The sequence below is a fragment of the Sorangium sp. So ce394 genome (genome assembly GCF_051474665.1).
Classification (GTDB): Bacteria; Myxococcota_A; Polyangia; order Polyangiales; family Polyangiaceae; genus Sorangium; species Sorangium cellulosum_D.
This window is the reverse complement of sequence record NZ_CP150339.1, coordinates 6,153,847-6,268,217: the sequence shown is the minus strand read 5'-3', so window position 1 is coordinate 6,268,217 and position 114,371 is coordinate 6,153,847. Positions and strand designations below refer to the sequence as shown.

The following is a 114,371-nucleotide window of genomic DNA, read 5'->3' as shown; positions in this document are numbered from 1 at the left end:
CCGAGGGCATCGCCCCGTCCGCCGTCGTCGTGCCCGCCGGGAGCTCCGCGGTGCTCGCGCGCTTCGACGGACGGCGATCGATCGACGAGATCGCGCGCGACGCCTCCCGGTCGACCGGCCAGCGCGTGGACGCCGCCTACGTGGCGCAGCTGGCCGACGAGCTGGAGGACGCGTGGATGCTGGACAGCCCGCGGTTCCACGCGCGCCGGCGGACCGTCGTGCGGTCGTTCGACGCGGCGCCGATCCGGACCGCGGCCCACGCGGGCGGCGCGTACCACGGCGATCGGCTGAAGCTCGCCGAGTTCATCGAGCGTCAGTGCCTCGGGGTCGCGCGGCCGCAGGGCGGCGCGGCGCGCGCCGCGGCCCAGGGCGCGACGAAGCGCATGGTCGGGCTCTGCGCGCCGCACATGGACCTCTGGCGCGCCGCGGCCGGCTACGGGCACGCCTACGCCGCGCTCGAGCAGGCGCTGGCGGCGCCGGGGCTGGAGAAGGTCGACACCTTCGTTCTGCTCGGGACGTCGCACGCGCCGATGCGTCGACCGTATGCGGTCTGCGAGAAGACGTTCGCGACGCCGCTCGGCCCGCTCGATCCGGATCGCGAGATGATCGCGGAGCTCGGGGCGGCGAGCCGCTTCGACGTGCACGAGGATCAGTACCTGCACAAGAACGAGCACTCGATCGAGTTCCAGGCCGTGTTCGTGCGGCACCTCCTCGGCGACCGCGCGGCGTCGATCGTGCCCATCCTCTGCGGCCTCTCGGAGTGCCAGGCGCGGCGCCGCGACCCCGCGCAGGACGACGGCGCCGAGTCGTTCCTGACCGCGCTCCGCGGCGCGCTGGCGCGGCGCCCCGGCCGCGTGCTCGTGATCGCTGGGGCCGACCTCGCCCACGTCGGGCCGCGCTTCGGCGACCCCGCGCCGCTCGACGAGCGCCAGCGGGTGGCGCTGCGCGATCGCGATCTCGCGTCGATCGAGCGCGCGACGTCGGTCGATGCGCCGGGCTTCTTCGCCGACGTCGCCCAGGACCTCGGCACCCGCCGCGTCTGCGGCCTCGGCCCCATCTACACGCTGCTCCGCGCCCTCCCGCCGTCGTCGCGCGGAGAGCTGCTGAACTACGAGCAGTGCGTCGACCCCGAGGAGGGATCGATCGTCAGCCACACGTCGCTCGGATTTTACGGGTGAAGGTGCGCGCCTGCTCGGCGCGTCGCGCGTCGTCATGGCGCGAAGCGCGCTCGTCCGCCGCGCTGCGCGTCGTCACGGGCGAAGCGCGCTCGTCCGACGCGCGTCGTCGTGGGGCGCGCCGGGAGCCCCTTCCGGCGCTGTCGCGCCGCGAGGCTCCCTGGCGGACGGCGGTCGGCTCAGCCGCGCGGGACCCTGCGGCGCGCGATGTCGAGGCCGAGCCGGTCGGCCTCGCGGTAGATCGCCTGCCGCGACATGCCGAGGGCCCGCGCCGCCGACGCGACGGAGCCGTTGGCGCGGGCGAGCGCGTCCTCGAGGCGGGCGCGCGCGAGCGACGGATCCGTCGCCGGCGGGAGGTTCGGCTTCACGCGCGGGCCGCGCGCGAGCGAGCCCGCGATCGGCGTGACGGAGAGCGGACCGTCCGGCGCGGCCTGCGCCGCGGTCACGATGGCGTTCTCGAGCTGCGGCACGCCGCCCGGCCAGCCGGCGCGGACGAGCGCCTCCAGGAGCTGCGGGGTGAAGCGATCGAGGCCGATCGCGTTGCGCTCCGCGATGTCGCGCACGATGAGCGGCACGTCCTCGCGCCGCATCTCGAGCGTCGGGATCGTGATCCGCTTGCCGGAGAAGAGCGACGCGAACCACGGCGCCACCCGCCCGTCGCCGGCCGCCCGATCGAGGGGCTGCCCGGTCGTCGCGATGATGCTGACGCCGTTCGAGCGGCCGACCGAGTGCGCGATCTCCAGCTGCTGCGGCCGCGGCAGGCGATCGGCGTCGAGGACGAGCCAGGTCATCGGCCGCGCGCCCGGCGGGATGACCGGCTTGGTCTCGGCGCCGCCGTCGACGACCAGGGTCTCGCCCAGGCCCTCGCGCACCGCGGCGGCGAGGCGGGCGAGCGTGCGCTTGCCGACCCCGGGCGCGCCCTCGATGCAGACGCTGGAGCCCGACTGCACGAGCTTCATCACCGGATCGATCCAGTCCTTGCGCTGCTTCGAGCCGAACACGAGCGGCCCGAGGCGCGACGGCGCGCCGTCGTACAGCGCGAGGTGCCGCTCGACGAAGACCGCGAGCTGCTGGCCGAGCCGCACCACGTCGCCGTGCATCACGCCGATGCGGCGGGCGCGGACGCCGTTCACCCACGTGCCGTCGTGGGTGTCCATGTCCTCGATGTAACAACCGTCCGAGCGCACGCTGATCTTGGCGTGCTCCGGCGCGACCCCGTTCCCCTCGATGCGCCCGTCGCGCGCGGCGCTGCCGATCACGGCGCCGTCCATGAGGCTCACGATCCGCGGCGGACCGTCGAGCCCGATCAGGACGAGCCCCCACCCGCCGTCGTCATCCTGTCGCTTGGCGTGGACTCCGGACCGGTACTCCTTCTGAAGGACCGGCGCCGCTGTCTCCGCAACGTCCACTCGCAAAGCAGTCTGTTCGTTCATGCTCCCCCCAAGTCCAAAGGACCTGCCTGGTCGACCCAGGCCAACCAAGAGCGCGCCGAGCGGCGGGCACCCTTATGATGTAAGAGCGCGCCACACGGTGCCGCTGTCGCGAACGCGAAGGCTTTTGTGAGCGGCACCTTGCGCGGTGCTGCTTGGCGAGCCCCCTCGCTCGCAATGGCCACACAATACTCGACCAGAGCGGCCGTGCAACCTGCCGGCGACGGAAGTTTTAAGGTTTTGTTCTTCAGAGCTTGACTCTGGTCACGCCGATTGGTACTCATCCGCCACGCATCGACGGAGGCGCCCTCCGGTGATGACCCGGCGCGAATCAGGAAATCTCTGACGAGCGCTTTCAAATTCGGACAACGGTTCAGTCGGCTGTCTGAAAATGAATTTCTGAATTGGGTGATTGACATCTGCGGGAGTAACTCAGTGGTAGAGTGCAACCTTGCCAAGGTTGACGTCGCGGGTTCAAATCCCGTCTCCCGCTCCACGACATAGGCTCTGCGACAGCGAGCAGACCAGCGAGGCCGGTGCGACCCACCGGCCTCTGTGTTTTGTTCCACCGCCCGGCGCGCGGGCGCCGGGGGGGAAGCGCGGGGCGCGACGGGGCTCGAAGCGCTGATCATGCGTCGATCGATGCGTCGATCGATGCGCCGGGCGGCAGGCCTGTGATACGAGGAGTCGCCTCATGTCCGCTCCGCTCCACGAGCGCCTGCGCCTCCTTGCCCACAGCCTCGAGCGGCAGTTCCTGGGCAAGGACGAGATCATCCGCCTGCTCATGATCGCGGTCGTCGCGGGGGAGCATTGCGTGCTCCTCGGCCCGCCCGGGACCGCGAAGAGCGCGCTCATCCGCACGCTCGCCGAGCTGATGCAGGCCCAGTACTTCGAGTACCTGCTCACCCGCTTCACCGAGCCGAACGAGATCTTCGGCCCCGTCGACATCGGCGCTTTCCGCGAGGGCGTCTACCGACGGAACACGTCGGGGATGCTCCCCGAGGCCGAGATCGTCTTCCTCGACGAGGTCTTCAAGTCGAACAGCGCGATCCTGAACGCGCTGCTCACGCTCCTGAACGAGCGCAAGTTCTCGAGCGGCGGCCAGGTGATCCGCTGCCCGCTCATCAGCGTGTTCGCGGCCTCGAACGAGGTGCCGGGCGACGAGACGCTGACGGCGATCTTCGACCGCTTCCTCCTGCGCGTGCAGTCCGACAACCTCGACGCCTACCACTTCAGCGAGCTGCTCCAGCGCGGCATCCAGCAGGAGATCCGGCACATGGCCGGCGAGCCGCTCCGCCCGCTGGTCGCCGCGCGCGAGCTCGCCGAGCTCGGCCGTGGGTTCGGCGCGCGGATGAACTTCGGCGACGCGTTCCTGTCGGCCTACAAAGGGCTGGTGTTCCAGATCCGCGCCGAGGGGATATCGCTCTCGGACCGCCGCGTCGTGAAGATGCTCAAGCTCTTCGCCGCGAGCGCCTACCTCGACGGCCGTCAGACCACGGACGCGAGCGATTTCTTCGTGCTCAAGCACATCTGGAACAACCAGGATCAGGCGGCGATCCTCGAGGGCATCGTGCAGCCGGTGCTGGAGGCGTTCTTCCGCGAGCACCCGGATCGCCGCCGCGTCGGCGCGCTCGGCGTCGGGGTGGAGGCGCTCGCCGCGGAGATCGACCGCATCCGGCAGATCCTCACGGGGGGCGCCGCGCTCGGCGATGTGCAGCTGTTCAGTCAGCTGAAGGCGCTCGGCGAGATCAAGCAGGCGCTCGCCGGCATCAACGACGCCCGCGCCCGCGAGCTCGAGGCGCGCGTGTCTCAGCTGCTCGAGGCGTCGTTTCGGAGCGGGCGCTTCGCCCAGATCTAGCGCGGTCGGCGCCGGGCGCCGCCGGCGAGCCGCCGGTGGCCCTGGAGCGTGCCCTGGGCGCGGCCGGGCCCGCGCCGGGCGCCGCCGGCGAGCCGCCGGTGGCCCTGGAGCGTGCCCTGGGCGCGGCCGGGCCCGCGCTGGGCGCCGCCGGCGAGCCGCCGGTGGCCCTGGAGCGTGCCCTGGGCGCGGCCGGGCCGAAGCCGGGCGCGCTCGCGGCGTCGGCGCCGGCGGCCCTGGAGCGTGCCCTGGGCGCGGCCGGGCCGAAGCCGGGCGCGCTCGCGGCGTCGGCGCCGGCACGCGCGCGGGCCCGCGGCTGCGCGGGCGCCCCACGGCTGCGCCCGGACGGGCCGGCGGCCTCCGCCGCGCCTCGAGGCGATGCCTTCGCGCCCGAGCGGGCCAGGCCGGCGGCGCGGCGATGGTCGACCGGGCCCGACGACGCGCCCATCACCGCGCCACGGATGCGCTTGGGCACGCCGAACGCCTCGCGGATGTGGAGGAGCTCGTCCACCGTCAGGGCGCGCCACTCCCCCGGCCGGAGCCCTTCCGAGGTCACGCCCGCGAACGTCGTCCGGGCCAGGCGCATCACCGGCCAGCCGGTCGCCTCGCCCATGCGCCGGATCTGCTGGTTGCGGCCCTCGCGGAGGGTCACCTCGAGCCACGTCTTGTCGCCCTCGTGGCGGAGCACCCGCGCCTCGGCCGGCAGCGTGACGCCGTCCTCCAGGCGGATCCCCTCGCGCCACGGCGTGAGGTCGTCGTCGCTCATGACGCCCTGGACCTTCAGCACGTACGTCTTCGGCACACCGCCGCGCGGATGGAGCAGCCCGTTGGCGAAGTCGCCGTCGTTCGTCATCAGCAGGATGCCGCTGGTCGCGAAGTCGAGCCGACCCACGGGGTAGAGGCGCGCGCCCGTGCCGCGCACGTAGTCGGCGACCGTCGGGCGCCCCTCGGGATCGCGCAGGGTCGAGACGACGTTCCGCGGCTTGTGCAGGGCCACGTAGACCGGCGCCTCGGAGACCAGGCGCTTGCCGTCCACCTCGATCCGGTCCTTCTGCCGGTCCGCCTTGAGGCCGAGCTCGGTGACGACGCGGCCGTTCACGCGCACCCGCCCGGCGAGGATGAGCTCCTCGGCCGACCTGCGCGAGGCCACGCCGGCCCGCGCGATGATCTTCTGCAGACGTTCTTCCATGGTGTGCTCGGGACCTGCGCCGACGCTGCGATGCCGGCGGGCGGCTCTGATAAGCACGCCCCTCGCGCCGCGTCGACCAACGTTGGTTCCGCGCGCTCCTCACGCCCGAGCCCGGCGCCGGCGCCGGCGCGCCCAGAGGCCGACGGCGGCGGACGCCCGCGGCCCAGCAGCGCCGGGGCGCGGGCCGCAGGCGAGGCCAGGCGGGCGGGATCGGCCTCCAGGCCGGCCGGAGGAGGCGCGCGCTAGTTCTTGTCCTTGGCGGGCTCCGCGCTCCCGCTGCCGCCCGCGGCCTCGTTCGCCTTGTCCGCGGCGGCTTGATCCTCCGCGGCCTTCTTCGCGGCCGCCGCGGCGGCCTCCTCTTCCTTCTTGCGCTCGTCTTCCTCGACGCGGCGCTTCACCTCGTTGTCGTGGTCCCACCGATCGACCCGCTCGTCGGCGTCGATGTCCACGCCCATCCGCTCGAGCCGGCCCATGCGGTAGATCTCCCACACGTCCGGCTTGCCGTCGCGGTTGGTGTCCCGCTTGATGCGCGCGAGCTTGCCGCCGCTGTAGTACTTCCACTCGTCGGGGTTGCCGTCGCGATCGGAGTCGATCCTCACCTCGGCCAGCCGCCCGCTGGCGAACGTGAGCCAGGTGTCGATCCGGCCGTCGTAGTTCGCGTCGGACTCCTCGTGCAGGCTCTCGCCCTTGTCGTTGTACCTGCGGACGACGTCCTTCACCCCGTCGAAGTTGGTGTCGATCTCGCGGCAGACGAGCGCCCGGTGGCGATCCTCGCCGGTGCCCACGATCTGGTAGACGCGCCGCACGTTGGGCTGGATCGCGCCCGGCCCCGCGGTCTCGCTCGCCTCGCGATCCTGTCTGCCCTTCCAGTCGCACATCGAGCGATCGTCGATGCTGCCGTCGGCCCTGCGCGCCGCCTCGACCTTCGGCGCCTTCGTGCCGTCGAACCCCGGATCCGAGCCGCACGCCGCGCCGAGCAGGCCGAGCGCGGCGAGCGCGATGAGCGCTTGTCTCCTCATGTCACGGTCCCTTCTTGTCGGCCGGCTGGCTCGCGGCGTTGGCAGGGGAGGGCGCGGAGCCCGCGGGCGCGGCGCTCGCCGCCGGGGCCGCGCCGGCCGGGGCCGCCGCGCCCGCCGGCGCACCGGCCGCCGCCGGCTGCCCCGGCGCGACGCCCGCGTCGCCCGCCGGGGGCGCCGCGCTGGCCGGCGGAGGCGCGGCCGCCTTCGGCGCGCCGTACGACTCGGCGCAGAGATCCACCACGCTGTTCGGATCGGGCTTGCCGTCGGCGTTCTGATCGCTCGCCACGACCGCGCACTTCGGGTCGTTCGGGTTGTTGAACTGCCACCACTGGTCGACGATTCCATCGCCATCGGAGTCGCGCTCGCGGCGCGCGAGGCGCGGCCCCTCGTAGTAGTCCCAGGTGTCGAGCTTGTCGTCGAAGTTGGTCTCGCGCTCCTTCAGCACCACGGCGCCGCGCTCGTAGTGCGCGATCTCGTCGGCGCGCCCGTCGCGGTCGAAGTCCGACTCGCGCCGGCGCTCGAGCCCCTGGCCGTCGTAGTAGATGAAGGCGTCGATCGCGCCGTCCAGGTTCAGGTCGACGACCCGGCAGACCTCCCGGCCATCCTTGTTCACGTGGATGATGTCGGGCGTCCCGTCGCCGTTCACATCGACCTTCTGCGCAGCGGCGGAGTCCTTCTCGCAGGGCTCGTGGACGATCGCCGTGTCCCGCTCGCCGGTCGCGCTCTTCGCGCTCTTTGGCTCCGGCGTCGAGGACGCGCAGGAGGCGACGGCGGCGGTCATCAGGGCCACGAGCAAGCACCTGGGCGACGGCCAGGTGAGCGGGAATCGCGTCATCGAGAGATTCCTCCGGCGGGCCCGGGACCTTCGGGACAAGCTCGACGCGCCGGGCGAGCCGTCCCGACGCGGACCAGCTTCGGCGGCAGTCTAGACCGCCGTCCGTGCGCACATCAAGAAGCCCACAGGAGGCGACCCGCCGGCCAGCGCGCTCGATCCCGGGCCATCGCTGACCACCGTCAGCGCCATTCCGATTGACAACATACGTACCGGCATCTAGGGTAACGTCTTGTCAGTCGTACCCATCGAGACTGGCGGGTTTACCCTCCCGGGCGTGACATGTCGCGGAAGAAAGTCTCGACGACCATCTACATCACGCCCGAGCAGGCCGAGCGGCTGAAGATCCTGCACGAACGCACCAAGGTCCCGATCGCCGTCTACATCCGCGAAGGGATCGACATGGTTCTCAAGCACTACGAGCACGTGCTGCCAGGGCAGATGTCCCTGGAGAGCACGCCGGTCCCCCCGCCGCCGATCCCGAAGAAATGATCCGGACCGGGGGCTGACACGCCCTCCCGGCCAGACTGCCCGCGTCCTCGGCCCCCGAAGCGGCCGGAGGCGACCGGGGAGGGCGGGCGCCCGGACGCAGCGCGCTGTCGGGGCGGATAGCTTCGCGGCGCGGGTCGCGCTAGGAGCAGGCACGCCGCGGTCCACCATTTCCCGCGGCGCTCGCAGCGCGACGTGCTGCGGTTCGTTTCTCGGAGGGTCGCGGACCTCGGGTCCGCTCCTTCGCATCCCGGTCGAGGCCGCGCGCCGCGGCCGCTAACGCTGGTCAGGTCGCCGCGCCCTGAAGCTCGCCATGCCCGTTGACGCCAAGCTCATCCGCAACTTCTCCATCATCGCCCACATCGACCACGGCAAGTCCACGCTCGCCGACCGCATCCTCGACGCGACCGGGGCGCTCACCGCCCGCGAGCAGAAGGAGCAGTTCCTCGACAAGATGGACCTCGAGCGCGAGCGGGGCATCACCATCAAAGCCCAGACCGTGCGGCTCGATTACGCCGCGAAGGACGGGCAGACCTACCGGCTGCACCTCATCGATACGCCCGGGCACGTCGACTTCAACTACGAGGTCTCGCGCAGCCTCCAGGCGTGCGAGGGCGCGCTGCTCGTCGTCGACGCCAGCCAGGGCGTCGAGGCGCAGACCCTCGCGAACGTGTTCCTCGCGCTCGACAACAACCTCTCGATCGTCCCGGTCCTCAACAAGATCGACCTCCCGTCCGCCGACGTCGAGCGGACGACCCGCGAGATCGAGGACGTGATCGGCCTCGACTGCTCCGGCGCCATCCCCGCCAGCGCCAAGACGGGGATCGGCATCGCGGAGATCCTCGAGGCCGTGGTCGCGCGCGTCCCCGCGCCCAAGGGCGATCCGAGCGCGGCGCCCCGCGCCCTCATCTTCGACAGCTGGTACGACAGCTACCGCGGCGCGGTGGTCATGGTGCGCGTCGTCGACGGCGTCCTCCGCAAGGGGCAGAAGGTCCGCTTCATGGCGACCGGCCGCGACTACGAGGTCACCGAGATGGGCGTGTTCACGCCCCACGCGACCGCCATCACCGAGCTCGGGCCCGGGGAGGTCGGCTTCCTCGTCGGCAACATCAAGAGCGTGGTCGACACGAAGATCGGCGACACGGTGACCGACGCCGTCCACCCCGCGACGACGCCGCTGCCCGGCTTCAAGGAGGTCAAGCCGATGGTCTTCGCCGGGATCTTCCCGACGGACTCGGCCCAGTACGAGGACCTCCGCGACGCCCTGTCGAAGCTCCACATGAACGACGCGGCGTTCGTCTTCGAGCCCGATACGTCCGAGGCGCTCGGGTTCGGCTTCCGGTGCGGCTTCCTCGGCCTGCTCCACATGGAGATCATCCAGGAGCGGCTCGAGCGCGAGTACAACCTCGACCTCATCACGACCGCGCCGAGCGTCGTCTACCACTGCTTCCTGAACGACGGCTCGATGAAGTCGATCGAGAACCCGGCGAAGCTCCCGCCGCCGAACCTCATCGATCGCATCGAGGAGCCGATCTTCCGGATGACCGTCCACGTGCCGTCGGCGTACGTCGGCGCGGTCCTCGCCCTGTGCCAGGAGCGGCGCGGGGAGCAGAAGTCGATCCAGTACGCCTCGTCCGACCGCGTGATCATCACGTACGACATGCCCCTCAGCGAGGTGCTCTTCGACTTCCACGACAAGCTGAAGAGCGTGTCGCGCGGCTACGCGTCGATGGACTACGAGCTGGTCGGGTACCGCGCCGACGACCTCATCAAGCTGGACATGCTGGTGAACGGCGACCCGCTCGACGCCCTCAGCGTCATCGTGCACCGGGAGAAGGCCTACGCCCGCGGCCGGGACCTCGCCGTGAAGCTCAAGGACATCGTGCCGCGCCAGCAGTACGAGGTCGCCATCCAGGCGGCGATCGGGTCGAAGGTCATCGCGCGGACGACCGTGAAGGCGATGCGCAAGGACGTGACCGCCAAGTGCTACGGCGGCGACATCAGCCGCAAGCGCAAGCTCCTCGAGAAGCAGAAAGAGGGCAAGAAGCGGATGAAGATGGTCGGCAGCGTCGAGATCCCGCAGGAGGCGTTCCTCGCCATCCTGAAGATCGACTGAGGCGCGGGGCGCCGCCGCGCGCCGCGCCGGCGCGGCACGCGGGCGTGGCGGCGCGCGGCCGCCGCCCGTATAAGCCGCCCATGCAGCCCGCCCCCGCCCGCCCGCGCGCTCGCCGCGCGGCGCTCCCTGTCCTCGCCCTCGCCGTCCTCGCGTGCGACGACCCGCGCGCCCCGGCGCCGGGGGCGTCCGCCTCGGCTCCCGCCGCTCCCGCGCCGGAGGCCGCGGCGAGCGCCGCGCCGGCGGCGCCGAGCGCCGCCCCGGCCCCCGCGACGGCGCAGGCCCCGAAGCGGGACATGCCGCCGCGGCCGGTCCCGATTGGCTCGAGCGGGCCGATCCAGCCGAGCGCGCCGGCCGAGCAGCAGATGATGGCGATCCAGTACACGCTCGCCATGGTGTCGCCGCAGCCGACCGATCCCCTCGTGGACAAGGCCTACCTCGAGGGCATCCTGCCGAAGCTCGCCGCCGCGGCGCGCACCGCGGACAAGGGCAAGACGCCGCCCGACCCGGTGAAGGCGACCAAGGGGAACCGGAAGATCGAGGTCGACATGGGCAAGGGGTGCACCGAGCGCACCCCGTCGAACCTGCTCGCGCAGCGGGCAGGCTCGTCTCTCAAGGCGGCGTACGACGCCGGGATCCTCGTCGTCTCCTGCCACGACTCGCTGTGGGAGTGCCACCAGTCGACGCGGGATCCGGACGACGTCCTGTGCCACGCAGCGCCGCGGCGCTGAGCGTGGTATGGGCTGCGTCTGCCATGCAGGAGACGCTTGCCTACTCGGTCCCCGGCGCCAACGCGCTCCCTCGACCGGATCCGCTCGCCGAGATGCTCGCCGAGCTGAACCAGAACCGCCCGCCGCTCGCCCGGCTGCGCCACGACGCCACCATCGCCTTCGGCCCCGCCATGCGCGTCGAGCGCTTCTTCCTCGGCAACGGGCTCAAGGTGCTCGTGCTCGTCGACGCCTCGGCGCCCGTGGTCTGCCTGCAGACCTGGTTCGGCGTCGGCTCGCGCCACGAGCGCGTGGGCAAGACCGGCATCGCCCACCTGTTCGAGCACCTCATGTTCGGCGAGACGGAGAGCGTCGCCCACGGCGCGTTCGACCGGATGCTCGAGGAGGCCGGCGCCGAGACGAACGCGGCGACGTTCCTCGACTGGACGTACTACCACACGAACCTGCCGAAGGACGCGCTCGAGCTCACCCTCCGCCTCGAGGCGGAGCGCATGGCGCGGCTCGTCCTCCGCGACCCCCAGGTGTCGAGCGAGAAGGAGGTCGTCGCCAACGAGCGGCGGCAGCGGGTCGACGACGACGTCGACGGCGCGGTGAGCGAGCTGCTCTACAAGGAGGCGTTCACCAAGCACGCCTACGGGTGGCCCACCATCGGCTGGATGGCGGACATCAAGGGCTTCACCACCGACGACTGCGTCGAGTTCTACCGGACGTATTACGCGCCCAACAACGCGGCGCTGGTCATCGTGGGCGACGTCGCGCTCGATCAGGCGCTCAGGGCGGTGCAGGACCACTACGGCGCGCAGGAGCCGTCGAAGCTCCCGGTGGAGGACGTGTGCCCCGAGCCGCCGCAGGTGGCCGAGCGCCGCGCCGAGGTGGCGAAGCCGACCGCGACGCACAAGGTCGCGATCGGCTACCGCTCGCCGGCGCTCGGCGACTTCGACCACGCGCCCCTCGTGCTGCTGAACGAGATCCTCTTCGCCGGGCGGTCGTCGCGCGTGCACCGCGCGCTCGTGCAGGAGCAGGAGATCGCGAGCGAGATCCGCGGCTGGGTCGGCTCGTTCCGCGACCCCGCGCTGTACGACATCTACCTGTCGGCCCGCGGCGCCCACACCGGCGACGAGCTGCTCGCGGCCCTCGACCCGCTCCTCGAGGCGGTGTGCCGCGCCCCGGTCGCCGAGGCGGAGCTCGACCGGGCGAAGGCGCGCATCGAGCTCTCGGTCCTGCAGGGGCTCGAGACCGTCGCCGGCAAGGCCGAGCAGATCGGCTTCTACGAGACGGTGCTCGGCGATCCCGCGGCCCTGTTCGAGCGGCTCGGGGCCTACCGGCGGGCGACCGTGGGGGATCTCCTGCGCGTGGCGCGGCGCTACCTCGTGACGTCGGCGCGGACCGTGATCCACGTGATCCCGGACGGGTCGGGCGACGAGGACGACGAGGGCGGCGAGGGCGGCGAGGACGCGGAGAGCGAGGAGGCATCGTGACCCAGAGCGTGAAGGGCGCCGTCGCGTGGGGCGCCGAGGGGCAGGGCAGGGGAGCGCCGGGCGCGCGCGTCGCGCCGCACGACGGCGCGGTGCTCGTGGAGACGAGCCACGCGCTCCCCATCGTCAGCATCGTGGTCGCGTTCCGCTCCGGTTCGGCGCACGATCCGGTGGGGCGCGAGGGGCTCGCCCGGATCACGGCGCGCATGCTCCGCCGCGGGGCGGAGGGCTACAGCGCGAACGAGATCGAGGAGACGATCGACGCGCTCGGCGGGGAGTTCGGCGCGGACGTGGCGACGAGCGCGACCACGGTGCACTTCGAGGTGATCAAGCGCTCGCTCGACAAGTTCATCGAGCTCGGGGCCACGCTCCTCGCGCGCCCGACGTTCTCGCCGCCCGAGCTCGCGCGGCTCCTGCGCGAGGCCGAGGCCGAGCTCATCGAGGCGCGCGACAGCGATCGCGCGCTCTGCAGCCGCGCCTTCCGGCGGACCCTGTTCGCGGGGCACCCCTACGGCCGGCGCATCGCGGGCACCATCCCGACGCTGCGGGAGATCACGCGCGACGACGTCGCGGCGTTCTACGCGCGGCACTACACGCGGCGCAACGCGCTCGTGGCCATCTCGGGCGACATCGAGCCCGGCGAGGCGCACCGGGTCGCCGAGCGCCTCCTGTCCGGCCTGCCCGAGGGCGAGGCGATCCCCGATCCGGTGACGGATCCCCCGGCCAGGCCGGGGCGGTGCCTCGTGTTCGTCGACAAACCCGAGCGGACGCAGACGCAGATGGTCATCGGCGGGCTCGGCACCGACGCGCACGACCCGGATCACATGGCGCTCCTCGTCGCGAACACCGCCTTCGGGGGCACCTTCTCGTCGCGGCTGATGCAGGAGGTGCGGGCGAAGCGCGGCTGGTCGTACGGGGCCTCGTCGCGGGCGGGCTTCGACCGGCATCGCGACGCCTTCACCATGTGGACCGCGCCCGCGGCGCAGGACGCGGCCGCGTGCCTCTCCCTGGAGCTCGGCCTGCTCGAGGCGCTCCGGCGCGACGGGATCACCGAGGACGAGCTCACGTTCGTGAAGCGCTACCTCGTCCGCTCCCACGCGTTCGAGATCGACACCGCGAGGAAGCGCGTGCACCAGAAGCTCGAGGAGATCCTGTACGACCTGCCGGAGGGGTACCACGAGACCTACCTGAAGCGGGTCGAGGAGGTCACCCTCGAGGAGGCGAACGCCGCCGTGCGGCGCCGGATCTCCGAGGACGATCTCGTGATCGGCGTCGTCGGGACCCACGCGGAGATCGGCGAGGCGGTCGCCGCCGCCGTCGCGAGGCTGACCGAGGTGAAGGTCGAGCCGTTCGACCTCGAGTAGCGCGGCGCCGGCGATCTCCGGCGGCCTCGCCCGCGCAGCGGCGGGGCGCGTCCGCTCGAGGCGCACCCCCGCGCGCCGGGCGCGCGCCCGGCCCGGACGCCCGGCCCGGACGCTCGGCCCGCGGCGGCGCCGCCCAGGCGACGCCGCGTAGCGGTCAACTTTGCCCAAAGAGAGCCCACATGAAGGCGGGAAGGCGGGAAGATCATTAGGGTTTTCTTCCCGCCTTCAGGTTCCAATTCGACCACTACCAACGCGAGCGCGACCGCAACCGGCCGGTGACCTCCGGCATCGAAGGCGCTGCTCCTTCGCGAGACAGGGCAGAGCTCGCCGCGCCCGAGGATTTCCGGCCCCCCGGGCCGCGCTCGTCCCGCGCGCGACGTGCGCCGCGGCGCTCCCTGGCACCGGCTCGCGAGGGCGAACGACGGGAGCTCGCGATGAAGGCACGAACGATCAACGCGCTGGTCCTCGCGGCGGCGACCGCGCTCTCCGGGCCCGCCGCCGCGGCGGTCCCGATCACGATGACCCACCAGGGGCGCCTGTTCGATGCGGCAGGACGGCCCATCGACGACACGCTCGAGGTGGTGTTCGCGTTCTACGACGCGGTCGACGCCGCCGTGCCCATCTGGAGCGAGATCCACACCGTCACGTTCGACCACGGGTACTTCTCGGTCGACCTCGGCGAGCTCACGCCGGTGGACAAGCCGGTGTTCGAGGGCACGGCGCGCTACCTGGGGATCCGGGTGGGGGACGATCCCGAGATGACCCCGCGCGCCAGGATCGCGAGCGTCCCGTACGCGCTCCTGGCCAGCAACGTCGCCGGCCCCATCACGCCGAGCTCCATCTCGGTCGGCGGCCGCCTCGTCATCGACAGCGGCGGCATGTGGGTCGGCGACCCGGTCGGCCTGCAGGGCCCGCCCGGCCCCGCCGGTCCGATCGGGCCTGCGGGGCCGCCGGGTGGGCCGGGCGAGCCAGGGCCGCCGGGCGAGCCAGGGCCGCCGGGCGAGCCGGGGCCGCCGGGTCTCCCGGGGACGGCAGGGCCGCCGGGGCCGCCTGGCGTGGTCTCGAGCACCTCCGTTTCCGGCGTGGGCGCCGACCCGCGGGCCACGCTGCAGTTCCTCGCTGCGCCTGCCACCGTGAGCGTGACCGACCTGGGGCAACGCGTCTTCGTCGTGTCCAACAAGGCGCTCGGCGCCGCGGCGTCCCCCGCGGACCGGCTCTTTCTCTGGATCTGCTCCCAGCAGATCCAGCCGCTCGGCGACATCCACCCGACCGGGACCGGCGTGTACGCGCTCCGGGTCCCGGCGAACACGAGCGTCAGCATGGGGCTGAGCGCGGTGCTCTCGCTGCCCCCCGGCCAGTACAACGTGGGCCTCTGCGGGAGCTCCGAGAGCCCGTTCTGGACCAACAACGACTATTCCTACACCTCAGCCGTCGTCGCCATGGAGTAAGGTCGGGCGGGGCGGCCAGCCCCGCGCCGCGCGGCCTGCGCGGCGCCTGGACGGCGATCTCCACCATGCAGAAGGAGCTGATGACCCCCGCGGCGATCCTGCTCGGCAGCGTCGTCATCGCGACGGGTCTCTACCTGGGGCTCCAGCGCCCGGCGCCCTCCTCCGGGCCGCCGCCCGCGGGCGCGGAGGCCGCGGCCGCCTCCGTGAAGTCCCCGCCGGCGCCGGCGGACGCACAGCCTCCGTCGCAACCTCACCCGGCACCGGCCGCGGCCCCGCCGGCGCTGCCGCGCGAGCTCTACAAGCGCGTCGAGGCGGACGCCGTGAAGGCGCTCGAGGCGCGGCGGCCGCAATTCCTGAAGCGGTGCTGGGAGCCCTCGGTCCGGAAGAACCCAGCGCCGCCGCGCGCCAAGTACCTCTTCAGCATGACCTTCGACGAGTCCGGGAAAGAGATCGCCCGCGGCATCAGCGAGGTGCGAGGGATGGAGCGCCCCGACGCCGCGCAGTGCCTCCGGATGATCCCGCTCGGGATCGGCGTGCCGCCGCCCGGGACGCGCGTCGCCGTCGAGATCGAGATGGTCCTGCCGTGAGCGCGCCGCCCCCGCGGAGCGCTGGCCGACGCCGCGCCGCCCGGGCGCCGGTTGGTCCGCGGGGGGCCGTGGGCTAAGGTCACGCCGTGCCCTGGCTCGCCGAGCTCGCCCTGCACCTGAGCCGCGCGCTGCACCTCGCGGTCCTCGCGATCGCGCCCACGTGGCTCTCGCCCGAGCCGCTGCCGCCGTCCGCGCTCGCGCTCTCCGGCGCGCTCTCGGCGGCCTCGCTCGCGGCGGCGCTCGGCCTGTCGGCGTGGTTCGCCGCGCGGCTGGACACGCGGCTCGCCAGGAACGGCGCGGCGCTGCTCTGGCTCGCGATCGCGGCGGCGCTCGCGGTCCCGCTCTACTACCGCGGGCCCCGCGCGCCGCTCGCGCAGGGGGCCGTGCTCGTCGCCGTGCCGCTGTGGGCGGCGCTCGCGACGCTCGCCGCGGCCGCGGCGGAGCAGTGGCTCGGCTCGGCCTTCAAGCACCGGCGGATGGGCGCGGCCATCGTCGTGATCGGCCTCGGCGCCGTCCAGCTGGTCGGGGCAGCGCCCCTGCTCGGGTCGCCCGAGCGGATGTGGTGGGCGGCGCTGCGCCGCGACGGCGCGCACCTGCGCGCGGTCGACGAGCTCGCGAGGCCGCCCCGCGAGCGGCGCAAGCTCGACGAGCTCGACGCGGTCGCGGCGCGCTGCCTGAAGATGCACCCCGCCGCGGCCGCGCCCGCGGCGCCGGCCACGTGCGCCTGCCTCTCGCTCCGCGCCGAGGCGAGGCTGCATTCCAGGAACGCCGTCGCCGCGCTCCGCGACGCGGAGGCGGCGCGCGAGCGATGCCCGGAGCAGAAGAGCGCGCGCGCCGTCCTGGCCGAGGCGCTCGCCGTCGCCGGCCGCCCCGAGCGCGCGCGCGCCGAGGCGCAGGCCGCGCTGGAGGACGGCGGCGATCCGTCGCGGCTCCGCTACGCGCTCGCCCTCGCGCTCCAGCGCGAGGGCCGCCTCTCGGAGGCCCGGGCCGAGGCGGAGGGCGCGATCGAGGCCGGCGCCGGCCGGAAGGCGCAGCTCCTCGCGGGCGCGCTCGCGATCCTCGCCGGGGATCTCGACGGGGCCAGGGCGCGCCTCGCGCCGCTCGCCGAGCAGGATCCCTCGGACGCCGAGGCGCTCTACAACCTCGCGCTCGTCGCCGACAAGCGCGGCGACTACAACGGCGCGCGCCAGGGCTACCTCGCCGCCCTGAAGGCCGATCCGAGGAACGCCGACGCGCGCTACAACCTCGCGCTCCTGACGTTCCGCGCGGGCATCCTCGAGGAGTCGCGCCACCACGTGCGCAAGTTCATCGACGCGTTCCCGGACGATCCGCGGGGCCAGAAGCTCGCGCAGACGACGGGCACGCCGCTCGGCGCCGCGGGCGGGGGCAGCGCGCCTCCGGCTCCGTCCGGCGCGCGGCGGCCTCCGCAGGAGCCCGCGGCGAGCTCGGGCTCGCGCTAGGCTCGCGCTTGGCTTGCGTCACGATGCGCGCGCCCGAGGCGCGTTACGATGCGCGCGCCCGAGGCGCATCAGGACAGCGCGCCCGAGGCGCGTTAGGACAGCGCGCCCGATGACCCGCGCGCTTCGTGACGCGCGGCACAAGCCGCGTCCGCGGCGACGTCGTCCGGATGCGGTTTTTCACGGCGCAAACGTGACCCTGGACGGCCATCTGTGATATCCGAGAAGGTCTGGGAGGCTCCGTGACACCCGCCGCGGGGAACACCGTTGCCGATCGCTTTCGCCTGGTGCGTCCGCTCAGGCAAGGCGGGATGGGCTCGGTGTGGCTCGCTCAGCACATCGGCCTCGACATCCCGTGCGCGATCAAGTTCATGCACGCGCAAGGGGTCTCGAAGGAGGTGCGGCTCCGCTTCGAGCGGGAGGCGAAGGTCGCAGCGCAGATCCGGAGCCCCCACGTGGTGCAGATCCTTGACCACGGTGTGTGGCAAGGGACGCCGTATATCGCGATGGAGTACCTCGACGGCGAGGACCTCGACGCCCGCATCCAGCGCGTGGGGCGGCTCGACCCGTACGACACGATGGCGATCACGGCGCAGGTGGCGCGCGCGCTCACCCGGGCGCACGCGGCCGGCCTGGTCCACCGCGACCTCAAGCCGGCCAACATCTTCCTCGTCCGGGACGACGACCGCGAGATCGCCAAGGTGCTCGACTTCGGCATCGCGAAGGACAGCACGCCCCGGGTCACCTCCACGACGAAGACCGGCTCGCTGCTGGGGACGCCCGCGTACATGAGCCCGGAGCAGGCGCAGGGGACCAAGAGCATCGATCACCGCTCGGACCTCTGGTCGCTCGCCGTCGTGGTGTTCGAGTGCCTGACCGGCAAGCTCCCGTTCAACAGCGAGGCGTTCGGCGATCTGCTCCTCAAGATCATGGTGAAGCCGCTGCCCGTGCCGTCGCAGCTCGCCCCGGTGCCGCCCGGCTTCGACGCCTGGTGGGCCCGCGCGGCGTCGCGCGAGCCGGAGGCCCGCTTCCAGAGCGCGAAGGAGTTCTGCGACGCGCTCGCGGTCGCCCTCGACGTCGCGAGCGACAGCTTCGAGTCGAGGACGAGCATCGTCGGCCCGCTCCGGCCGTCCGGCGAGCGCATCTCGGTGGAGCTCGGGTTCTCGCCGCGGTCGAAGGAGAGCGCCACGCTTGTCGACCCGGGGCCCGACAGCGCCGCGCCGTCGCTCGCCGACGCGGCGACGCTGGTCGCCTCGTCGGAGGCCGAGGCCGAGCGGATCTCGGCCAGCTCCGGCAGGACGGTGGCCTCGCCGGGGGAGGCGGAGGCGGCGGGCCGCCAGATGCGGTCGCACACCGCCAGCGCGCTGGTCTCGGTGGTGTCGCCCCCGATCCGGCGGCCCATCGTCGGGCGGGCGCTCGCCGCCGCGGGGGCCTGCGCGGTCGTCCTCGCCGCCGTCGGGTTCTTCGCCCTGCGCGGCGCGGGCCCCACCGCCCCGGCCGAGCCGCTCGCGCAGCCGGCGCCGCCGTCGTCGATGCCGTCGGCGCCCGGCGCGCCGCCGGGGCCCGACGCCGTGGCGTCGGCCGCCGCGCCGGCGAAGGAGCCAGAGCCGCCCGCCTCGGCGGCCGGCTCTGCCGCGCCGGCGCCCCCGACGTCGACGGCGGCGCCGCGCGGCCCGCGCGCGCCCGCGGCGCAGCCCGCTCCGGCGAGGCCGCGCGCCCCGGCGCCGGCGGGCAGCGCGCGCCGTAAGCCGAAGCCGACGGACTTCGGCATCTGAAGTTCACCGCAGCACCTCGCACACACCTCGCTCGTATGGCTCGTCGACTAGGGATCGCTTCCTTGCTGCTCGCGCTGACCTGCGCGCCCGCCGCGCTGGCGCAGGTCTCGGACGCCGATCGCGCGACCGCGCGCTCGCTCGCCGTGGAGGGCCAGGAGGCCCTCGACCGGAAGGACTTCTCCGCCGCGCTCGATCGGTTCCGCCGCGCCGACGCCATCATCCACGCCCCGACGCTGCTGCTCGGCGTCGCGCGCGCCCAGGTGGGCCTGGGCGCGTGGATCGCGGCGCAGGAGTCGTACAGCCGCATCGTCCGCGAGGGGGCGCCGGAGAAATCGCCCGAGCAGTTCTTCGAGGCGATCGCGGCGGCCCAGCGCGAGCTCGACGCGCTCGCGCCCCGGATCCCGCAGGTGCTCATCTCGGTGCGCGGGCCGGAGACCGCCGCCGTCACGATCGACGGCGAGCCCGTGCCGCGCGCCGCGCTCGGGGTCAAGCGGCCGGTCGATCCCGGCGACCACACCGTGCGCGCCGAGGCGGCGGGGTTCGCGCCGGTCGAGGCGAAGGTGACCCTGGCGGAGGGCGCGAGCGAGACCGTCGCGCTCGAGCTCAAGCCGCTCGCGCCGCCGCCGCCCGCGCCGCCCCGGCCGGTCGCGCCGGCGCCCGACGCGGGCCCTGGCGCTGCTTCGGGGGGCAGCACCCGCACCGTCCTGGGGATCGCCGCGCTGGGGCTCGGCGGCGTCGGCCTCGCGGCCGGCGCGGTGGGCGGCGTGCTCGCGATCGGCAAGCACCGCGACCTCTCGGACCGCTGCCCTGCCGACCGGTGCGACCCGTCGCTCCAGGGCGACGTCGACAGCTACCATGCGATGGGCACCCTCTCGACGATCGGGTTCGCGGTCGGCGCCGCGGGCGTCGGCGTCGGGACGTTTCTTCTCCTCACGGCGCCGAGCTCGCCGCAGCGCGCCGGGATATCGATCACGCCCGTGATCGGGCTCGGCTCCGCGGGAGCGAAGGGGACTTTCTGATGCGCCACGCGTTCCGGGTCGGCTTGATGCTCAGCGTTGCCGTCGCGATCGCTCCCGCGTGCACGAGCTTGCTCGGGGACTTCGCGGTGGGGGAAGGGGACGGCGCGAGCTCGTCGGGCGGGTCCTCCGGCGGGTCCTCGGGGTGCGCGGCCGGCCTGGCGGACTGCGACGGCGACGGCGAATGCGAAATGAGCGTGGACGCCGACCCCCTGAACTGCGGCGCCTGCGGCGCGGTGTGCCTGAACGGCGGGACGTGCCGCGACGGCAGCTGCAGCGGGGTCACGGAGATCGCGCGCGGGTACCCGACCCCGGACGACGCGAACGGGAGGCACCTCTTCATCTACCTGGATGAGGTCTACTGGACGGCCGGCGAGAGCGCGAACGGCAGCGTGCAGAAGGTGCCGGTCAACGGCGGGCCGGTCACGCTCCTCGCCGACGGGCAGAACACGCCGTACGGGATCGCGGTCAACGAGCACGGCGTCTTCTGGGCCAACCTCAACGCCAAGAACATCATGTGGGTGGATCGCGAGGGAGCAGAGGACCCGAAGGAGATCTTCGACTCGAACTTCGCGACCCTCGGCGTGGCGGCGGACGACCGGGAGGTGTTCTGGTCCCAGCGCTCGGCCGGCATCGGCATGCCCGGGAGGGGGAGCCTCATCGGCCAGATCACGATGCCCGACGGATGGCCGGACGACCGGTTCCACGAGGACGAGCGCGCGTCCCCGCACCTCATCGCGCTCGACGAGGAGTTCGTGTACTGGGTCGATCGGAGCGCGCGCGGCACGGTGAACCGGACGCGGCGAAGTAACGGCCAGACGGACAGGCTGGCGGACAACCAGTCGTTCCCGTACGCCATCGCCGTCGATGACGCGTTCGTCTACTGGACCAACAGCCCGCGCGGCGGCAACGACGGCGACGCGGGAGTCGCCGTGATGCGGGCGCGGAAGGACCGCGCGGGGCAGCCGGAGGCGCTCTGGACGCCCGACGACGACGACGTGGCGCACCCGTCCCCCGACTGCATCGCCGTGGACGATGCGGAGGACGGCTTCGTCTACTGGACCGATCAGGGGACCCCCCGCGTCCTGCGCAAGCGCAAGGACGGCTCGGGGCGGCAACAGGTGCTGCACGAGGGCGGCAGCCCGCGCGGGATCGCGCTCCACGGCGGGTTCGTGTTCTGGGTGGAGGAGCAGGGCGCCGGCGGGGTGCGGAAGCGGCCCCTCTGAGGAGGGGCGCCCGGCGCCGCCTCGTCCGGCCGCCGGGCGCGCGGGATCAGCCCGCGGCGTCGCGCAGCCGGTCGACGTCGACGCCCAGCCGGCCCGACGTGTCGTCGGCGGCCGAGACGACCCGCGCGCCCTGGATGATGTCGCGCGCCATGAGCTGCGTGGAGAGGATGGCGCAGAACGCCATGTCGTCGGTGTTGCTCATCGACTTGCCGCCCGTCTTGCGGCACTTCGCGACCAGCGACGCGACCGGCTGCGGCTGCCAGATGCCCGCGTCCTTGATGGCGTCCGGCGACAGGCACGTCTCGACGTAGTCCGGCGACCCGCCCCCGAAGAACGGCTGCACCACGGGCGCGCGGTACGGCTGCTTCTTCCGCGCGAGGACGCCGGGCGGCAAGAGGTCGCCCATCGCGCGCTTGAGCACGTGCTTCTCGTCGAGCGTGCGGAGCTTGAGCGCGTCCGGCAGCGCGTCCGCCACGTCCATCACGTTGGGATCGAGGAACGGGAAGCGACCCTCGACCGAGTTCGCCATCATCATGCGCTCGCCCTGCGAGGAGAGCAGGTAGCCCGAGAGCAGGGTCGCGATCTCCAGGTACTGCGCGCGCGCGAGCGGCGTCCAGCGCATGAAGTCCGCGGGCAGCTGCTCCCTCAGGCGATCGGCGGCCGCGGTGTCGGCGACGCCCTCGCGCATCGCGGGGTCGAGCATCAGCTTGATGCGGCTCGTGGCGTCCCACCGCGGGCGGTGGGAGTAGAACGGGTCGCCCGTCTGCGCGAGGTTCCGCCCGAAGAAGGCCTTCGCCATCTCGACCTGCGCGACCGGCGACCGCTGCAGGTAGGGGTAGAGCCGGAGGAGGAGCTGGGGCCGGAGCTTGCTGTCCGGGTGGCGCGCCCAGAAGCGGCGGACGCGGTCCTCGCGGAAGATGTCGTAGCCGGCGAAGAACTCGTCGGCGCCCTCGCCGGTCAGCACCACGCGGTAGCCGCTCTGCCGGACGAGGCGCGCCAGGATGAACAGCGGCGCCGGGGCGGTGCGCAGGAGCGGGGACTCGGCGTGGTAGACGACGTCCGGGAAGACGCGGGCGATGTCGGCGTCGCCGCACTGGATCGAGGCGTGCGACGTGCCGAGGTGCGCGACGGCGTCGCGCTGGTGCTCGGCCTCGTCGAACTCGCGCTCGGCGAACTCGACCGAGAACGTGCGCAGCGGCACCTCGCGGTTCGAGGCGATCAGCGCCGCGACGATCGTCGAGTCGAGCCCGCCGCTCAGGTAGCTGCCGACGGGGACGTCGGCGCGCAGGCGGATCGTCGAGCCGCCGCGGACCGCCTCGCGCACGCCCGAGACGAGCGCCGCCTCGTCGCCGACCGACCCGCGCGCGCGCTCGACGGGGAACTCGGGCCGGAAGCGGATCGAGACGCGCGGCGCCACGTCGCGATCGAGATCGAGCGTCGCCACCGAGCCCGGCGGGATCTGCTGGATGCCCTCGTACGGGGTGAGCGGGGCGACCGGCGCCCAGAACGTCAGGGCCTCGTCGAGCCCGTCGCGGGAGATCGCGCGGGGGATGGTGGGGTCCTGGAAGAGCGACTTCACCTCGCTGGCGAACCGGAGGACGCCGCGGTGGACCGTCCAGAAGAGCGGGTTGATGCCGACGCGGTCGCGCGAGAAGAAGGCGCGCCTCCGCTTCACGTCCCAGAGGACGAACGCCCACTGGCCGTTCAGCCGGTCGACCATGGCCTCGCCGTACTCGGCGTAGGCGTGGATCAGCGCCTCGGTGTCGCTCTTGGTCCGGAAGTGGTGGCCCTTCGCCGTGAGCTCCTCGCGGAGCTCGATGTAGTTGAAGATCTCGCCGTTGAAGCAGACCCAGAGCGTCTCCTCGGCGTTGGCCATCGGCTGCCAGCCGCCGTCGAGGTCGATGATCGACAGGCGGGCGTGGGCCAGCGCGACGTGGCGATCGCGGTAGATGCCGAAGCCGTCGGGGCCGCGGTGGCGGAGCGCCCGCGCCATCCTGAGGGCCAGGTCGCGGTCGGGGTTCGGCGCGTCGGAGCGTAGGTTGATCAGGCCGGCGATACCGCACATATCAGATGAGCTCGCTCTTCTTGACTTTGCCGCTCGCCGTCTTGGGGAGCGCGTCCAGGAACTCGACGAACTTGGGCACGGCGACCTCGTCGAGCTCGGACCGCACCTTCTTGCGGACGTCGTCGGCCGTCACCGCGGCGCCCTCCGCCTTCACGACGGCGGCCTTCACCGCGACGCCGAGCACCTGATCCGGCACGCCGACGACCGCCGCCTCGATCACGCCCGGGACCTTGCAGATCGCGGACTCGACCTCGAGGGGGCTCACCTTCTCGCCGCGGGTCTTGATGATGTCGTCCTTGCGCGCGACGAAGTAGAGGTACCGCTCCTCATCCATCTTGAAGAGGTCGCCGGTGTGGAGCACGACCTCGCCCGGGAGGGGCCCCGGCCGGAGCGCGCGCGCGGTCGCGTCGGGGTTCTTCCAGTAGCCGCGCATCACGTTGGGCCCGCGCACGACGAGCTCGCCCACCTCGCCCGGCTCCGCCCGCGTGCCGTCTTCCCGCTCGATCCAGAGCTCCTCGTTCGGCATCGCGATGCCCACGGAGGACGGCCGCTCCAGCGCCAGCGACGGCGGCAGGTAGCAGACGCGCGTGCACTCGGTCTGGCCGTACATCGCGAAGAAGGAGACGTTCGGGAGGAGCTCGCGCAGGCGCAGGAGCTGCGGCGCGGGGAGCCCGTACGCGGCGTTCGTCATGTAACGGAGCGCCGAGAGGTCCGCCTTCGCGAAGTTCTTGAGCGACAGCATCGAGGCGAAGATCGTCGGCACGCCCGCGAAGCCGGTGGCGCGCTCGTCGGCCAGCTTCTGGACGATCGGCCACGGCATGGAGAAGCCCTTCTCGAGCACGACGGTCCCGCCGAACGCGTGCGTCACGAGCAGCTGGAAGAGCCCGTAGGTGTGCGACAGCGGCAGCACGCAGAGGATCACGTCGTCCGCCGTGTGCTCGAGGTACGCGCCGATCGCCGCGCTGCTGTTGCGGAGGTTCTGGTGCGTCAGCATGACCCCCTTCGACTCGCCCGTGCTGCCGCTCGTCCAGCAGAGGGTCGCGAGGTCGAGCTCGATCGCGCGGCGCTCGGGGGCCTCGCTCGGCGCGCCGGCCAGCGCCTCCTGGAAGTCGCGCGCCTCTGGCGAGGGGCCGGCCGCGGCGGCCGGGGGCGCGGCGCCGCTCAGGAACGTCGCCGCCGGCCTCGCGGCGGGCGGGAGCTCGGCCACGGCCGCGAGCCCATCGCGCATGCTGCGCGCCGCCACGAGCGCGCGCGGCTCGGCGAGCTCCATGACCTGCCCGAGGCGCCGGGGTCGCATCGCGGTGCCGAGCAGCGACGGCACCCCGTCGGCCCGGAGCGTGCCGTAGTAGGCGACGACCGCGTCCACGCCGTTGTCGAGCGCGATCATCACGCGATCGCCGCGCTGCACGCCGGACGCGCGGAAGAGGGCGGCGCAGCGGTCGGCGAGCGCGTCGAGCTCGCGGTACGTGAGCCGCCGCCCCTCGGCGACCAGCGCGACGTGGTCGGGGCGCGACGCGGCGAACGATCGCAGCGCGGAGTCGATGAGGAAGCGATCCGAGCGCGGATCGCGGCGAGCGGTGTGCTGCGTGCTCATGCGCCCCCCGGGGTGTTCGGGCTAGTTGCTGCTCTTCTTCCCGTTGACGTAGGTCACGAGGCGGGCGATCGAGCCGAAGTTCTCCGGCACCATCTCCTCGTCGGCGACCTGGATGCCGAGGTCCTGCTCGAGGAACTGGACGATCTCGAGGACGGCCGTCGAGTCGAGGATTCCTTGATCGAGCAAAGGGACCTCGGCCCCCAGATCGGCGGTAGCGCCCCTGTATCCGAACGAGGCGACCAGGAAGTTGCGAATCGTCGATTCGATGCTGGAAGTGCTCATGGAGTTAACTTCTACGTCTATCACCCCCCAGGCTTACCTGTCGAGGACACTCGGAGGAGCCGCGCGCGCGCCCCAGCGCGCGTCCCAGCGCGTCGCGCGGATCGCCCGAGGGCCCTGTCCCGTCGCTGTCCGGCGCTGGCCGCCGCGGGATGGGCGCTGCCGAGGTGAGAGTCGCGACTGGCGATCTCGTCGCGAGTCCGTCGTGGTCGTGGGGCGCTCTCGCGCGAGCGCGCCCTGCCGCTCACGTCCTAGTTGGCCTTGTTGATCTCGCGCACGCTTCTCGCGCACGCTGGCCGCCATGTTTCCGGTCGGTTTCGCGCCCGGAGCAGCGCCGTCGGGCGCGTGTGTCGTGGGCGTCGGGCGCGCGGCGCGAGGGGCGCGGATCGTCAGGCGTGGCTCAAATCGCGGACGAGCTGCGGCTGCGCGTGGAGGTACTGCGCCACGCGGCGCTTCGCCTCGATGTCCTTGAACACGCGCTCGACCTGCTCCGGCGTGATGCCGACGGCGGGCGCCGCCTCCGCGGCCGGTACCTTGTTGTTGTAGGCGTAGAGGCAGAGGTCCATCTTGTCGTAGGGGAGCGCGAAGTAGAACTCGTCCTGTCCCTGCGGCAGCGAGAACGTGTCCGTCGTCGGCGCGCGCCTGCGGATGTCGGCGGGGACGCCGATGTGCTCGGCGAGCGCGTAGACCTGGCTCTTGTACAGGTGCGCGATCGGCTTGAAATCCGCGGCGCCGTCGCCCTGCTTCACGAAGAAGCCCTGATCGTACTCGAGCAGGTTCGGCGTGCCGGCGACGGCGTAATTGAGCCTGTCCGCGTGGTAGTACTCCATCATCTTGCGGATGCGCTGCTTGAAGTTCGTCGCGGCGACGAGCTGCAGGTACGCGTTCAGCGGCATCCGCTTCACCCGCGGCTCCTCGCCGGGCGGCTGCGCCGTCAGCTGCGAGACGTTCAGCCGGTCGCTCTCGAGGATCGAGGGCAGGGTGATCTTGAACTTCCAGCTCTCGGTATAATCCGGGTAGACCATCCGGATCGCCTCGTCCTGCCGCTCGTAGCAGCGGAGGCCGGCGAGCGCGGGCTTGATGTTCTCGATGACCGACTCGATGCCGAGGTGCTCGGCGAGCATTTTGCCGAGCCGGAGCGCGTCGTCCGAGGTGTCGCGCTCGGGCATGAAGATGCCGAGCACCTTGTCCTTGCCGAGCGCGCGGGCGCACAGCGTCGAGACGACGGAGCTGTCGATCCCGCCCGAGATCCCGACCACGGCCCCGCGCCGCCGCAGCGTACCGAATACCTGATCCCGGATGGCCTGCTCGATCTCTTGCGCTACCGCCGGGGCATCGATCTTGAGGACGTCTCGCGAAAACATGGTTGGCATCCACCCTTTCAAAAAGATGGACCAGCGTATTCAAACGCGGCGCGGCAGGGAACCCCGTTCGCCGCGGGCCGCCGCAAGCCCGCGCGGCCACGAGGGAACGGCACGAGGAGACAGCGCGTCCGCCCCCGGAGCGCCGCTCCCTCCCGTCCGCTCGTGATGGTTCGGGCGCGCGGCCCGTTCGCCGCGCTCTGACGCTGACGCGGCCGCGCGGCCGGCGTCAGACCGCGGGCCGCGGCTCGCCGGTCGCGGAGAACTCGTTGGCCTCCGCGGCCAGGACCCAGAGCACCGCCATCCTGACCGCGACGCCGGCCTCGACCTGGTCGAGGATGACGCTCTGCTGGCCGTCCGCGACGCGCGGATCGATCTCCACGCCGCGGTTCATCGGCCCCGGGTGCATCACGATCGCGTCCGGCTTGGCGAGCGCGAGCCGGGCCGGGCTCAGCCCGAAGGTGCGGCTGTACTCGCGCGTGCTGGGCAGGAAGCTGCCGCTCAGCCGCTCGCGCTGCACCCGCAGCATCATCACCACGTCGGCGCCCTCGAGGGCGGGCTCGATCCGGTCGTAGATCGTCGCGCCGAGCGACTCGCCCGCGACCGGCAAGAGCGTGCGCGGCCCGGCGAACCGGACCCGCGCGCCCATCGTCGTGAGCAGGTGCGCGTTCGAGCGGGCCACGCGGCTGTGGACGATGTCGCCGCAGATGGCGACCTCCAGCCCCTCCAGCCGCCCCTTGGCGCGGCGGATCGTGAACGCGTCGAGCAGCGCCTGCGTCGGGTGCTCGTGCGTGCCGTCGCCCGCGTTGACGACCGCGGCGCGCGTGCGCTCGGCGATGTGGTGCGGCGCGCCCGACGCGCTGTGCCGGATGACGAGGACGTCGGGCTGCATCGCCTGGAGGTTCTGCACCGTGTCGAGGAGCGACTCCCCCTTGACGGCGCTCGAGGTGGAGACGCTGATGTTGATCACATCGGCGCTGAGCCGCTTGCCCGCGAGCTCGAACGACGTCCGCGTGCGCGTCGAGGGCTCGTAGAACAGGTTCACGACCGTCTTGCCGCGGAGCGTGGGCACCTTGCGGACGCTCCGCCGGGAGACGTCGAAGAGCGACTCGGCGGCGTCCAGGAGGGCCACGATCTCGGGGCGCGTCAGCCCCTCGATGCCGAGCAGGTGTCGGTGCGGGTAAATCCTCCTCATGCGCTCGCTTACGTTCCTTCCGGGGGAGAGGGGGGCTCCGAGATCTTGGCGCCGGCGGCGGTGACGAGAGCCCAGAGCTCGCCAGCGCGCTCCACCACGTCGACGCGCTGCCCGGGGGCGAGCTCGACCGCGCGGACGATGTAGTCGGGGTGAATCGGCAGCTCCCGGCCGCCGCGATCGACGAGCGCGACGAGCTCGATCCGCTGCGGCCGCCCGTAGTCGAGCACCGCGTCGAGCGCCGCGCGGATGGTGCGGCCGGTGTAGATCACGTCGTCGATCAGCACGATGCGCCGGCCGTCGACGGGGAAGGTGATGTGGCTGGGGCCGATGCGCGGGTTCGGCAGGGCGGTCGCGGCGTCGTCGCGGTAGAGCGTGATGTCGACGGCGCCGACCGGCGGCGCCTGCCCCTCGATCTCGAGGAGCAGCGCGGCGAGCCGCTTGGCGAGCGGCTCGCCGCCCCGCCGGATCCCGATGAGCGCCAGATCGTCCACGCCGCGGCCGCGCTCGGCGATCTGGAGCGCGATGCGCCGCAGGCCGCGCCCGATGGCGGCCGGGTCGAGCAGAGCTTCCATGGCGCGGCGAGGGCTAGCACAGCGAGCGCCCTGCACCCAAGGCCCGCGTGCGCCGCCCGCCGGATCGCCCGCTCGCCCGCGGGGGCGCGCCGCCTTCGGGCCCTCGCGCGGCGGCGGGGACGACCGGCGCGGCGCCGCGGCGGCGCCGGCGCGGTCAATCCGGCTGGTGGAGGACGCGCTGGGTGCGCTCGAGGAAATAGAACCGCTCGAAGCCCCCGCGCTGGAACGTGAGCGCGCCGAACGCGTTCACGGCGATCGCGGCCGCGCCGAGGGCGTAGAACGGCGCGCCGAAGCGGCGGCCGCCGACGGCGATCATGGCGAAGAGGAACGGCGCGAAGTCGTTGGAGAAGCGGTAGCCGAACTGGATCCAGCCGCTGTTCTGGTAGAAGAGGCTCGGCAGCGCGACCGCGGCCGCCGTGGCGGCGAGCGCCCAGAACACGGGCGGCGTGCGCCGGGGCCAGAGCGCCCACGCGTAGATCGGCGTCGTCACCCAGAGCGCGAGGCCGTGCGCGTTGATCTGGAAGGGCGCGCCCTGCGCGTGGGTGTACGGCAAGCTCGTGAGCACCACCGCGAGGTTGCGCGGCAGGTAGTGGTACGAGAAGAGCCCCCACTTCTCGATCCGCGCGCGCCAGGCGATGTGGAGGTACCGGTGCCCGAACTCGGCCGCGTCGCCGAACCGCGCGTGGTTGTGCCAGAGCAGCGCGGCGAGGACGAGCGCCGCCGGCGCGGCGAACAGGGCGAGCCGGCGGGCGAGGGCGCGCGGATCCGAGCGGCCGACGCGGAGCGCCTCGCAGAGGAACAGCGGCAGGGCGAAGCCGAGCGGCGTGCGGGTCGCGAAGCCGAGGCCCAGGGCGAGGCCCGCGGCCAGCGGGTGGGCGGCGTCGAGCGCGCAGTACAGGTAGATGCACGCGAGCGCCACGCCGACGACGTGCGCCGCGAACCACACCGTCCCTTGCACGGCGCTGAACCAGTAGACGCTCCCGAGCGCGAAGAGCAGCGCGAGCGCGGCGTTCTCGGCCTGCGTGCGGCGGCTGCGCCGCGACGCCGAGAGCCTCTCGAGCGCGAGGAAGAGGACGGCCGGGCCGACGCCGGCGAACGCCAGGAAGAACTGCCCGTCGCGCACGCGCTCGGCGCTGCCCGCGAGCTTCACGAGCGGCGCGATGAGGACGGCGGGGAAGGGGGGAAAGCTGACGTAGGTGCGATCGCCGAACACGGCGAAGTCGTTGCCGCCCGCGTACGCTGGCGGCGGACCGCCGAGGTCGAGGCGGCCGTGCAGCCACGCCTCGGCCAGCAGCGCGTAGTGGTTGAAGGGCGTGTGGACCGCGAAGAGCTCGCGCGAGGCGCTGGCGCCGTACACGAGCGTCACCAGCGCGTAGAGGGCGAGCGCGATCGCCGCGCGCCGGCTCGCCCGCGGGGCCCCTCCCGAAGGCTCCGGTCGCTCGCCGGCGGCGCCCGCGGGGGGGATCTCGGGCGTGGCGCTGCGGTCCATGCGGGGGCGACGCTACCACGCGGCCCCGCCGCGGCGGCGGCTCGCGCTCGGTCTTGCGAGCCAACGCACCCCGCGCTAAACGCTCCGCTTTCACTGGCCCGGAACCCATGTCCCAGATCGCCGTCTCCGCCAATGACATCGACATCTCCGGCCTCTCGCTGGACACGCCGCTGCCCGCCGACTGGCTGAGCGCAGAGCTCGCCGACGCCGACGTCGCCGGGCGCGCGCCCGGCCACCTCACCGCCCGCCTCTCCCGCACGGGGAACGAGATCGTCGTACGCGGCCGCGTCAAGGCGCCGGTCGCCACGCCGTGCGCGCGGTGCCTGTCGCCCGCCGCGCTGGACATCGACGCCGAGCTCTCGCTCCTCTTGCGTCCGGCGCCGAAGGCCGAGGCCCACGGGCACGGTCACCGGCGGGACGACGGGGGCCGCAACGGGGCGGCGAAGGCGGGGGCCAAGGCCAAGGAGCCCGAATACGAGTTCACGGCCGAGGAGGCCGACGTCGACACGTATGACGGCGAGACGGTGGTGCTCGATCCGTTCATCCGGGAAGCCATTCTCCTCGAGATGCCGAACTTCCCCTTGTGCTCCGAGGCTTGCCCGGGTATCGGTCCTGCCGCGTCCCGAGAGGACCGCGAAGGCGGCTCCTCGACCCTCGCCGGCGGGGCGGCGGAGGAGGACGAGGCCCCAGGCCTCGACCCGCGGCTCGCGCCGCTCAGCGCGCTCCGAGAGAAGCTTGGACAGAAGCCCGGCGGCTCTGACCGGCGCGCGCAACCTGCCTCGACCTCCCCGGCCAAGGCCGGGACACCGAAGAAGAAGACCAAGAAGGAGTAGCTCCGTGGCCGTCCCCAAGAGGAAAACCACCCCCAGCAAGCGCGACATGCGGCGCGCCAACCACGACAAGGTGACCCCCGTCCAGCTCGTCTCTTGCGAGAACTGCGGGGAAGCCCGGCTCCCGCACCGCGCCTGTGGCGCCTGCGGGCACTACAACGGGCGCAAGGCGAAGGCGACCAAGGCGACCGCGGCCACATGACCGGGGCGGGTGCGCGGACGCCGGGGCGCGCGAGCGCTGCGCCCGCGCACCCGGGCGCGGCGCTGACCCACGCGGGCGTGCGAGGGGGCCTCGCATGAGCGCCGCGCGGCCGAAGAGCCGCATCCTCGGGACGGGCAGCTACGCGCCAGCCCGGGTCCTGCACAATACCGATCTCGAGAAGATCGTCGACACCTCCGACAGCTGGATCAGCGAGCGGACCGGGATCCGCCGGCGCCACATCGCCGCCGAGGGCGAGCTGACGAGCGATATGGCTGCCGCCGCCGGCCGCTCCGCGCTGGCGTCCGCCGGGCTCTCCGCCGCCGATCTCGACATGATCATCGTCGGGACGATCAGCGGCGACAGCCCGATGCCCGCGTGCGCGGTGCACGTGCAGCAGAAGCTCGGCGTCCAGGAGATCCCCTCGTTCGACATCTCGGCGGCCTGCGCGGGCTTCGTCTACGGGCTCACCATCGCCGATCAGTTCATCTCCAACGGCGTGGCCCGGAACATCCTCGTGGTCGGCGTCGAGCTGCTCTCGCGCATCCTGAACTGGAAGGATCGCACGACGTGCGTCTTGTTCGGCGACGGCGCCGGGGCGGTCGTGCTCGGGCCGGCGTCCGGCGACGGCAGGGGCATCGTCTCGACGCGGATCTTCAGCGACGGCGGGCTCGCGAGCTCGCTGGTCATCCCGGGCGGCGGCACGGCCGAGCCGCTCACCGCCGAGGGCCTCGAGCAGAACCGCAACAAGGTCCACATGGTGGGGCAGGACATCTTCAAGGTCGCCGTGAAGAACCTCTCCAGCGCCTCGCTGATCGCCCTCGAAACGGCGGGCATGTCGGCCACCGACGTCGACTGGGTCGTCGCGCACCAGGCGAACCTGCGGATCATCAGCCAGGTCGCCGCGCGGCTCAGCCTCCCGCTGGATCGGTTCGTCCTGAACATCGAGGAGTACGGCAACACCTCGAGCGCCTCGATCCCGATCGCCCTCGACGAGGCGGTCCGCGACGGGCGCATCAAGCCGGGCCACAACGTCCTGTTCTGCGCGCTCGGCGCTGGCATCTCCTGGGGCGCATCCGTCGTCCGGATGTGAGGGGGCCATGCGCGCGCGCCGGCGTCGGGGTCGAGATCTGCGCGTCCGGGCGGCCGAGCTCGCCCGGCGCGCCGGCATGAGCGGGGATGTGAGCGGCGCGCGCGCGCCTGCCTCGTGACGTGGTTCGGGGACGGACCGACGTCCGCGTCCCCCGCTTGGAAGTGAGGACAAACGTGAAAATCGCTTGGCTGTTTCCAGGGCAAGGGGCGCAGGAGGTGGGGATGGGCAAGGCCCTCGCCGAGGCCTCGGCGGCGGCGCGCGGCGCGTTCGCGCGCGCGGACGCCGCGCTCGGCGAGCCGATCTCGCGGCTCTGCTTCGAGGGGCCGATGGAGGAGCTGACGAAGACGAGCAACACCCAGCCCGCCATCGTCGCCACGAGCTGTGCCGTGGCCGCGGCGCTCATCGAGCACCTGCCCGACCTCGACCCGCCGCTCTACGCGGCCGGCCACTCGCTCGGCGAGTACAGCGCGCTGGTCGCCGCCGGCGCGCTCGAGATCGAGGAGGCGGTGCGCCTCTGCCGGATCCGCGGCGCCGCGATGCAGGAGGCCGTGCCGGCGGGCGAGGGGGCCATGGCCGCGCTCATCGGGCTCGAGCAGGACGTCGTGCTCGCGATCTGCGCGGAGGCGGCGCAGGGCGAGGTGGTCGCGCCGGCGAACTACAACGGGCCGGGGCAGATCGTGATCGCCGGCCACAGCCGCGCGGTGGCGCGGGCCGGCGAGCTCGCCGTCGCCCGCGGCGGCAAGGCGATCCCGCTCAAGGTGAGCGCCCCCTTCCACTGTGCGCTGATGCGGCCCGCGGCCGAGCGCCTGCGCCCCGAGCTCGAGCGCACCCAGCTGAGGCCGCTCGCCTTCCCGGTGATCGCGAACGTCGACGCGGCGCCGAACGCCGATCCGGAGCGGGTGCGGTCGCTCCTCCTGCGCCAGGTCGACGGCACCGTGCAGTGGATGCGGACGATCGAGCGCATGGCCGAGGACGGCGTCACGCACGCCCTGGAGATCGGCCCTGGCAAGGTGCTCGCCGGGCTGGTGAAGCGGATCACGAAGCAGATCAAGGTGCTCAGCGTGAGCGACATGGCGGGGATTGAGCGCGTGAGCGCGTTCCTTTCGGAGGCATAGGCATCGATGTTCGACCTTACGGGCAAAGTTGCGATCGTCACGGGTGGATCGCGGGGGATCGGGCGGGCCGCGTCGGAGGCGCTGGCGGCGCAGGGGGCGCACGTGATCGTCAACTACGTGCGCGGGGAGGCCGAGGCGCGCGCGCTCGTCGAGGCGATCACCGCGCGCGGCGGCAAGGCCGAGGCGCTCGGCTTCGACGTCGCGAACCTGCAGGCGACCGAGGCCGCCATCGCCGAGGCGGCGAAGCGCCTCGGCCGGCTCGACATCCTCGTCGCGAACGCGGGGATCGCGATCGACGGGCTGCTCCTGCGGATCAAGGAGGAGGACCTGGATCGCCTCTTCGCCGTCAACGTCAAGGGCGCGATCGCGTGCGCCCGGGCCGCGACCAAGGTGATGATGCGCGCGCGCACGGGGCGCATCGTCTTCCTCTCCAGCGTCGTGGCCGAGATGGGCAACGTGGGCCAGGCGGCGTACGCCGCGACGAAGGCGGCCCTGCTCGGCGTGACGAAGTCGCTCGCCCGCGAGTACGCTGGGCGCGGCATCACCATCAACGCGGTGGCGCCAGGCTTCATCGACACCGACATGACGACGACGATCAGCGCTGAGATGAAAGAGGGGCTGACGAAGATGGTCCCGCTCGGGCGTACGGGCCGGCCGGAGGAGGTCGCCGCGGCGATCGCATTCCTGTGCTCCGACGAGGCCAGCTACGTGACGGGCGAGACGCTGCGCGTCAACGGCGGCATGTACGTCTGAGCGCGCTCGTCGGGGAGACGTCGGCAGCCAGCCAGGCGTCCGCTCGGCGGCAAACCAGGCGCACACGAAAAAGACGGTCGCAGGTAATTCGATGGTGCAACGCCCATGGCGATGGGCTACTAGGGGGTCCGTTTTCCCGGGAGGAATACCATGGCTGAAGGTCGCGACATCACGGCCGAAGTAAAGCGAATCATCAAGGAACAGCTCGACGTCGACGAGAAGGACATCAAGCCTGAAGCGAGTTTCATCGACGATCTGGGCGCCGATTCGCTGGGCCTGGTGGAGCTTGTCCTCGCGTTCGAGGAGGCGTTCGAGATCGACATTCCGGACGAGGACACGGAGAAGATCCGGACCGTCCAGGATGCGGTCGACTACATCGAAAGGAATGCCAAGAAGTAGCGTCCCCACCGCCCTACCGGACGCGGCGTCACCATGGAGGTGAGATGGCGCGTGAGCCGGCGAAGGGTCCGCCCCTCGCCGATGCGCGTGCCCTCCCCTCTGTGGTGGCGCTAGGGCAAAAAGAGCCATGGAACGCGTTGTCATCACCGGCATCGGGCTCGTTACGCCCAACGGCATCGGGACGCAGGCCACCTGGCAATCTTTGCTGGCTGGCCAGTCCGGTATCGGACCCATCACCCTCTTCGACGCGAGCGCCTTTCCGACGCGCTTCGCCGGCGAGGTGAAGGGGTTCGCCCCGGAGGAGTACATCCCCAAGAAGAAGGTGAAGGAGATGGGCCGCTTCGCCCAGCTCTCCGTCGCCGCCTCGCAGATGTGCATGAAGGACGCGGGGATCGAGCTCACCGAGGAGGACCGCGACCAGTGCGGCACCTTCATCGGCGTCGGCCTCGGCGGCCTCGAGTACCTGTTCCAGCACTCGATCACGCTGCACGAGAAGGGCCCTCAGAAGGTCAGCCCCTATTTCATCCCGACGGTCATCGCCAACCTCGCCGCTGGACAGGTGGCGCTGGCGCTCGACCTGCGGGGCCCGAGCTACTGCAACACGAGCGCGTGCTCGTCGAGCGCGCACTCGCTCGGCGAGGCGTTCGAGTGGATCCGCCGCGGGCGCTCGCACATCATGCTCACGGGCGGCGCCGAGGCGACGATCACCGGCCTCGGCATCGGCGGGTTCTGCGCGATGTTCGCGCTCTCGCGGCGCAACGAGGAGCCGCAGCGGGCGAGCCGCCCCTGGGACAAGGGGCGCGACGGCTTCGTCTGCTCCGAGGGCGCCGGGTCGCTCCTGCTCGAGTCGCTCTCCCACGCGAAGAAGCGCGGCGCGAAGATCTACGCGGAGGTCGTGGGGTACGGCGCCTCGTGCGACGCGTACCACATCACGAAGCCGGCGCCCGAGGGCGCCGGGGCGCAGCGCGCGATGAAGATGGCGCTCGACGACGCCAGGCTCGCGCCGGATGCGATCGACTACATCAACGCCCACGGCACCTCGACGCCCCAGGGCGACATCGAGGAGACCCGGGCGATCCTCAAGCTCTTCGGCGATCACGCGGCGTCGAAGCGCCTCTGGGTGAGCTCGACAAAGTCGGCGATGGGCCACCTGCTCGGGGGCGCCGGCGGGGTCGAGGCGGCGGTCTGCGCCCTCGCGCTGCACCACGGCGCGGTGCCGCCGACGCTCAACCTGGACGACCCCGATCCCGAGTGCACCCTGGACTACGTGCCGTTCACCTCCCGCGAGCGCCGCCTGAAGCACGTCATGTCGAACTCCTTCGGCTTCGGCGGGACGAACGTGTCGCTCGTGCTCTCCCAGTTCGACGGCTGAGCGCGCGCGGCGCCGGATGGCTCGATGAAGTGCCCATTTTGCGGCCACCTCGAGGACCGGGTCATCGACTCCCGCGCCGGCGGCGCGGGCGACGTGATCCGCCGGCGGCGCGAGTGCGCCTCGTGCGAGCGCCGGTTCACGACCTACGAGCGCGTCGAGGACATCCTGCCGACGGTCGTCAAGAAGGACGGCCGGCGGGAGACGTTCGACCGGCAGAAGCTCGTGCGGGGGCTCCGCATCGCCTGCAACAAGCGGCCCGTGTCCACCGACCAGATCGAGGCCATCGCCGACGCGATCGAGCGCGAGGCGCAGGAATCCGAGCGGCGGGAGATCCTGTCGACCGAGCTCGGCGAGCGGGTGATGAACCACCTGCGGGCGCTCGATGAGGTCGCCTACGTCCGGTTCGCCAGCGTCTATCGTTCCTTTCGGGACATCGACCAGTTCATGGTCGAGCTTGGCAAGCTTGTGAAGGCCAAGGCGCCCTAGTAGATCCGGCACTTCGATGTCTGCGAAGCTCCCCACCCCCGATCCCGAGTTCGACGCCGCGATGATGCGCCTCGCCATCGAGGAGGCGCACAAGGCGATGCCGTCGCCGAACCCCCCGGTCGGCGCGGTGGTGGTGAACACCGCGGGGGACGCCATCGCCGTCGCGCACCACGCGCGCGCCGGCGAGGAGCACGCCGAGGGGCTCGCGCTCGCGATGGCCGGGGACGCGGCGCGCGGCGGGACGCTCTACGTGACGCTGGAGCCGTGCAACCACGAGGGGCGCACGCCGCCCTGCGTGGACGCGGTGCTGAGCGCCGGCATCAAGCGCGTCGTCATCGGCGCGCCCGATCCGAACCCGGGGGTGGTCGGCGGCGGCGCGCAGCGGCTCAGCGACGCCGGGCTCGCCGTCGAGCTCGGCGTGGCCACCGCCGAGGCCCGCGCGCTGATCGCGCCCTGGACCAAGTTCATCACGACCGGCATCCCCCACATCGCGCTCAAGCTCGCCCTGTCGCTCGACGGCCGCATCGCGACCCGCACGGGGGCCTCGAAGTGGGTCACCGGCCCGGAGGCGCGCGCCAAGGTGCAGGAGCTCCGCTCGCGCCACGACGCGGTGGCGATCGGCATCGGCACCGCGCTGGCCGACGACCCTCGCCTCACCCTGCGCGACGCGGGGCTCGCGCCGGGCGGGCGGAGCCCCATCCGGCTCGTCTTCGACACGCGGCTCCGGCTGCCGCTCCACACGCGCCTGGCGCAGACGGCGCGGGAGGTGCCGACGTGGGTGCTCACGGGCGCCGACGCGCCCGAGGCGGCCGAGCAGGTCCTCGTGGACGCGGGCTGCGTCGTCCTGCGCGCGCCGACCTCGGCGGAGGGCCGGGTCGACGTGACCGCCGCGATGCGCCTCTGCGCCTCGCAGGGGATCGTCTCCATCCTCGTGGAGGGCGGCGCCGAGCTCGCCGGCAGCCTGCTCGCGTCGCGCCTGCCGGACGAGCTCCACGCCTTCGTCGCGCCCATCCTGCTCGGCCCCCGCGGCCGGCCGGGCGCGGTCGACTGGGCCGGCCCGGACACGCCGGGGGACGCGCCCCGGATCGTCGATCCGCGCTGGGAGCTCTGCGGCCGCGACGCGTACGTCAGCGGCCCCCTGGCCTTCCCGGCGCGCAGCTGACCGGGGCGCGGGCGCGGCTCAGCCCGTCGCCTCGGCGCCGCGCTTCTGCATCTTCCGCTGGACGATGCGCTTCTTGAGCGTGCCCATCCGGTCGATCATCAGCACGCCGTCGAGGTGATCGAGCTCGTGCTGGATGGCCACGGCGAGCAGGCCGTCGGCCGCGATCTCGAACGTCGCGCCGTCGCGCCCGCGGGCGCGGACGCTGACGCGATCGGCGCGCTTGATGTCCTCGCTGATGCCGGGGAACGACAGGCAGCCTTCGGGGCCGACCTGCTGCCCCTCCTGCCGGACGATCTCCGGGTTGATGAACACGAGGAGGTTGCTCGGCTCGTTGTCGGAGGCGACGTCGACGAGGAAGATGCGGTGTGGCTCCCCGATCTGCGTGGCCGCGAGGCCGACGCCGGGCGCGGCGTACATGGTCTCGGCCATGTCGTCGATAAGCTTAGTGATTTCGGGGGTGATGTCCCCGACCGGCTGCGCCTTCTGTCGCAGGCGCGGGTCGGGATAGTGGAGGATGGTGCGGATGGCCATGGCTGTTCAACAGCATAACCTCCGTTTCTCGCCGGCGCCCGTCAAGACGTTCTCGCCTGGCGCCGGAGATTCGCGCGCTTCTTGCGCAGCTTGCGCAGCCTGCCCGTGATTGCCCGTGCTTGCCGTGATTGCCCGTGCTCGCCCGTGCCCATGATGGCGCGCTGGCCGGCGGGACTAGCGGTTACGCCGGAACGAGGTCGACGTGTCGACGGTGAGCCCGCGGGACTGGAGATCTTCCACGATGTCCGGCACCAGCCCGGAGGGGTGGAACGTCCCCTCCAGCGCGCCGCCGGCGGCCGTCCGCTCGACCACGAACGTGAAGACGTCGCGGATGGCGATCTGCCCGTTCTCGACCGCGAGCTCGGCCATGCGGAGCACGCGGTGGCGGCCGTCGCGGAGCAGTGCGATCTCGATCGCCAGGTCGAACGACGACGCCAGCCACTCGCGCGCCGCCTCCGGCGTGATCCCCGGGCGGGTCGCGGCGATGTCCGCGGGGAGCCGCGTCACCGCCTGGCGCAGCGTGGGCGCTCGGGCGGCCGCGAGCACGCCGTCCATGCCGCCGCCGATCGCGTCGACGATCTCGGCCGCGACGTGGCCCGAGAACGAGCTCACCACGACCCGCTCCGGCCGGAGGCGCACGGCCGCCTGCACCGCCCGCGCCCGCTCGTCCGCGGTGCTGCCGAGCGCGATGGACAGGGTGTTGGGCTGATCGAGGGCGAGCTCGTCCTCGTCCTGGAGCACGACGAACCGATCGTCGGGCTGCGCCGCGGCCGCGAGCGCGCCGAGCAGCCAGCCCGTGCCGGCGTCCCGCGTCCCGGTGACGAGCAGGTTGCCGCGCCCGATCACGCACTGGGAGAGCAGGACGGCCATCGCCCGCGAGATCGTCCCGTTGCGCACCAGGTCCTCGAGCGTGACGTCGGGGCGCTGCGGCTTCCGGATCACCAGCGTGGAGGTCGCCGCCGGCGGGAGCACGGCGAAGAGCCGCCGCCCCTGCGGCAGCGTCCGCTCGGCGAAGCGCGCGCCCGGCTCGAGCGGCTGCCCGGCCATCGCGCAGAGCCGGCGGATGACGCGGTCGACCGCGCGATCGCTGCTGAACCCGACCTCCGTGATGACGCGCCGGCGCCCGTGCATCGCGATCACGTGGTCGTGGCGGAACACCTGGATCTCGCCGACCTCGGCGTCGTCGAGCAGCCGATCGAGCGGGCCGAGCGTGAGGAGCTCCCGGTGCGCGTCGGCCATGAGCGCCTCGGCGTCGACCTCGGCGGGGAGCTCGCCCGTCGCGCGCATCGCCTCCGCGGCCGCGGCGACGGCCTGCTCGATCCGCTGGGCGAGCGCGCCGTCCGGCGGCGCCCCGCTGTCGAGCGGCGTGAGGTCGACAAGGTCGGCGAGCCGCTCCACGAGGCGCGCGAGCGCCCTGCGGTGCGCCACGGCCTGCGCCGAGTCGCCTTGCCCGCGGTCGACCCGGTCCGAGACGGGCGGGATGGCGCGCCGGCTGGGGATGGGGACCACGCTGGGGTGGACGGCGACGTTCGCGGCGCCCTGCGCCGGCCCGGCGATGTTCGCGCCGCCCTGTCCCGGCAGCGGCGTCGCGGTCGGGTAGGGGCGCGCCATCTGCGTGGTCGGGTGGACGGGGGGCGCCACGGCGCGGCCGTCGCGCGCGCCCGGCGCGTTCGGCGTCGCCGGAGGGATCGGCAGGGGCGGAGGGCCGGACGCGCCGACGTGCGAGCCCGGCGCGATGGGCGGGCGAGGCGAGGGGATGCGCGGCGGGCCGGGGACGGCCGCGGCGGCGTCGGCCGACTCGTCCGGATCGTTCTCGAGCGGGAAGTGGCTGATCACGCCCTGGCTGGTGCGCGACGGCTCGCCCTTCTCGTTGATCAGCGGCAGGGGCGCCGACCGGTGCAGCCCCTTCTCGGCGGACGGCGGCGCCGCGCGGTCGGCGAGGTGGGCGGGGTCGCCGGTGCCCGTCTCCTCCGGCACGCGCGCCGGGGGCGCCGTGCTGTCCGGGGGCGCCGTTCCGGCCGCCGCCGTCTCGATCCGCAGCACGAAGTCGCCGATGTAGATCTTGTCGCCCTCGCGGACGATCGTCGCCTGGGCGATCTTCCGACCGTTGACGTACGTGCCGTTCGTGCTCTTGAGGTCGGTGACGATGAAGCGCCCGTCGCGGAAGAGCAGGCGGGCGTGCCGCTTCGACACGTTGCCCTTCGGCAGCATCAGGTCGTTGCCCTGCACGCGACCGACGTTGATCTCTGTCCGGTCGAAGGTTTCGCGGCGCTCCGCGCCCCCTTTCTCGCTGATGATCACCGAGAACATCTCGTCGCCTCGCGGGGCCAGGGCGGAGGTGAGACCCGATGCCCTCGCCACGCCATACGAGCAAGCTCGAACAGACATGTCAACGAGATGCCTTCGGATCGTGCACCCGGGCGGCGAGCGGGCGCGCGGGGCGTCGGCTCGCGCGCCCGCGCCGGCCGCGCTCAGCGGGGCGCGGCGCAGGCGCCGCTCGGCGGGGCGCGGCGCAGGCGCCGCTCAGCGGGGCGCGGCGCAGGCGCCGCTCAGCGGGGCGCGGCGCAGGCGCCGCTCAGCGGGGCGCGGCGCAGGCGCCGCTCGGCGGGGCGCGGTGCAGGCGCCGCTTGAGGACCCGCACCGCGCCACGCGCGCAGGGGGGCGCGCCGGCGGCGCGTCGCCGAACAGGCCGAGCCAACGCCTGCCAGCGGCGCGACGTCCGCGGGCGGTCGCCGGCCATGCGACATCTCGATGGCCGCGTCCAGCGGCGCGAGGCGATCTCACGAGCCGCGTCGATGGCGCGACGCCATGCGCGGGCCGACGCACAAGGCTCTTCGATAAGAGCGCAAATCTTGACAGCCGCGCGAATCCTGCTTCGCACCGCGAGGCAACCCCGTGATTGATCGCGTTTCCGTACTCGTCGTCAGGATCTGCTGTACGGCGGGGCATTCTCGTCGGAAGCGGCTGCAAGGAGGGACTGCCGGTGAGGCGGTGCGGCCTCGCGCAAGCGTGGGTCGGACCATCATCGCTGCTTGACCTTGGCGCATCGGGCCGTTTACGTTGGCGCCCGCTCGGACCGGGGAGAATCGTCGAAGTCGCCGCGCATGCACATCAACCAGCGGCTGGGCAGCCGCCCTGCGCAAGCTGGATTTGTCTACGAGGGGGGTTTTGCTGCAAGCAGCGAAGCCCGCATCGGAATCATGGGAGCCGCGGCCGCAGCCGCAGCCGCGGCCTCCTCCCGACTCCCAGCCTGCGCGCCTCGGGTATCGACGAGCTCTGAAGTGGAGGAAATATGGCAGTTGGCAAGGTCAAGTGGTTCAACGACGAGAAGGGTTGGGGCTTCATCAAGCAGGAGACCGGCCCCGATGTCTTCGTTCACTATTCGCAGATCAACGGGGAGGGGCGCCGCCGTCTGTTCGAGGACGAGACCGTTGAATTTGAGATCAAGGAAGGTCCCAAAGGTCTCCAGGCGGTCAACGTGATCCGCGCCACCGCCTGAATCTCCTCCTGACCAGCGCCCCACCGGACTGCCAGCGCAGCTCCCCCCGCTGCGATCGAACCATCCCCCCTCCGAGCCCGATCATCTCGCGCCCGCACGGCGGGTTCGTCGCGTGGCGGATGAGCTGCGCGCGGTGTCCGGTGGGGCGCTCGGCAGAGCGCCCCGTCCCGCGGGGCGTTCTGCCGAGCGCGGGGTGCGCTCAGCGTTCAGGGACCGGGACCTCGCGAAACGCCTCTTGACCGGGGACGAAGCGGTGGGACGTGATGCCCCTGATCGCGCCCGCGTCGTCGACCTCGTAGACGTTGAACCCGGCCATCCGCTCGTCGCTCTCGTGAAGCAGCGAGGCGCTGGCGGCGCCGACGGCGTCGATGTGACCCCGCTCGGTGTGCAGCTTCCGGTGAATGCGGCGGTGCAGGTGCCCGTGCAGCAGCAGGCCGCGGCTGACGTGCCGGAGCAATCGCCCCTCGGCCGCGGCGTCTCCCAGGCCCTCCAGCAAGGTCTTCGCCCGGCTCGCCGGGTTGTGGAAGGGGTGGTGCTGGAGCACGATCGGCGTCCGCCGCCGCACCTCCGGGTGCGACAGCACGCGCTCCAGCGCGCGTAGCTGCACCGGGCCGAGCCGCCCCGAGGCGACCAGCGGCGGACGGGGCCAGGCGGTCGACAGGCCGATGAACGCCACCGGCCCGCGCAGGTGGACGAAGGGGAACGCCGAGCCGCCGCCTGCGCCGTCATCGCGCTTGGCCGCGTCGTCGAGCGGGAGGTCGGAGCGCAGGTACGGCGCGAAGTACTGGGAGAACCGCTGCGAGCGGTGCGCGCCCTTCGTGTACGCGTCGTGGTTCCCCGGGACGATGCTCACCCGCTCCGGAGGGAGCCCGAGATCGCGCTGCAGGAAGCTGCGGACGAGGACGAACTCCCGCTCGAGCGCGAGGTTCGACACGTCGCCCGTGATGACGACGTGGTCGATGCCGAGCCGCCGGATCTCCTTCGCCGCCGCGTGCACCGCGTGCGGCTTGTGGATGGCGCGGCGCCGGAAGCGGAGGTTGATGTAGCCCGTGAGCCGCTTGTTCAGCAGCCGGAACGGGATGGCCCCCTCGAGGGACAGGAGGTGGAGATCAGAGAGGTGCGCGATCCTCACGGGCGCAGTATGGGCCCATCCGGCGCGGCGGCCAACCGCCGCGCGAGCGCATCGCCGGCGCGCATGGGCGCCGAGGGCGCCGCGCGCGGTCAGGCGTCGCGCGCGGTCAGGCGTCGCGCGCGCAGCGGAAGCCGCGCCACGCGCGGCGGCTGGTCGGCAGGTCGTGCCCACGCGCGGCGCCGCGCAGCCACGGTCGACCCAGGATGTAGCTGCCGCCCCGCAGCACGCGCTCCTCCCCCATGTCGGGCCCCCGCGGATCCTTCGCGCTGCCGCTTGGATATTCGGGATGGTAGTAGTCGGCGACCCACTCCTCGACGTTGCCGGCGAGATCGTCGATGCCGTCGGGGGTCCGCCCGGCGACGAGCGAGCCGACGGGCGCGAGCTCGAGGAAGCCGTCGCCGTCGTCGAGCTCGTCGAACGAGAGCCTCCCGTGGTTCGCGTGGAACGGGTTGTAGACATGGCCCCACGGGTAGCGACGCCCGGCCGCGCCGCGCGCGGCGCGCTCCCACTCGGCCTCGGTCGGCAGGCGGCCGCCGGCCCAGGCGCAGTAGCGCTGCGCGTCGCCCCACGAGACGAGCACCACCGGATACTCCGGCCGATCGAACCGCTGCCCGCCGGACGCATACGGAGGCTCGGTGCAGAGTCCGGCCGAGACGCACCGGCGGTAGCTGGCGACGGTGACCTCGGTGCGATCGATCCAGAAGTCCGACAGGTACACCTCGTGCGGCACGAGCTCGTTCGCGAAGCTCGCCTCGGTCTCGTCGACGCACAGATCGCCGCCCGGCTCGAGCTTGCAGAGCGTCACCGCGTGCGCGATCTCGACCTCGCTCGAGCCCATCGTGAAGCTGCCCGCGCGCACGAGGACCGCGGGCGGGCCGGGCGCGCGCAGCGCGACGACGCTCGCGGGCGAGCGCGCGCCCTGGCCGCCGGCGCCCGCCGGGAGCGCGGCCTCTGCGCCCGCCGGCAGGCGCGGGGCGCGTCGCGCGCGGGTAGGCGGAGGCGGCTGCGGCTGGGGAGGCGCCGGCGCAGGAGCTGCCACGCCGACCATGGAGACTGCGACAATCGAGGCCAGCGTGGCCAGCACGAACAGAGCCGCCGGACGCATGTCGCAGGCGTAGCATGCTCCAGGCTCGCGGACTGTTTCCGCCTGTTCCGACCGCGGCTGACCGCGCCCGCGGCGGCGCGGCCCTGTCGTCTGGGACATCGCGGGCGCGGGCCGGCCGCCCCGCGGGGCCCGGCGTCGCGGCGCGCGTCACGCGCGTCACGCGCGGAAGCGCGCGCGACGCGCCGCAAAAGTGCGCCGGGCGCCGAGGAGCGATAGACTCGAGGGGCTCGATGTCAACCCTTATGGACAACGGCAACACGGTGAGCGCGGAGCTCGACGCCGCGGTGATCGAAGAGCTGCGCGAGGCGTTCGAGAGCGGAGAGCTCGTGCTCTTCGTGGGGGGAGGCATCTCGGCCGCGGCCGGGCTGCCGACGTGGCGCCAGCTCGTCGACCTGCTCGTCGAGAGGGTGCGCGAGCAGGTCGGCGACGAGGTGATGACCGCCGAGGTCGCGTCGCTCGCGCGATCGCAGCGCTACAGCGAGGCCCTCGCCGCGGCGGAGCACGCGCTCGGCGCGGCGGAGTTCAACGCGTTCGTGGAGGACGCGCTCGACGACGAGGGGCTCGAGCCGCCGCGCATCGCGCTCGCGATCGCCGCGCTGCGGGACAGGCTGCGCGCGGTGCTCACCACGAACCTCAACCACCTGCTCGAGCGCGCCTTCGGCCCCGAGTGGGACACCATGTGGCGCGTCACCGACGAGGTCGCGTGGCGGCGGCGCTTCATCCTCAAGCTGCACGGCACGCTGAAGGAGCCGAGCAGCTGGGTGTTCGCGCGCGACCGCTTCCTCGCGTCGATCGCGGACCCGGACGTGCGCAGGTCGCTCACGGCCGTGCTCTCGAACTGCCCCGTGCTCTTCATCGGCTTCGGGCGCGCCGACGGCAACCTCGACGAGATGCTGTCCGACATCCACGCGCTCTCGGGCAGCTCGCCGCCGCCCCGCTTCGTCGTCGTCCCGAGCGCGAGCCTGACGCCGTTCCGCCGCGCGACGCTCGTCGACATGGGGTTCTCGCTCCTGCCCTACGACACCTCCGACGGCAGCCACGACCAGGCGCTCGCGATCCTCGAGCGCGTGAGCGCGCCCCGCCCGCGCGGGGCGCCGCCCCGCTCCCGCTCGATCGTCCCGCCGCCGATCCCCGACCTCGAGCTCCCGCCGTCGTCGTCGCCGCTCGGCTTCCCGTCGTACGACCTCCCGCCCGACTCGGCGGCGTACGACGACACGGTCACGATGCCGGGGGCGCTCGACTCGCCGCGGCGCGAGCGGGTGTCCGAGCCTCCGGCGAGCCCCATCGAGGTCTTCTTCTCGTACTCGGAGAGCAACCGCGAGCTGCGCGACAAGCTCGAGACGCACCTCGCCATCCTCAAGCGCAAGGGCGTCATCCGCGGCTGGCACGACGGCGAGATCGGCGCCGGCGAGGAGCGCGACCGGGCGCTCGCCGAGCACCTCGAGACCGCGAAGGTCATCCTCCTGCTCATCAGCGCCGACTTCCTCGCGTCGGACTTCTGTTACGACGTCGAGATGCAGAAGGCGATCGAGCGCCACGAGCGGGGGGAGGCGCGCGTCATCCCGGTCATCCTCGACGCCTGCGACTGGGAGGGCGCGCCCTTCGGCAGGCTGGCCAGCCTGCCGAGGGGCGGGCGCCCGGTGACGAGCTGGGTCAACCAGAGCGAGGCGTTCACCGACATCGCCAAGGGCATCCGAAAGCAGGTCGAGCAGCTCACCCAAAACCCCCCGTAGGCTCACCGACCCCCGGCGCCCAGCCGGTGAGCCAATCAGAGGTGCCACCGCCGCCCGGGATCTGGAGCGTCCCCGCGTGGACCGGCCGGAACCTGGCCTCGCGCGAGGATCTGCTCGCCGAGATCGGCGCCACGCTCGCGCGGCGCGGCATGGCGCCGCTCTGCGGGCTCGGCGGCACCGGCAAGACCATGCTCGCGATCGAGTACGCGCACCGCAACGCCAGCGCTTACGACACGGTCTTCCTCATCGACGGCCAGAGCCCGGCGACGATGGACGCCGGCTTCGTGGCGCTCGCCGCGGAGATGCGGCTGCCCGATCACGAGCAGCTGGATCCCGCGCGCGCGGCCGCGGCGGTGCGCAACCGGCTCGGGCGCCGCGGGCGCTGGCTCCTCCTCTTCGACGGCGTGCGCGACCCGAGCGAGGTCGAGCCCTACGTTCCGAGCGTCTCGCACGGCGGCCACATCCTCGCGACGTCGCAGAACCCGATCTGGCGCGGGCTGACGACGGTGACCGTCCGCGGCATCGAGCGCGGCGAGTCGGTGGCCTTCCTGCTCCGGCGCACCGGCGAGACCGACGCAGAGTCGGCCGACGCGCTCGCCGAGGAGCTCGGCGACCTGCCGCTCGCCCTGGCGCAGGCCGGCGCGTACATCGAGGAGACCGGGCGCCCGCTCGCCGAGTACCTCGCGCTGTTCCGCCAGCGCCCGGCCGCGCTCCTGGAGCGCCCGGTCAGCTTCCCGGTGACGGTCGCGACCGCGTGGGAGAGCGCGCTCGCCGCCGTGTTCAGCCACCAGGCCGCGGCGGAGCTCCTCAGCCTGTGCTCGTTCCTGCCGATGGACCAGATCCCGCGGCGGGCGCTGAGCGAGTACGACCCGCTCGCGCTCGACGACGCGATCGCGATGCTGCGGCTGCACTCGCTCATCGAGGTGCGGCCGCACGCGCTCAGCGTCCACCGCCTCGTGAAGATCGTCGTCCGCAACCAGCTGCGGCGGGACGATCGGCGTCAGTGGATGGAAGCGGCGCGCCGCATCGTGCAGGCTTCCGGCAGGTTCCTCCCCGGCACGGAAGAGGAACGCGAAGGTAGGACGGAGCCGGATTCTGGGTAAGGCAAACCCCCGAAGAAGCCATGGAGGTTCGACCCGCATGTATCCGCCGAGAGCGTCACAACCCGTCCCTTCCTGGGCCTTTCCCGAGCGCGTATTCTCGTTGCGCTCCAGGTCCGTCGTGAGACCTTAAGGCCCGCGAGAGGAACTATGGTTGCCTTGGCGACGAGCCCCGCCGATCTGTTCTTCTCCTACTCCCCGAGGGACGAGGACCTGCGGCCCAAGCTGGAGACCCACCTCGACGCGCTGAAGCGGCAAGGGGTCATCCGGACATACCAGGGCTTCGCCCTCGGCGGCGGGCGGGAGCGGAGAGAGGCGTTCGCGGCGAGGCTGCGCGAAGCGCGGGTCGTGCTGCTGCTCGTGAGCGCGGACTTCCTCAACACCGACGCGTGGCTCTCCCCGGAGCTCCGGGAGGCGATCGCCCGGCACGAGGCGGGGGAGTGCCGGGTCATCCCGGTCATCCTGCGGCCCTGCGCCTGGGAGAAGACGGCGCTCGGCAAGCTGCAGCCGCTGCCGAACCGCGCGCGGCCGGTGACGAGCTACCCCAACCAGAGCGAGGCGTTCACCGAGATCGCGAAGGGGATACGGAGCGCCGTGCGCGAGACGGAGCCGCCGACGCAGCGGCCGGCCCCCCGGCGGCCGTCGAGCTCGCCCGACGCAGAGCCGCACATCAAGAAGCTGCCGCCGCGCAACCCGAGCTTCACCGGGCGCGACCGGCTCCTCGACGAGCTGCGGAGCGCGCTCACGACGGGCGGGCCCGCGGCGCTCACGCAGGCGATCAGCGGCCTCGGCGGGATCGGCAAGACCCAGCTCGCCGCGGAGTACGCGCACCGGTACGCGAGCCAGTACAACGTCGTCTGGTGGGTCCGCGCCGAGGAGCCGGCGACGACGGCCGAGGACTTCGCGCGCCTCGCCGCGGCGCTCGACCTGCCGGAGCAGAACGAGGCCGACCAGCGGATCGCCATCGAGGCGGTCCGGTCGTGGCTGTCGCGCAACGACAAGTGGCTCCTCGTCTTCGACAACGTGAACGATCCGCGGGACGTCGCCCCGTACCTCCCGCACCCGCGCACCGGGCACATCCTCATCACCTCGCGCAACCCGAGCTTCCGCGGCATCGCCACCCCGCTCACCGTGCCGGCGCTCGATCGCGCCGACTCGGTGAAGTTCCTGCTCGAGAAGACCGGGCAGAGCGACGAGCGCGCCGCGGAGCGGCTCGCCGAGACGCTCGGCGACCTGCCGCTCGCGCTGGTGCAGGCGGCGGCGACCATCAAGGAGACGGGGTCGTCGATCGCGACCTACCACGCGGTCTTCGGCGACCACCAGCGCGAGCTCTTGCTCCGCGGCGTGCCGATGGATTACCCGACGCCGGTCGCCACCACCTGGGGCCTCGCGTTCCAGGAGGCGCAGCGCTTCTCGCCCGTCGCGGTCGATCTCCTGAGCCTGTGCGCGTTCCTCGCGCCCGACGACATCCCGCGCGAGGGCCTCGCCGACGCCGCGCCGCACCTGCCGCCGGCGCTCGCGGAGGCGCTGAGCGATCCGCTGATGCTCGACGAGGCGGTCGCCGCGCTGCGCCGCTACTCGTTCATCGACGTGCACGAGGGCGCGCTCTCGGTGCACCGGCTCGTCCAGGCGGTGGTGCGCGATCGCCTCTCGCCCCAGGACCGGCGGATGTGGGCCGAGGCGGCGGTCCGCCTCGTCGACCACGCGTTCCCCGAGAGCAGCGACGACGTGGAGACGTGGCCGTTCTGCGCCCGGTGGCTGCCGCACGCGCTCGCCGCCGCGAGCCAGGCCGAGGCCTACGACGTCGCGAAGGAGGTGCGCGGGCGGCTCCTCGCGCGGTTCGCCGTCTACCTGCAGGGGCGCGCGGCGTTCGCGGAGGCGAAGGGGTACCTCGAGCGGGCGCTCGCGCTGCACGAGGCGGTGTACGGCCACGACGATCCGAAGGTCGCCGCGGTGCTGCGCAGCCTCGGCAGCGTCCTGCACGATCTCGGCGACCTCGGCGGCGCGCGGGCCTACCTGGAGCGCGCGCTCGCGATCGACATCGCGCGCTTCGGCCCCGACCACCCGGAGGTCGCGCGCGACGTGAACGACCTCGGCAGCGTGCTCATGGATCAGGGCGACCTGCCCGGCGCGCGCAAGCACCTGGAGCGCGCGCTCGCGATCGACGAGGCGACGTACGGCCCCGACGACCCGAGCGTCGCGATACGGCTCAACAACCTGGGCGCGCTCTTCCGCGACCTCGGCGACTTCGCGGGCGCGCGCGTGCACCTCGAGCGGGCGCTCGCCATCGACATCCGCGCCTACGGGCCGGATCACCCGACCGTCGCGATCGGCCGCACGAACCTCGGCCGGCTGCTCCACGATCTTGGCGACCTGAAGGGCGCGCGCGAGCAGTTCGAGGAGGCGCTCAAGATCGACGAGCACAGCTACGGCCAGTACCACCCGCGCTTCGCGCTCGCGCTGAACAACCGCGGGCGCGTGCTGCGCGACCTCGGCGACCTCGCCGGGGCGCGCGCCGACTTCGAGCGGGCGCTCGCGATCGTCGAGGACACGTACGGGCCGGATCACCCGGACGTGGCGCGGGACATCAACAACCTCGGCAGCGTGCTGCGCGATCTTGGCGACCTCGAGGGCGCGCGGGCGAACTTCGCGCGCGTGCTGAGGATCGCCGAGGCGACCTACGGGCCGGATCACCCGGCCGTGGCGATCGGCTGCAACAACCTCGGCAGCGTGCTGCAAGCGCTCGGCGAGCTGCCCGGGGCGCGCGAGCAGCTGGAGCGGGCGCTCGGCATCGCGCAGGCGACCTACGGCCCGGATCACCCGGTCGTGGCGAGCATCGTGAACAACCTCGGGCGCGTGCTGCAGGCGCTCGGCGACTTATCCGGCGCCTGGCAGCAGATCGAGCGCGCCGTGGCGATCGCCACGAAGGCGCTCGGGCCGTCGCACCCGTCCGTGCAGATCTTCTCGCGGAACCTGGCGCGCCTCGGCGACGCGCTCGGCGGCGGCGCCGAGGCGACCTGAGCGCGAGCGCGGCGCCCGCGCGCCGTGGCGGTGAGCGCGGGACGCGCCGCGCGCGGGGACGCCGGGGAGAGCCCCGGCGTCCGCTGCGTCCTGGTTGAGCGCTGGTCGTGGCGGGGAGGATCAGCCGAGCAGGATCTGCGTCGGGTGCTCCAGCAGCTGGCGCAGGACCTTGAGGAAGGTCGCGCCGACCGCGCCGTCGACGACGCGGTGATCGCAGGAGAGCGTCATGGCCATGCGGCGGCCCGGCACGACCTGCTCGCCGCGCACGACGGGCTCGCGGCGGACCTGGCCCACGGCGAGGATCGCGCCCTCGGGCGGGTTGATGACGGCCCCGAAGTTGTCGATCCCGTACATGCCGAGGTTCGAGATCGAGAACGTCCCGTTCGCCATCTCCTCGGGCCGCAGCTTCTTCGACTTGGCCTTCCCGGCGAGCTCGCGCACCTCGGTGGCGATCTCGAGCACCTGCTTGCGATCGGCGTCGCGCACCACGGGCGTGACGAGGCCCTCGGCGACGGCGACCGCCACCGAGATGTCGACGCGCCGGTGGACGAGGATCGCGTCCGACGTGAACTGCGCGTTGCACTCGGGCACGCGCACGAGCGCGATGGCACACGCCTTCACCAGGAGATCGTTGAAGCTGACCTTGGCCGGCTTCTCGCCCTCGGCGGCGGTCGCCGCGAGATCCGCGTTGATCTGCTCGCGCAGCGCGTTCAGCGGATCGGCGTCGACGTCGATCGAGAGGTAGAAGTGCGGGACCGTCTGCTTCGACTCGGTGAGGCGACGGGCGATCGCCTTGCGCATCATGCTGAGCGGACGCACGTCCGGCGCGGCGAGCTCGCCGGGGGCGGCCGGCGCGGCCGCCGCGGCGGCCGGGGCCGGCTTCAGCCCCTCGAGGTCGCGCGCGACGATGCGCCCGCGCGGGCCCGATCCGGCGACGCTGGTGAGGTCGAGCCCGCGCTCGCGGCCGAGCTTGCGCACGTACGGCGAGGCCCGCACGCGCCCGTCGGACGCCGGCTGCGGCGCGGCCGGCTGCGTGGGCGGCGAGACCGCCTCGCCGCGCGCCGCGGGCGGCGCGGCCGTGCCGGGCGCGTCGCCGCTCGGCGCGGCGCCGCCCGCCGGCTGCGCGGCGCGATCCCCCTTGGGCTCCTCCGCCGCCGGCTTCTGCGCCGGAGCGCCGCCGCCCCCGGCGAGGGCGCTTACGTCCTCGCCCGGGTTGCCGATGATCGCGACGGGCTGGCCGAGCTGAACCACGCTGCCCGCAGGCACGAGGATCTTGAGCAACGTCCCTCGATCGAAGGACTTGTACTCCATGGTCGCCTTGTCGGTCTCGACCTCTGCGAGCAGATCGTCGATGTCGATCTTGTCGCCTTCCTTCTTGTGCCAGGCACTGATCTGCCCCTCCTCCATGGTCGGGGACAGCTTCGGCAGTTCCAGAACCTTCGCCATGGGTCTATCAACCTTGATCGGGGATGTGCGTCCGCTCAGTCAGCTTTTGTAGAGAACGCGGTGAACGTTTTCGATGATCCGCGCCGCCTGCGGGATCACGTACTGCTCCAGCCGTGCGTTGTAGGGCATCGGGACGTCGAGCGTCGTCGCGCGCAGGACGGGCGCGTCCAGCTCGTCGAACGCGAGCCGCTGGATGCGATCGGCGACCTCGGCGCCGACGCCGCCGTACGGCCACCCCTCGTGCGCCACGACCGCGCGGTGCGTCTTCGTGACGCTCTTCACGATCGTCTCCTCGTCGAGCGGGCGCAGCGATCGCAGGTCCACGATCTCCGCGCTGATGCCCTCCTTCTCGAGCTCCGCGGCCGCCTCGAGCGCCACGTGCACCATCCGGCTCCACGCGATGATCGTGACGTCGGTCCCCTCGCGCGGGATCGAGGCGACCCCGAGCGGCACGATGAAGTCGGGGTCGTCGGGCACCTCGCCCTTCACGCCGTAGAGCGTCTCGCTCTCCATGAAGAGCACCGGGTTGTCGTCCCGGATCGCCGACTTGAGGAGCCCCTTCGCGTCGGCCGGCATCGCGGGCGCGAGCACCTTGAGGCCGGGGATGTGCGCGTAGAAGTGCTCCATCGAGTGCGAGTGCTGCGACCCGACCTGCCGCGCCGAGCCGTTCGGCGCCCGCAGCACGAGCGGGATGCTGAGCTGCCCGCCGGACATCTGCCGGAGCTTCGCCGCGTTGTTGAGGATCTGATCGAACGCGACGGCGGAGAAGTTCCACGTCATGTACTCGACGATCGGCCGCAGCCCGACCATCGCGGCGCCGATCGAGATGCCGGTGAACCCGCTCTCGGTGATCGGCGCGTCGATCACGCGCTTCGCGCCGAACTTCTCGAGCATCCCCTCGGTCACCTTATAGGCGCCCTGGTAGTGCCCGACCTCCTCGCCGACGAGGTACACCCGCTCGTCGCGCTCCATTTCCTCGATCATGGCGGCGCGAACCGCCTCCCGGAATCTTAGGACGGTCATCGCGCAAAAGGTCCTGCATAGGTTGTGGGCTCGAGCACCTCGGGCCCGGGTTCGGGGCTCTCCTCGGCGAAGCGGACCGCGTCGGCGATCTCCTCTTCGACCTCCTTCTCGATCGCCTCGAGGGCGTCCTTGTGCCCCTTCTCCTCGAGCTCGACGCGCGAGCGCAGGAGCACGTCCTTCTTCTTGCGCTCCTCGAGCTCCTCCTTCGTCCGGTACTTGCCCGGATCGCTCATCGAGTGGCCCCGGAAGCGGTACGTCCTGATCTCGACCAGCGTCGGCTCCGAGTGCTTGCGCGCCCGCTCGATGGCCTCGCCGAGGCGATCGCGCACCTGGAGGACGTGCTCGGAGTTGAAGCGATCGCGCTCCATCCCGTAGGCGAGCGCCTTCAGCGAGACGTCCTCGACCGAGAGCGTGCGGGAGAGCGGCGTCCCCATCGCGTACTCGTTGTTCTCGCAGACGAACACGATCGGCAGCTTCCAGAGCGCCGCGAGGGACATGCCCTCGTGGAAGTCGCCGATGCTCACCGCCCCCTCGCCGAAGAACACCATCGAGACCCGGTCCTCGCCGCGGTACTTCGACGCGAACGCGGTCCCGACGGCGATGGGGATGTGGCCGCCGACGATGCCGTAGCCGCCGAGCATGTTGTGCTCTTTGTCGAAGAAGTGCATCGAGCCGCCGAGCCCCTTCGAGCACCCGGTGACCTTGCCGTAGAGCTCCGCCATCGCGGCGCGCGCGGTCATCCCGCGGGCGAGGGCGAGGCCGTGATCCCGGTAGGTCGTCATCACGTAGTCGTCAGGGCGGAGCGCCGCGGAGGCGCCGACGGCGATGGGCTCCTGACCGATGTACAGGTGAAGGAACCCGCCGATCTTGCTCTGCGCGTACGCACGGGCCGCTTCTTCCTCGAAGCGGCGTATCTGAAACATCTTTCGGTAGAGCGACAGATGGAGATCGTCGCCGTTTGTCAGGGTAGTCATCGCGGGGATCTCAAGGGGCAGAACAGCGTTCCAGACGGTCGTCAGCGCGGCGGTCGGCGTGATCGTGGGCGACATGCCGGGGCCCGCGAGGGACCCGACGAGGCGCTCGACGTCGAGCCGTTCCGGACAGCGACGCCGCTTACCCGGGCTCCTTTAGGTGAGTTTTTTCCTCGTGACAACGCCACCGCGATCTCTGCCGTTCAACGCGCAGCAGCATCGGCCGCTCCAGCGTCGGGCGCGTCGGGTGGGTCCGGCTCGGTGTCGGTGGTCTCCGGCGCGTCGAGGTCGTCGACCTCGGGCTCCGGCGTCCCTGCGTCCGCGCCGTGCTCGTCCTCGGGGAGGGTGACCGACGCGGGCCGGCTCGGGTCGCTGTCCGGCGGGCTCGCGCTGGGCTCCGCGCTGCCCGTCGCGCGCGGCGTGGACGATGATGATGACGCGGCGGGCAGAGAGGTCTCGGCGGCCCCGTGCTTCGGGCGCGCAGGCCGCGCCGAGGGGACGGCGCTCGGCCGCGGCGCCGCGGACGACGCGGCCGGCGCCGCCTGCGCGGGGGGCTCCTCGATCGGCGCGTCCGTCGATCGCATCGCCGTGCGGACGAGCAGGACGGCCGTCGCTACGACCACCGCCGCGCCGAGGACGACCTGACCCATCTTCCGCTCGCGGGGAGGGAAGTCGTCGCCGAGCGGATCCGCGCGCACGGCGCCCGGCTCCGTGGACAGCGCCGCCGTCGCGGCGGCGGGGCCCTCCAGCATGCGCCTCGGCAGCTGGCTCGAGGCCGCCCACTCCAGGCTGTCGGCGAACGCGGCGCCGAACGCGTCGCAGCTCGGGTACCTGTCCTCGGGCCGCTTCGACAGGCCGCGCGCGAGCACCTGATCGAGCGACGGCGGCGCGCCGACCTCCTGCGCGATCGGCGGAGGATCGTCGCTCGCGATCTTCGACGCGACCGAGACCGCGTCGTCGCCCGGGAACGCGCGCCTGCCGGAGATCGCCTCGTACATCACGGCCGCGAGCGAGAACTGATCGCTCTCGGGCGAGAACTTCCCGGCGCGGAACGTCTCCGGCGCGCTGTACGCGGGCGTGCCCATGAGCCCCCCCTGGTGCGTCAGCGTCGAGTCCGGGATCCTGGCGATCCCGAAGTCGGCGATCTTGCCGCCGTTCGCGGAGAGGATGATGTTCTCCGGCTTGATGTCGCGGTGGACGATGCCGGCGCGGTGCGCGATCGTGAGCGCCTCGCCGAGCTCGCGCGCCAGCCGCGCCGCCTGCGCGGCCGAGAGCGGGCGCTCGAGGAGGTGCTGCTTCAGCGTCGGCCCCTCGACGTACTCGAAGACGAGGTAGAGCCCGAAATCCGGGTCCTCGCCGACGTCGTGGAGCGTGACCAGGTTCGGGTGGGTCACGCGGGCGGCGGCGCGCGCCTCGTGGCGCATCCGCACGACGAGCTGCTCGCGGACGTCGCGCGGGATGCGGAGATCGTCCCGCAGGTGCTTCAGCGCGACGTCGCGATCGAGCACCGGATCGTGCGCGAGCAGCACGCGCCCCATCGCCCCCTCGCCGAGGAGGCGCTGCACGTGGTAGCGGCCGAGGGCGGCGGGCAGCACGGCGCCGTCGCTCGGCGGTGCGAGCGCGCCGTGGCCGCCATCGGGGGACGAGGATCGAGGCACGTCGCGTCGTTTCTATCCGTCCAGCGGCCCCGGCGGAAGGCCTGGCCGGCGTCCCGCTTCCGGTTATGCTCTGCCGCGGCGCGCTCCAGGTCGACGGGCGGCGCTCGAGGCGCTTGCGGCGGCGGTTCCCGCAGGGCCCGGCGGCACGCGGTATCCAGCGAGGGCGCAGCGAGTACAGATGAGCACCGAGAGCGCGTCGAAGCCGGCCCGAGCCGCCGGAGCACCCAAGAAGCGAGGCAAGGCCAAGTACATCGTGCTCCTCGCCCTCGTGTTCGCCGTCGTCCTCGCCCAGCAGACCGGCCTCCTCGGCTTCGGGCTGGCGCACCTCCGCGCGGCCACGTTCCCGAAGGACGAGTCGCTGCTCGAGTATGTCCACGGCAGCGCTCCCGGCGTGGTGATCGTCGACCCGCACCAGCTCGATCTGAAGGCGCTCGGCGAGGAGGGCGGCGCGGTGCGGCAGCACGTCGAGCGCACCCGCGACGACATCAAGAAGGCGACGGGCATCGATCTCGGGTTCGACGTCGACAAGCTGGTCCTCTCCCCCTCGCTCGTGGTCGCGCGCGGGCGCTTCGACGAGCGGAAGCTCGCGGCGCGCCTCGCGGAGCACAGCTACGTCCAGGCGGAGTACAAGGGCGTGAAGTACCTGCTCCGCGCCGGCGAGGACGCGATCGCCGTGCGCGACGGCTCGATCCTGCTGTACGGCGCCGAGCCCGACCTCCGCGCGAGCATCGACGCCGAGGAGGCGGACGCGTCGCTGGCGAGCCGGGAAGAGGTCACCTCGCGCCTCGCGCACATCGGGTGGGATCGCCCCCTCCTGGGCGTCGCCCTGCTCGCCGAGAGCAAGCCGAGCCTCCGGGCGATCCTCACCGGGTCGACCGGCCCGCGCGCCGTCACGGTCGGCGTCTCGACGAAGGGGGGCCTCTCGGCGACCGTCGCGATCGACGCCGCGTCGGCCGACGCGGCCGAGGAGCTCCGGAAGCTCCTGGAGGAGAAGCGCGCGAACGTGGACGCGCTGAAGGCGCTCGTCGGCCCGGAGCCCGGCGCGGCGCTCGCCGAGGTCGCGAAGCGCGCGACGCTCGCGGTGGATCCGGCCGCGGCCCGGCTCACGGTGCAGGTGGACGTGCGGCCCGAGGAGCTCGATCGGCTGGCGAAGGCCGGCCAGGCGGCGGCGGGCTCGCTGGGGGAGATGTACAAGAACGTGCGGCTGCTCCAGCTCCTCGCGCCGGGGCCCTGATGCCGTCCGGGCGGAGGGCCGTCCGGCGTCCTAGGGCTCGGCGCAGCGCGGGCACCGCGCCTCGACGCGGTCGGTCGCGCTCTTGACGCGGGTGCGCGCGGCGTCGCACCGCGCGTCCGCGTCGCCGGCCAGCCCGCAGAGGTGCTGCGCGGCGCGGCTCATCGACGCGAGCGCGCGGCACGCGGTCTCGCACGGCGCCGCGGACACCGGCGCGGCCTCGGCCTTCTTGGACGGGTGCCCGCCGGCCGTGGTCGTCGCGCGCGTCGACGGCGCGGCGCTGCCGGGGGCCTCCGCGGGCGCCGCGCGCGGCGGCGACGGCGCCGCTGCCGGCGGCGGCGGCGCTGCCTGCGCCGCGGCGCGATCCTCCTCGTGAGCGGCCGGTACGCCGAGGGCCTGGTCGAGCTCGCCTTCCGCGCGCTCGAGCGCCGCGAGCGCGTCGTCGGCCGTCTCGATGGAGCCCTCCTCGCGCGGCGCCGCGGAGGCGGCGGTGCCGGCCGGCTCCGGCGCCGCGGGCGCATGCGCGACGGAGGCGCCGCCGCACCCCGCGAGCGCGACGGCGCTGATCCACAGGGGGGCGGCGGCCACAGACCAGGCTCGGATTCTGTTCATCGGTCCTCCTGCGCCTGACGCCCGGGCCGCGGCTTTCGGCTCACCGCGGCGCGCGAGCCGCGCCGCGCTGGGATCCTGCGCGCGCCGGAGCGCAGGTTGACGCCCGCTCCGTGCGCTATGCTCGCGGGCGATGAACCTGCTTCGATCGATCGGCGCCCTCGCTCTGGCTCTCGGCCTCGTCGCAGGCTGTCAGCGGAGCAGCTCGCGCCGGCCTCCGTCACAGCCTACGTACGGCCAGGGCTACCCTCCGTACGGCGCGCCCCCGCAGGGCTACCCGCAGCAGCAGCCCGGCTACCCGCAGCAGCAGCCCGGCTACCCGCAGCAGCAGCCCGGCTACCCGCCGGCGCAGACCGGGCCCGCGCCGGCGCCGACCTTCTCCGTGCCCACGGTGCCCGGGCTGCCGGTGCTCGGCGACCCCATCAACGACATCAACATCGGCTGGCTGCAGTCCGAGGCCGGCGTCGTCATGGGCGCGCTGATCGGCGCGCTGCCGTCGGGCGCGCAGCAGAAGGTGAAGGGCATCCCCTTCATCGCCGATCCGACGGTCGGCGAGGTGAACGCGTTCGCCGGCTGCGACGACCAGCGGATGCCGTTCATGGCGATCACCGACGGGCTGCTCGAGGTGCAGGCGCAGATCGCGCAGTTCAAGGCGACCGACGAGATCTTCGGGACGAGGAAGCTCGACGAGTTCTTGCGGATGCTCGCGCAGCGGCAGCGGCCCGGGCAGCCGATCATCCGGCCGCCGATGGGCTTCATCGACCCCGCGCAGCACACCGACGCGCGCAAGGTCGAGCGGCAGCGCCAGCTCTACCAGGAGCAGCTCGCGTTCGTGCTCGGCCACGAGCTCGGCCACCACCACCTCGGCCACACGGGCTGCGCGAACGGGCAGGGCGGCAGCCGCGGCGTCACGCCCGCGGATCTCGGGCGGATGCTGTCGCGCGCGCTCCCCGTCTTCAACCAGCCGAACGAGATCGCCGCGGACGTCGCGGGCGTGAACAACCTGCTCTCCGCCGGCGCGCGGCGGCAGGGATACCGGTGGACCGAGGGGGGCGCGATGCTCACGCTCGGTTTCTTCGCGTCGCTCGATCAGCTCACCCCGGCCGCGATCCTGTTCGCCTTCGAGCAGACGCACCCGCACCCGGCGCTGCGCCAGCCCGTCGTGCAGCAGACCGCGAACACCTGGCGGCTGACCGGCGGCACGCCGGTGTTCACGTTCCCCGGCTTCGGCGGCTGACCGGCGATTTCTCCGGGCCCCTGCGCGCTCGCGAGCGCTCGCTCGGGGCGCCCGCGCGCCGCTTCGGCTTGACGCGACCGCGCGTCGCTCCTCCCATCGGCGTCGAAAGGAGTCATTCATGCAAGCAGGGCTAGGGATCGAGGACCTCAAGGAAGGGACGGGCGCCGAGGCGAAGCACGGCCAGCTCGTGACCGTTCACTACGTCGGCACGCTGACGAACGGCAGCAAGTTCGACAGCTCGCGCGACCGCAACCAGGGCTTCTCGTTCAAGCTGGGCGCCGGGCAGGTGATCAAGGGGTGGGATCAGGGGGTCGCCGGCATGAAGATCGGCGGCGTCCGCAAGCTGACGATCCCGCCGGAGCTCGGCTACGGCGCTCGCGGCTTCCCGCCCGTGATCCCGCCCAACTCGACCCTCATCTTCGAGGTCGAGCTGCTCGCGCTCAAGTGATGCGCCGCGTTGCCCCCGCAGCGCCGGCCGCGGCTCGCGATCGGCGCGCGGGGCGGCGCGCGCGCGTCTCGCTTCACGAGACGCGCGCCGCTCACGGCTTGATGGGCGCGCCGCACTCGACGCAGAAGCGGTTGCCGATGAAGAGCTCGTGCTTGCAGTGCGCGCACCGCGCGACGCGCACCTCGGTCTGGCGCTTCGCGGGCTTCGCCGGCGGGGCTTCCTTCACCGGGGGCGCCGCCGGCCTCGGGTCGGCCGCGACCGCCGCGTAGCGGCCGGAGCCAGCGGCCGCCCGGGAGCGCCGGTCCGTGAACGGCGCGGCGGCCACGCGCGACATCGCGCCCGCGGCGCCCTGGGCGTGGCTTCGGAGGCCGTTGCCCGCGACGGAGTGGATCGGCTGCGCCGCGATGCGCTCGTCGCCCGAGGAGGCGGCCGCGTCGAGATCGGCCTCCTCGGCCCGGGCCCGCGCCGCGCGGACCGGCGGCGGCGGGAGAATCGCGCCGAGCTCGTCGATGTGGTGGGGCCGGGTGTCCTCGAGCTCCGCGCTGTCGGGCTGCCGCTCGTCCTCCGCCTCCGGCAGGATGCGGACGATCAGCGCCGAGATGTTGTCGGTCCCGCCCGCCTCGTTGGCCATCTCGATGAGGAGCTCGCAAGCCTCGTGCGGGTCCTGGGTGACGTCGAACACATCGAGCATCTGTTGCTCCGAGACCATCCCGCTCAGCCCGTCCGAGCAGAGCAGGAAAGCGTCGCCGGGCTCGATGCGCTCCGAGCGGATGTCGACCTTCACCGCGTCCTTCATGCCGAGCGCGCGCGTGATGATGTTCTTCGGGAGCCTCGCCAGCTCGTCCTGGCTCAGGTCGGGCTTGAGCGCGAGGGCGTCGTTGATGAGCGAGTGGTCCTTCGTGAGCTGCTCGATCTCGCCGTGCCGGATCCGGTAGCAGCGGCTGTCGCCGACGTGCCCGACGTGGATCCGGTCGGTCTCGCGCGACACGTAGGCGGCGACCACCGTCGAGCCCATGCCCTGGTGCTGGGTGTACGTGTTCGAGATGACGAACACATCGTGGTTCGCCTTGCGGATCGCCGCGACGACGCGCCGTGCCTCGGGATCGAGCTCCTGCTCGTCGGCGGGGACGGGGCCGGGCAGGCTGCCGGCGCGGGTCGCCTCGAAGAAGTTGTCGAGCGATTTTGTCGCGAGCGCGCTGGCGACGTTGCCCGCGTTGTGCCCGCCCATGCCGTCGGCCACGACGAAGAGACCGAGATCGGACTTCACGAGGACGTTGTCCTCGTTGTGCTTCCGCTGGCGTCCAACGTCGGTCACGGCAGCCGCGACGGGTCGGGTGCGGCTGCTCGTCCTGAACTCGCCCATTCGCGGCTGATTATACCCGTCCGGCCCCCCGGACCGCCCACATTCCGGCTGCTTTACCGGCGGACCGCCCCCGGGGAGCCGGCCGCCTGGACGGCGATCCTCCGAGACGTACCGGCCGAGACGGCCGATGTGCGCGCGCCTCGGGGGACGGGATCCAGCGCGAGGCGCAGGCCGAACTGGAAGAATCCGTAGGCGGTGGCCTCGGAGCGCTCGCCCGGGCGCGAGAGGTAGGTGCCGGCGTCGAGCTCGGCGAACACCCCGACGCCAAAGCTCGACACGGGGTAGAAATCGCCGCCCAGCGCGATGCGGGCGACGTCGAGCCCATGGAATACATGGTCGGAGGCTGTCGGTCCCGCGGCCGAGCCCTCCTGCCATGTGAGGACGGCCCGCCGGTAGCCCACGCCGTAGCTGATCCACGGGTCGAAGGCGATGCCCTGGGCGAGGTGGTAGACGAACCCGAGGCCGATATCGAGGCTCCGGCCGGAGCAGCCGTCGCAGCCGGCGGCTGCGGGGAGCAGGGCGTAGGAGCCGCTCGCTTCCACGACGGTCACGCGGCTCAGCCCGAGGCCGACGTTGGCGCCGAACGCGAGGCCGCCCGAGACCTTCTCGCTGACCGGCTGGCCGGCGGCCATGCTGCCGAACGGCAGGTTGTAGCCGGCGCGTCCCTGGAGCAGGACGTGCCCGCTCCGTTCGTCCGGCCCGGCGGGGCGCTTCGCGCCGGCCTCCGGCCCGGGCTCCTCGTCGTCGTCGACGGCGGCCGACGTGTCTCGATCTGCTGGCTGGGCGAGGGCCTGGTTGGCCGAGAGCACCCAGGCCGCTGCCGCCGCGCCGAGCGCCGACGCGATCCACCCTGTTGAGCGCGATGCCACGAACGGCCTCTAGAACAGCGCGGTCCCGAGCGCAAAGGGGGTGACGGGCCGGCGCGAGGAATGTCGACGCGGCGGGGAGAGCGAGGCGAGCGACGCAACTGCGCCCCGCGCGCCGACGACAGACCTCCTGGACCATGGACAACGCACCGACCCGCAGCGAAGAGGATCGCGATTTCAGGCCCGTCACGCCCGTTCACCCCGCCGCGCCCGCCATGCCCGCCGCGGCGCTGCGGAGGGGGCCCGCCGGGGCGCCCGGCGATCGGCCGGGCCCGAGAGCTCAGGGCGGCGAGGCCCGGTCGATCCGGGACGCCACGCTCGAGCTCGTGGAGGATGGCGAGGCGCTCGCCACGGTGTGGCTCCGCTGCGATCAGAGCGGCTGGAGCGCGCCGGTGCGCATCGCGGTCGGGCCGGGCGCTGAGCTCATCGTGGGCAGCGCCCCGGCCGCGGACGTGAGGATCGACGACGTCGCGGTGAGCGCTCGCCACTGCCGGGTCGCGCACCGCGGCGCCTCGATCGAGGTGACCGATCTCGACTCGCGCAACGGCGTCCGCGTCGGCGGCGTGCGGGTGCGGCAGGCGATGCTCGTCCCCGGCGGCTGCTTCGAGATCGGCCGCACGGCGGTGTGCGTCGAGGCGGCGCGGCGGGTGCCGCCGATCGAGGAGGGGCCGCCGTTGCCGTCGCTCGTCGGCCGCTCGCGGCCGATGCGGCAGCTCGCCGCGACGGTGCGGCGGGTGGCGCCGCTGCAGCTCCCCGTGCTCCTGCGCGGCGAGTCGGGCACGGGCAAGGATCTGGTCGCCCGGGCGATCCACGCGATGAGCGCGCGGGCCGACGGGCCGTTCGTGGTGCTGAACGCCGCCACGATCCTGCGCGACATCGCCGAGTCCGAGCTGTTCGGCCACCGGCGTGGCGCGTTCACCGGCGCGCATCGGGACCGGCGTGGCGCGTTCGTCGAGGCCAACCAGGGCACGCTCTTCCTCGACGAGATCGCGGCGCTCTCGCTGGAGGTCCAGGCGAAGCTCTTGCGCGTCGTGGAGGAGGGGGTGGTGCGCCCGCTGGGCGGGGAGGGGTCGACGCCGGTCAATGTGCGGCTCATCGTCGCGACCTGCGAGCCCCTGGAGACGCTCGTCGCCGAGCGCCGCTTCCGCGCGGACCTCTACGAGCGCCTCGCGGTGTGCCGGATCCACCTCCCCGCGCTGCGCGAGCGGCCGGAGGACATCCCGCTCCTCGCCGAGCACCTGCTGGCGACGTCCGAGATCGGCCCGCGGCAATTGTCCCCTGGGGCGCTCGTCGCGCTGCGGGCGCACCGCTGGCAAGGCAACGTCCGGGAGCTGCGGAACGTGCTCATTCAAGCTGCGTTGCGCGCGCACGGCCGCGTGCTGCCGGAGCACATCACGGCCGTCCTCGCCGATCGCGAGCCGCCGGTCCGCCGGAAGATCACGCCCGCGGACGCGCTCCGCGCCTTCGAGGAGGTGGGCGGCAACATCAGCGCCGCGGCGCGGCTCGCGGACGTCCCTCGGTCGACGATGCGGGATCTGCTGCGGGCCGCGAGGGAGCGGTGAGGGCGGCGCGGGGCGCTCTCTCCGCGCGCACGCGCCGGCGGGGGGCTGTGCGCGGCGGCGCGCGGGCGGGCGCTCGGCCGTCCGCCAAGACTGGGACGGGAGAGCTTGCGCTGAGAACACCGCCCGGCATGTCTCCCTTCGGGCCTTGCCACCTGGGACGTTTCGTTGCGCGCCACACAAGGCGCGCCTGAGACGTGGAGCCCGCTGGGACCTCATGGCACCTCGGTCGGTGCTCGCCGCGCCCGCCCGCGCGCCGCCGCGCACAGCCCCCCGCCGGCGCTTACGCCGTCGCAGGGGGAGGGCCGAGCTGCAGGCGACGAGGCGATTGTCGTGCTAGGGTTCCCCCGAAGCCACCCGACGCTGCAATGGCGGCCCGGCCTGCGCCGGTCCGTAGCGCGTCCCTGGTGGCTTGCGCGACCCGAGACCACCGGGACGACCTTCGTGGTCGCCGAGGCTCGGCGAAACATGTCTGGAACGACGTCGGCGTCCACGACGCTGCCCCTCCTTTCGTTCGTTCTCCGCAACTACAAGAATTTCAACGCCCGCGCGACGCGCGACGCGCTCCTCGCCTACTGGGAGCACATCGAGCGCGGGGGGAAGATGTTCTGGGCCGTGGCCGGGGCGATGTCTTCGGCCCAGCTCGGCATCACCCTGGCGCCGGCCATCCGCGCCGGCCTGATCCACGGCATGTCGGTGACCGGCGCCAACCTGGAGGAGTCGCTGTTTCGCCTCGTGGCGCATGACGGCTACCGCGACTTCCCCGACTACCGTTACTTCACCAAGCAGGACGATACGCGGATCCTCGAGGACCGGATGCGGCGCGTGACCGACACCAGCATCCCCGAGGACGAGGCTTTCCGCGCGGTGGAGAAGCACATCGTCCCCATGTGGGAGCGGGCGACGGCGAGCGGCGAGCGCCGCTTCTGGCACGAGTACTTCTACGAGCTGGTCCGGGCGGTCGAGCCCGCGCTCCACCGCGGACCGCCCGAGGAGTGCTGGTTGCTGGCGGCCGCGGAGGCCGGGCTGCCGCTGGTGGTCCCGGGCCACGAGGACTCGACCTTCGGCAACATCTTCGCGTCCTACGTGAGGCGGGGCGAGTGCTCCCCGAGCATCGTGAAGTCGGGCATCGAGTACATGGCCGCGCTGTACGATCAGTACCGCGCGCTCAGCGCGGGCGCGGGCGTCGGGTTCTTCCAGATCGGCGGGGGCATCGCGGGGGACTTCCCCATCTGCGTGGTGCCGTCGCTCAAGTACGATCTCGACGAGCCGGCCCGGCCCTGGGCCTACTTCTGCCAGATCTCCGACTCGACGACGTCCTACGGCTCGTACTCCGGCGCCACGCCCAACGAGAAGATCACCTGGGACAAGCTGACGGCGGACACGCCCATGTTCGTGATCGAGTCGGACGCCACCATCGTGGCGCCGCTCCTGCTCGGAGCGCTGCTCGAGTGCAAGCGCCACCCGGCCGAGGCGCGGGCCATCATCGAGGCGGGCGGCGCGTGAGCGTCGGCGCATTCCCTTAATCCCAGCAGCTCCCGGCGCCCTGCCAGCAGCTCCCGGCGCCTGCCCGGCAGGCCCGGGATGCCTGCCAGCACCCGCTGGTAGGGCTCCTCGGGCCTGCTGGTACAGCTCCCTGGATCTGCTGGTAGGGCTCCTCGGACGTGCTGGTACAGCTCCCTGGATCTGCTGGTGCGGCTCCTCGGACGTGCTGGTGCGGCTCCTCGGACGTGCTGGTGCGGCTCCTCGGACGTGCTGGTGCGGCTCCTCGGACGTGCTGGTGCGGCTCCTCGGACGTGCTGGTGCGGCTCCTCGGACGTGCTGGCACGGTTCCCGGCCATCTCCGCGGCGCTGGCCGTGCTCCCGGGCCGCTGGGTCGCGCTCACGGCTTGCTGGGTTCGCGCCCCGGCCCGCTCGTGCGCATCCCGGGCGCGCTGGCGCAGCTCCCCGGCGTCGACACCGTGCTTCCGGACGGCCGCATCTTGCCGGGGGCGGCCGCGAGCTCTGCCGCAGTGCTACGCCTGCCCGCTCGCCACCCCCACTGGAGGTAGGTTCATGGGAATCGAACTGTCACAAGAGCAGCACGCCGTCCTGAAGGAGACCCGCGCGGTCGCGACCCCCGCGGAGTTTCAGGCTCTCCTCGATGCCGCGCGGCCCGAGATGGACCGCATCGTCCGTGAGGTCATGGAGCCGAGCCAGCCCATCTCGATCACCCTCACGGAGCTCCGGGACCTCTACCTGGCCGTCGTCCAGTACGAGGCGGCGCTCGCGAGCAAGGCCTACGGTTCCGAGCGCCGCGCGCTGCTCCGCGGCGCCATGCAGCTGCTCGACACCGCGAACCTCTGGTTCGGCGAGGGCAAGCGGACCGGCGCCTACCAGGTGCGACCCATCGACCAGGTGATCAAGGCGAGCCGGCCGTGGCGCGCGCGGCTCAAGGCGTTCGCCGACCAGGCGTTCGCGTTCGAGCCGGACGTCGCCGAGCAGTTCGCCGACGTCAACACGACCGGCACGCTCACCGAGGAGACCAGCGATCTCGCCATGCTGCTCCGGCTCGCCAAGCAGCACCAGGCCCGCCTCGCGCCCGTCGGCCTCACCGAGGACTTCCTGCGCGAGGGCAGCGCCCTGCTCGACGAGGTGAGCGGCCGCGACCTGCTCGGCATCCTCGGCCTGCGCAACCGGGAAGAGGCGATGGTGCTCCGCAACTCCATCGTGACGTATGCCACGCTGCTCGGGAACGAGGCGCGCGCTGCCGGCGTCAACGCCTGCTGGGACATACCCGAGGCGAAGCGCCGCTTCAGCGCCACCTCGTTCCGCAACGCCCTGCGGAGGCTCCGCCCGAAGCGCCGCGGCAGCGCCGCCGCGCCGGACGAGCCGGCGCCCGTCGAGACCAAGCCGACGGAGCCGAAGCCCGTCGAGCCGAAGCCCATCGAGCCCGCGCCGGTCTGAAGCCACTCCCGATCGAGAACGCGGCGTGCCAGCGCTGCGGACGCGCCGTAACCCCGCTGTCACGCTGGCAGGAGCGCCTGACTCAACCGGTCGCGCTCCGCCAGGGCTAGGCTCTCCGCCGGGAAGACCCGATGGATGGCTCGATGCGCTGGCTCATGCTCATCAGGTATCGCTGCCCCTCCGTTGTCCCACGAGACCATGCGACCATCCCCGGGCCGCTGATCGCGCACCGAGATCAAGCGGGCGAGGTCGTCCTCGAGGGCGCATCCAGTGGGCCTTGCTCTCGCGAGCCGCGCGTCACTGGGCGGTGCCCCGGAGGCGCTTCTTGATCGTCTCCTGAACGTCGGGGGGGAGCGACTGGAGATGCTCCTCGGCGAGCATGCGCAGCACCTCCACCGGGAGCACGAGGATCACCTGCTCGGGGGTGAGGCCGGCGAGCCGCTGCTCGAGGGTGAGGCCGGCGAGCCGCTTCTCCACAGGCATCGCCTCGACCAGCTTCTGGAACAGCTCCTCGGCCTCTGGGAGCTCCTCGATGTCCGGCTGCTTCATCCTCGTATCCCTCATCCTGCGGGCCGCTGATCGCACACCGAGATCAAGCAGGCGACGTCGTCCTCGAGGGCGCATTCAGTGGGCCTTGCTCTCGCGAGCCGGGCGTCAATGAGCGGTGCCCCGGAGGCGCTTCTTGATCGTTTCCTGAACGTCGGGGGGGAGCGACTGGAGATGCTCCTCGGGGAGCATGCGCAGCACCTCCACCGGGAGCGCGAGGATCACCTGCTCGGGGGCGAGCCCTGCGAGCCGCTGCTCGGGAGCGAGCCCTGCGAGCCGCTGCTCGGGAGCGAGCCCTGCGAGCCGCTGCTCGGGAGCGAGCCCGGCGAGCCGCTGCTCGGGAGCGAGCCCGGCGAGCCGCTGCTCGGGAGCGAGCCCGGCGAGCCGCTTTTCCACGGGCATCGCCTCGACCAGCTTCTGGAACATCTCCTCGTACCCCGGGAGCTCCTCGATATCCGGCTGCTTCATCCTCGTGTCCCTCATCCACTGCTTCAGCCACCGCGCTGCCTCGCCCGGCTGGGCGGGCCGACGGCTGAAGAGCCGCAGGTAGTCGTCGCGTTCCGCGTCGGTCACCTCGTCCGTGATGGCGAGGTACGTAGTGTACATCGGCCCGTCGATGCGCGCATACCCGCCCCCGAGCGGGCTCAGGGTCCAGCCCTTGCGCGCCAGATCATCGCGCAGCGTCGGCGTCACCGACGCGACCACCAGCACCAGCGTCAGGTCCCCTGGCGCCGGTAGCTCGTCGAGGTGGGCCGTCTCGTACAGTCCGCCATAGGTCACGAGCCGCACCAGATCGCCGGGCCGGAACGACGACTCGGCGGGGCTCTTGTACTCCACGATCGCCACCCGCCCGAGCCGCGCCCAGAGCGCGCGCAGCACGAGCGCCTGGTCGTCCTTCCGCTCGGCGCCGACCCGTCGAAGGAGCAAGAGGTCCGCGCGCTGGGGCTCGATCGTGAGCCGCACCTCGGACAGGACCTCAAAGTTCGGCGGAGCCCGGCCCGCGACGAGGCTCACGAACGCCAGGTGCCAGAGGTCGAATCGCAGCTCCACGAGGGGCTAGAAGGTCCCCGCGACGCCGAGGGCGGCCTGACCGGGCGCAACGAACGGCGCGATCGCCGTGATGCGCGGGCCGCCCGACGCGGTCTGCTGCTTCTGGGGATACCAATCGATCATGGCGTACGTCGCGGTGCCGACGACCCCGACGCCGAGGAGGACCCACCCGGTGATCGCCCAGGGGAGCGCGCCGTCATAGCGGTCGAGCTCATCCCGGAGGGTCCCGCACGCGGTCTGGAAGCCGGGGAGGTCGCCCGAGGGATCCTCGCGCGCGCCGCAGGGCTGCGACCTGCGGTTCGCGGGGATCGTGCTCTCGTGGCTCGCGACGTACGCCTCGATCGTCTGCCCGACCTCGTCGGCGTTGCCGCGCGCGTTGACGACGATCGCCGAGCCGACGATCCCCATGACCAGACCGACGCCCGCGACGCCGGTCCCCACCCAGGCGAGCGGCTTGCGCGCGTACCAGTGGAAGAACGGCTCGCGGCCGCCGGAGGTCTGGTCCGGGCCCATCGTGCCCAGCGTGCTGCTCGTCGAGACGCTGAGCCCGCCGGAGCCCGTCGCCGCCGCCGGCGGAGCGCTCGGCGCCGTCGCACCGGGGGCCGCTGCGCCGGGCACCGTCGCGCCGGGTGCGGTCGCGCCGGGCGTCGTCGCGCCAGGCGCCGTCGCGCTCGGGGTCGTCGCGCTCGGGGTCGTCGCGCCCGGCGTCGGCGAGCCGGGGGCCGGCTGCGCGGTGCCCGGCGGCGTGGCCCCAGCTGGCGCGCCCGGGGCCGGCGTGGTCGGCAGCGCCCCCGGCGCGGGCGTCGGCGCGGCGGCGGCGGGCGCGCCGGTCGTTCCCAGGGTGAGCGTCGCCGGCGTGGCCGTCCCGACCTTCGCATCCACCTGGACCGTCGCCGAGCGGTCCTGGTAGGTCGCGAACAAGGTGTGCTTGCCGGGGGGCACGAACACCGGATCGAGCAGGGGCGCCTTGCCGACGAGGACGCCGTCGACGCTGATGTCCGCGCCGTTCGCGTCGGCCGTCACGATGATGAAGCCGGTCCGCCGCTTCACGTCGGCGAGCGCCTTCTCGGCGGCGGCGCGCTGGTCCGGGGTCGCGGTGGTGTGCTCGCGCAGGAACTGCTGGAGGTGCTTGCCGGCGTCCTCCAGGTGATTGGAGCGAAGCTCGCTCTGCCCGAGGTTGAGCAGCACGGCCGGGTGACGCTTGAGCGCGTAGACCTGAAGAAACGCCGTACGCGCATCCTCGAACCGACCCGCGTCATACGCCTTGACGCCGTCCTCGTAACGCTGGCGCGCGACCTCGGTGACGGGATCGGACGACTGCGCGAAGCAGAGCGGCTCGCCGAGAAGAGAGGAGGTGAGCCCGGCCTCGGTGAGCACAGCAGGAGCGAAGAGCGAGAGCAGGAGAACGGGGGCGCAGGCGCGTGTTTTCATGGCTCCTCAGGTCGGGCTTCGCCTCGTCGGCGTCCGCGGTAGGTGACTAACGACTGCAGCAAGCCTCGCTGCCGAGGCGGAAAGCGGGGCGCGTCAGAAGGGGGCATCGCGGATGATGCCTCCGCCCTTGTTGCCCCCGGTCGTGGTCCCGCGCTGCGCCGGCACAGGCTTCTTCGGTGCCGGAGCTGCCTTGGGCTCGGTCGCCGGCGTCGCCGGCGGCGCGGCGGCGGTGGGCGGCGCGGCGGCGGGCGGCGGCGCGGAGGATGACGGCGGCGCGGCGGCGGGAGACGTCGCCGCCGCGGAGGCCGGAGGGCTCGCCGGCGCCGAGGCGCTCGGCGCCGGCACAACGCCGACCTCCGTGGCAGCGGCGGCGGGCGAAGGGCCGTCGGTCGCCTGCGCGGCGGCGGCGGGAGGCGCTGCCGTCGCCGCGGACGGCGCCTCCGCTGCGGGCGGCGTGGGGTCGGCGCCGGCGTCGTCGTGACGCAGGGCGCGGATGACAAAGAAGAGGAAGACCGCGCCGACGAGGGCGATGACGATCCGCAGCGCCGCCTTGTTCGGCGTGGAGACCGGGAGCTCGATCGGATCGTGGTCTTCCGTGCGCACGGCGGACGCGGCGACCGAACCGGCGCCCTCCGTCGCCGGGCGCGCGGCGCGAGAGCGGGTGCGCGCAGGCCGCGCGGACGGCGGCTCAGGCTCAGGGGAGGGGGCCAGCTCCGGGCGCCCCGGTTCAGCGGCCCGCGCGCCGGCCTCGCCGCCGCGCTCGGCCGCAGGCGCATCGTCCGCCGCGTCCGGCGCGCCGACGCCCACGCGCGTCTTTCCGGCGGGCGCGAGGTACTGGCCCGGCTTCGCCGCGCCGCCCTCCGGAGCGCCGGCGCCGGCAGCGCCGCCGTGCGTCTGGGCATCCGCGAGCGGTCGAGGAGACGGGCTGTCCTGCGCGCCAGCATCGGGAGCGCCCGCTGCAGCCTTGGGCGCGGCCTCCGCGGCCGGCGCCCCCTGCGCGTCGTCGCCGATGGCGATGGTCGGGACCCCCTCGATCACGGTGTCGGACACGCCGGAGGCGCCGGCGGGCGGCGCTTCCAGCACGCGCGCCGCGGGCCCGATCGGCGCGGCAGAGAAGGCGGCCATCGCCGGCTCACGCCCCGCGGTCGGCGCATCGGCGGGGGGCGCCGCTGCGGCCTCCGGCGGCTTCGCGGCCGGGGCGCCGGGGGCGCTGCCCCGCTCGTCGCCTCGGCCGCCGGGGGCACTGCCCCGCTCGTCGCCCCGAGCGCCGGGGGCGCTGCCCCGCTCGTCGCCCCGAGCGCCGGGGGTGCTGCCGCGCTCGTCGCCCCGAGCGCCGGGGGCGCTGCCCCGCTCGTCGAACCCCTCCCAGGAGGGCCGGATCGACGCCGCGATCCGATCCGCTTCCTCCGCAGAGAGGGAGCGCTCACCAGGTTCCGCGGTCGTCGGTCGCTCCCCCGCAGTCATCGCGGTGAGGAACTTATCACCCGCGTCTGCCGCACCGCAATCTCGCGACGGATCCGCGCGTCGCCCTCCCGCCGCGCGGCGGCGGGGGCGCGCGCCGCCCGACGCCCGGGGAGGCGCCTCGACCCGCTCATCCGCCGCGCACCTCGCGCAGCAACGCGTCGTCCCATTGGTCGGCGACCTGGCTCACCGTCGTGACGATATCCTCGAACTCTTCGTACTCGAGCGCGCTGAGCCGCCGCAGGCAGCGCACCACCACCTCGTTGCGCGACCTGTCGATCGCGAACGCCGCGTCGGAGGTGGCGACGAAGCTGAGCTCCAGGAGGCGCCGGTAGAAGGCCTCCCGCCCGCTCAGGGGGACGGCCATGATCGGCGAGAACACCATCAGGACCCCCTGAGCCTCGAGCACGTTGACGCCGATCGTCGCGCTCCCGTGCTGGAGCTGCGCGTACCCGGTCTCGTCGAGCGCGCTCGCGCCCGCGCCGCCCGGCGATCCGGCCCCGCCCCGAGGGCTCGCGGCGTACCGGGCGAGATACGCGTTGACCATGCTCGTCGCGTCGGCAAACCTCTCCCCCGACGCACGATCCGCGTAGAGGGGTTCTGTGGATGAAGTGGGCGTGAGGTCGGGCACGTGAAACCTCCGGGACGTATCGCCGTTCGCTCGGCGCGCGGGGCAGCTCTGGCGAAACCACGGCGCACCACCCCAGCGCAGCCGCATCGTAGCGCCCTGGCCTTCTCGGCGATCACGCTTTTTGCAGTGGCCGCGCACACCCTCGGGTGCGGCGCCGACGGCGGCGCGCCCGCCGCTCCCGCCGCCGTCTCCGACGAGCAGCGCGCTGCCGCGCTGCTCGATCCGGGCGCGCTGCTCCCGCCCCGCGCCGAGACGGTCGCCCTCGCCGACGCCGTCGCCATCGCGTCGTCGCGGGCAGAGGCCGGGGCGCCGGCCGCCGCGCTCGCGGAGCTTGCCGCCGACCTTCGCGTGCGGCTCTTCCGCCTCGATCAGGCGGCCACCGACGCGCGCGAGGCGATGGAGCTGTACAGCGCCGCGGCGACCGCCTTCCGCGCCTCGGCCGACCCGGCCCACCTCGAGCGCGCGTGCCAGGCCGAGCGCCGCCGCGCGCTGCTCGCCGGCGAGCTCGCCCGCGACGCCGCCGTCGCGTACCGCGAGCTCTACCTGGTCTCCCGGCGCTACGCGGCCCTCTCGCCGCCGGCGTCCAGCGGCGCGCCGCCCGCGCCCTCGCCGTGCCTCGGCGCCATCGCGGTCGCCCTGGCGCAGGCCGTCGCCTACCGGCCCAGCGGGGACGCGCTGCGCGCCCTGGAGCAGGAGGGGCACCGCGTCGAGGGCGTCGCGCTCGCGCTCGCGCTCGCGCCGGGCGCCTCCGCCGCGCCGGCGAGCGCGGCGCCGGTGCAGGCGACCGCCGACGCCGCGGGCGATCTCGTCGTCGCTCCACCGGCGTCCGCGGCGCCCGCAGGCCCGGTGAAGGTCACGTCGATCGAGCGGCACGGCTCGGACAAGGGGGCGCGCGTGGTCATCGAGCTCTCCGCGCCGACGACGTTCAACGTCGGCACGCTCCCGGCGGACGAGACCGCCGGCAAGGACGCGCGCATCTTCGTCGACATCGCGCGGGCGACGTCGCGCGGCGTCGCGCGGGAGATCGAGGTCGGCGGCGTCCTCAGGCGCGTGCGCGTCGGCGTGCAGCCGAAGGGCACGCGCGTCGTCCTCGATCTCGCCGCCAACCTGTACCGCCGGATCTTCTACCTGCCCGAGCCGTTCCGGATCGTCGTCGACGTGAGCACCCGCCCGCCGGTGCGCGACGACGAGGCCAAGCCCGGCGGCGCGCGGGAGGTCCGGCGCGTCGCGATCGACCCCGGGCACGGCGGCAACGACACCGGCGCCGTCGGCCCGACCGGGCTGAAGGAGAAGGACGTGACGCTCGACGTCGCCCACCGCGTCGCCCCGCTCCTCGCGCGCGAGCTCAAGATCGAGACGCTCCTCACCCGGGACAGCGACGTCTACGTCCCGCTCGAGCTCCGCACCGCGCGCGCGAACGCGTTCCACGCCGACCTGTTCGTCTCGATCCACTGCAACGCCAGCGACAACGGCCGCGCGCGCGGGGTCCAGACCTTCTCGCTCGCGGCGCCTCACGACGCCGAGTCGACGTCGGCCGCGCTCGCGGCGCGCGAGAACGCCGCCCGCGCCGCCAGGGGAGGGCAGGGCGCGGAGCCGGGCGATCCCGAGGCCCGCCGCGAGGTGGCGGCGATCCTGTCGAACCTCAACGTCGGCGACATGGCGGCCCGCTCGCGCCACTTCGCCGAGCTCCTCCAGCGGTCGTCGCTCGCCTCGCTGTCGCCCCGCTACCCCGACACGAAGGACCAGGGCGTCAAGGGCGCGGGCTTCTTCGTCCTCGCGGGCGCCGACATGCCGGCCGCGCTGTTCGAGACCTCGTTCATCTCGAACCCCGAGGACGAGGCGCGCCTCGCCACCGCCGATTTCCGGCAGAAGATGGCGGACGCCATCGTGAACGCGATCCGCGCCTACCGCGAGGGCAAGTGAAGGGCGAGGACGGCCCAGAGAGGCGCCGCCCGCGCCGGGATCACCCCCGCTCGAGGCCCATGAGCCGCTCGAGCGAGTCGCGCAGCTCGCCGGCCTCGCCCTTCTTGATGAAGTCGTAGGCCCCGGCCTCGGTCGCGTTCTTCTTCATCTCCTCGTGGTTCGAGTAGACGATACAGCGGATGTGCGAGGTCGAGTCGATCGACCGGAGGCGCTCCAGGCAGCGCACGCCGTCGAGCCCCGGCATCATCACGTCCAGGATGAGCGCGTCGGGCTGGAGGTTGCCCACCGCGACGAGGGCGTCGAACGGATCCTGGAACGTGGTCAGGTCGAACCTCCGCGAGAGGGTCTTGCGGAGGGCGGCGAGGACGGCGGGGTCGTCGTCGACCACGACGACCTTCGGCTTGCCCATCCGCAGGATCTCCGGGATGGGGTAGCCGTACTTTCGGAGGAAATCGAGCACGTCCAGCCGCCGGAAGCGGAGGTGCCGTCCGGGCGTGCGGAAGTGGCGGATTTCCCCCTTGTCCGCCCAGTTGTGGATGGTCTTGAGGTCCACCTGACAGAAGCGCGCGACGTCGCTCGCGGTGAACAGCTCGGGCTGCGTCGTGTTCTCTTTCGGGTTCGTTTCCATGGCTCACTCCTCGAGATCAGGCGTCGCCGGCACGGAGGGGGCATTCGTCTGGGGGGTGTCGAAGCTCGTCGTGGATCTGGGCTCTCGTTCCTGTTTGATGTGGATCGGGGATCCATGTGCGCAGCATTCTTCAGCGACGAAGCGCCCGTCGCGCAGGACATAACGGGTCGGGCCGTCGACGCGCCGCTCGCGGACCTCGTGCGAGGGGTCGCCCGGCAGCGCCAGGTAGGGCGGCTCGGCCCCATCGCCCGGGACGAAGCGCGGGCAGATCGGCAGGAGCGGCTGGCGTTCCGCGAGCGCCACGGCGCTGCGCACGTCCCGGGCCGCGGAGAGCAGCTCGAGCGTGCGCGACGTCGGCGGGGCGAGAACGATCTCGCCACGCGCGGCGCGCTCCAGCACCTCCGAGGGCGCGGCCCAGAAGCTCATCGTCGTCTCGTGCCCGTCGTGGCGCCCGACCTGGCCGCGCGGCAGCGGCAGCAGGAAGAAGCGCGCGTCGAAGCGGCGCGCCTCGGCGGCGGGGGTGATCCACCGGGCCCACGGCACGAGCGCCGCGAGGGCGAGCTTCAGGCCACGCCGCTCGAGGCTCGCGTCGAGCGGCGTCCCGGCGGCGAGCTCCCGCGCGACCGCATCGATCGCGTCGCCGGACAGCGGCGGATCCGTCGGCAGGATCGCCCCCTCCTCCAGCGTCTCGCGGCACGCCGCCACGCACAGCGCGCGCGCCGCGATCGCGTCCGTCGCGAGCGCAGCGGCGCGCGCCGGCGGATCGGTCGCCCGATCCCTCCAGACTTCCGCGCCGTCCTGCGCGTCCACCTTCCCACCCGGGAACACCACGGCGCCGCCCATGAAGCTCGAGCTCGCGTGGCGGCGGACGCAGAACACCTCGACCCCCACGCGACCGTCCCGCAGGACGATCACCGTGGCGGCATCGCGAGGTCGGATCGGGGTTCGGTTCTGATCGAAATCCAGCAATATGGGATAAATTTGTTCCACGTGAGCTGTCTTTCGTCAAACCGTCCGCTGCGTCTCTTTTCCGGCGTGCTCTGCGGTGAGCATGCGGGTTTGGGGCCAAAACCGCCGCCCTTTCCTGCACCTCGGGGCGCTCCCGCAGGCGCTTTCCACGCTCTCCCGACATCGATGCCGCTGCGAGCGATCGGTCGCGGCCGTCGCGCCGATACGGCGGCGGATGCAGCGGTGATCGCCGCGCGCATCGGGCGAACTCTGCCACCGACGGAGGCGTCGTTGACGGGCACGGCGCTCACGCCTAGAATCCCGCGCCTCGCTATTTCGGGGGGCTATCTGGCCTCTCCGGACATGTCGCGGAGCCGTAAGCCCCGTTCCGGCAGCCCGGGGGTCGACGCCCCGCGGCTTGCATGCGCCAGGGAGCTCAGACGGCGGCGCCGAACGGCGCATTCGACGCGAGAGGACCTATGAACAAGGCCCAGCTGAAAAAGTTCAAGACCCTGCTTGAGACGAAGCGCGACGAGATCGTCAAGAAGGCCAAGCAAACGCTGACCGAAGACATGATGCTCGACGCGAACGATCTCCCGGACGAGATGGACCTCGCGTCGAGCGAGTACCTGCAGTCGTTCACCTTCCGGCTCCGCGGCCGCGAGAAGTCGTTCCTCGACAAGATCCACAAGGCGCTCCTGAAGATCGAGGACGGCACGTTCGGCCAGTGCGAGGAGTGCGAGGAGGAGATCTCGGCGAAGCGCCTCGAGGCGCGCCCCGAGACGACCCTCTGCATCCGCTGCAAAGAGGACCAGGAGCGGGTCGAGAAGGACTACGGCTGAACGCCGCGCGCGGAGGTCCGCCTCGGCGGCCTCCGCGCGGTGGTGCCGCCGCGCCGTCGGGCGTGCGCTCCGCCTCCGGTCCACCTCGCGAGGACCGGGCGGGGCCACGCCCGCTCTTTTATTTGCGGGCCGCCGCCTTGCCGCGCGGCGCCTGCGGGCCGCGGCGCTTGGACGCCGCGAGCACCTCGCGCAGGTACGCGCCGGTGAACGACGCCTCCTCCTGGGTGACGTCCTCCGGGGTGCCCGCCGCGACGATCGTCCCGCCGCGCTCGCCGCCCTCGGGGCCGAGATCGATCACCCAGTCGCTGCACGCGATGACGTCGAGGTTGTGCTCGATGACGAGGACGGTGTTCCCGGCGTCGCGCAGGCTCATGAGGCTCGCGGTGAGCACCTCGATGTCCGAGAAGTGCAGGCCCGTGGTCGGCTCGTCGAGCACGTAGAGCGTGCGGCCGGTGGCCTTGCGCGCGAGCTCGCGCGCGAGCTTCACGCGCTGCGCCTCGCCGCCCGAGAGCGTCGTCGCGGGCTGGCCCAGCGTGATGTAGCCGAGGCCGACCCGCGCGAGCGCGGCGAGCCGCTCGCGGACGCGGGGGAGCGCCTCGAACTGCTCGATCGCCTGCTCGACCGTGAGGTCGAGCGCGTCCGCGATCGACATCCCGCGGTAGAGCACCTCGAGCGTCTCGCGGTTGTACCGGCGGCCCCCGCACGTCTCGCACGTGACGAAGATGTCGGGCAAGAAGTGCATCTCGATCCGGAGCACGCCGTCGCCCTGGCACGCCTCGCAGCGGCCGCCCTTCACGTTGAACGAGAAGCGGCCCGCCTTGTACCCGCGCGTCCTCGCCTCCGGGAGGCCCGCGTACAGCTCGCGGAGCAGCCCGAAGACCCCCGTGTACGTCGCCGGGTTGGAGCGCGGCGTGCGGCCGATGGGCGCCTGATCGATCGAGATCACCTTGTCGATGTGCGAGAGGCCCTCGATGCCGTCGCACGCGCCGATCGGGGCGGAGCTCCGGTACAGCTCGTTCTTCGCGGCCGGCAGGAGCGTGTCGACGATGAGGCTCGACTTGCCGGAGCCGGACACGCCCGTGACCGTGCAGAACAGGCCGACCGGGATCTCGGCCGTCACGTTGCGGAGGTTGTGCGCCCGCGCGCCGGCCACGCGGATGAAGCGCCCGTCGGGGCGCCGGCGTTTCGTGGGGATCGCCAGCTGCTTCTTGCCGCTGAGGTAGGGGCCCGTGATCGACGCGGGATCGGCGCTCAGCTCCTCCGGCGTGCCCTGCGCCACGACGTTGCCGCCGTGCACGCCCGCGCCCGGGCCCATGTCCACGACGTGGTCGGCCGCGAGGATGGCGTCGCGGTCGTGCTCGACGACGACGACGGTGTTGCCGAGATCCACGAGCCGCCGGAGCGCCTCGAGCAGGCGCGTGTTGTCGCGCGCGTGCAGGCCCACCGAGGGCTCGTCGAGCACGTAGAGCACGCCGACGAGCGCGGCCCCGATCTGCGTCGCCAGGCGGATGCGCTGCCCCTCGCCGCCGGAGAGGGTCTGCGCGGAGCGATCCAGCGTGAGGTAGTCGAGCCCGACGTCGATGAGGAAGCCGAGGCGGGCGATCACCGCGCGGAGCAGCGGCTCGGCGATCGCGCGCTCGCGCGGCGCGAGCCCGCCGTCGGCTGGCGGCTCGCCCGCGGCGTCGCCGCTGCCGGGGGGCCGCGGCGCTCCGTCCTTGGGCGGCATGAGCCCCTCGAGGAAGGTGCGCAGCGTGCGCAGCGGCAGGGTGCCGACCTCCGCGATGTTGCGATCGCCGAGGCGGACGGCGAGCGCCTCGGGGCGCAGGCGCCTGCCGTCGCAGGCGTCGCACACCCGCGTGATGACGAAGCGGCCGATCTCGTCGGAGAGCGCGGCGCTGTCCTCGTCGGGATCGGCGTCCTCCTCGTCGGCGAGGGCGGGCTCGCCGCTGCTCAGGAGCCGCTCGAGCCGCGGGATGATCCCCTCGTAGGCCGCCTTCTTCTTCCCCCGGCCGCCGGCGCCCGAGGCGTCGCTCCCCTCGAGGATCGCCTGCCGCACGGCCGCCGGCAGCTTCGCCCACGGCACGTCCGGATCGCAGCCGAGCGCGCTCACGGCCCGCTCCGTCTCGGTGGCGAGCGAGAGCGAGCCGCGGCGCCCCCACGCCACTACGGCGCCCTCGCGGAGCGTGCGCCGCGGATCGGGCACCACGCGGTCCGGATCGATGCGCGTCCTCGCGCCGATGCCGTCGCAGGCGGGGCAGGCGCCGTGCGGGCCGTTGAAGGAGAACATCCGCGGCTCGATCGGCGGCAGGGAGATGCCGCAGTCGATGCACGCGAAGCGCTCGCTCATCCAGAGCGGCTCGATCTTCATGCCGTCGCTGGAGATGTCGACGAGCAGCCGGCCTTCGCCCAGCTTGAGGGCGAGCTCGACCGAGTCGGTGAGCCGGCCCTTGATGCCCTCCTTGACCACGATCCGGTCCACGACCACGTCGAGGTCGTGGGCGCGCGTGCGGTCGAGGACGATCTCGTCGCCGAGGTCGACGATCTCGCCGTCGATGCGCGCGCGCACGAACCCCTCGCGCCGCAGCCGCTCGATGTCGAGCTTCAGCTCGCCGCGGCGGCCCCGGGCGATCGGCGCCATGATCGTGACCCGCGTCTTGTCCCCGAAATCGAGGATGCGGTCGACGATCTGCTGCACGGTCTGGGCCTCGATCCGCTTGCCGCACGCGGGACAGTGGGGGGTGCCGACCCGCGCGAAGAGCAGGCGGAGGTAGTCCGAGATCTCGGTCACCGTGCCGACGGTCGAGCGCGGGCTCTTGGCCAGCGCGCGCTGCTCGATCGCGATCGCGGGCGAGAGGCCCTCGATCGACTCCACGTCGGGCTTGGACAGCTGCTCGAGGAACTGCCGCGCGTACGCGGAGAGCGACTCGACGTAGCGGCGCTGCCCCTCCGCGTAGATGGTGTCGAACGCCAGGGAAGATTTGCCCGAGCCGCTCGGGCCGGTGATCACCACCAGGCGGTCGCGCGGAAGCGACACGCTGACGTTCTTGAGGTTGTGCTGCCGAGCGCCTCGAACGACCAGTCGATCCATAGGGGGAACCGGAGAGCTATCACACACGGCAGCGGGCGGGGCGCGCTCCTGCGCGCGCGCCGCTCTCCCGCTGCCTTCCCCGCCGCTCTCCCGCCGTACCTTTCCGCATTCCCGGCGGGCGCGGCGCGTTTCCCGCTTGCTCGATGCGCGGCGCGTCTTCCCGTTCTTCCGGCGCGCAGCGCGTCGAGACGCGTCGCGCCGGACATGGTGTTCCGGAGGTCCTGCAATTCTTCTCACGTCGCTGCGCCGCGAGCTGGACTATGAGGGGGCGCGCGGGGTCACGTGGAAGCGCAACCTAGGAGCATCCTGATGGCGGTCGGCGCCGGCGCTGCGCTCGGCGCGGTCGCGCTCCTCGCGCGGTACGCCCCCGAGCTCGACGCGCTGCTGCTCATGCCGCCCGCTCCGCCCGGGCGCTCCGCGGCCCTGCCCGCCGCGCCGCGCTCCGCGGACGCCGCCGCGCCGGCCTCCCCGCCGTCGGCGTCCAGCGCGCCCGGCGCGCCCGCTCGCCCGGGGGAGCCGACGGCGTCCGAGGAAGGCTCGCCCCCCGGGCCGGCGCCGATCCCCCGGGGCGCGCCGGCCTCCGCGGCCCCGCCGGTCGACCGCTTCGCGGACGATCCGGCGGCGCGCGCCGCGTGTCCGGCCGACATGACCCTCGTGGAGGGCGATTTCTGCCCGTCCCTCCCGTATGTCTGCGCCCGCGCCGGCGACGGGATCGGCCACGGCTGCGCCGAGTACGCGCGCGGCGCGCGCTGCCGGGCGGCCGTGGACCCCCGGCGCTTCTGCATCGACCGCCACGAGTGGCCGAACCGGGTCGGCGAGCTGCCGCGCGTCTACGTCGACTGGCACGAGGCGCGGTCGCTCTGCGCCTCGATCGGCAAGCGGCTCTGCCGGCGCTCCGAGTGGATCCTCGCTTGCGAAGGACCGAAGCGCCTGCCTTATCCTTGGGGATTCGTGCGCACGCCGAGCCCCTGCAACATCGATCGCGCGGCGATCGCGTTCGACATCGACGCGATGGTCGACGAGGAGACCCGCGAGGGCGAGATCGCCCGGCTGTGGCAGGCCGATCCGATCGGATCGCACCCGAACTGCATCAGCGCCTACGGGGCGTACGATCTCGCCGGCAACGTCGACGAGTGGACCGACAACCTGGCCGACGATCCGGGCACGTCGCGCCCGGCCACGCTCAACGGCGGCTACTGGGGTCCGGTGCGGAACACCTGCCGCCTCACGACGGGGGGGCACGGGCCGACCTTCAGGTTCTACCAGGCCGGCTTCCGCTGCTGCGCGGACACGGTCGACGGCGTCGTCACGCCGCCGCCGCGGCCGTTCATCGAGCGCGACCGCGAGAAGGACGGCGTGTACGACTGACATGCGCGAGCGCCTCGCCTTCATCGCCGCCCTCGCCGTCGCCGCCCTGGTGAGCGCGCTCCTCTTCGCCCCGCGCTTCCAGCGGCGGCCGGAGCCGCTCGACCTGTCGAGCGCGGCGCCGCCGGCGAGCGTCCCGCCGCCGGAGCCCGCGCCGCCCGCGCCGGCGCTCGCGCCCCCTCCGCCCCCGCCGCTGCCCGCGTACGTGCGCGTCAACCCGGCGAGCGCCACGGCCTGCCTCGGCGGGATGGTGCTCGTGGACGGCATCTACTGCCCCTACGTCGGCCACCACTGCGCCTCCTACATCGACGAGAAAAAGGACATCTGCGCGCGGTTCGAGCCCGAGGTCCTCTGCGAGGGGCGCCTCCAGCACCGGCGCTTCTGCATCGACGTCTTCGAGTACCCGAACATCGAGGGCGTCCGCCCGGCGGTGATGGTCAACTGGCTCGAGGCGAAGCGCGCCTGCGAGGTCGAGGGCAAGCGGCTCTGCTCCGGCGAGGAGTGGGAGTTCGCGTGCGAGGGCCCGCAGATGTGGCCCTATCCCTATGGAATTGCTCGCGATCCCGAGGCATGCAACATCGACAGGAAGATCGCGATGCCCGTGCTCGAGGTGTTCGGCGACCCCTGGAAGATCTCGGCGGAGGTCGAGCGGCTCGACCGCCGGGTCGCGTCCGGGGAGATGCACCGGTGCGTGAGCCCCTTCGGCGTGCGCGACATGACCGGCAACGTCGACGAGTGGGTCAACAACGAGCTCGGCCACCTGGACGAGCAGCCGTTTCGATCGACGCTGAAGGGCGGGTACTGGGGGCCGATCCGCTCGCGCTGCCGCCCGGTGACCTCGACGCACAACCGGTGGTTCCGCTTCTATCAGGTCGGGTTCCGCTGCTGCGCCGACGCGCTCGACGGGGGCAAGGCCGTGTCCCCCGCCGCGAAGACGGCCCGCATCCCGCACCGCAGCCCGATGGCCGATCCGGCCGGGCGGCAGGGTCCGTGAGCGATCGCTGCCCGAGCGGACCCTCGCCGCCGGCGCGGCGCCGCCCGCGAAGGCCCGCCGCCGCCGCGGGGCGAGCGCCGTCCGCCTGCGCGGCGAGCGCCGTCCGCCTGCGCGGCGAGCGCCGTCCGCCTGCGCGGCGAGCGCCGTCCGCCTGCGCGGCGAGCGCCGTCCGCTGCGGGGCGAGCACCGTCTGCAGCCGGCGCTCTCGCGCGGCCGAGCCGCCCCGGACCGCCGCGGAGCCGCCGTGAACCTGGGCGGCCGAAGCGCTCCCCTTCCAACTGCGCGCCGCTTGGACTACGTTGTCGGCCGGTGCGAAAGTGGGCGGACCCGAAGGGGCTTCGCTCATGCACCAGGGCCTATAGCTCAATCGGTCAGAGCCCCCGGCTCATAACCGGGCTGTTCCTGGTTCGAGTCCAGGTGGGCCCACGAAAGCCACGAAACAGAAGGAGACAAGGAAGCACGTGAGCATCCGCGAGCAGATCGCATTCCTCGAAGAGCTGTCGGCCATCGACAGCGATATCCGCCGCATCGATGAGCAGCTCGACAAGCAGCGCGGCAGCCTGGAAGGGATGCGGTCCGAGCTGAAGCGGCTAGAGGAGCGGCTGAAGGCCGATCGGGAGACCCTGGCGGCCATGGAGAAGACGCGCTCCGAGCTCGTCGTCGAGCTCCGCCAGATGTCGACCCAGATCGAGCGATCGCGGGAGAAGCTGCAGCGCTCCCGCAACGAGCGCGAGTCGAACGCGGCGCAGCGCGAGATCGAGGAGCTGCGCAAGCTGCACCGCGATCGCGAGGAAGAGATCGAGCGCCTGAACACCGCCTCCGAGGGCGCGCGCGGGGCGATCGAGCAGGCCGAGGCGAAGCGCGTCGAGCTCGCGGGGGCGATCGACGGCAGCGCGCCGGGGACGCAGGCGTCGCTCGCGGCGCTCGAGGCCGAGCGCGCCCTGCGGGCCGAGGCGCGCCAGCAGGTCGTCAGCAAGCTGCCGGTCGTCCTGTACCGTCGCTACGAGTCGATCCGCACGCGCAGGCCCGTCGCGATCGCCCGCACGTACGACGGCACGTGCCTCGGCTGCCACCTGTCCGTGCCGCCGATGATGTTCCAGAAGATGCGCCGCCAGGAGGAGTTCGAGCGGTGCCCGAACTGCAACCGGATCCTCTACTACATGCCGCCAGAGCCCGCGCCGGGCAGCTCGCCTGCCGCGGACCCCTCCCGCGCCTGACCCCGGGGGCGGCTTGAAGACCTGCTCCGCCTGCTTCAGGCTCTTCTCTCAGGACAGCGGCTTCTGCCCGATCGACGGGCAGCGCCTCATCCCGGTCGCGCAGGCCTCGCCGCCGCGGCACCCGGACGACCGGCGCGTCGGCGCGACGCTCTGCGGCGGGCGCTATCAGGTCTGGCGCATCGTCGCGGACGGGGGCATGGGGCGCGTCTACCAGGCGCTCGATCTCCGGGCTGGCCGCAGCGTCGCCCTGAAGATCCTCCACCCCGAGGTCGCGCTCGACGAGGTGAGCGTCGAGCGCTTCCACCGCGAGTTCGAGGTCAGCGCGTCGCTGCCCCACGAGCACATCGTCGAGGTGGTCGCCTTCGAGAAGACCGAGGACGACAGCTTCGCGCTCGTGATGGAGTACCTCGAGGGCGAGGAGCTGCGGACGGTCCTGAAGCGCGACAAGGTGCTGCCCCCGGAGCGCCTCGTGCGGATGCTGTCGCAGGTGGCGCTGGGCCTCGTGGAGGCCCACGAGCGCAAGGTCGTGCACCGCGATCTCAAGCCGGACAACATCTTCCTCGTCGGCACGCACGACGGCGACCGGGTGAAGATCCTCGACTTCGGCAGCGTGCGCGACAACAGCGAGGGCGCGAAGAAGCTGACCGTCGTCGGCACGACGATCGGCTCGCCCTTCTACATGTCGCCCGAGCAGGCGCAGGGGCTGCTCGCGCTCGACCACCGCGCCGACGTCTGGTCGGTCGCGGCGATCGTGTTCGAGTGCGTCACGGGGCGGGTCCCGTTCCACGCGCCGACCGGCCCGATGATCCTCGTCGCCATCATGGGCAGCAACCCGGTGCCCCCGAGCGAGGCGGGCAAGGCGTACGGGGTGCCCGCGTCGCTCGATCCGGTGATGGAGGCGGCGTTCATGAAGAGCCCGGAGGCGCGCCTCCCGTCGGTCGGTCTGCTGGCCGATCGCGTCGGTCAGGCGTACGGCCTCGCGGGGTCTCACCGCGACTGGGCGTACATGCCGCAGAAGGAGCTCGCGGCCCGGATCCGCGCCGCGATGCCGGCCGTGCTGGCCCGCCACCAGCAAGGCGCCGCCGGTGGCGGCGGCGACGGGCGCTCGCTCGTCGGCGCGGCCGCCGCCGGCGCCGAGCGAGCGCCCGGCGCCGCCGCGGTCGCCGCGCCGTCGACGGGCGCCGCCGACGCGTTCGCCGAGGATATCGTCATGGGGGTGCCCCAGCGCATGCCGCGGTGGGTCGTCCCCGCGGTGGCCAGCGCGGCCGTGCTGCTCTGTGCGCTCGTCGCCCTGCTGATCTCGCGCTGAAACGCGGCTGGAGACGCGCCCGACCGCGCGCCCGTCAGGCGCCGCGGCGCGTGAGGCCGTCGCGGCGCCTGCGCCCGTCCTCACGGGCGCCCGGGGCCCCGTGTTCGCGCGGAAGCCGCCGCTGTGTTATTTGTGTTGACCATGAGCACTCATCCTTCAACTCGGACCCGCAAGCCTCTCCCCGCCGCGATGTGCCTGATCGCTCTCTCCGGGCTCACCGTCGTCGGCTCGGGGTGTAGCCAGAGCGAAGCGGCGACCTCCCGCAGCGTCGCGGATGTGCCTGCGGCGTCACCCCAGGGCGGAAAATCGAAGGTCGAGGATGCGGTCTACACCCTCGAGATGAAGCCGACGGGGACGTACAAGGCCGGCCAGGAGGGGGCCGTCGAGGTCTCGCTCCTGTCGAAGGGCGACTACCACATCAACGACAAATACCCCATCAAGTTCAAGGTCACTGAGCCGGCCGCCGAGGGCGTCACCTACCCGAAGCCCTTGCTCAAGCGAGAAGACGGCGCGTTCGAGGAGAACAAGGGCGTCCTCAAGGTCCCGTTCGTCGCGGCCAAGAAGGGCAAGGCCAAGGTGGCGGGCGTGCTCTCCTTCAGCATCTGTAGCGCCGCGAACTGCCTGATGCAGAAGCAGGAGCTCGAGGCGGTCATCGACGTGCAGTAGGCACAACGGTAAACTCGGCCTCACGTGAATAACGACACCTCCGGTAGCCGGGGGGGCCAGCCCAGCGCGGTCGGCCCCAGCCAGACAGTTCAAGGCAGTGCGGCGGAGCGGGCTCGAAAGGCCCTCTCCGAGCTCGACGCCATCGCCACATCGATGGCCCGGCGCTTCAACGAAGAGCAGCGGGTCCTCTCCTTCCAGCAGTACCTGGAGCTGTTCGCCTCGAACCCGGTCCGCTTCGGTCGCGACGCGGCTCGCTACGTCCGCGACATGTTCGACCATTTCGGCACGCGGACGATCAAGAAGCCCTGGGGGGAGCTGACCCGCTTCCAGCTGTTCGATCTTCCGTGGGAGCTCCCTGCGGCCGAGGCGGCGCAGCAGGGCGCGACGCCGTCGGCCGCGTATCACGGGCGGGATTTCGCGCTGATCGGCCACGAGGAGCTCCAGGCCGAGGTCTACCGGGTGCTCTGCAACTTCGTGCGCGAGGGCAGGGCCAACCGGCTCGTCCTGATGCACGGGCCGAACGGCTCGGCGAAGAGCACGCTCGCCGCCTGCATCCTGCGGGCGCTGGAGCACTACTCGACCCTCGACGAGGGCGCGCTGTACCGCTTCCACTGGGTCTTCCCGAGCCGCAAGACGACGCGCGGCTCGATCGGCTTCGGCGGCGACGTGAAGGCGAGCGCCGCGGACGGCGCGAGCTACGCCCACCTCGAGGACGATCAGATCGACGCGCGGCTCGTGATCGAGCTCCGGGACCACCCGCTGTTCCTGCTCCCGGTGCGCGAGCGGCGCGCGCTCATCCTGAAGCTCTACGAGGACGCCGGCGCGACGGAGCCGCCGCCCGAGTGGCTGATGAGCGGCAAGCTGTCCCACAAGAACCAGCAGGTCTTCGAGGCGCTCCTCGTGGCGAGCAACGGCTCGCTCGCCGAGACGCTGCGGCACGTCCAGGTCGAGCGGTACTTCATCTCGCGCCGCTACCGCGTCGGCGCCGTCACGATCGGCCCGGAGCTCTCGGTCGACGCCGGCGAGCGGCAGATCACGGCGGATCGCTCGCTCGCCTCGCTGCCGACCTCCCTCCAGGCGACGACGCTCTTCGAGGCGCACGGCGAGCTCATCGAGGCCGCTGGCGGCGTGCTCGAGTTCAGCGATCTCCTGAAGCGCCCGCTCGACGCCTTCCGCTACCTCCAGCTCACGCTGGAGACCGGCGAGGTCAGCCTGCCGCAGCAGACGTTGCAGACGAACGTCGTCATGATCGGCAGCGCCAACGACGTGCACCTCAACGCGTTCCGGGAGCACCCGGAGTTCCCGAGCTTCCGCGGGCGCTTCGAGCTCCTGCGCGCGCCCTATCTCCGGAGCTACCTCGACGAGCAGACGATCTATGACGGGCAGATCGTCCCGTTCGTGACCCGCCACGTCGCCCCGCACGCGACACGCGTCGCCGCGCAGTTCGCCGTGCTCACCCGCATGCGCCAGCCGGAGGCGAAGCGGTACCCCGACGCGCTCGCGCCGCTCGTGTCGAGCCTCACCGCGGTCGAGAAGATGGAGCTGTTCGCGACGGGCACGGCGCCGGAGCGGTTCGACGCCGAGGCGCAGAAGGTGCTGCGCGCCGGCATTGAGGCCATCTATCACGAGAGCGACGCGTCGGTGGACTTCGAGGGGCGGCTCGGCGTCTCGCCGCGCGAGGTGCGGACGCTCCTGCTCGACGCGGCGCAGAGCCCGGACCACGCGTGCCTCTCGCCGTTCGCCGTGCTCTCGGAGCTCGACGCGCTCTGCAAGCGGCAGGCGGAGTACGACTGGCTCAAGGAGAAGCAGCTCGCGGGCGGCTACCACGACCACCGGCTCTTCCGCGAGGTCGTGCGCACGCGCCTGCTCGACACGATCGAGGAGGAGATGCGATCGGCCAGCGGCCTCGTCGACGAGACCCGCTACGCCGAGCTGTTCGATCGGTACATCTCCCACGTCGGCGTCTGGGTGAAGGGCGAGAAGATCCGGAACCCGCACACGGGCGACTTCGAGAACCCGGACGAGCGCATGATGCGCGAGGTGGAGGCGCTGCTCGGCGTCCGCACGAAGCACGACGACCACCGGCGCGGCCTGATCTCGGCGATCGCCGCGTGGGCCATCGACCACCCGGGCCAGAAGATCGTGAACGCGGTCGTGTTTCCGCAGCAGATCCGCAAGCTGCGGGAGGCGGTGTTCACGGAGCGGCGCAAGGGCGTGGCGCTGCTCGTGCGCGACCTCGTCGCGCTCCTCCGCGACGCGCAGGGCGACGGCAAGTCCGAGAAGGGATGGGGCGAGCTGCGCGAGGAGGAGCGCAGGAACGCGACGCGCGCGTTGGAGCGGCTGCACGTGATGGGCTACTGCGATCGCTGCGCGCTCGACGCCGCGAGCGCGCTGCTCCGCGCGCGCTTCGCGGAGCTCGTCACCTGAGCCGAAGCATGCTCATCGACTCGCACTGCCACGTCGACCCGCACCATTTCCGCGAGGGCGCGGACGCTGTCCTCGACCGCGCGCGCGCCGCCGGCGTCGACGCGTTCGTGGTCGTCGGCGTCGACGCGGATCTGTCCGCGGCGCGCTTCGCCGCGGAGCTGGCGGCGCGGCGCGCCGACGTGCACGCCGCGGTCGGCGTCCACCCGCACGACGCCTCCGCCCTGGATGACAGGATGCTCGCGGAGCTCGAGGCGCTGGCGCGCCGCCCCGAGGTCGTGGCCGTCGGCGAGATCGGCCTCGACTACCACTACATGCACTCGCCGAAGGACACACAGCAGCGCGTCTTCGCCGACCTCGTCGCCCTCGCGCGGCGGGTGCGGAAGCCGATCGTCATCCACACGCGCGAGGCGCCGGAGGACACGCTCGCCATCCTGGAGCGCGCAGGCGCGAGCGACGTGGGCGGCATCATCCACTGCTTCTCCGAGGATCGCGCGTTCGCCGAGAGGGCGCTCGCGCTCGACTTCGATCTCTCGTTCTCGGGCATCGTCACCTTCAAGAGCGCGCGCGCGATCCAGGAGGTCGCCGCGTGGGCGCCCGGGGACCGGATCCTGGTCGAGACCGACAGCCCCTACCTCGCGCCCGTGCCGTTCCGCGGGAAGCGGTGCGAGCCGGGGCACGTGCTGCACACGGCCCGCTTCGTCGCGGAGCTCCGGGGCGAGCCGTTCGAGGCGCTCGCCGCGCGCACCGCGGAGAACACCCGCCGGCGGCTGCGGCTGCCGAAGGGCGACGCGCCCGCCGCGCCCGCCGTCTGACACGCGCACGACGTCGGACACGAGCGCCGCGCTCCTCCAGCGGTGCCGCCTGCGGGCTCGCCTCGCGTTCGTTTCGAGGCATAGTGACAGGACGATGCAGAGATCACGCGACGGCCGCCGGATCGCGTCCGCGTGGGCGCTCTCCGTCGCTGCCCACGCCGGGCTCGTCGGGGCAGGCGCGGCGATCGTCGCGGGCTCGCTCTCGACGCGGGAGGTGACGCTCGCGCGCACCGCCGGCGCGCCGGCCGCGCCGATCGCGCCGATCGAGATCGAGCTGCCGGTGGTCTCGGACGGCACGCTCGACAGCGCGCCGGCGATCGCGCCCGAGCTGCCCGCGAGCCTCGCGCGCGGCGGAGGCGAAGCCGCGGCGCGGCCGGACACGGGCACGCGCGGCCGCGGCGGCACGGACGCGGCCGCGCTGCCCGCGCTGAACCTCGCGGACAGGGACGACGCGACCTTCCTGTCGCCCGAGGTCCGCTCGCGGCTCGACAGGAGCCAGATCCAGCGCATCCGCTCGTCGTCGCGCCGCGCGTCGCGCGAGGACTGGCGCGCCAGCCGGGAGCCCACGGAGCTCACGTTCCTCGCGGGCGGCCGCGTCGGCAGCCGGCCCGAGCGGCGGTCCGCGGCCGAGCGCGATCCGTCGGTCGGGGCGCGCGACAGCGGCGCGCCCGAGCGTCGGGGCGGCCCGCTCGGCGCCGCGGCGCGGCCCGCGGGCGCCGAGGGCGCGGCCGACGCGTCAGGCGCGCCCGGCGCGACGCTGTCGCTCGGAGCGACGCCGCGCGCGATCGGCGGGGCCGTGGAGGGGGGCGAGCGCTCGTCCGCGGGGCTCGGCGTGCGCGACGGGCGGCCCGGCGCGGATCATCGCGACAGCGCGGCGGTCCCGCTGGCGCGGCCGATGGTCGCCGCGGGCACGCCCTCGGTCCCCGCGAACGTCGCGGGGCGCCCGAACGACACGGTCGACAGCGAGCAGGAGGTGGCGACGGCGATCCAGTCGCTCGTTCATGCGAGCTCGGCCGGCGGCGCGCGCGGGCTCGGTCCGGGCGGAGCGGCGGGGCCGGGCGCGACCGGCTCGGGCGGCGTGGCGGGCAGCGGCGCGCGCTCCAGCGCGCTCGGCTCCGGGCGCGGCCGGCTGCTCGACAACGATCCGCTCGATCGCCGCCGTAGCCTCTACATGCGGCAGGTCATGGCCAAGCTGCACCCGCTCTGGGCCGACGCGTTCCCCAAGTGGGCCGCGGGCGAGGGGCTCCAGGGGACCGTGATCGTGACCTTCGTGATCCGGGCGGACGGGACCGTGAGCAGCGCAGCGGTGACGCGGCCGAGCGGCATCCCGGAGTTCGACGAGAATTGCCGGCGCGCGGTGCTGCGCGGCGCGCCATACCCACCGGTGCCCCCCGAGCTCGGCGAGAGCTTTCGGTGGTCGATGCCCTTCGAGGCGAGGAACCCCGCCGTCCTGCCGAAGCTCCCCGCGCGAACGATGAACGATGAACGATGAACGCTGCCTGAGCGCGTCGCCCGAGCGCGTGGACAGCGTCGCAGCGCGCAAGACATCGCTTGACAGGGTCGGGACAGGGCGGTACTAGTCCGCCCTCGCTTCTGCCGAAGTAGCTCAGCTGGCTAGAGCAGGCGTTTCATACGCGCCGGGTCGGGGGTTCGATTCCCTCCTTCGGCACCAGAAATGGTGACAGTCGACCGCTGGTCTCCCTGAATCGGGGGCCAGCGATCGCGACGTGCTCCTCAAGGTCGGACGTGGACGAGGGTTCCTTCCTCGCCGCTGCTGTGCACCGCGTGCCAGCCGTCGGGGAGCTCAGGCTCGGCCCACAGGAAGATGCGTCGCGCGTCGACCGGCGTCAGCGCGATGTCGTGGAAGCCTTGCGCTTCGCCGACCCCGGCGCCCCAGTACATGCCGGTGATCGCGTGGCCCGGCGCGAAGTCCATCACCCACGGGGCGTCGGCGACGTCGAAGCTGTCGGCGACCTCGCGCGGATCGATGTTGCGCGTCACGTGCTTGCTCCGCACGCGGAAGGTGCCGCGTGCCGTCGACGCGCTCGACTCCGGATCGCGGAGCTGATCGCGGCCCGAGGAGATCAGCGTGGCGTAGATCGGCTTCTGCCCCTCGTAGGCCGTCAGCGTCTGGTTGGCCAGGCTGACGTCGAGCCAGCGCTGCGAGCCTTTCGCGAAGTCGGGGAGCTTCGAGCGCCGCACGATGACGACGAGGTCCTGCGCGCGCAGCCAGAAGCCGTCGCGCGCCTCCTCGAAGCGCGTGCCGTCCACCGTCCTGAACTTGCCCGTGAGCGGCACGCCCGTGCGCCGCTCGAGCTCCTCGTCGTTGGGCGTCGCCTTGCCGCGGCCGATCGACCACGTGGTGACGTCGTGGCGATGCACGAACGCCACGGGCAGCCCGACCTTCTCGACGTCGAGGCCGTGCCACGGCGAGCCGAGCGCGGCCTGCAGCCGATCGGTCGGGACGAGGCGGCCGTCCGGCGTCACGCCGAGCCTGCGGCCGTCGGCCTCTCCCGCGGTGAAGGTGCGGGTGATCGCGACCCCGCTGCCCTTGCGCAGCGCCGCCGTCTTCATCGCGGCGCGCAGGTCGACGGGCGCGCCGTCCTTCGCGCCCAGCTCGATCCCGAGCGCGGCGAGGGGCGGGAGCGGCGCGACCGCGTCGGCGAGCGGGAACACGAAGTAGCCCGACTCGGTCCTCCGCCCGTCCTCGCCGACGCCGTGCTGCTGCGGCAGCAGCACCGGCGGCCCGGTGGCGACGCCGCGCTCGTCGAGCGGGACGTCGTTGGCCGACGCGCCGAGCTGCGCGTCGCTGCGCTGCGCGCGCTCGAGGTGGCGCTCGAGATCCGGCTCGGCGTGCCGCAGCTCCTCGCGGCTCGGCACCCCGGAGTACGCCGGGGTGCCCTGCGTCCTCGCGCGCCCGTAGCGGTAGGGCAGGGGCCGCGACAGGTCGGGGGGCGCCGGCAGCACCGCGACCGCGTCGGTGTGCAACGTCGCGCCGTCGCCCGCGCAGACGAAGCCGCGGGGGCGGATCGCGTACCACCCTCCGCTGCACCCGGCGCGCCCGTACGGCTCCGACGAACGCACCACGGCGGCGCCAGGATAGAGCTCGCCGATCGTGCGCGCGCCGGCCTGCGGGCGCGCGCGCACGGGCGTCCCCGCGCGCAGGGCGACCAGCTTGGGCCCGTCCGCGGGCAGCGCGACGACCTCGGGCTCGCCGCCGCCCGCTTCGTCCTTCGATAGCTCCACCGACGCGGCCTTCGCCTTGCAGCCGGACAGGGCCAGCACGACGACCAGGCCCGCGAGGCCGTCGAGGCGACGCGGCCGTGGGCCGCGCGCGGAGCGTCGCGGCGCGCAGGGCGGCGGCGCCCCGAGGTCCGGAGGCGGCAGCACCGGCCGGGAGGGCTCCGTCGGCATGGAGGCGAGCGGCATCGGCCGACGCATGCCCGACCTGCGCGCCCCGGGCCAAGTTCCAGGGCGCGGCGCGCCGCCCGGCCGCTGGCGCCGCGCGGGCGTCGACGCCATGAGTTGCGCGTGCGCCTCCGCCCCGCGCTGGTGTTCCTCCTGCTCGCGCCTTATGCCCTGGTTTTCTATGCATTCCTGGCGCTGCGCCGCGCCGCCGCGTCGTTCCGACCGCGGCACCCGTGGCGCACGTGGGTGAGCCCGAACCTCCTGATCGGCGGGTTCCTCCTCCCCGGCGACGTCGCCGAGCTCCGGCGCCTCGATGTCCGCGCGGTGATCAACGTGTCGCGCGAGCTCTACGACCCGGTGCTCGCGCTGCGCGCGGCGGGCGTCGAGTACCTCCGCGTCCCGTGCTGGGACATGTGCGCCCCCACGCTCGAGCAGGCCGCGCGCGGCGTGGCGTTCCTCGAGCGCCACCTCGGCGCTGGCCACCGCGTCCACGTCCACTGCGCGAGCGGCGTCGGGCGGAGCGTCACGATCGCGCTCTGCTACCTCGCCACCCGCGGCGGCCTCGAGGTCGGCGAGGCGATGGCCCTGCTCGAGCGGCAGCGGCCGCGCGTCGCGCTGAGCCGCGCGCAGCGCGCGTTCGTCGAGCGCTACGTCGCCTGGCACCGCGAGCGCGCGGCGCCGCGCGCGCTCACCTCCTGCGCAGGAGCGATCTCAGGCTGAAGAGCCCGAGCGCGGGCGCCGCGACCGCGAAGGCCCCGCCGCACCCCGCGAGGATGAGCGCGGCGCCCCACGGGCTGGCGGCGATCGCCTCCGGCAATGCCGCCCGGAGCGCCGCGCCGCAGCCGACCGAGACCGCCGTGAGCGCGGCGACGCGGCCGATCCGGATCTGATCCAGCCCGAGCCCGCCGATCTCGCGCCGCACGCGGAGGGCGAGGGCGATCGCCTCGACCCACCCGGCGATCACGGCGCCGAGCACCACGCCGAGCACGTCGAGCCGCCGCATCAGGAGGAGCGCGACGGCGGTGCTGACGAGCACGCGGTAGAGCGCGTAGCGCGCCGGCGTCCTCGTGTCCCCCAGCGCGAACGAGGCGGTGATCAGCACGCGCCCCGCGGCGTTCGCGAGCAGCGCGAGCCCGTAGGCGCCCACGAGCGGCTCGACCCGCGCCGTCGACGCCCGATCGAACGTCCCGGTCTGCAGCAGCAGCGTGATGAGCTCCCGCCCGAGCACCAGGAACACGGCCGTCGCCGGCACGGTCAGCACCGTGATCCGCGCGAGCGAGGCGCCGAGGCGGCGCGACAGCGCCTCGTTGCGCCGCGCGACGTCCGCCTCGGCCGTGTCGCGCGCCATCTCGGGCAGGGCCACCGCGGCCTCCCCCGTGCCGAGGATGCTCATCGGCAGGAGGTAGATCGTCTGCGCGTAGTTGAAGGCCGCGTTCGCGCCGGCGCCGAGGAAGCTCACGAGGAGCGTGTCGACGAGCCCGGAGACCTGGATGATCCCGCGGCCGAGCAGCGCGGCGGGCAGCTTCCCGGCCGCCTCACGGACGCTCGGGTCGCGCGCGTCGAGGCGCGGCGCGAGCCCGCCGAGCAGCGCGCGCGCCGCGGGGAGCAGCAGCGCGAGCTGCAGCGCGGCGCCGGCGAACGCGCTCCACGCGAGCGCCTCGGCGAGCGGCTCCCCGCGCATGCCGAGCCACGCCCCGCAGGCGAGCAGCCCCGCGATCTGGGCGGCGCTCCACGCGACGGGCGCGGCGTAGGGGAGGAAGAACCGCCGGTGCGCGTTCAGGACGCCGAGCCCCCACGCCGAGAGCACGAGGAGGCCGGTCATCGGGAAGATGATCCGGACGACGCGCGTCGTGCTCGCGAGCTTGTCCTCGTCGAAGCCCGCGGCGACCAGGAAGGACAGCCACGGCGCCGCGAGCACGCCGAGGAGCGACGCCGCCGCGGCGGCGACGAGCAGGAGCCCGAGGGCGGACAGCGCGAAGTGCGCCGCGCGCCGCGCGTCGCCCGCCGCGCGGAGGCGCGCGTAGACGGGGATGAAGGTCGCGGAGAGCGTCCCCTCGCCGAGGAGGTTCTGGGTGATGTTCCCCGCGCGGAACGCCGCCGCGATCACGTCGGCGAGCTCGGAGGTGCCGAAGAAGTGCGCCGTCACCCGCTGGCGGATCAGCCCGACGAGCCGCGAGAGGATGATCCCCGCGGTGACCATCGCCGACGATCGCGCCGCGCTGGGGGCCGCCTCGCGTCCAGCGGCCGGCCGGCTCGCGCCGGCCGCCGCGGCGGCGGCGGCGCTCGCCGGCGTGGTCCCTGCCTGCGTGGCGGCGGGCGGATCGAGGTCGGGCGGCACGGCGCCGCTTCTATCAGACCTCCCGCCCCCGGGCGACCTCGGCGCCGGCCGGCCGGCGGCTCAGTCCCGGAGCCTCGCGGCGCCGAGCCGCTCCGCGTGCGCCAGCACCCGCCGCGCGACGTCCGGCCCCTCGCGCCGGCGGTCCAGGTGCCGCGGGATGACCCCGCGCTCCGCGGCGTCCCACAGCTCCGGCTGGGAGATCCCGGTCTCGGTCCGCGCGCGCAGCTGCGAGAGGGAGACCTCGACCGTGGGGAGGGCGATCGGCGCCTGGGGATCGCGGAGGAGCGCCGGGTCGATGCAGCACGACAGGTCGTTCGCCCCGCCGGAGCGCGCGTTCAGCCTGGGGATCTCGAAGCGCGCCTCGAGCGTGCGGATGACCGACGCGTGGTCGAGCACGGTGCTCACCGCGCAGCCCCTCCGGACGAACGGGCCCGCGACGATCGACGGCACCCGGAACCCGAGCTGCGAGAACAGCGGATCGTCGTCGGTGGTCGTGGGCGGCGGCACGTGGTCGAAGAAGCCTCCGTGCTCGTCGTAGGTGATCACGAGCAGGCACCGGCCCCACTGGGGGCTCTTCGCGAGCGCGTTGTAGACGCTGGCCATGAGCACCTGCCCGAGCTGCACGTCGTGGTCGGGGTGATCGTCGTTCGCGGTGGCGCCGAAGAACTGGGGATCGATGACGGAGAACGCGGGGAGGAGCCCCGCGGCCGCGTCCTCGAAGAAGCGCTCGATCCCGGAGACGCCCTTGAACTTGAAGTACGCCCCCGAGCACCACGGCACGTCGTGGTAGTAGTTTCTGCTCGAGATCCCCGCGTCGCTCAGCAGCTCGAAGACGCTCGTAAAGCCGGTGACCGGCACGTTCCTGGAGACGCCCCTCGACGTGGCGCCGTGCAGGAAGAACCGGTTGGGCCAGGTCGGGCCGAGCACCGAGCTGAACCAGCGCTCGCAGATCGCCGACGCGTCGGCGAGCGCGTAGAGGATCGGCAGGTGCTCGCGCACGTGATAGCCCATCACGTCGCGCTGATCCGGCCCCGCGTGAGCGGCGACGAACCCGTCGTTCCTCCCTTGATTCCACTGCGCGTGGGCCGCGTCCCAGCTGTGCGGCGGGTCGGCGGGCGTGAAGTTGTCGAGCTGGAAGGGGGAGACCAGCGCGCCGTCCGGCGCCCGGTTCGACTCGTTGCCTGTCAGGCCGTCGATCTGCCTGCCCTCCTTCAGCCGCAGCGAGCCGAGGTAGTGGTCGAACGACCGGTTCTCCATACACAGGACGACGATGGTGCTGATCGGCGCGAGCAGCTCTGCAGGGCTCAGGCCTCCCGTGTCGACGCAGCCATCCGCAGGCGCGCCGCCGGCGCCGTCATCTCCCGCCTGTCCCGAGCCGCCCGCTCCCCCAGCGCCGCCCGCACCTCCAGCGCCGCCGCCCGCTCCGCCGGCTCCGTCGTTCCCACCCGAGCTGCCCGAGCTCGAGCCGGCGTCCTCGAGCAGCGTCGCGCCCTCCGTGGCGCTGCATCCGAAGGTCGCGGCGCCGAGCGCCGCGCCGAGCCCCGTCAGCACATGCCGCCGGGTCAGGGGATCACGCGGCGGTCCATTCCGTTTTTTCATCACACACAGGATCCTCAGGAACGCGGGGCCGAGAAAGGACTTTTGATGTCCCCTCGACTCGACGTAACCGCCGAGTAACCCACGTGACCCTCTGCGAACACCGGCGCGACTTCCGGCGTGCGACCGGCGTAACCGAGAAAACCTTTCTTTTCGCGAGGTCTGCCGAGTGATATGGGTAGAAATCGCGGGGGCCTACGTTTGCACTCTGCCACCTTCCGATGAGCTCGAATCCGCTCCCACCTACGCCAGCAGGGATAGATACCGTCGAGAACGGCCGGTCGATCGGGCTGCTGAGGCCGCTACGGCTGTGCATCGTGGACATGAACAATGGCCACGTGAATCAGGCGATGCGCTGCCTGCGCGGGCTCACCGCAGCCTTCTTCGAACGTGTCCAGAAGCACAATCCGGGCGTATCTTGCGAGGTCGTCGAGGTGTCCCCCCGGGACACCAACGCACCGATCCCCGCGGACTGTGATCTGTACCTCTCGTCGGGCGGCCCCGGCTCTCCGTTCGACGGCGAGGGCGAGCCGTGGACGGTCGACTACGCGCGCCTCCTCGACGGCGTGGTCGAGTCGGCGATCCAGGGGGGCGCGGACCGGCGGGCGCTCTTCGCGATCTGCTACTCGTTCGAGCTCGTCGTCCACCATTACCGGCTGGCCGATGTGGTCCCGCGCGCCGACCGCAAGTTCGGCGTCATGCCCATCTACACGACCCCGGTCGGCCAGCAGCACCCGCTGCTGTCTCCGTTCGGCGACCGCCTCTTCGCCTTCGAGCACCGCAACTGGGAGGCGGTGAACCTCGACGAGCGCCGCCTCGGCGGCCTCGGGGGCCAGCTCCTCGCCCGCGAGAGCCGCGACGGCATCTCCAAGGGCCGGGCGATCCTCGGCCTGCAGGTCGCGCCGGGGGTCGAGGCGGTCCAGTTCCACCCGGAGGCGGATCGCGCCGGCGTCATGAGCTGGCTCGCGCGGCCCGAGCAGGCGGCCGCCTTCAAGGCGACCTACGGCGAGGTCACCTACCACGCGATGCTGCGCACCCTGGACGATCCCAGGCGGCTCGCGCGCACCTACGCGCTCGTGATTCCAGGTTGGCTCGGCCGCTGCTTCAACGAGATCGCCGGCCCCCGCGGCTACGCGGAGCTCCCGCCGATCGAGGACGCCCCGTGCCCGCGCTTCGCCGCCCACTGCCGCGCCGAGGATCCGCCCACGCCCTCCGCGCGCACGCCCATCCCCGGCGAGCAGGTCGCGCGCGGCGCCTGAGCCGCGCGGCGCGGCACCTGATCCGCGCGTGCTCCGAGGGGCCGCGCCGTCGAGGGACCCGCGGGGAGCGGCGCGGGGAACTGCAACCAGCGCCGACGATCGGCTGCTCGCGCCTTGCGCGCCGGCCTACCTGCGGCTTATGGTCATGGGATAAAGGATGATCGCGAGCAGGGCTCGCGGGCCAGCATCCGGCGCCGGGGGTTGCTCTGGCACCCATGAGAGAGAACGCATGAATCACTCGCGTCCGGCCGCTCCGAGGAGTCTACCGTCGCCGGACGTCCGCGAGCCGGGCGCGTCCGAGGAGGGGTACCGCGGCGACGCGTCGCCGGCCGAGGCCTCGGCCGTCCAGCCCTCGGCGCCGGCCGAAGACCCCGACGCGCAGGAGGCTCAGCTCGATTCGCAGCTGGGCGTGACGGATCCGATCGCCATGTCGCAGGTCCGTGACGCGTTGAACCAGCTGAGCCGCGAGCGCGGGACGCAGCCGCACGTGCTGCTCATCATCTATCACCGGCACGGCGCCGAGACGGTGCGGCTGAACGAGGGGGTCGGGGTCGTCGTGGGCCGCGATCCGAGCGCGGACGTCGCGATCCCCGAGCGCAGCCTGTCGCGGCGCCACGCGCGCTTCACGTTCCAGCGCGGCGACGTGCTCATCGAGGACCTCGGCTCGACGAACGGCACCTTCCTGAGCGGCCATCGCGTGGAGCAGGGCATCCTGAAGCCCGGCGACGAGGTGGTGCTCGGGGAGATCACGGCCTCGCTGCGCGTCATCGCGAGCGCGGAGCTGCCGGTGCTCCACCTCGACGCGCTGGACGCGCGCCGCGCCGCCCTGGACCCGCGGCGCCTGCCGAGCGCCGACAACCTGATGGGCGGGCCGACGCCCGTGGGCGGCGTGCGCGCGGTCAGCGACGAGGGGCTCGTGATGCGCAGCCCCGCGATGCGGCCGGTGCTCGAGACCGCCATGCGCCTCGCGCGCTCGTCGGCGCCCGTGCTGCTCCAGGGCGAGACGGGGACCGGCAAGGACGTGCTCGCGCGGCTCATCCACGAGGCCGGCCCGCGCCACAAGAAGCAGCTGGTCCACGTCGGGTGCAGCGGCGTACCCGCGCAGCTCCTGGAGAGCACGCTCTTCGGCCACGAGGCCGACGCGCTCCCGGGCGCCGCAGAGGCGCAGGAGGGCGTCTTCGAGGCGTGCGCGGGCGGCACCGTGGTGCTCGACGAGGTGGGCGATCTCCCGCCTTCCTCCCAGGCCGCGCTGCTGCGCCTCCTCGACACCGGCCGCATCGCCCGGATCGGGTCGACCCGGGAGATCGAGGTCGACGTGCGGATCGTCGCGACCACGTACCGCGATCTCGAGGCGATGTGCGAGGCGGGCGCGTTCCGCTCGGACCTGCTCTACCGGCTCAACGCGGTGCCGCTGCGCATCCCGCCGCTCTGCGAGCGGCGCGAGGACATCGGGCCGCTGGCCCAGCGCTTCCTCCGGCAGGCGAACGAGGCGCATCGCCGCAACGTGCGCTCGATCGATCCCGAGACGCTCGCGCTCCTGGAGCAATACCCCTGGCCCGGCAACGTGCGCGAGCTGCGCAGCGCCATCGAGCGGGCCGTCGTCATCGCGCGGGGCAGCGTCATCACCCCGCTCGACCTGCCGGAGAGCATCAACTCCCTCGCGGCGCGCCGGCGCTCCACGCCGCCGCCGCCGGACCGGCCGCTCGTGGAGATCGCGCCGACCAGCACGGGGCCGATGATCGGGCTCAAGGCGCAGATGGACCGCCTGGAGACCGAGATCATCCTCGAGGCCCTCCGCGCGACGAACGGCAACCTGGCGATGGCGGCGCGGCGGCTCAGGATGCCGCTGCGCACGCTCCAGGAGAAGATCACCAGCCACGGGCTGAAGCGCTCCGATTACCGGGACGGCCCGCCGTCGCGATCGAAGTAGCGCGCGGGCGCGCGGGGCCCCGGCGGCTCAGCCTTCGTCCTCCAGCACCGCCAGCGCCGCGTTGTGCCCGCACGCGCCGTGGACCCCGGCGCCGGGGTGCGCGTACGACGAGCCCAGGTAGAGGCCGCGGACCGGCGTCCGGTAGCGGAAGTAGGGGAACACCGGCCGGAAGATGAGCTGGTTCCGGATGTCGGCCGAGCCTCCGCCGAGATCGCCGCCGATGAGGTTCGCGTCCATCGCCTCGAGGTCGTCGGGCGCCCAGATCTTCCGCGCGAGGATCCGCTGCCGGAACCCGGGGGCGAGCTCCTCGATCCGCGCCTCGATGCGGTCGGCGAAGCGCTCGCGCGAGGCCGCCCAGCCCCCGCCGATGGAGGAGGGGACGCGCGAGTAGGCATACAGGGTGTGGCGCCCGGCCGGCGCGCGGGTCGGATCGACCAGCGATTGCTGCCCGATGACGAGGTAGGGGTGCTCGGGGAGCGCGCCGGCGCGCACCTGGCGCGTGAACTCGGCGAGATCCTCGAGGCTGTCGCCCGCGTGCACGACCGCGGCGCGCGCGGCGTCCTCGTGGGACCACGGCGCCGGGCCGTCGAGCGCCCAGTCCATCTTGAAGGTGCCGAACCCCTGGCGGAACCGGCGCATGGCGCGCTGGATCCGGCCGGGGACGAGCTCGGGCGCGAGCAGGCGGAGGTAGAGCGTCGGCGCCGCGACGTCGGCGACGATGGCGCGGCGGGCGCTGATCTCCTCGCCGTCCGCGAGCCGGACCGCGGCCGCCCGGCCCTGCCTGGCGATGATCTGCTCGACCCGGGCGCCGCAGCGGAGGCTGCCGCCGCGCTCCTCGATGCGCCGGAGCAAGGCGCGCGTGACCGAGCCGGCGCCGCCCTCGGGCACCGCGAAGCCGCCGCTCGAGGCGAGCAGGGTGAGCATGAAGCCGACGATGGCGCCGCAGGGGTCCTCGGGGCCCACGTCGGTGTGGAGGGCGAGGCCGGGGACCACGCGCCGGGCCGCCTCGGTCCGGAAGGTGCGCGTCGAGAAGCCGCGGCCGCTCGAGAGGGCCACCTGCGCCAGGCGGAGCAGGTTGAGGGGCCCGAAGCGGAGCAGCGCCCCGAGGGCGGGCGGCGTGGACAGGAGCGCCTTGAGCAGCCGCTCGACCGTGGCGGCGTGCCAGCCCGCGATCCGGCGCCACGTGGGGCCGTCCTCGCCGAGCGACCTCGCCGTCGCCTCGACGTCTCGCGCGATCGCGGCGCAGGTCCCGTCGGGCGCCGGGTGGGCGCTGTCGATCGGCGCGTGCCGCCAGACGAGGCCGGCCCCCGGCAGGTCGAGCGGCAGCAGCGCGGGGCTCGTCTGCCCGAAGGGGAAGAACGCCGCGCCGAGGTCGTGGCGGAACCCCGGGAGCGTCACCTCGCGCGTGCGCACGGCGCCGCCCGGCTCCTGCTCGGCCTCGAGCACGAGCACCGACAGGCCCGCGCGGGCGAGGTACGCCGCCGCGGTGAGGCCGTTCGGTCCCGAGCCCACCACGATCACATCAGGGTCTCCGCTCTGCATCGTCGTCTGCGGCTCCTCAGCCCACGAGCTGCGCGCTCGGCATGGTGCGGTTCGAGGCGATCGCCTGGCCGCTCCGCCCCACCACGAGCAGGCCGACGGCGATCACGTCCGGGAACATCGCGACGCCGCGCTGCGCGGCGCGGGCGGGCGCGACGCCGTCGGCGAGCCAGTCGTAGACCGTCCGCGCGAGGAGGCGGCGCGCGATCTCCTCGCCGACCCCGGTCGCCGCCACCGCCCCGTGCGGGCCGGCGTAGATCCCCGCGCCCATCAGCGGCACGTCCCCGACGCGGCCGCGGAGCGAGAAGGTCGACCCGCCCGTCGACGCCGCGGCGGCGAAGCGGCCGTGCGCGTCGCGGACGACGGCCCCGACCGTGTCGCACTCGATCGGCTCGGCGTCGAAGTTCCAGAACCGCTTCGCCGTGAGCGCGTGGAACCGCGCCGCGTCGTTCGTGGAGTCGCCGTCGCCCCCCTCGCCGCGCAGCGCCGCGAGGGCGCGGCCGTGCCGCTCGCGCGCCGCCTCGGTGGCCGGATCGTGGTCGGCGAACCCGAGCCGGCGCGCGAACGCGGTCGCGCCCGCGCCGGCGAGGATCAGGTGGGGCGTCTCCATCACCTTCGCCGCGACGAGGACGGGGTTCTTCACCCGCTCGACGCACGCGACGGCGCCGAACCGCCCGTCGCTGGCCATCGCGGCCGCGTCCATCTCGATCGTGCGCCCGTCGAGGCGGAGGTTCGAGCCCGTCCCGGCGTTCAAGCGCGGGTCGTCCTCCAGGCGCGCGGTCGCCGCGATGGCCGCCGCGAGCGCCTCTCCGCCCGCGTCGAGCGCGCCGAGCGCCTCGTCGGCGGCCCTGGCGCAGCTGTCCGCGCCGTCTTGCGGCGCGGACACCCCGCCGTGCGTGAGGATGGCGTATCTCACGTCGTTCTCCCGCGCGTACCACGGCCGCGCGCCGCCGCGAAGCCGGCCGGGTCCGCGGCCGCCGGGGGGGCGGGCGCGGGGCCGCCGACCGGGGAGGCCGCTCGGCCCCGGGGCAGGACCGCTGCGCTCGACACCCTGCCGCGCTCCTGATACGTCGCGCGCTCAGCCCGGAGCGCGGCAGGCGCCAGCCGACCGCCCGCTGCGGGACGAGCGCGGCCAGGCCCAAGGCCGCCGCGAAGCCGCCCATCGAGGAATCGAGGAGAGCAGAGACCGTGGCCAAGAACGAAGCGCCGAAGACCGCCATCACGCCCACGCGCAACGAGGATTACCCCGAGTGGTACCAGCAGGTCGTGCGCGCGGCCGACCTCGCGGAGAGCTCCCCGGTCCGCGGCTGCATGGTCATCAAGCCGTGGGGCTACGCGATCTGGGAGAACATCCAGCGCGAGCTCGACAGCATGTTCAAGGCGACCGGGCACAAGAACGCCTACTTCCCGCTGTTCATCCCGAAGTCGTTCCTCGAGAAGGAGGCGGAGCACGTCGAGGGGTTCGCGAAGGAGTGCGCGGTGGTCACCCACCACCGGCTCGTGCCCGGCCCCGGCGGCGGGCTCATCCCCGACCCCCAGGCCCGGCTGGAGGAGCCGCTCATCGTGCGCCCCACGTCCGAGACGATCATCGGCGCGGCGTTCGCGAGCTGGGTCCAGAGCTACCGGGATCTGCCGTTGCTGATCAACCAATGGGCGAACGTCGTGCGGTGGGAGCTGCGGACGCGCCTGTTCCTGCGGACGGCGGAGTTCCTGTGGCAGGAGGGGCACACCGCGCACGCGAGCGAGGCCGAGGCGCGCGAGGAGACGCTGCGCATGCTCGGCGTCTACGCCACGTTCGCGCGCGACTTCATGGCCATGCCCGTCCTCGAGGGCCCGAAGACGGCGAGCGAGCGCTTCCCCGGCGCGGTCGACACCTACGCCATCGAGGCGATGATGCAGGACCGCAAGGCCCTGCAGGCCGGGACGAGCCACTTCCTGGGCCAGAACTTCGCCAAGGCGAGCGGCATCAAGTTCCAGACCAAGGAGGAGACCGAGGAGTACGCCTGGACCACGTCCTGGGGCGTGTCGACGCGCCTCGTCGGCGGCCTGATCATGACCCACAGCGACGACGACGGCCTGGTGCTCCCGCCGCGGCTCGCGCCTGCGCACGTCGTGATCCTGCCGGTGTACCGGGGCGACGACACGCGCGCCAAGATCGACGAGTACATCGACGGGCTCGCGAAGGAGCTCCGGGCGCAGCGCTTCGGCGAGCGGCGCGTCGAGGTCGAGATCGACCGGCGCGACATCCGCGGCGGCGAGAAGCAGTGGGAGTGGGTGAAGAAGGGCGTCCCGCTGCGGATCGAGATCGGGCCGCGCGACGTCGACGGCGGCGTGGCCGTGGTCATGCGCAGGGACCGCTCGCCGAAGGATAAGGCGAGCATGGCGCGCGCGGAGCTCACGGGGCGCATCACGGAGATCCTCGCCGACATCCAGGCGACGCTCTACGCGCGCGCGCTCGCGATGCGCGACGCGAACACGCACGTGATCGACAGCCGCGCCGATTTCGACGCGTTCTTCGGGTCGAAGGGGGGCAAGGAGGCGCCGGGCGGCTTCGCGCTGGCGCACTGGTCCGGCGATCCGGAGGTCGAGGCGGCGGTGAAGGACGCGCACAAGGTGACCATCCGCTGCATCCCGACCGGCGGGTTCGAAGGGGCGCCGTGGGCCGACGCGGTGACCGGCGAGGGGACGTGCATCTTCACGGGCAAGCCCAGCCCGCGGCGCGTGGTGTTCGCGAGGTCGTACTGAGCGGCGGCAGCCGCCGGCTCACCGGGCGCGCGCGGCGTCGCCGGCGCGCCCGCCGCCGCGGGCAGGGCCCCGCGCGCGTCGCCGGAGCAGCGGCGCCTCAACGGCCGAGCGCGGGCAGCACGTGCTCCGCCAGGATCGCGGGGAGCAGCCGCAGCTGCGCGCAGTGTTCGCCGGGGCCCGAGCCGGCGTAGCCGCGCACGTAGAGGCTGCCCCCGTCGTACATCCGGGTGAGCCGCAGCGCCTCTCCCGCGCCCTCGGCCCCGAGGCCGGGCGCTCCAGGCGGCGCGCCGTCGCCGCTGGAGGTCACCGCGATCGGGCTCGCGCCGAGCTCGCTCAGCAGGAAGGTGGCCACCTCTTTCGTCGACGCGTAGCCGCTCGTCGGGATGTCGGTGTGCGTCAGGTAGAAGACCGGCGCGCCGCGCGCGGCGGCGTTCGCGAGGGCGACGTACGGCGCGAGCTGACCCTGCACGAGCGACGTCTGGCCCGGCATGTAAGAGGCATAGAGCGAGTCGAGCAGGATCAAGGCGTCCACGTGGCTGCTCCCGCGCTCGACGATCCTCCCGATCGCGCCCGATCCGGCGCTCCAGGACGACAGCACGAGGCGGCGCGCGCGCGCGCCCGCGATCCCGGTCGCGGCGCCGACCTCGCGGTCGATCGCCTGGAGCAGCGCGTCCCAGCCGCCGACCTCGAGGGCGCGCGCGTAGTCGCTGGAGCGGGTCCCCAGGTCGATCCCGGCGATGACCAGCTCCATGTCCCTGGGAGCCAGCACCTTTCGGATGGCCTCTGCGCCGTGGAAGTGGACGAGCAGATCGTAGCCGCCGTCCGCCGAGATCGCGCGCGCCGGCGGGACGAGGAGCCTGCCCAGCGGCAGGGGGCGCCAGCGCTCGTAGCCGCCGAAGCCGTGGTCGGCGAAGTCGCAGCCCGCCTGCGCTTCGCGCTCCTCGAGCGCGATCCGCTCGGGCTCGCCGCCCCTGGGCAGCGGCGACGGCGCTGCGGGCGCGCTCGCCGGCGCCGGGACCGGCGACGCGCTGGGCTCGCGGCTCCGGCGAAGCAGCAGCACGCCGCCCATGACGCCAAGGCTCGCCGCCAGGACGAGCGCGTCGCGGAGCTGACGCGTCCTTCGGCCGCTCAAAACCCGGGATCGGTGACGGTCGGCACCCACCGCGTCGAAGGAGGCTTGGTCGGGATGGCTTTGCGCGCGCTCGCGGCGCTCGATGCTGCGGCCGCCGCGCTCGGCGCCGCGGGGCTCGGCGCCGCGGCCCCCGGCGCGCCTTTGGCCGCGTGGCTCGGAGCACCGGTCCCGCGCTCCTCGGGACCGGCGGCGGCGATCGGGTCGCGGGCCGGCACGGCGCCGGTCTCGTTGCCGTCCGCCTGGATCGCGGCGGCGCTGGCCGACGCTGGGGCGGCTGCCGCCGCGGCGCCCGCGCTGCGGTCGACCTCCGCGGCCTGCTCGGGCGCGATCGGCTGCGGTGCGGACCGCTGCCGGAGCCACACCACGCCCGCGCCGAGCGCCGTGACGAGCGCGAGCGCCGCGGCTGCCGCGAGTGTTCCCGAGCGACTCCGCGCCGCGGGGACCTCGATCGGGCTGAGCGGCGTCTCCTGGCCTGGCGAGCTCTGCGGCAGCGCCTCGGGCAGCAGCGCCGGCTGCGAGAGCGAGGGAGCGCTCGCGCGGATCGTGGGGAGCTGTGCGTTCGGATGGCCAGGGGGGAGCTGCGTGAAGAAGAACTCGCTGATGCTGTCGCGAACGAGCATCACCTCGGGTGGGTGCGACGCGCGCTCGTCGAGCGTGCGGACCGTGTCGCGCAGCGCGGCGCGCCGGCGCTGATTGCGCTCCCCGAGGAGCCCGCGCACGAACGCCCCGACGTCGTGGTCCGTCACCGTCGGCTCCTTCGCCAGCACGGCCTCGAGCGCGCCCTCCAGCTCGAGCATCGTCTGGTAGCGCTTGTCCGGGTCCTTCTGGAGGCACGTCATCAGCACGTGCTCCAGGTCGGGGGGGAAATCCGGGTTCTTCAGGCGGGGCGACAGCGCTGGCCGCGAGGTGATGTGCTGCAGCGTGAGGAGATCGTTCTCCGCGGTGAACGGATGATCCCCGGTCGTGAGCTTGTAGAGCACGATGCCCATCGCGAAGATGTCGGTGCGCCGATCGATCCGCTCGCCCCGCGCCTGCTCCGGGGACATGTACGGGACCTTGCCCTTGATCTGGCCCGCGGTCGTGTCGTTGCCGGAGCGGTTGGTCGCCTTGGCGACGCCGAAGTCCACGAGCTTCACGTGGCCGTCGTACGTCACGAGGATGTTCTGGGGCGACACGTCGCGGTGCACGAGCCCGAGCAGCTGATCGTCGTTCTGCGGGTCGCGGAGCTCGTGCGCGGCGTGCAGGCCGAGGCAAGCGCGGCTCAGGACGCGGAGCGCGATGCGCAGCGGGATCGCCACCCCGCTCTTGTTGGCCGCCCGCGCGATGACCGACAGCGCCTCGCCGTCGACCCACTCCATCACGATGTAGAGGACGTCGCCCTGCTCCCCGAGGTCGAGGATCTCGGCGACGTTCGGGTGGTGGATCCCCGAGGCGAGCCTCGCCTCCTCGAGGAACATCGACTCGAACTGGGCGTCCTCCGAGAGCGACGGCAGCATCGTCTTGATGGCGACCGTCTTCTGGAACCCGCGATGCCCCTTGCGGCGCGCGGCCCACACCGTGGCCATCCCCCCCTGCGCGATCGGCAGGAGGAGCTCGTAATGCCCGAGCTCCTTTCCCGGCAACAGCTGGGGTTGGGGGATCATGACGTCGTGCGGCGCGCTCCGGACCGAAATGCAGGGAGCCCGGAAAGCTTGAGCAAGTCTAGCATCCGGGCCCGGCAGGCACGTTATGTGATGTTGGTCACAGAAACGCGGCCCGGAGGAGCGCTCCGCCGCGTCGGGAGATCACGCGCCGGGCGGGACCGCCTGTCCCCACAGCTGCTGGTAGATCTCGCTGAGCTTCTGGTGGCTCTCCTGCGAGAAGCCGTTGACCGCGTAGGGCCAGCGGAAGCCGTCTCCCATCGCCTGGTTGCACGAGAACGAGACGAGCAGATCGACCGGCGTGGGGTTGTTCGGCCGGATGATGGAGATGCCCAGGCCCGGGTAGAAGCAGTTGCCGCGGTCCGCCGTGAAGCTGTCCTCGTCGCCGAAGACGTCGAGGATCTGATCCTTGAGCTCCTCGTCGGCGTCGCTGGTCGTGAGCTGGCGCTGCTGGAGGATGACGAAGTTCTTGAAGCGGGGCTGGGCCGGCAGCGCCGGCGTGGCCGCGGTCTGCCCCGGGATGAGGTTGGGCGGGATGAGGCCGGGGAGCGCCTGCTGCAGCCCCTGGAGAGCCGCCTGCCCCATCTGCTGGAGCTCGGGCGGGATCCCCGGGATGAGGGTGGGGGCCGTGGTCGCCGTCGGCGTCGGGGCCAGCTCCTGCCCCTGGAGGCGGAGCACGGTGATCTGCGCCTTGTCCATCTCGTCGAACGGCGCCGTGCGTGCCGCGCAGCCGGTGACAAGGGGTGCCAGCAAGGCGATGCCTGCGAGTGTACGGGTGGTGAGGTTCATGTTCACTTTGACGGTCATCTAGCACGGCTATGCGCCGGAAGGTGAACAGCGACCGCACACGGCAGGCCCTCGACCCCGGCCCGCCCCGGGGCGGGCTTCACATCGTGCTCGCGCCGAACTCGTAGAGCGCCCGGATCTCGGTGAGGCGCGCCGTGATGTCGGCGCGCGTGACCTTCGCGATCCGCTGCGTGCCCACCGCCTCGACGCAGAACGAGGCCGTCGCCGTCGCGTGGAGCATGCCGCGCCGGAGCGCGAGCGGCGTGACCTCCGGCTGGCCCGCGAGGTAACCGATGAGCCCGCCGGCGAAGGCGTCGCCGGCGCCCGTCGGATCGACGACGTCCTCGAGCGGGAAGCCGGGCGCCGCGAACACGCCCTCCTCGTCGAAGAGCAGCGCGCCGTGCTCGCCGCGCTTGATGATCAGCCGGCGCGGCCCGCGGGACAGGATCTCCTTCGCGGCGCGGCGGATGTTGTACTTGCCCGAGAGCTGGCGCGCCTCCTCGTCGTTGACGACGAGCGTGTCGATGCGGCGCAGCATCGCCGCGACCGCCTTCGGCTCCCCCTCGATCCAGAAGTTCATCGTGTCCGCGAGGACGAAGCGCGGCGAGCGGACCTGCTCGAGCACGTCGAGCTGGAGCGCGGGGTGGATGTTGCCGAGCAGGAGGAAGGGCGTGTCGCGGTACGCCTCCGGCAGCTTCGGCGCGAACGACGCGAACACGTTGAGCTGCGTGTCGAGCGTCGTGCGGTGGATGAGATCGACGTCGTAGCGACCGGCCCAGCGGAACGTCTTGCCCGGCGCGCGCTCGATGCCCTCGACGGCGATGCCGCGGGCGCGCATCGCCGCGAGCGTCTCCTCGGGGAAGTCGTCGCCGACCACGGCCACCGTGCGCACCGGAGCGAAGCACGAGGCAGCGAACGCCGAGTACGTGGCCGAGCCACCCACGACGTTCTTGGCGCTGCCGGAGGGGAGCTCGAGGTCGTCGAAGGCCATCGAGCCGATGATGAGGATCGCGGAGGAGGTCGTCACAGAAGCCTCTTATTCGGGTTTGCGCGCAGCCGCTAGCCGCGCGTTTCGTTTCAGCGGCGCCGTCGCCGCGCCCGCGTGGCCGGGCGAGACGGCGCCCGCCCGCGGCTCGCGGCCGCAGCGCGGCGACAGCCCTCGCCGGGGGGCACGCTCAGCCCGCCTTCTGCCGGGGGCCGATGAGCCACTCGAGCCGCGCCTGCGCGTCGGGCGAGGTCGCGCTGGCCGAGGTCATGATGGAGCTCCGCAGCGCGTGGCGCGCCGGGCTCTGCGACACGTCCGGGAGGCCGTGGGCGAGGGCCTTCGCGACGTTCCGCGCGTGCACGATGTTGCGGTTCAGCACGGCGATGACCGCCTCGACGCTCACCGCCTCCTCGGTCACGTGCCAGCAGTCGAAGTCGGTCGTGAGCGCGAGCGTGGCGTAGGGGAGCTCCGCCTCGCGCGCGAGCTTGGCCTCGGGCAGGTTGGTCATCCCGATGACATCCGCGCCGAGGGACCGGAACATGTGGCTCTCGGCCCGCGTCGAGAACTGCGGGCCCTCGATGCAGACGTACGTGCCGCCGCGGTGGACGCGCGCGGCGGTGGCGCGCGCGGCCTCGTAGACGGCGCTCGCCATGACCGGGCACACCGGATCGGCGAACGGCACGTGGGCGACCACGCCGTCGTCGAAGAACGTCGAGATCCGGCGCTTCGTGAAATCGAGGAACTGGTCGACGACGACGAGGTCGCCGGGCTCGATCTGCTCGCGCAGGGAGCCCACGGCGCTCACGCTGAGCACGTGCGTCGCGCCGAGCATCTTCAGCGCGCAGATGTTCGCGCGGTAGTTGATCGCCGACGGGGAGAAGCGGTGCCCACGGCCGTGGCGCGGCAGGAAGAGCACGGTCGCGTCGCCGCCCTTGACCTGTCCGCGGAGCACCACGTCGCTCGGCAGCCCAAAGGGCGTGGACACCGAGACCTCCTCGACGTCCTCCAGCCACCCCATCTCGTAGAGCCCGCTGCCGCCGATGATGGCGAGCACGTCGCGCGTCGCGCCTTCGCTCATCGCTCGAACCTCCGCTCGGAGAGCAGCCGCTCGCAGAGCGCCGCGCGCCGCTGCCGGCGGCACCGCTCGGCGAAGACGAGCGACCTCAGCTGCTCGTACGCGCGGTTGATCTCGTCGTTCACGATCACGTAGTCGAAGAAGCCGTAGTGCTCGATCTCCCCCTTCGCGTTGCGGAGGCGCCGGAGCGTCGTCGGCTCGTCCTCGGTGCCGCGGCCGCGCAGGCGCCGCTCGAGCTCGGCGAGCGACGGGGGCAGGATGAACACGGCGACCGCCTCGGGCAGGCTCGCCTTGATCTGCCTCGCGCCCTGGTGATCGATGTCGAAGAGGACGCCGCGCGCCGTGGCCCGGGCGATCTCGATCTCCTTCAGGCTCGTGCCGTAGAGGTGATCGTGCACGCGGGCCCACTCGGCGAACGCGCCGATGCGGATCATCTGCTCGAACGTGCTCGGATCGACGAAGTGGTACTCGCGCCCGTCGACCTCGTTCGGGCGCGGGCGCCGCGTCGTGTGAGAGACCGAGAAGCGCAGGTCGGGGAACTCGCTGCGCAGCCTCCCGCAGAGCGTCGTCTTCCCCGCGCCGGACGGGGACGACACGATGAGGAGGAGGAAGTCGTCACTGAGTGCTTCGGTCGACATGCTCTCCTGTCACTCGATGTTCTGGACCTGCTCCCGCAGGCGTTCGAGCTCCACCTTCATCGCCACGACGTGTTGGGAGATGGCGGCGTCCTGCGCCTTGGAGCCCAGCGTGTTCGCCTCGCGTACCATCTCCTGGAGCAGGAAGTCGAGCCTCCTTCCGCAGGGGTCGCCGCCCGGCGCCGCGAGCGCGCCGCCGAACTGGTCGAGGTGGCTCCGGAGGCGGGTGACCTCCTCGGTGATGTCGCTGCGCTCGGCCAGCAGCATCACCTCCGCCTCGATCCGCGCCGCCTCGAAGCCGCTCTCGATCCCCTGGAGCAGGCGCTCGACGCGCTCGCGCAGGCGGCGCCGGAGCGCCTCGCGCGCGTCGTCGGCGCGCGCCACCACCTCGGAGGCGAGCGCGCGGAGCGTCGCCACGCGGCCGCGCATGTCGCTGGCGAGCGCCTCGCCCTCGCGGTGGCACATGCCCTCCATCGCGTCGATCGCGCGCTCGATCGCGAGCTTGAGCGCGGCGCGGACGGCGGCGATCTCGTGGCCGCCCGCGGGGGCGAAGAGATCCGGCACCGCGCAGAGCAGCGAGAGCGGCACGTCGGCGCCCGGCGCGAGCTCGTCGCGGAGCTCGGCGAGCGCGCGGAACGCCGCGCGCGCCTTCGCCTTGTCGAGCGTGCTCGGGGCCAGCACCGCCCCCTCGGTGCGCACGATGATCTCGATGCGCCCCCGGCGCAGGCGCTCGCGCGCCACCTGCTCGGCGAACATCGTCAGATCGACGAGCTCGCGCGGGAGCCGCGCGCGCACGTCGAGGAAGCGCTGGTTCACCGAGCGGATCTCGGCGACGACGCGCCCTTCGGTGAGCGAAGCGTCACCGAGCCCGAAGCCGGTCATGCTCCGCACGAGCCGCTCCGCTCTACCTAGCTCGCCTGGTGCCCGGTGTCCGTGGCCGCTTGGGCCTTGGGCAGCGGAACCTTGCCACAGGTGACCGTGGCCGACGCGGCCGCGGGGCCCTTCTCGCGGAGCGTCCGCAGGTACGTGACCGTGGGGGCGATGCCGTCCTCCCATCGCACGCGGGGCTCGTACCCGATGAGCTCGGCCGCGCGCGAGATGTCGGCGAGCGAGTGGCGGATGTCCCCCGCCCGGGGCGGGAGGTGCTCGATCGCGACGTCGCGCCCGAGGACCCGCGAGATCTCCCTGCAGAGCTCGTTCAGCCCGATCCTGCGGCCGCCGGCGATGTTGATGATCTCGCCCTTGAACTTCTTCGGCGACGTGGCGCCGAGCAGGTTCGCGAGGACGGTGTTCTCGATGAAGCAGAAGTCGCGCGTCTGCTCCCCGTCGCCGTAGATCGGGATCGGCCGGTTCTGCAGGGCGGCGTCGATGAACCGCGGGATCGCCGCGGCGTAGGCGCCGTCCGGCGTCTGGTTCGGCCCGAAGACGTTGAAGTAGCGCAGGCTCAGGGTCTCGATGCCGTAGATGCCCGCGAAGACCTTCATGTAATGCTCGCAGGCGAGCTTCGTGACGGCGTAGGGCGAGAGCGGCATCGGCTCCATGGCCTCGTGCTTCGGGAGGACGGGCGTCTCGCCGTACGCGCTGGAGGACGCGGCGAAGATCACGCGGCGCACGCCCTGCCGGCGCGCCACGTCGAGCACCGTGACCGTGCCGCCGACGTTGACGGCGTTCGACTCGACCGGCGTCTCGACGCTGCGCGGGACCGAGCCGAGCGCGGCCTGGTGGAGGATGACCTCGACCCCCTTCGCCGCCGCCGCGACCGCCGCCGCGTCCCGGATGTCCCCGGTGATGCGCTCGATCAACGACTGGTGCGGGAGCCCGTCGAGGTTCTCCCACCGGCCCGTCGCGAGGTTATCGAGGACGCGGACCCGCTCCCCGGCCGCGGTCAGCGCCGCGACGAGGTTGCTTCCGATGAATCCGGCACCGCCGGTGATCAAGTAGCGAGGCGTGGACATGTGCGTGCTCCCCCAGCGGGCGCCTACTTCTTCTTGAAAAGGTTGTCGAGCTTGGAGCGCGAATCCGCGATGCGCTTCGAGTTATCTTCCGGTACGCCGTTCTTGAACGTGAAGAAAGTACAATAGTTCGCCCTTTCCCGGTCCGGGATGTACTCGGCAATGTGCTCTTTGCACTGATTGTGCGCGGCCGGGTCCCAGTTCTCGCAGTTCTTGCAGCAGTGGAGGTCGACACCGCAGTGGGGGCAGGTGTCCGCGCGCTGGAGCTTCACCTCGAAGATGAGCTCGTTCTTGCATTTATGACAGAAGTGCCGCTTCGCCTCGACCTTGGGAATCCAGCTCATGATGTCCTCCGGTACCACGACGGAGACCGATCTGGCAGGCGGAACGTTCCACGAGGGGAATGGTCGTAGATAGTGCGCCATTCTCCCACATGGTGTCCCCGTGCCGAGGTGCGGTTCGGGTGAGGTCTCGCTGAACGGGCGGACGTCACGGGCGGCCCGCTCGCTTTGCGACGAGCTCGCCCGCATGGCACCGCCGGCTACAGCATGCCCTTGCGGCGCTGGATCTCGCCCATGACCCGCTGGTACTCGATCTCCCAGGTGCGGGAGCCTTCCTGGACGTGGCGGAGCTTGCCGCGGACCTCGTTCTCGAGCGCCTCGTCCATTTCCAGATATTTCCGGAGGATCGGCCTTACCCGGCGCCGCAGGTCGTGGTCCTCGACGAACACCTCCTCGACGTTGTTCGAGTGCATCAGCATCTCGAGCAGCTGATCGAGGAGATAATCCATCGTTTCGTCGCCGACCTTGATCCCCTTCTGCTCCGCGGCCAGGCGCTTGACCCGGTTGAACTCGCCCTGGGGCAGCCCGCGAGCCTGGAGGATCTCTTTCGCCCGCTCGGTCGCTTCCCGGTCGGCTTGCAGGTAGCTCGTGAACACCGACTCGATGTCGAGCCCGACCTCCTTTTTCGACGTGCACTCGATATCGCGATTGTCCACGAGCGCGCGGACGATTTCTTCTGTGAGAGGAGTAATTTTGCCGCTAAAGAGGCGCATCCAACGTCCGTAGCTGGAGGAGCGGTCGAACTGGCTCCCCCGTGCAGGGGTTCATTCACGGGGCGTGCCCGGCTCAAACCGAAAGGTACGGGCCGCGTCTCCGAGATGTCAACGCAAGTGGGAGGTCCCGGCACAAGTCGGAGCCCCCCGGCCGGCGGGGCCCTCCCGGAAACAGCAGGACCGCGACACCGCAAACCGCAGGAGCAGCCGCGATGATGATGGGTAAGGATGCGATGGCACGGAGCGTCAGGGTTCAGCCTGGCGCGCTCGGGAACGACGGTGGACTCGACCTCGACTCGCGCAAACGACGGGTCGTCCGGCGCGGGGCGATCGGCAATGCGGCATCCCCGGCCACGCAGGCGGCGCTGGCCGACGGGGGCACGATCCAACGCGTCGCAAAAGGGCGTCACCTCGTGACGCAGGGCGACGCGGCGACCGCCCTCGCGATGCTCAGCCTCGGCCGGGTCCGCCTGGTACGGGGGATGAGCGACGGGCGCAGCCTGTCGCTCGGTTACAGGGGGGCCGGCGACGTGCTCGGCGAGGCCGCGCTCGGCGGCGTCACGGCCCACCGGGAGAGCGCGATCGCCACCGAGGACGTCGAGGCGCTCATCGTCCCGCTGGCGACGGTGCGCAACCTGATGGCGAGCGACGCCAACTTCGCCGCCGCGATCGTGACCACGCTGGTCGAGCGCCACACGGACACCGAGGAGCGCCTGGCCTCGATGCTCTTCCGCAACGTGGAGGCCCGCCTCTGTGAGTTCCTGCTCAAGGCCGCGACGCGCTGGGGCATCCCCGATCCGCGCGGGGTGCTCATCTCCGCGCCGTTCACCCATCAGGAGATGGCGAGCATGATCGGCTCCACGCGCGAGACCGTCACGCTCACGCTCGGCGATCTCCGCCGCAAGGGGGTGATCGAGATCGATCGCCGCCGGATCGTGGTGCTCGATCGCGACGCGCTGAAGAGCCGCATCTGAGCTCGCTCGTCCGGCGGCGTCGCTGAGGGGACTGCGGTCTCCTCCGAGCGCCGCCCGTCGCCGCCCAGGCTGCTCGCTCGGCGGCCTCCGCTCCGACAGCCCGACTGCTCCCGGCCTCGCAGCGGCGTCCGCCTCCCTGCTCCAAGCGCTGCTTCCTCCAAGCGACCCCGGGTCCAGAGATCCTGCGGACCTCTCTGCCGGCTCCCCGCTGGGCAGCTCCATCCCACGCCGCGTGCCACGGCCACGCACGCGTGGGGGGGCCGCGCGCTCGGCGCCTCGCGCGAACGGCGCGCCGCCGCGCACAGCTCACCGCGCACAGCGCACCGCGCGGCGACGACCCCATCGCTCCGGAGCGCGATCCACGCTGCGGCGCGCGCCGCGCCTAGCGATCGCGCTTGGGGCCGCCGCTCACCGGGTCGCGGGTGGAGCGAACGCCGAGCTTGAGCCTGCGCATGACCGCATGCTTCTGCCGCTCCTTGTACCTGGCGTGGCTCGCCTCGCCGACCTCGTTCGCCGCCTCGGTCTCGCGGTCGATCAGCTGGAACTCGCAGAGGACGAAGATGATCGGCCCGAGCGCCCACGCCGCGGGCGGCGCCATGTCGAGGATCTCCGCGGGGAGGCGCACCGGCAGATCGACGACGAAGTGGATCACGCGGTAGCTCCGATCGCTGAAGCTGTTGTCGCCCGCCGTCAGGCCGTCGTCGACGTCCGTCTGCAGCGCCTCGAGCATCGGCTGGAGGAACGGCCGCGTCTCGCAGTAGCTCCGGAACCGCAGGATCGTGTTCGTGCTCTCGCCGGGCACGACGTAGTTGAACGGGAACAGGCGCTCCGAGAGGTAGAGGAGGACGGGCAGCAGGTCGTCCACCGTGCGGCAGACGATGCGGAAGCGGAGCTTGTCGTAGATGGCCGCCGCGGTCGTGTCCGTCTTCGACAGGAGCTTCGTGTAGAGCGAGTCCTTGTTCTTCCGCCCGCCGATGAACTCGGTGATGGGGAAGCCCGCCGCGAGCATGCCGCCGATCACCCGGTACACCTTCTCCTCGACGAGGTGGAAGACGTCCTGGTCCGACATCGGGATCGAGAAGAGCAGCTCGCGCCCGGCCAGGTGATGGATGATGTGCATCGCCTTGAGGATCGTGCAGGCGCAGAGCTGGCGATGGCCCTTGCCGGAGGCGAGCATCAGGATCTCCTCGACCGACGCGCGCGCGACCGGGCTCGGGATCGGGAACTCGAAGTGGCGACGCAGGTACGCGATCGCCTCGTTCTTGACGCTCTCGAGGTGGGCGCGATCCCCAGGCTCGTCGGGGCGGAACTCCTGCGCGAGCAGGAGATCGCGCGCGTCCTGCTCGCTCTGGAGGTTGAGCCGTCGCCAGTCGATGACCGATTCGCCGCGCAGGATGAGGTGCACGGACTCCAGGTCCATGAGCGAGAACTCTTCGAGCCGCTTGAGCCGGCCGACGGAGGCGTCGTGCGTCATGACCTCACGCCCCCCGAGCGTAGGCGCCGGCGCTGTCGAGCGCTCGGGAAAGCGTCGCGGCGGCGTGCAGCGGGCGGCAGCTGGGCGAGAAAATCAGGAGACAGGGGCGTTCGGCGGGGCAGGGCGAGAGCTCGGAGTACGGCCGAGCGACAGGGTCCCGAGGAAGATGCCGATCGTCAACGCCACGACCGCGGCGTGGCCGAGGTACGCGCCACTGCAACCAATGGCGGCGAACGGGGCAAGCGCAGCCAGATACCACGGGGTGATCCTCATCGGTTCTCCTTCTCCGCCTCCAGCGACACTGTACAGGTCGCATGGTCGCTCCCTCCGGGGGGGCACCACGATGCTTCACGGTTGTCCCGGTCAGAGCGTGTAAGTTGTTGTAGGATAAGGTGCCACGCCCTGCTGCTGCGGGCCAAGAAGTAGCGGTTCCGGGGTGAACGCATCAAGGGAATTCGTTCTCATATTCCATTCCCATCCGAACCGCGGCCCCTGCTTATACGAAACACTGAACAAAAACAACGGTTTATCGCCGAAGTTGAAGCTCTTGCATCACGGGCCGCGCGCGGCCCGCCGGACGCGAGGTGGTGCCTCAAGGACACGCTTCCAACTCACGGCACTGCCTCGCTTGTCGGTTTCCGGGAGTCAACGGTCTCGTGCGCCGACCGACCGCGAGGAGGGAAGGGCGCGTATCGCCGGTCCGGGACGCCGGTTACCCATCTCGGCGAGGCCGTCGCGCAGGCCTGCGCGACGGCGCATCCGGGGCGCTGCGATGCGCCGTCCCGACGAGCGGAAGCGGGGGCGAGCGATCCGGCGACGCATCGCGTGCGTCCGGGAAGGAATCCTTCGAGATCGCGCGGCAATCGCGCGCGCCGTTCAGCGCACGAACAGCGTGATCCGGGAGGAGTCTCCCAGCGTGACGGTCCGGCTCATGACGTCGTGCCCGCGCTTCCGGTCGACCGCGATCTCGACATGGTAGAGGCCGTCCGGGAGCGACACCTTGGTGAGGACCGTCCTCGGCGCCGTCCCCTCGGCGAAGTGCCACGAGCTGTCGATGACCGGCGCGGCCTCGGTCGCGCGCTGGCCCGAGGAAGGATCCGTCCAGGTCACGTCGAGGCGCACGACCGTCGCCGCGTCGTCCAGCTTCAGCTCGACCTCGCGCTCCTCGGGCATGTTTTTGAAGAGGACGCTCCCCGCGAGCAGCGCGCCCGCGACGAGGATCACCGGCGCGAGCCGTCGGGCCCAGGGGGGGCGACCATCCGGCGCGGCCGGCCGTTCTTCCGGCGCCTGGTCGAGCTCCTCCTGCTGGGTCGAGCTCATCGGGGCTCAGCGCGCTGCGCCGGTGCGGCGCCTGCAGGTGCGGACCCGCTTGCTTTGCTGGTGCGGATTCGCTTCACGAGGCCATCGATCACCTGCTGCGGCAGATCGAAGGCGGGCATCTTGTTCCTGCCCTTCCGGATCACCTCGGCGAGCTGGGCATCGGTCACCCGCTCCTGCCAGGCGGCGTCGGTGAGATCCGGGGCGCGGACCATCGGACCTTGCGGGCCGTCGCCGCGACCGGCCCTGCCGTGACAGCTGGAGCAGTTCCGCTGCCAGGCGAGCTCGATCAGCCCCGGGTCGGTCTCGTTCGAGGCGACCGGCCGCGCGGCGACCTTGCCGCCCTGCCCCTCGTTGGGGCTCGGCGGATCGTGATCGGCCGGCGTCCACTCGCGAACGTCGCCCGGCCCGGGGTCGCAGCCGAAGAGGCCAAGCGAGAGGACGGCCGTGAAGAGGAGGCGGCCCAGGGGGCTGTCGTGGCGTCGCCGCATGGGATGGAGGAGTACGGATAGTGAAGATGATGGGGGAGGCAAGCGAAGAAGGACAACAAGACGACGTCCGCCGCCGGCGCGCG

At 72.8% G+C, this 114,371-nt stretch carries 96 protein-coding genes and 3 tRNA genes (1 of these 99 running past the window's edge); 50 read left to right on the top strand and 49 right to left on the bottom strand.

The genetic code is table 11. From position 1 onward, the window contains the following. Positions 1-1,178, top strand: partial view of an AmmeMemoRadiSam system protein B gene (gene amrB, locus WMF33_RS22980; RefSeq protein ID WP_437339126.1) — the 3' portion only. Its footprint begins 88 nt before the window's first position; the window shows 1,178 of its 1,266 coding nt (coding positions 89-1,266); its start codon lies beyond the left edge, outside the window; its stop codon occupies positions 1,176-1,178. A 176-nt stretch (positions 1,179-1,354) separates the two neighbouring features. Here amrB and WMF33_RS22975 read toward each other — a convergent pair whose 3' ends face one another. Further along, complete coding sequence (locus WMF33_RS22975; protein ID WP_020736537.1) at positions 1,355-2,584, bottom strand: FHA domain-containing protein; 1,230 nt, start codon at positions 2,582-2,584, stop codon at positions 1,355-1,357. Positions 2,585-3,026: 442 nt separating this feature from the next. On the opposite strand from WMF33_RS22975, the gene WMF33_RS22970 reads away from it, so the two are divergent. Together WMF33_RS22970 and WMF33_RS22965 are read left to right on the top strand one after the other, a co-directional pair. Continuing rightward, positions 3,027-3,101: transfer RNA gene (locus WMF33_RS22970), tRNA-Gly, on the top strand. 198 nt (positions 3,102-3,299) lie between these two features. Then, positions 3,300-4,463: an AAA family ATPase gene (locus WMF33_RS22965; protein WP_020736536.1), complete on the top strand. Its 1,164-nt coding sequence runs from the start codon at positions 3,300-3,302 to the stop codon at positions 4,461-4,463. Here WMF33_RS22965 and WMF33_RS22960 read toward each other — a convergent pair. The 3 genes from WMF33_RS22960 to WMF33_RS22950 all read right to left on the bottom strand — a co-directional run bounded on the left by WMF33_RS22960 (position 4,375) and on the right by WMF33_RS22950 (position 7,503). Beyond that, complete coding sequence (locus WMF33_RS22960) at positions 4,375-5,649, bottom strand: pseudouridine synthase (RefSeq protein WP_437339125.1); 1,275 nt, start codon at positions 5,647-5,649, stop codon at positions 4,375-4,377. The genes WMF33_RS22965 and WMF33_RS22960 overlap by 89 nt on opposite strands. A 242-nt stretch (positions 5,650-5,891) precedes the next feature. Beyond that, entirely contained in the window at positions 5,892-6,668 is a 777-nt protein-coding gene (locus WMF33_RS22955; protein ID WP_437339124.1) for a hypothetical protein, read from the bottom strand. A 1-nt stretch (position 6,669) separates the two neighbouring features. Continuing rightward, positions 6,670-7,503, bottom strand: coding sequence for a hypothetical protein (locus WMF33_RS22950; RefSeq protein ID WP_437339123.1), 834 nt, complete (start codon positions 7,501-7,503; stop codon positions 6,670-6,672). A 279-nt stretch (positions 7,504-7,782) separates the two neighbouring features. Between WMF33_RS22950 and WMF33_RS22945 the strand changes: the two genes are divergently transcribed. From WMF33_RS22945 to WMF33_RS22895, 11 genes are all read left to right on the top strand, one after another. Beyond that, a complete protein-coding gene (locus tag WMF33_RS22945; protein WP_020736532.1) occupies positions 7,783-7,992 on the top strand; it encodes a ribbon-helix-helix domain-containing protein in 210 nt (69 codons plus the stop codon). Positions 7,993-8,302: 310 nt separating this feature from the next. Beyond that, complete coding sequence (gene lepA / locus WMF33_RS22940; RefSeq protein ID WP_437339122.1) at positions 8,303-10,105, top strand: translation elongation factor 4; 1,803 nt, start codon at positions 8,303-8,305, stop codon at positions 10,103-10,105. Positions 10,106-10,185: 80 nt separating this feature from the next. Further along, positions 10,186-10,833 (top strand): hypothetical protein, encoded by a 648-nt coding sequence (locus tag WMF33_RS22935; RefSeq protein WP_437339121.1) that lies wholly within the window; start codon positions 10,186-10,188, stop codon positions 10,831-10,833. Positions 10,834-10,856: 23 nt separating this feature from the next. Then, entirely contained in the window at positions 10,857-12,308 is a 1,452-nt protein-coding gene (locus tag WMF33_RS22930) for a M16 family metallopeptidase (protein WP_437339120.1), read from the top strand. Beyond that, positions 12,305-13,669 (top strand): M16 family metallopeptidase, encoded by a 1,365-nt coding sequence (locus WMF33_RS22925; protein WP_437339119.1) that lies wholly within the window; start codon positions 12,305-12,307, stop codon positions 13,667-13,669. Before WMF33_RS22930 ends, WMF33_RS22925 begins: the two co-directional genes overlap by 4 nt. A 434-nt stretch (positions 13,670-14,103) precedes the next feature. After that, positions 14,104-15,117, top strand: coding sequence for a collagen-like protein (locus WMF33_RS22920; RefSeq protein ID WP_437339118.1), 1,014 nt, complete (start codon positions 14,104-14,106; stop codon positions 15,115-15,117). A 65-nt stretch (positions 15,118-15,182) separates the two neighbouring features. Then, complete coding sequence (locus tag WMF33_RS22915) at positions 15,183-15,704, top strand: hypothetical protein (RefSeq protein WP_437339117.1); 522 nt, start codon at positions 15,183-15,185, stop codon at positions 15,702-15,704. Positions 15,705-15,790: 86 nt separating this feature from the next. After that, entirely contained in the window at positions 15,791-17,164 is a 1,374-nt protein-coding gene (locus tag WMF33_RS22910; RefSeq protein WP_437339116.1) for a tetratricopeptide repeat protein, read from the top strand. Between the two features lie 239 nt (positions 17,165-17,403). Then, entirely contained in the window at positions 17,404-18,936 is a 1,533-nt protein-coding gene (locus tag WMF33_RS22905) for a serine/threonine-protein kinase (protein WP_437339115.1), read from the top strand. Between the two features lie 62 nt (positions 18,937-18,998). After that, positions 18,999-19,955 carry a PEGA domain-containing protein gene (locus WMF33_RS22900; RefSeq protein ID WP_437339114.1) on the top strand — a complete coding sequence of 319 codons (957 nt, stop codon included), beginning with the start codon at positions 18,999-19,001 and terminating at the stop codon, positions 19,953-19,955. Continuing rightward, positions 19,955-21,178, top strand: coding sequence for a lipoprotein receptor (locus WMF33_RS22895; RefSeq protein ID WP_437339113.1), 1,224 nt, complete (start codon positions 19,955-19,957; stop codon positions 21,176-21,178). The genes WMF33_RS22900 and WMF33_RS22895 overlap by 1 nt, the downstream gene beginning before the upstream one ends. A 46-nt stretch (positions 21,179-21,224) precedes the next feature. On the opposite strand, the gene asnB is transcribed toward WMF33_RS22895, so the two are convergent. The 7 genes from asnB to WMF33_RS22860 all read right to left on the bottom strand — a co-directional run bounded on the left by asnB (position 21,225) and on the right by WMF33_RS22860 (position 29,733). After that, a complete protein-coding gene (gene asnB, locus WMF33_RS22890; protein WP_437339112.1) occupies positions 21,225-23,243 on the bottom strand; it encodes an asparagine synthase (glutamine-hydrolyzing) in 2,019 nt (672 codons plus the stop codon). A gap of 1 nt (position 23,244) precedes the next feature. Beyond that, positions 23,245-24,837, bottom strand: coding sequence for a class I adenylate-forming enzyme family protein (locus WMF33_RS22885; RefSeq protein ID WP_437339111.1), 1,593 nt, complete (start codon positions 24,835-24,837; stop codon positions 23,245-23,247). 21 nt (positions 24,838-24,858) lie between these two features. Further along, positions 24,859-25,119, bottom strand: a complete 261-nt coding sequence (locus WMF33_RS22880) for an acyl carrier protein (RefSeq protein ID WP_061625355.1) — start codon at positions 25,117-25,119, stop codon at positions 24,859-24,861. Between the two features lie 386 nt (positions 25,120-25,505). Next, entirely contained in the window at positions 25,506-26,480 is a 975-nt protein-coding gene (gene nadE / locus WMF33_RS22875) for an NAD(+) synthase (RefSeq protein ID WP_437339110.1), read from the bottom strand. A gap of 226 nt (positions 26,481-26,706) precedes the next feature. Then, complete coding sequence (locus tag WMF33_RS22870; protein ID WP_061625357.1) at positions 26,707-27,672, bottom strand: aspartate carbamoyltransferase catalytic subunit; 966 nt, start codon at positions 27,670-27,672, stop codon at positions 26,707-26,709. Positions 27,673-27,680: 8 nt separating this feature from the next. Then, positions 27,681-28,244 carry a bifunctional pyr operon transcriptional regulator/uracil phosphoribosyltransferase PyrR gene (gene pyrR, locus WMF33_RS22865; RefSeq protein ID WP_020736519.1) on the bottom strand — a complete coding sequence of 188 codons (564 nt, stop codon included), beginning with the start codon at positions 28,242-28,244 and terminating at the stop codon, positions 27,681-27,683. 154 nt (positions 28,245-28,398) lie between these two features. Further along, positions 28,399-29,733 (bottom strand): hypothetical protein, encoded by a 1,335-nt coding sequence (locus WMF33_RS22860; protein WP_437339109.1) that lies wholly within the window; start codon positions 29,731-29,733, stop codon positions 28,399-28,401. Between the two features lie 107 nt (positions 29,734-29,840). Between WMF33_RS22860 and WMF33_RS22855 the strand changes: the two genes are divergently transcribed. The 9 genes from WMF33_RS22855 (at position 29,841) to ribD (ending at position 37,142) form a co-directional block, all read left to right on the top strand. Beyond that, complete coding sequence (locus WMF33_RS22855) at positions 29,841-30,566, top strand: YceD family protein (protein WP_437339108.1); 726 nt, start codon at positions 29,841-29,843, stop codon at positions 30,564-30,566. A gap of 4 nt (positions 30,567-30,570) precedes the next feature. Then, entirely contained in the window at positions 30,571-30,765 is a 195-nt protein-coding gene (rpmF, locus tag WMF33_RS22850) for a 50S ribosomal protein L32 (RefSeq protein ID WP_020736516.1), read from the top strand. Positions 30,766-30,859: 94 nt separating this feature from the next. Then, positions 30,860-31,855: a beta-ketoacyl-ACP synthase III gene (locus WMF33_RS22845; RefSeq protein ID WP_437339107.1), complete on the top strand. Its 996-nt coding sequence runs from the start codon at positions 30,860-30,862 to the stop codon at positions 31,853-31,855. A 173-nt stretch (positions 31,856-32,028) separates the two neighbouring features. Then, positions 32,029-32,970, top strand: coding sequence for an ACP S-malonyltransferase (gene fabD / locus WMF33_RS22840; RefSeq protein WP_437339106.1), 942 nt, complete (start codon positions 32,029-32,031; stop codon positions 32,968-32,970). Positions 32,971-32,976: 6 nt separating this feature from the next. Beyond that, positions 32,977-33,723, top strand: coding sequence for a 3-oxoacyl-ACP reductase FabG (gene fabG, locus WMF33_RS22835; RefSeq protein ID WP_437339105.1), 747 nt, complete (start codon positions 32,977-32,979; stop codon positions 33,721-33,723). A 150-nt stretch (positions 33,724-33,873) separates the two neighbouring features. Continuing rightward, positions 33,874-34,122 (top strand): acyl carrier protein, encoded by a 249-nt coding sequence (gene acpP / locus WMF33_RS22830; protein ID WP_020736512.1) that lies wholly within the window; start codon positions 33,874-33,876, stop codon positions 34,120-34,122. 127 nt (positions 34,123-34,249) lie between these two features. Next, positions 34,250-35,494, top strand: a complete 1,245-nt coding sequence (gene fabF, locus WMF33_RS22825; RefSeq protein WP_437339104.1) for a beta-ketoacyl-ACP synthase II — start codon at positions 34,250-34,252, stop codon at positions 35,492-35,494. 24 nt (positions 35,495-35,518) lie between these two features. Next, on the top strand, positions 35,519-35,980 hold the full coding sequence (nrdR, locus tag WMF33_RS22820) for a transcriptional regulator NrdR (protein WP_061625365.1): 462 nt from the start codon (positions 35,519-35,521) through the stop codon (positions 35,978-35,980). 16 nt (positions 35,981-35,996) lie between these two features. Continuing rightward, positions 35,997-37,142 (top strand): bifunctional diaminohydroxyphosphoribosylaminopyrimidine deaminase/5-amino-6-(5-phosphoribosylamino)uracil reductase RibD, encoded by a 1,146-nt coding sequence (ribD, locus tag WMF33_RS22815; protein ID WP_437339103.1) that lies wholly within the window; start codon positions 35,997-35,999, stop codon positions 37,140-37,142. Between the two features lie 18 nt (positions 37,143-37,160). Here the strand turns inward: ribD and def are convergent, their stop codons facing one another. Further along, positions 37,161-37,673: a peptide deformylase gene (def, locus tag WMF33_RS22810; RefSeq protein WP_020736508.1), complete on the bottom strand. Its 513-nt coding sequence runs from the start codon at positions 37,671-37,673 to the stop codon at positions 37,161-37,163. 174 nt (positions 37,674-37,847) lie between these two features. Next, on the bottom strand, positions 37,848-40,061 hold the full coding sequence (locus WMF33_RS22805) for an ATPase, T2SS/T4P/T4SS family (protein WP_437339102.1): 2,214 nt from the start codon (positions 40,059-40,061) through the stop codon (positions 37,848-37,850). Positions 40,062-40,965: 904 nt separating this feature from the next. Here WMF33_RS22805 and WMF33_RS22800 point away from each other — a divergent pair. Further along, on the top strand, positions 40,966-41,172 hold the full coding sequence (locus WMF33_RS22800) for a cold-shock protein (RefSeq protein ID WP_012236438.1): 207 nt from the start codon (positions 40,966-40,968) through the stop codon (positions 41,170-41,172). 199 nt (positions 41,173-41,371) lie between these two features. On the opposite strand, the gene WMF33_RS22795 is transcribed toward WMF33_RS22800, so the two are convergent. Both WMF33_RS22795 and WMF33_RS22790 read right to left on the bottom strand, forming a co-directional pair. Then, the gene (locus WMF33_RS22795; RefSeq protein ID WP_437339101.1) at positions 41,372-42,304 is read right to left on the bottom strand and encodes a metallophosphoesterase family protein; all 933 of its coding nucleotides are present in this window, start codon (positions 42,302-42,304) and stop codon (positions 41,372-41,374) included. Positions 42,305-42,410: 106 nt separating this feature from the next. Beyond that, positions 42,411-43,409, bottom strand: coding sequence for a formylglycine-generating enzyme family protein (locus WMF33_RS22790; protein ID WP_437339100.1), 999 nt, complete (start codon positions 43,407-43,409; stop codon positions 42,411-42,413). A 230-nt stretch (positions 43,410-43,639) separates the two neighbouring features. On the opposite strand from WMF33_RS22790, the gene WMF33_RS22785 reads away from it, so the two are divergent. From WMF33_RS22785 to fxsT, 3 genes are all read left to right on the top strand, one after another. Further along, a complete protein-coding gene (locus WMF33_RS22785) occupies positions 43,640-45,142 on the top strand; it encodes an SIR2 family protein (protein ID WP_437339099.1) in 1,503 nt (500 codons plus the stop codon). Positions 45,143-45,168: 26 nt separating this feature from the next. After that, positions 45,169-46,245, top strand: coding sequence for an ATP/GTP-binding protein (locus tag WMF33_RS22780; protein WP_437339098.1), 1,077 nt, complete (start codon positions 45,169-45,171; stop codon positions 46,243-46,245). Between the two features lie 147 nt (positions 46,246-46,392). Next, entirely contained in the window at positions 46,393-49,263 is a 2,871-nt protein-coding gene (gene fxsT, locus WMF33_RS22775; protein ID WP_437339097.1) for an FxSxx-COOH system tetratricopeptide repeat protein, read from the top strand. 120 nt (positions 49,264-49,383) lie between these two features. Here the strand turns inward: fxsT and WMF33_RS22770 are convergent, their stop codons facing one another. From WMF33_RS22770 to WMF33_RS22755, 4 genes are all read right to left on the bottom strand, one after another. Next, on the bottom strand, positions 49,384-50,709 hold the full coding sequence (locus tag WMF33_RS22770; RefSeq protein WP_437339096.1) for a pyruvate dehydrogenase complex dihydrolipoamide acetyltransferase: 1,326 nt from the start codon (positions 50,707-50,709) through the stop codon (positions 49,384-49,386). Positions 50,710-50,748: 39 nt separating this feature from the next. Continuing rightward, positions 50,749-51,732: a pyruvate dehydrogenase complex E1 component subunit beta gene (locus WMF33_RS22765; protein WP_437339095.1), complete on the bottom strand. Its 984-nt coding sequence runs from the start codon at positions 51,730-51,732 to the stop codon at positions 50,749-50,751. Beyond that, on the bottom strand, positions 51,729-52,706 hold the full coding sequence (gene pdhA, locus WMF33_RS22760; protein ID WP_437339094.1) for a pyruvate dehydrogenase (acetyl-transferring) E1 component subunit alpha: 978 nt from the start codon (positions 52,704-52,706) through the stop codon (positions 51,729-51,731). Before pdhA ends, WMF33_RS22765 begins: the two co-directional genes overlap by 4 nt. A 200-nt stretch (positions 52,707-52,906) precedes the next feature. Further along, a complete protein-coding gene (locus WMF33_RS22755) occupies positions 52,907-54,361 on the bottom strand; it encodes a serine/threonine-protein kinase (RefSeq protein ID WP_437339093.1) in 1,455 nt (484 codons plus the stop codon). A 178-nt stretch (positions 54,362-54,539) separates the two neighbouring features. Between WMF33_RS22755 and WMF33_RS22750 the strand changes: the two genes are divergently transcribed. Next, on the top strand, positions 54,540-55,595 hold the full coding sequence (locus WMF33_RS22750; protein WP_437339092.1) for a hypothetical protein: 1,056 nt from the start codon (positions 54,540-54,542) through the stop codon (positions 55,593-55,595). Positions 55,596-55,625: 30 nt separating this feature from the next. On the opposite strand, the gene WMF33_RS22745 is transcribed toward WMF33_RS22750, so the two are convergent. Beyond that, positions 55,626-56,204: a hypothetical protein gene (locus WMF33_RS22745; protein ID WP_437339091.1), complete on the bottom strand. Its 579-nt coding sequence runs from the start codon at positions 56,202-56,204 to the stop codon at positions 55,626-55,628. Between the two features lie 130 nt (positions 56,205-56,334). Between WMF33_RS22745 and WMF33_RS22740 the strand changes: the two genes are divergently transcribed. Next, positions 56,335-57,438: a M48 family metalloprotease gene (locus WMF33_RS22740; protein WP_437339090.1), complete on the top strand. Its 1,104-nt coding sequence runs from the start codon at positions 56,335-56,337 to the stop codon at positions 57,436-57,438. 118 nt (positions 57,439-57,556) lie between these two features. Next, on the top strand, positions 57,557-57,886 hold the full coding sequence (locus tag WMF33_RS22735) for an FKBP-type peptidyl-prolyl cis-trans isomerase (protein WP_437339089.1): 330 nt from the start codon (positions 57,557-57,559) through the stop codon (positions 57,884-57,886). A gap of 91 nt (positions 57,887-57,977) precedes the next feature. Here WMF33_RS22735 and WMF33_RS22730 read toward each other — a convergent pair whose 3' ends face one another. Continuing rightward, positions 57,978-59,201: a Stp1/IreP family PP2C-type Ser/Thr phosphatase gene (locus WMF33_RS22730; protein WP_437339088.1), complete on the bottom strand. Its 1,224-nt coding sequence runs from the start codon at positions 59,199-59,201 to the stop codon at positions 57,978-57,980. Positions 59,202-59,302: 101 nt separating this feature from the next. Continuing rightward, positions 59,303-60,118: a hypothetical protein gene (locus tag WMF33_RS22725; protein ID WP_437339087.1), complete on the bottom strand. Its 816-nt coding sequence runs from the start codon at positions 60,116-60,118 to the stop codon at positions 59,303-59,305. A gap of 134 nt (positions 60,119-60,252) precedes the next feature. Between WMF33_RS22725 and WMF33_RS22720 the strand changes: the two genes are divergently transcribed. The 3 genes from WMF33_RS22720 to WMF33_RS22710 all read left to right on the top strand — a co-directional run bounded on the left by WMF33_RS22720 (position 60,253) and on the right by WMF33_RS22710 (position 64,620). Beyond that, positions 60,253-61,677 carry a sigma 54-interacting transcriptional regulator gene (locus tag WMF33_RS22720; RefSeq protein ID WP_437339086.1) on the top strand — a complete coding sequence of 475 codons (1,425 nt, stop codon included), beginning with the start codon at positions 60,253-60,255 and terminating at the stop codon, positions 61,675-61,677. Positions 61,678-62,142: 465 nt separating this feature from the next. Then, entirely contained in the window at positions 62,143-63,180 is a 1,038-nt protein-coding gene (locus WMF33_RS22715; RefSeq protein WP_437339085.1) for a deoxyhypusine synthase family protein, read from the top strand. Positions 63,181-63,729: 549 nt separating this feature from the next. Then, on the top strand, positions 63,730-64,620 hold the full coding sequence (locus tag WMF33_RS22710) for a hypothetical protein (protein WP_437339084.1): 891 nt from the start codon (positions 63,730-63,732) through the stop codon (positions 64,618-64,620). A gap of 297 nt (positions 64,621-64,917) precedes the next feature. Here the strand turns inward: WMF33_RS22710 and WMF33_RS22705 are convergent, their stop codons facing one another. From WMF33_RS22705 to WMF33_RS22685, 5 genes are all read right to left on the bottom strand, one after another. Continuing rightward, a complete protein-coding gene (locus WMF33_RS22705) occupies positions 64,918-65,169 on the bottom strand; it encodes a hypothetical protein (protein WP_437339083.1) in 252 nt (83 codons plus the stop codon). A 105-nt stretch (positions 65,170-65,274) separates the two neighbouring features. After that, the gene (locus WMF33_RS22700; protein ID WP_437339082.1) at positions 65,275-66,216 is read right to left on the bottom strand and encodes a hypothetical protein; all 942 of its coding nucleotides are present in this window, start codon (positions 66,214-66,216) and stop codon (positions 65,275-65,277) included. 6 nt (positions 66,217-66,222) lie between these two features. Next, positions 66,223-67,647, bottom strand: coding sequence for a hypothetical protein (locus WMF33_RS22695; RefSeq protein WP_437339081.1), 1,425 nt, complete (start codon positions 67,645-67,647; stop codon positions 66,223-66,225). 93 nt (positions 67,648-67,740) lie between these two features. After that, positions 67,741-69,111 carry a hypothetical protein gene (locus tag WMF33_RS22690; RefSeq protein ID WP_437339080.1) on the bottom strand — a complete coding sequence of 457 codons (1,371 nt, stop codon included), beginning with the start codon at positions 69,109-69,111 and terminating at the stop codon, positions 67,741-67,743. Between the two features lie 127 nt (positions 69,112-69,238). Continuing rightward, positions 69,239-69,655: a YbjN domain-containing protein gene (locus WMF33_RS22685; protein ID WP_437339079.1), complete on the bottom strand. Its 417-nt coding sequence runs from the start codon at positions 69,653-69,655 to the stop codon at positions 69,239-69,241. 210 nt (positions 69,656-69,865) lie between these two features. Here WMF33_RS22685 and WMF33_RS22680 point away from each other — a divergent pair, with 210 nt between their 5' ends. Then, positions 69,866-71,662 (top strand): N-acetylmuramoyl-L-alanine amidase, encoded by a 1,797-nt coding sequence (locus WMF33_RS22680; protein WP_437339078.1) that lies wholly within the window; start codon positions 69,866-69,868, stop codon positions 71,660-71,662. A 40-nt stretch (positions 71,663-71,702) separates the two neighbouring features. On the opposite strand, the gene WMF33_RS22675 is transcribed toward WMF33_RS22680, so the two are convergent. Both WMF33_RS22675 and WMF33_RS22670 read right to left on the bottom strand, forming a co-directional pair. Then, positions 71,703-72,290 (bottom strand): response regulator, encoded by a 588-nt coding sequence (locus tag WMF33_RS22675; RefSeq protein WP_020736479.1) that lies wholly within the window; start codon positions 72,288-72,290, stop codon positions 71,703-71,705. Between the two features lie 3 nt (positions 72,291-72,293). Further along, on the bottom strand, positions 72,294-73,205 hold the full coding sequence (locus WMF33_RS22670; protein WP_437339077.1) for an NUDIX hydrolase: 912 nt from the start codon (positions 73,203-73,205) through the stop codon (positions 72,294-72,296). A 512-nt stretch (positions 73,206-73,717) separates the two neighbouring features. Here WMF33_RS22670 and WMF33_RS22665 point away from each other — a divergent pair. Beyond that, on the top strand, positions 73,718-74,080 hold the full coding sequence (locus tag WMF33_RS22665; protein ID WP_020736477.1) for a TraR/DksA family transcriptional regulator: 363 nt from the start codon (positions 73,718-73,720) through the stop codon (positions 74,078-74,080). Between the two features lie 118 nt (positions 74,081-74,198). Here WMF33_RS22665 and uvrA read toward each other — a convergent pair whose 3' ends face one another. Further along, complete coding sequence (gene uvrA, locus WMF33_RS22660; RefSeq protein WP_437339076.1) at positions 74,199-77,168, bottom strand: excinuclease ABC subunit UvrA; 2,970 nt, start codon at positions 77,166-77,168, stop codon at positions 74,199-74,201. 309 nt (positions 77,169-77,477) lie between these two features. On the opposite strand from uvrA, the gene WMF33_RS22655 reads away from it, so the two are divergent. The 10 genes from WMF33_RS22655 (at position 77,478) to WMF33_RS22610 (ending at position 87,630) form a co-directional block, all read left to right on the top strand. Then, positions 77,478-78,536 carry a formylglycine-generating enzyme family protein gene (locus WMF33_RS22655; protein WP_437339075.1) on the top strand — a complete coding sequence of 353 codons (1,059 nt, stop codon included), beginning with the start codon at positions 77,478-77,480 and terminating at the stop codon, positions 78,534-78,536. A 1-nt stretch (position 78,537) separates the two neighbouring features. Then, positions 78,538-79,527: a formylglycine-generating enzyme family protein gene (locus WMF33_RS22650; protein ID WP_049949585.1), complete on the top strand. Its 990-nt coding sequence runs from the start codon at positions 78,538-78,540 to the stop codon at positions 79,525-79,527. Between the two features lie 352 nt (positions 79,528-79,879). Continuing rightward, positions 79,880-79,953 (top strand) — tRNA-Ile (locus tag WMF33_RS22645). 35 nt (positions 79,954-79,988) lie between these two features. Continuing rightward, positions 79,989-80,744 carry a zinc ribbon domain-containing protein gene (locus tag WMF33_RS22640; protein WP_437339074.1) on the top strand — a complete coding sequence of 252 codons (756 nt, stop codon included), beginning with the start codon at positions 79,989-79,991 and terminating at the stop codon, positions 80,742-80,744. A gap of 13 nt (positions 80,745-80,757) precedes the next feature. Further along, complete coding sequence (locus WMF33_RS22635) at positions 80,758-82,053, top strand: serine/threonine-protein kinase (RefSeq protein WP_437339073.1); 1,296 nt, start codon at positions 80,758-80,760, stop codon at positions 82,051-82,053. A gap of 189 nt (positions 82,054-82,242) precedes the next feature. Further along, a complete protein-coding gene (locus WMF33_RS22630) occupies positions 82,243-82,719 on the top strand; it encodes a hypothetical protein (RefSeq protein ID WP_061628376.1) in 477 nt (158 codons plus the stop codon). Positions 82,720-82,872: 153 nt separating this feature from the next. Continuing rightward, on the top strand, positions 82,873-85,146 hold the full coding sequence (locus WMF33_RS22625) for a PrkA family serine protein kinase (RefSeq protein WP_437339072.1): 2,274 nt from the start codon (positions 82,873-82,875) through the stop codon (positions 85,144-85,146). 8 nt (positions 85,147-85,154) lie between these two features. Continuing rightward, complete coding sequence (locus WMF33_RS22620; protein WP_020736471.1) at positions 85,155-85,958, top strand: TatD family hydrolase; 804 nt, start codon at positions 85,155-85,157, stop codon at positions 85,956-85,958. A gap of 94 nt (positions 85,959-86,052) precedes the next feature. After that, a complete protein-coding gene (locus WMF33_RS22615) occupies positions 86,053-87,450 on the top strand; it encodes an energy transducer TonB (RefSeq protein WP_437339071.1) in 1,398 nt (465 codons plus the stop codon). A 103-nt stretch (positions 87,451-87,553) separates the two neighbouring features. Then, positions 87,554-87,630, top strand: a tRNA-Met gene (locus WMF33_RS22610). A gap of 62 nt (positions 87,631-87,692) precedes the next feature. Here WMF33_RS22610 and WMF33_RS22605 read toward each other — a convergent pair. After that, positions 87,693-89,372: a L,D-transpeptidase gene (locus WMF33_RS22605; protein WP_437339070.1), complete on the bottom strand. Its 1,680-nt coding sequence runs from the start codon at positions 89,370-89,372 to the stop codon at positions 87,693-87,695. A gap of 117 nt (positions 89,373-89,489) precedes the next feature. On the opposite strand from WMF33_RS22605, the gene WMF33_RS22600 reads away from it, so the two are divergent. Continuing rightward, a complete protein-coding gene (locus tag WMF33_RS22600; RefSeq protein WP_437339069.1) occupies positions 89,490-90,086 on the top strand; it encodes a protein-tyrosine phosphatase family protein in 597 nt (198 codons plus the stop codon). Here WMF33_RS22600 and murJ read toward each other — a convergent pair. Then, a complete protein-coding gene (murJ, locus tag WMF33_RS22595; protein ID WP_437339068.1) occupies positions 90,055-91,704 on the bottom strand; it encodes a murein biosynthesis integral membrane protein MurJ in 1,650 nt (549 codons plus the stop codon). The genes WMF33_RS22600 and murJ overlap by 32 nt on opposite strands. A gap of 60 nt (positions 91,705-91,764) precedes the next feature. Then, entirely contained in the window at positions 91,765-93,303 is a 1,539-nt protein-coding gene (locus WMF33_RS22590; protein WP_437339067.1) for an alkaline phosphatase family protein, read from the bottom strand. A gap of 320 nt (positions 93,304-93,623) precedes the next feature. Here WMF33_RS22590 and WMF33_RS22585 point away from each other — a divergent pair, with 320 nt between their 5' ends. Both WMF33_RS22585 and WMF33_RS22580 read left to right on the top strand, forming a co-directional pair. Continuing rightward, positions 93,624-94,559: a hypothetical protein gene (locus WMF33_RS22585; protein ID WP_437339508.1), complete on the top strand. Its 936-nt coding sequence runs from the start codon at positions 93,624-93,626 to the stop codon at positions 94,557-94,559. Positions 94,560-94,788: 229 nt separating this feature from the next. Further along, positions 94,789-96,489, top strand: coding sequence for a sigma 54-interacting transcriptional regulator (locus WMF33_RS22580; RefSeq protein WP_437339066.1), 1,701 nt, complete (start codon positions 94,789-94,791; stop codon positions 96,487-96,489). Positions 96,490-96,516: 27 nt separating this feature from the next. On the opposite strand, the gene WMF33_RS22575 is transcribed toward WMF33_RS22580, so the two are convergent. Then, a complete protein-coding gene (locus WMF33_RS22575; RefSeq protein WP_437339065.1) occupies positions 96,517-98,031 on the bottom strand; it encodes a phytoene desaturase family protein in 1,515 nt (504 codons plus the stop codon). 16 nt (positions 98,032-98,047) lie between these two features. After that, positions 98,048-98,944 carry an isoaspartyl peptidase/L-asparaginase gene (locus WMF33_RS22570; protein WP_437339064.1) on the bottom strand — a complete coding sequence of 299 codons (897 nt, stop codon included), beginning with the start codon at positions 98,942-98,944 and terminating at the stop codon, positions 98,048-98,050. Positions 98,945-99,216: 272 nt separating this feature from the next. Here WMF33_RS22570 and proS point away from each other — a divergent pair, with 272 nt between their 5' ends. Further along, positions 99,217-100,773, top strand: coding sequence for a proline--tRNA ligase (proS, locus tag WMF33_RS22565; RefSeq protein WP_437321381.1), 1,557 nt, complete (start codon positions 99,217-99,219; stop codon positions 100,771-100,773). 97 nt (positions 100,774-100,870) lie between these two features. Here proS and WMF33_RS22560 read toward each other — a convergent pair whose 3' ends face one another. The 10 genes from WMF33_RS22560 to WMF33_RS22515 form a co-directional block, all read right to left on the bottom strand. Further along, positions 100,871-101,842: a hypothetical protein gene (locus WMF33_RS22560; protein WP_437339063.1), complete on the bottom strand. Its 972-nt coding sequence runs from the start codon at positions 101,840-101,842 to the stop codon at positions 100,871-100,873. A 59-nt stretch (positions 101,843-101,901) separates the two neighbouring features. After that, positions 101,902-103,548 (bottom strand): serine/threonine protein kinase, encoded by a 1,647-nt coding sequence (locus WMF33_RS22555; protein WP_437339062.1) that lies wholly within the window; start codon positions 103,546-103,548, stop codon positions 101,902-101,904. A 141-nt stretch (positions 103,549-103,689) separates the two neighbouring features. Next, positions 103,690-104,352, bottom strand: a complete 663-nt coding sequence (locus tag WMF33_RS22550; protein WP_437339061.1) for a hypothetical protein — start codon at positions 104,350-104,352, stop codon at positions 103,690-103,692. 79 nt (positions 104,353-104,431) lie between these two features. Next, the gene (locus WMF33_RS22545) at positions 104,432-105,358 is read right to left on the bottom strand and encodes a PfkB family carbohydrate kinase (protein WP_061623735.1); all 927 of its coding nucleotides are present in this window, start codon (positions 105,356-105,358) and stop codon (positions 104,432-104,434) included. 148 nt (positions 105,359-105,506) lie between these two features. After that, a complete protein-coding gene (gene mtnP / locus WMF33_RS22540; RefSeq protein ID WP_437339060.1) occupies positions 105,507-106,394 on the bottom strand; it encodes an S-methyl-5'-thioadenosine phosphorylase in 888 nt (295 codons plus the stop codon). After that, complete coding sequence (gene gmk, locus WMF33_RS22535) at positions 106,391-107,029, bottom strand: guanylate kinase (protein ID WP_020736457.1); 639 nt, start codon at positions 107,027-107,029, stop codon at positions 106,391-106,393. Before gmk ends, mtnP begins: the two co-directional genes overlap by 4 nt. A gap of 9 nt (positions 107,030-107,038) precedes the next feature. Then, a complete protein-coding gene (locus WMF33_RS22530) occupies positions 107,039-107,908 on the bottom strand; it encodes a YicC/YloC family endoribonuclease (protein ID WP_236644790.1) in 870 nt (289 codons plus the stop codon). A gap of 26 nt (positions 107,909-107,934) precedes the next feature. Continuing rightward, positions 107,935-108,981 carry an SDR family oxidoreductase gene (locus tag WMF33_RS22525; RefSeq protein ID WP_437339059.1) on the bottom strand — a complete coding sequence of 349 codons (1,047 nt, stop codon included), beginning with the start codon at positions 108,979-108,981 and terminating at the stop codon, positions 107,935-107,937. A 23-nt stretch (positions 108,982-109,004) separates the two neighbouring features. Next, on the bottom strand, positions 109,005-109,322 hold the full coding sequence (locus WMF33_RS22520) for a hypothetical protein (protein WP_044988583.1): 318 nt from the start codon (positions 109,320-109,322) through the stop codon (positions 109,005-109,007). 197 nt (positions 109,323-109,519) lie between these two features. Further along, positions 109,520-110,032 carry a DUF507 family protein gene (locus WMF33_RS22515; protein ID WP_437339058.1) on the bottom strand — a complete coding sequence of 171 codons (513 nt, stop codon included), beginning with the start codon at positions 110,030-110,032 and terminating at the stop codon, positions 109,520-109,522. 233 nt (positions 110,033-110,265) lie between these two features. On the opposite strand from WMF33_RS22515, the gene WMF33_RS22510 reads away from it, so the two are divergent. Continuing rightward, complete coding sequence (locus WMF33_RS22510; protein ID WP_236644713.1) at positions 110,266-111,006, top strand: Crp/Fnr family transcriptional regulator; 741 nt, start codon at positions 110,266-110,268, stop codon at positions 111,004-111,006. Positions 111,007-111,388: 382 nt separating this feature from the next. On the opposite strand, the gene WMF33_RS22505 is transcribed toward WMF33_RS22510, so the two are convergent. The 4 genes from WMF33_RS22505 to WMF33_RS22490 all read right to left on the bottom strand — a co-directional run bounded on the left by WMF33_RS22505 (position 111,389) and on the right by WMF33_RS22490 (position 114,288). Then, positions 111,389-112,480 (bottom strand): TIGR04552 family protein, encoded by a 1,092-nt coding sequence (locus tag WMF33_RS22505; RefSeq protein WP_061623740.1) that lies wholly within the window; start codon positions 112,478-112,480, stop codon positions 111,389-111,391. 93 nt (positions 112,481-112,573) lie between these two features. Beyond that, a complete protein-coding gene (locus tag WMF33_RS22500; RefSeq protein WP_020736450.1) occupies positions 112,574-112,753 on the bottom strand; it encodes a hypothetical protein in 180 nt (59 codons plus the stop codon). Between the two features lie 603 nt (positions 112,754-113,356). Further along, positions 113,357-113,800: a hypothetical protein gene (locus WMF33_RS22495; protein WP_061623741.1), complete on the bottom strand. Its 444-nt coding sequence runs from the start codon at positions 113,798-113,800 to the stop codon at positions 113,357-113,359. Then, the gene (locus WMF33_RS22490) at positions 113,797-114,288 is read right to left on the bottom strand and encodes a c-type cytochrome (protein WP_437339057.1); all 492 of its coding nucleotides are present in this window, start codon (positions 114,286-114,288) and stop codon (positions 113,797-113,799) included. The genes WMF33_RS22495 and WMF33_RS22490 overlap by 4 nt, the downstream gene beginning before the upstream one ends. Positions 114,289-114,371 lie beyond the last annotated feature (83 nt).

Coding starts and splice junctions, on each gene's coding strand:
- WMF33_RS22965 (WP_020736536.1), top strand. CDS start 3,300: ATGTCCGCTCCGCTCCACGAGCGCCTGCGCCTCCTTGCCCACAGCCTC.
- WMF33_RS22960 (WP_437339125.1), bottom strand. CDS start 5,649: ATGGAAGAACGTCTGCAGAAGATCATCGCGCGGGCCGGCGTGGCCTCG.
- WMF33_RS22955 (WP_437339124.1), bottom strand. CDS start 6,668: ATGAGGAGACAAGCGCTCATCGCGCTCGCCGCGCTCGGCCTGCTCGGC.
- WMF33_RS22950 (WP_437339123.1), bottom strand. CDS start 7,503: ATGACGCGATTCCCGCTCACCTGGCCGTCGCCCAGGTGCTTGCTCGTG.
- WMF33_RS22945 (WP_020736532.1), top strand. CDS start 7,783: ATGTCGCGGAAGAAAGTCTCGACGACCATCTACATCACGCCCGAGCAG.
- lepA (WP_437339122.1), top strand. CDS start 8,303: ATGCCCGTTGACGCCAAGCTCATCCGCAACTTCTCCATCATCGCCCAC.
- WMF33_RS22935 (WP_437339121.1), top strand. CDS start 10,186: ATGCAGCCCGCCCCCGCCCGCCCGCGCGCTCGCCGCGCGGCGCTCCCT.
- WMF33_RS22930 (WP_437339120.1), top strand. CDS start 10,857: ATGCAGGAGACGCTTGCCTACTCGGTCCCCGGCGCCAACGCGCTCCCT.
- WMF33_RS22920 (WP_437339118.1), top strand. CDS start 14,104: ATGAAGGCACGAACGATCAACGCGCTGGTCCTCGCGGCGGCGACCGCG.
- WMF33_RS22915 (WP_437339117.1), top strand. CDS start 15,183: ATGCAGAAGGAGCTGATGACCCCCGCGGCGATCCTGCTCGGCAGCGTC.
- WMF33_RS22895 (WP_437339113.1), top strand. CDS start 19,955: ATGCGCCACGCGTTCCGGGTCGGCTTGATGCTCAGCGTTGCCGTCGCG.
- asnB (WP_437339112.1), bottom strand. CDS start 23,243: ATGTGCGGTATCGCCGGCCTGATCAACCTACGCTCCGACGCGCCGAAC.
- WMF33_RS22885 (WP_437339111.1), bottom strand. CDS start 24,837: ATGAGCACGCAGCACACCGCTCGCCGCGATCCGCGCTCGGATCGCTTC.
- WMF33_RS22880 (WP_061625355.1), bottom strand. CDS start 25,119: ATGAGCACTTCCAGCATCGAATCGACGATTCGCAACTTCCTGGTCGCC.
- nadE (WP_437339110.1), bottom strand. CDS start 26,480: ATGTTTTCGCGAGACGTCCTCAAGATCGATGCCCCGGCGGTAGCGCAA.
- WMF33_RS22870 (WP_061625357.1), bottom strand. CDS start 27,672: ATGAGGAGGATTTACCCGCACCGACACCTGCTCGGCATCGAGGGGCTG.
- pyrR (WP_020736519.1), bottom strand. CDS start 28,244: ATGGAAGCTCTGCTCGACCCGGCCGCCATCGGGCGCGGCCTGCGGCGC.
- WMF33_RS22860 (WP_437339109.1), bottom strand. CDS start 29,733: ATGGACCGCAGCGCCACGCCCGAGATCCCCCCCGCGGGCGCCGCCGGC.
- WMF33_RS22855 (WP_437339108.1), top strand. CDS start 29,841: ATGTCCCAGATCGCCGTCTCCGCCAATGACATCGACATCTCCGGCCTC.
- WMF33_RS22845 (WP_437339107.1), top strand. CDS start 30,860: ATGAGCGCCGCGCGGCCGAAGAGCCGCATCCTCGGGACGGGCAGCTAC.
- fabG (WP_437339105.1), top strand. CDS start 32,977: ATGTTCGACCTTACGGGCAAAGTTGCGATCGTCACGGGTGGATCGCGG.
- acpP (WP_020736512.1), top strand. CDS start 33,874: ATGGCTGAAGGTCGCGACATCACGGCCGAAGTAAAGCGAATCATCAAG.
- fabF (WP_437339104.1), top strand. CDS start 34,250: ATGGAACGCGTTGTCATCACCGGCATCGGGCTCGTTACGCCCAACGGC.
- nrdR (WP_061625365.1), top strand. CDS start 35,519: ATGAAGTGCCCATTTTGCGGCCACCTCGAGGACCGGGTCATCGACTCC.
- ribD (WP_437339103.1), top strand. CDS start 35,997: ATGTCTGCGAAGCTCCCCACCCCCGATCCCGAGTTCGACGCCGCGATG.
- def (WP_020736508.1), bottom strand. CDS start 37,673: ATGGCCATCCGCACCATCCTCCACTATCCCGACCCGCGCCTGCGACAG.
- WMF33_RS22805 (WP_437339102.1), bottom strand. CDS start 40,061: ATGTCTGTTCGAGCTTGCTCGTATGGCGTGGCGAGGGCATCGGGTCTC.
- WMF33_RS22800 (WP_012236438.1), top strand. CDS start 40,966: ATGGCAGTTGGCAAGGTCAAGTGGTTCAACGACGAGAAGGGTTGGGGC.
- WMF33_RS22790 (WP_437339100.1), bottom strand. CDS start 43,409: ATGCGTCCGGCGGCTCTGTTCGTGCTGGCCACGCTGGCCTCGATTGTC.
- WMF33_RS22785 (WP_437339099.1), top strand. CDS start 43,640: ATGTCAACCCTTATGGACAACGGCAACACGGTGAGCGCGGAGCTCGAC.
- fxsT (WP_437339097.1), top strand. CDS start 46,393: ATGGTTGCCTTGGCGACGAGCCCCGCCGATCTGTTCTTCTCCTACTCC.
- WMF33_RS22770 (WP_437339096.1), bottom strand. CDS start 50,709: ATGGCGAAGGTTCTGGAACTGCCGAAGCTGTCCCCGACCATGGAGGAG.
- WMF33_RS22765 (WP_437339095.1), bottom strand. CDS start 51,732: ATGACCGTCCTAAGATTCCGGGAGGCGGTTCGCGCCGCCATGATCGAG.
- pdhA (WP_437339094.1), bottom strand. CDS start 52,706: ATGACTACCCTGACAAACGGCGACGATCTCCATCTGTCGCTCTACCGA.
- WMF33_RS22750 (WP_437339092.1), top strand. CDS start 54,540: ATGAGCACCGAGAGCGCGTCGAAGCCGGCCCGAGCCGCCGGAGCACCC.
- WMF33_RS22745 (WP_437339091.1), bottom strand. CDS start 56,204: ATGAACAGAATCCGAGCCTGGTCTGTGGCCGCCGCCCCCCTGTGGATC.
- WMF33_RS22740 (WP_437339090.1), top strand. CDS start 56,335: ATGAACCTGCTTCGATCGATCGGCGCCCTCGCTCTGGCTCTCGGCCTC.
- WMF33_RS22735 (WP_437339089.1), top strand. CDS start 57,557: ATGCAAGCAGGGCTAGGGATCGAGGACCTCAAGGAAGGGACGGGCGCC.
- WMF33_RS22720 (WP_437339086.1), top strand. CDS start 60,253: ATGGACAACGCACCGACCCGCAGCGAAGAGGATCGCGATTTCAGGCCC.
- WMF33_RS22715 (WP_437339085.1), top strand. CDS start 62,143: ATGTCTGGAACGACGTCGGCGTCCACGACGCTGCCCCTCCTTTCGTTC.
- WMF33_RS22710 (WP_437339084.1), top strand. CDS start 63,730: ATGGGAATCGAACTGTCACAAGAGCAGCACGCCGTCCTGAAGGAGACC.
- WMF33_RS22705 (WP_437339083.1), bottom strand. CDS start 65,169: ATGAAGCAGCCGGACATCGAGGAGCTCCCAGAGGCCGAGGAGCTGTTC.
- WMF33_RS22695 (WP_437339081.1), bottom strand. CDS start 67,647: ATGAAAACACGCGCCTGCGCCCCCGTTCTCCTGCTCTCGCTCTTCGCT.
- WMF33_RS22690 (WP_437339080.1), bottom strand. CDS start 69,111: ATGACTGCGGGGGAGCGACCGACGACCGCGGAACCTGGTGAGCGCTCC.
- WMF33_RS22685 (WP_437339079.1), bottom strand. CDS start 69,655: ATGGTCAACGCGTATCTCGCCCGGTACGCCGCGAGCCCTCGGGGCGGG.
- WMF33_RS22675 (WP_020736479.1), bottom strand. CDS start 72,290: ATGGAAACGAACCCGAAAGAGAACACGACGCAGCCCGAGCTGTTCACC.
- WMF33_RS22665 (WP_020736477.1), top strand. CDS start 73,718: ATGAACAAGGCCCAGCTGAAAAAGTTCAAGACCCTGCTTGAGACGAAG.
- uvrA (WP_437339076.1), bottom strand. CDS start 77,168: ATGGATCGACTGGTCGTTCGAGGCGCTCGGCAGCACAACCTCAAGAAC.
- WMF33_RS22655 (WP_437339075.1), top strand. CDS start 77,478: ATGGCGGTCGGCGCCGGCGCTGCGCTCGGCGCGGTCGCGCTCCTCGCG.
- WMF33_RS22650 (WP_049949585.1), top strand. CDS start 78,538: ATGCGCGAGCGCCTCGCCTTCATCGCCGCCCTCGCCGTCGCCGCCCTG.
- WMF33_RS22630 (WP_061628376.1), top strand. CDS start 82,243: ATGTGCCTGATCGCTCTCTCCGGGCTCACCGTCGTCGGCTCGGGGTGT.
- WMF33_RS22625 (WP_437339072.1), top strand. CDS start 82,873: ATGGCCCGGCGCTTCAACGAAGAGCAGCGGGTCCTCTCCTTCCAGCAG.
- WMF33_RS22620 (WP_020736471.1), top strand. CDS start 85,155: ATGCTCATCGACTCGCACTGCCACGTCGACCCGCACCATTTCCGCGAG.
- WMF33_RS22615 (WP_437339071.1), top strand. CDS start 86,053: ATGCAGAGATCACGCGACGGCCGCCGGATCGCGTCCGCGTGGGCGCTC.
- WMF33_RS22605 (WP_437339070.1), bottom strand. CDS start 89,372: ATGCCGACGGAGCCCTCCCGGCCGGTGCTGCCGCCTCCGGACCTCGGG.
- WMF33_RS22590 (WP_437339067.1), bottom strand. CDS start 93,303: ATGAAAAAACGGAATGGACCGCCGCGTGATCCCCTGACCCGGCGGCAT.
- WMF33_RS22585 (WP_437339508.1), top strand. CDS start 93,624: ATGAACAATGGCCACGTGAATCAGGCGATGCGCTGCCTGCGCGGGCTC.
- WMF33_RS22580 (WP_437339066.1), top strand. CDS start 94,789: ATGAATCACTCGCGTCCGGCCGCTCCGAGGAGTCTACCGTCGCCGGAC.
- WMF33_RS22575 (WP_437339065.1), bottom strand. CDS start 98,031: ATGCAGAGCGGAGACCCTGATGTGATCGTGGTGGGCTCGGGACCGAAC.
- WMF33_RS22560 (WP_437339063.1), bottom strand. CDS start 101,842: ATGGGCGGCGTGCTGCTGCTTCGCCGGAGCCGCGAGCCCAGCGCGTCG.
- WMF33_RS22555 (WP_437339062.1), bottom strand. CDS start 103,548: ATGATCCCCCAACCCCAGCTGTTGCCGGGAAAGGAGCTCGGGCATTAC.
- WMF33_RS22550 (WP_437339061.1), bottom strand. CDS start 104,352: ATGACCGTCAAAGTGAACATGAACCTCACCACCCGTACACTCGCAGGC.
- mtnP (WP_437339060.1), bottom strand. CDS start 106,394: ATGAGCGAAGGCGCGACGCGCGACGTGCTCGCCATCATCGGCGGCAGC.
- gmk (WP_020736457.1), bottom strand. CDS start 107,029: ATGTCGACCGAAGCACTCAGTGACGACTTCCTCCTCCTCATCGTGTCG.
- WMF33_RS22530 (WP_236644790.1), bottom strand. CDS start 107,908: ATGACCGGCTTCGGGCTCGGTGACGCTTCGCTCACCGAAGGGCGCGTC.
- WMF33_RS22525 (WP_437339059.1), bottom strand. CDS start 108,981: ATGTCCACGCCTCGCTACTTGATCACCGGCGGTGCCGGATTCATCGGA.
- WMF33_RS22520 (WP_044988583.1), bottom strand. CDS start 109,322: ATGAGCTGGATTCCCAAGGTCGAGGCGAAGCGGCACTTCTGTCATAAA.
- WMF33_RS22515 (WP_437339058.1), bottom strand. CDS start 110,032: ATGCGCCTCTTTAGCGGCAAAATTACTCCTCTCACAGAAGAAATCGTC.
- WMF33_RS22510 (WP_236644713.1), top strand. CDS start 110,266: ATGGCACGGAGCGTCAGGGTTCAGCCTGGCGCGCTCGGGAACGACGGT.
- WMF33_RS22505 (WP_061623740.1), bottom strand. CDS start 112,480: ATGACGCACGACGCCTCCGTCGGCCGGCTCAAGCGGCTCGAAGAGTTC.
- WMF33_RS22500 (WP_020736450.1), bottom strand. CDS start 112,753: ATGAGGATCACCCCGTGGTATCTGGCTGCGCTTGCCCCGTTCGCCGCC.
- WMF33_RS22495 (WP_061623741.1), bottom strand. CDS start 113,800: ATGAGCTCGACCCAGCAGGAGGAGCTCGACCAGGCGCCGGAAGAACGG.
- WMF33_RS22490 (WP_437339057.1), bottom strand. CDS start 114,288: ATGCGGCGACGCCACGACAGCCCCCTGGGCCGCCTCCTCTTCACGGCC.